The sequence below is a fragment of the Chryseobacterium sp. 14P4.3.2 genome (assembly GCF_057799275.1).
Genome location: NZ_JBYOKO010000005.1, coordinates 1 through 115343, shown reverse-complemented (window position 1 = coordinate 115343; position 115343 = coordinate 1). Strand labels below are relative to the sequence as shown.

Here is a 115343-nt window from a genome sequence, read left to right as displayed (position 1 = left end):
TTGGGAAGTCCTGAAGTATTGCTTAATAATTGTTTGATAGTGATGGGTTTCCATTCATTGGGGATATCAGTGAGATATTTAGAAATAGAATCGTCTGTTTTTAATTTACCCTTCTCTTGCAGCTGCAAAATGGCAACGCCTACAAATGCTTTGGTCATAGAATTGATAGAAAAGACAGAATTATTTTGTGTCATTGAATGATGTTCAATATTTGCCCATCCGTAATTGTTCAGTTTTTCAAGTTTTCCATTTCTAATGATACCTAATTGAAGTCCTGGAATTCCTAATTGTTCCATTTTACTTTTAATAAAAATATCAATACTGTCAGAGTTTTTTTGCGCTGTTGTTTGTCCCGAAAACAGAGAGGTATTTAGCAATAATAAGAAAAAAGCGGAGGTTAATAGAATCTTCATGTGATTTATTTACAGGTAAAACACTCTGGAAACGGGATTTATTACATTCCAATGGTAAATGAGTGCATAATAATCTTAAAAGGTTAAGATATTACTAATATTTCACTTCATAGTAATGGCTACTCAATTATTCAGTTTTTAAGCAAAAATTAATATTATTTTTGTTTTGAGCCCTTAATTTTTGTCATTTGTCAATTCAACTCATTTCAAAATCACCTACATTTGTTAATATGATACACGACCAACGCGCAGAAAAATTCAGGCAGATCGTGGAGAACAAATTCCAGATCTACAATTCATTATTTATGAGCCTGCCCTATGATAAAATGACAAATATCGGTATGCTCCTTCCATTTCTTTATGAGGAAAGCAGAACCGGCTATGAAGCAGGAAAAACTCCCGAAGAAATAGTTGAAGAGTTTTTTAAAAACCATACTGATCTTCAATCCGAAGAACAGAAACTCGAACTGCTTTTCAAGATTATTCAGTACATAGAAAGACAGGTGGTTTTATTCGACAGCATTGAAGATGCCGCATTTCCGAATCTCCATTCAGAAAGTGACAGCGGAACGGTAACCAACCTCTTCGAACGTTCTTTTCAGGACCATAAAATTGAAAAAGTACGTGAAAAATTAAAAGATTTCAGTATAAAGGTTGTGTTTACGGCACATCCGACGCAGTTTTACCCAAGTTCGGTACAAAGAATCATTCAGGATTTAAGAGGTGCTATTACCAGCGATTCTGTTACACAGATTGATACGCTTCTTCAGCAGTTGGGGAAAACGCCTTTTGTAAATAAAGAAAAACCAACCCCGATTGATGAGGCACTGAGCATTATTTCTTATCTGAGATATGTATATTATGATACCATAGGTGAACTGTTTACAAAGATTAAAAAAACTTTCGGAAACGGACATTTTCATCTGCATGAAGATATCATTCAGCTTGGCTTCTGGCCGGGAGGGGATAGGGACGGGAATCCTTTTGTAACGGCAGATGTTACGAAAAGAGTAGCCGAAGAGCTTCGTTCAGCCATTTTAAAATCGTATTACAGCCATTTGAAATTCATCAGAAGAAGATTGAGCTTCAGAGGAGTTTCTGAAATACTGACCCAACTGAGTGAAGAGCTATATGCTGCTATTTTCAATGGTGAAAATATTACAACAGAAGATATTTTAAAGAAAGCAAATGAGGCAGAAAAAATTCTGATTAATGAACATAATTCTTTGTTTTTGGATCTTTTAGCGAATTTCAGGGATCGTGTAATGATCTTTGGAACTCATTTTGCAACCTTAGATGTACGCCAGGACAGCCGAATTCACCAGAAAGTTATTGATGAGGTCTTTGCAAAGGTATACGGAGACGAAGAAGCTGATTCCGAACAGAAGTTTAGGAAGCTGATCCGGATTTCTGAAAAAGTAAATGCTGATGATTTTGAGGATATTGTAAAAGATACTTTATTAACCGTTTCACAAGTTTCGGAAATCCAAAGTTTAAATGGACTAAGAGGGATGAACCGCTATATTATCTCCAATTCAGATGATGTAAAAGATGTTATGAATGTATATGCATTCTTTAAAATATGCGGTTACAAAGACGAAGATATCAATATGGATATTGTTCCCCTTTTTGAAACCATGGAAGGTTTGGCGAATGCGGAACATGTGATGAATGCACTGTACCAGGATCCTGTCTATAAAAAGCACCTTGAAAAGAGAGGAAATCAGCAGACGATCATGCTTGGATTCTCTGATGGAACCAAAGATGGGGGCTATTTAAAAGCCAACTGGGAAATTTATAAAGCGAAAGAAGTATTAACGAGGCTTTCCGAACAGAGTAATATCAGAGTTGTATTCTTCGATGGCAGAGGAGGGCCACCAGCCAGAGGAGGCGGGAAAACCCACGATTTCTACGCTTCACAGGGAAAAACGATTGCCAATAATAAGATTGAATTAACCATTCAGGGACAGACGATCACCAGTATTTTCGGAAATAAAGAACAGGCAAAATACAACTTTGAACAGCTTCTTACAGCAGGAGTGGAAAATGATGTGTTTAAAAATGCAAAAAAAGAGCTTACCGAAAAGGAAAGAGCTTTGATAATGGAATTAGCAGATATCAGTTATCAGAAATATTCAGATTTAAAAGCTCATCCTATGTTTGTACCTTATCTTCAGGAAATGAGTACCCTTGAATATTATGGGAAAACCAATATCGGAAGCCGTCCTTCCAAAAGAGGAAACGGAAGTGAACTGAAGTTTGAAGACCTGAGAGCCATTCCATTTGTAGGATCATGGTCACAGCTTAAGCAGAATGTACCGGGATTTTTTGGTTTCGGATATGCTATGGAAAAGATGAAGGAGCAGGGAAGGTTTGACGAAGTGAGAGAACTGTATAAAGGCTCGGATTTCTTTAAAACTTTAGTTTTGAACTCAATGATGAGTATGAACAAATCTTATTTCCCTCTGACTTACTATATCAAAAACAATCCAAAGTTCGGAGCATTCTGGAATATCCTTTTTGATGAATATGAGCTTTCAAGAGATATCATGTTGGAGTTAACCGGATTTAAAATGCTGCAGGAAGAAGATCCGCTTTCCAGAAAATCTGTGAAGATCCGTGAAAGAATTGTACTTCCGCTCCTGAGTATTCAGCAGTATGCATTAATGAAGATTCAGAAAGGAGAAGGAAATAAGGAAGCTTATGAAAAGCTGGTAACACGTTCTTTATTCGGGAATATCAATGCCAGTAGAAACTCGGCTTAAGTTTCTTTAAAACGAGACTGATTTTACTGATAATAGAATAATCTATATCCATAAAAACGGGCTTTAGCCCGTTTTTTTATAGCCCGATCCGTCGGCTTTAGCCTAAACCTATGATAATAATTTCAAAAGAATTAAACTTCCCGCAGATAAAGGAAATTGTTTAATCTGCGGGAAAATATATTTATTCCTTAATAAACTTTTCATAATAGACTTTATCCTTTGTCTGAATTTTCAGATAATAAATTCCCTTTGCAAAATCTTCAACCTTTATAGATTTTAGGTTGCTGTTCTTTCTGACCAGTCTTCCCAGATTGTCATAGATTTCCAATGACTGTATTTCTTCTTCAGAGGCAATATTCAGAATGTTTTTAACGGGATTGGGGAATAGGGTAAGTTTTTCCTTTCTTACAATTTCAGAAGTATTCAGAACAGAATTGTATAAACTTCCGAAATTTAGAATACCATATCCTATCTGATCACTGGGGTTGGGATAAAGGGATGCAGTTTGTCTCAGCCTTGTTCTTATCTGGTCCCTGTTCATTGCAGGAAATGCCTGTATAAGACAAGCTACTCCTCCCGCTGCAATTGGGGTAGAAATAGAAGTCCCGTTTACAATAATAGTGTTGTTATCATAAACTGTTGTTGTGCCTGTACCCTGGGTACTTCCGTCAGGCTTTACGACTCCAAGAGCATTAGGCCCGAAAGAAGAGAAGTCCGAAGGATTTCCTGCAGAATCCACAGAACCAATGGAGAATACTTTGGCATTGTCTGAAGGGGTCAGAAGATAATGCCAGGGCTGTTCCCCTGAATTTCCGGCAGCCGCAAGAACAAAAATTCCCTTCTCAGCCGCAATTTGTGCCCCTCTCGCAATGAAGGAAGTAGTTCCGTTCATATCAGCATAGGTGTAATTATAGCGTGAGTCATCAAATATATTATATCCCAGAGATGAGGTAATAATCTCAACTCCTTTTCTATCGGCTTCCTCTGCAGCTTCAATCCAATATAACTCCTCTTCAGGAACTTCAACCGCTGCATTCTCACTACGGTACAGATAAAAATCTGCATCAGGTGCTGAACCTACGAAAGTATCTTCCAGATATCCGCCAATAGCCCCCAGAATTGCTGACCCATGAGTGCTGAGTGAAGTGTTGTAGATATCTCCGGTTTTCGTAACGAAATCATAAGCATCTTTTATGTGGTTTCCATTCCATAATCTTGAAAAAGCACTGCCTGTATTCACTGTCGGAAATCCGGCATCTATGACCGCTATGGAAATACCTGTTCCCGTATATCCTGCGACATGCAGAGGACGTAAATTTACCTGGTCAATTTGTGCGGCACCAGAGCCATAATTGAAACTGGTAAGTACCTTATTGATACTGGAATCGTCTTTCCATTTTCCGGGTGCTGATTTTACTAAAACCGAGCTGTTTTTGGCAAAACTTTCTACTGAAAGTACGAAAGACAGGCCCTGAAGTATTGTTTTTTGGGCAGTAGTAACATTGACAGCAGCTCCGTTAAGCCATTTTGAATAATCAACTACAGTAAAACCCAGATTTTGAAGATTCTGAATATAAGACTGCTCAATAGGAGCATCCTGGTCATTAAGCGGAATTCCCAGTGTTGTACGTCTGCTGAGTGATTTTTGGCTCAATTCTGTAAGCGGATTAGCATAAAATGCAGCTTTATTAGGCTTGTCCGTGAAGTAAACAAAAACAAGTTCTGTCTGGGCAGCTATATGGAGATAACCGGTTAGGAAACAAAAGAGTAAAAGTTTTTTCATGAGATTAATTTGTATAAAGATAAAAACAAAATCAATAAAATTTTTGATAGGATTTTAAATTCCTTATTTTTACAGAAATATTTATCTATATGAAAAAAATTCAGATGGTTGACTTGCAAAGTCAGTATTACAAAATAAAGAATGATGTAGACAATGCGGTTTTGAATGTAATGGATTCTGCAGCGTTTATTAACGGCCCTGAAGTAAAGTCTTTCCAGAATGAATTGGAGTCTTATTTAGACGTAAAACATGTTATTCCATGTGCCAATGGTACAGATGCATTACAGATTGCCCTGATGGCTTTAGATCTGAAAGAAGGAGATGAGATTATTACAGCTGATTTTACTTTTGCTGCCACAGTGGAAGTTATTCACCTGCTTAAGTTAAAATCTGTATTGGTAGATGTTGACTATGATACCTTTACGATTTCAACAGAAGATTTGAGAAAAGCAATTACACCCAGAACAAAAGCGATCATTCCTGTACATTTATTCGGACAGTGTGCGAATATGGAAGAGATCCTGAAAATAGCTGAAGAGCACAATTTATATGTTATTGAAGACAATGCTCAGGCAATTGGTGCTGAGTATACATTCTCTGACGGTACAGTAAAGTTTGCCGGAACAATGTCTACCGTAGGAACCACTTCATTCTTCCCTTCAAAAAACCTGGGATGCTATGGTGATGGTGGAGCTATTTTTACCAATAATGATGAACTGGCGCACCGTTTAAGAGGTATTGTCAACCACGGAATGTACGAAAGATATTATCATGATGAAGTAGGAGTGAACTCCCGTTTGGATAGTATTCAGGCAGCTGTTTTAAGAAAAAAACTTCCTCATCTTGACACTTATAACGAAGCAAGAAGAAGAGCTGCTGACTTTTATGATGAAGCATTCGAAGGAAACCCAAATATTCTTACCCCAAAAAGAGCTGAAAATTCTACCCATGTATTCCACCAGTATACTTTAAGAATTCTGAACGGAAAACGTAACGAACTTCAGAAGTTTTTAACGGAAAAAGAAATTCCTGCAATGATCTATTATCCTGTAGCGCTAAGAAAGCAAAAAGCCTATTTCCAGGAAAGCAATGATGCAGATTTTGTAAATACAGATAAGCTTTTGGAAGAGGTGATCTCTTTACCCATGCACACGGAATTAGATGAAGAGCAGCTGAAGTATATTACAGATGCAGTGCTTGAGTTTATGGGATAATGAAAAATAAGATATTTAAATATAGAATAATTGGAATAGCAGTATTTGTATTCCAATTGTTTTTATTTTTACTTTTTTGCTTTGGTATTTATAGATCATTTTTGGAAATCAGTATAGGGGAAATATTTTCAATGGAGAATTTTCTCTTTCTCTTTACCTTAGCCTTATTTATAAGTTCGTTTTTAAGTTTAATTACTATTTTATTTAAAAGCAAAAAAGCAGTTCTATATTTAAATGTAAACTATATTTTAATTTTATTATTTTTTATTTTTGAATACATAAAGTTGAGGATTGAAGACTCGTTCGAGAAAGTTGATATTTTGATATTCTTTCTTACTTTTTCAACTATATCAGCTTTTCTTTTGATGACGAATATTTTTAAAAATAAAAAAGTGCAATTTCTAGAGTTAGATGATATAGGAAAACACAAAGATTAAGGAACACAAAGATTAAAAATAAAAAATGGCAATACTTGTTACCGGAGGACTTGGATATATAGGTTCCCACACTGTAGTAGAACTTCTCAATAACGGCTTTGAGGTGGTTATTGTAGATGATTTATCCAATACAGAAAGGTTTATTTTAAATAATATAGAGGAAATTACAGGTAAAAAGCCGGTTTTTTATCCTTTCGATTTAAGAAGAAAAGAACTTCTTACACAGGTTTTTGATGCCCATCAGATTGATGGATGTATTCATTTTGCTGCTTATAAAGCAGTGGGAGAGAGTCAGATAAGACCTGTAGACTATTATGAGAATAATTTATTTTCATTAATCAATATTCTTCAGGAATTTAAAGCAAGGGAAATCTCCAATTTCATTTTTAGTTCATCCTGTACTATATACGGACAGGCTGAAGTGATGCCGATTACCGAGAAGACCCCTTTAAAGCTTCCTGAAAGTGTATATGGGAAAACAAAACAAATGGGAGAAGAGATCCTGATTGATTTTGCTAAAGCTTACCACCGTAAAATATCTTTATTGAGATATTTTAATCCTATCGGAGCGCACCCGTCCGGAAAAATCGGAGAATTGCCAATAGGGGTTCCTAGTAATCTGGTCCCTTTTGTGATGCAGACTGCATCCCGAGTGCGTGAGAAGCTGAATATCTGGGGCAACGACTATGCTACAGAAGACGGAACAGCCGTTCGGGATTATGTTTATGTTGTGGATTTGGCGAAGGCCCATGTTGCAGCATTGAAAAAACTTATAGACGATTCTTCAGCTGATTCTTTGATTGATATTTACAATCTGGGAACAGGAAACGGCTCGTCTGTATTGGAGGTTGTAAAGGCCTTTGAAAAAGCGAATAACGTTGAAGTACCTTATCAGATCTGCGCAAGAAGAGAAGGAGATATTACAATCGCTTATGCAGATCCTCAAAAAGCTCAGAAAGAACTTAACTGGAAGTCGGAAACGTCTCTGGAAGAGTCCCTGAGAACTGTTTGGGAATGGCAGAAATATCTGAACACCAGAAGTTAATAGCTGGGAGGGTATAAAAATATTTCCGGACACAAAAAAGAACAATTTTAAAACGATTATAAAACAAATTACAAAACATTTTAACTGAATCTTATGTCTTTTATCCCTTAAAAGGGCATTGGTTTCAGCGAAATTTTAATTTAAAATTAATATGAAGACACAAAGAATAGGTATTACATTTTCCTCATTTGATTTATTACATGCGGGACATATCAAAATGCTTGAAGAAGCTAAGACCGTATGTGATTATTTAATTGTAGGGCTTCAGATCGATCCGTCTCACGACCGGCCAAACAAAAATAAGCCAAGTCAGACGATCGTGGAACGATATATCCAGTTGAAAGCTGTAAATGCGGTAGATGAGATCATCCCTTATTATACAGAAGAAGATCTTTTGGATATCTTAAAGTCTTTTGTTATTGACGTAAGAATCATTGGAGATGATTATATGGACAGAGATTTTACCGGTAAGCAGTACTGTGAGGAAAAAGGAATTGAGATCTTTTATAACAAAAGAGACCATAGGTTTTCCACCAGTGATTTAAGAAGAAGAATCTATGAAGCGGAAAAGGAAAAAGATACTAAAGCAGAAACTGTAAAATAAAATAATAAAAAATCCCGAAAAATTACTTTTCGGGATTTTTGTTGTATTACATCGGGCCACCACCTTGGTCGTCGCCTGCAGCATTAGAATTAATGTCTTTCTTCTTCTTAGGCTGATCTATTTTCTCCCCTTGTTTGAATCTGTAGGTTAAAGAAATAGAAAACTGCCTTGGCTGCCACTGCATATAATTTCTTCTTGTATAGTCACTGTTGAAACTATAAACCTCTCTGCTTCTTGTATTAAAGATATCCTGGATATTAAAAGAGATTGTTCCATCTCCTTTCCATATCGTTTTAGAAGCACCAAGATTCAGTGCATACATATCCTGAGTATTTTGATTTGCAGATTTTTGTGCACCTCTATAGAATCCCTGTAACTGTACGCTTAACGTTTTATCAAGCTTAAATGTTGTATTAAGACGTGCTCTCGTAGAGAAACCACTTCCTGTAAAATCCATAGAGCGGGTTTGTTCCTGTTTATCCCTGTCTACAGCAGCATAATAAGCTATTCCGGTAGTTTTATATCCGAACATATCCAGACTACCCATTATTTTGAACCATGCAAAAGGGTCATAGGTGAAATTCAGGTCCAGACCATAACGGTCGTCATTTCCTAAGTTGATAGGTTTAGTATAGAAAACTCCAAGACTTTCATCCGGTCTGTATACTAACATTTTAGTATCATCCGTAGCATGTCTGTAGTATAATGTAGGATTAACAGTAAACTTTTTTCTGGTAATATTATATCCTACTTCAAATGAATCTACATAGGATGGGTTCAAATCTATATTTCCTTCAAAAATATTCTGACTATTGCTATAATTCGGGAAAGGAACCATAAAGAATGATCTTGGTCTGTCTATCCTACGGGAATAATTAACCAAAATCTGGTTATTCTTGGAAACATCATAGCTCAGGAATACACTTGGGAATAAATTGTTATAGTTTTTAGTTTTATCTATAGGGGGGTCGTTAGGATTTTGATTGATATAATTAATCTTAACATTTGAAAGTTCATCTCTTAGCCCTAGCTGATAAGCAAAGTTTCCTATCTTACTTTTAAACTGTAAATACAGGGCATTGAAGATTTCTCTGTAGTTAGTATTGTTATTATAATTTGGAATATAAGGATTGTTGGAAGTACTACTTACAAAATTGTCATAGGTATTGTCATTGATATCCAATCTGTATCCCGCTTCAAGTTTAGATTTTTCTCCTAATGGCAATTCATAATCCGCTTTTCCAATAACGGTCTTACTTACAGAATGTCTTCTTGTGATATCATTAACATCAGGAAGAAGATCATTCGTCTCAAGAATGTTGGCATTGTTGTTACTTCTGTTTCTCTGCAAACTTAATGATACAGCTAAATTTTGACCTTTGTCATCAAATTTGTGGTCCAATCCAATATCCCCCTGGAATGCAAGGTTATTAAATACACTTCTAGAATCTCTTCTTCCAAAAGGGTTTAATAAATTCCATTTTCCTGCAGTGGTAGTTGGATCTGGTGAATCTCTGTAAAACCTGTAAAAACTATCATAAGTGTCAAGAATTTCAGTCCCATCTCCTTCAAATGTCCTTACCAATCCGGTTAAGTTGATTGATGTTTTGTCAGAAATATCATAAACAAAACCTGCACTTGCGTTATAATTTTTGTTATATGTATTATTGGTTGAATTTTGCAGCTGATGTACCAAAACATCATTAGGTTGTTTATTAGGAACTACATCTGGAAAAAGAAGATTGTGATAAGTAGTCTCAGAATTATTTTTAGTTTTATTTTCAGTGTAGCCGCCACCTCCATTGACAAACCATGTCCAGTTGTTTTTTCTCCAGCTCAAATTGGTATTAAGAGAAGTTCTTGGGAAATAGCCCAGCGTTCCGACCACACTACCATTAAATCCAACTTTCTTACTTTTTTTAAGAATGATATTTAAAATACCAGAAGTCCCACTTGCTTCAAACTTTGAAGAAGGATTGGTAATTACCTCAATTCTTTCGATCTGATCTGCCGGAATACTCTGTAATGCATTAGCTCCATCGTCTATTCCCAGAAGAGCAGATGGTTTTCCGTTAATAAGAAATTTCACATTAGAACTTCCTCTCATAGAAACTGTACCATCCGTATCCACAGAAACCGAAGGTACATTGGTTAAAACATCCTGAAGACTTCCTCCTTTACTTACAATATCCTGTGAAGGATCATATGTTTTTTTGTCTAATTCTACCTTATAAGGTTTGGCTGCGGAAGCAGTAATAACAACACCCTGGATCTCTTTTGTTTTCCCGTCAATAGTAGTGCCTGCTTCAGGCTCTATAGATAATGCACCAATATTACCTGCTGTCGCAATGTTTTTAGCGACTACAGTTTTCTTGTAATCAATTGCTTCTACCGTAATGTCATAATTCCCGGGCATAAGCTGAAGCTTATACTGTCCTTTTTCATCTGTAAGAACTGCATCACTTAATGCTTTGTCGGCCTTATTACTGAAGGTTACAGAGGCATAAGGTACCGGTTGATTTTTCTTGTTGACAATAGTCCCTGAAATCCCCGCTTTTTCTTGTGCAAAAGCGAGTGCTGCTGCCGAAAGTACTAAGGTTAGTCCTAAAGTTTTTCTTGTGAAAATATTGACAATTTCTGTCTTATTCTTCATAGGTTATTTTTTTGTATAAAATCGTGAAACGATAACCCTTAATATTTTGAATATCCATATCAATTTGATTTTCAAAATATTATGATTTATTTTTTTTAGCTGTATAAATTTTTAGGTGCTTTCTACACTTACTTTATATTCTTTGAATTGAGCCAGTCCTGATAAGCTTTTGCATTCACAGCATGCTCTTCAGCGCTTGCTGTAAACTTGTGATATCCAAATCTTGCAGGATCAGCACACATAAATATATAATTGTTGTTTTCTGCATTCAGAACAGCATCCACTGAATTCTTATCCACCACACAAATAGGACCCGGAGGAATCCCCGCATTAGCATAAGTGTTATAAGGAGATGGAGTAGACAGATGCTTATATAATACTCTTTTAATAGATTCTTTAAAATTAGTCTGCTTATTGATTGCATAGATCACCGTAGGATCAGACTGAAGTTTCATTCCTTTTCTGTAACGGTTCAAATATAATCCTGCGATCGTTCTCATTTCATCTTTCTTTCCACCGGACTCTTTATACACAATAGAAGCCAGGGCATAAATCTGATCTCTTGTAAGACCGGACTGCTGTTCTTTATTTTTTCTTTCACTTGTCCAGAAATCATTATACTGATCTTCAAATTTTGAAAAAAATTCTCTCGGGCTTACTGTCCAATAAAAATTATACGTATCAATGAAGAAATATTTTTTCAAATCTTCAACATCTTTGTATCCTTTCTCCTTTGCAACAACATCAAGATCATTTACGAAATGTAAAGAATCCAGTTCCGTTTTTTTGCTCACTTTGCCAATCATCTGATACATATCTCCAAAATCTCCGATTCTGAAAGAATTTGCAGTCTGATTACCTGCTTTAATCATATTGACAAGATTTGTATTTCCGGTTCCGCTCTCAATATGATAACGTCCGGCTTTAAAATTACCGTCAAGACCTTTATCTTTAGCTACCGCTTCAAAAGATTCTCTGTCTTTAATATAGGGAGCAATAGAGTCCAGAATCTGTTTGAAACCTGCCTTATGAGGAATCAGAACATAGCCTTCTTTCTCTACGTTATTTCCGTAATATTTATTATAAAATCTCAAACCAAAAAATCCTGCAACTGCAAAAACAAGCAGAATAATAATGAGAATAGCTTTTTTCATTCTTAAATATGTTGATTAAAAGTTTTCCTGTTTTTAAAGAAGATCTGTTTTACCTCTAAAAACTTGCTTTGCCGGACCCTCTAGCCATATTTTGAAGAAAGAATTTCCGTTTTTTTCAGCATATACTTTAAGATTTCCACCTAAAGTTTTAACTTTTACAGAGGTTAGATTGTGTTTTTGAAGAAAAGTTAAAGCAGAAGCTGTAACTCCGGTTCCGCAGCTGTAAGTTTCATCCTCAACGCCTCGTTCATAGGTTCTTACAAAAATTTCATTTTCAGAAATTTTTTCAACAAAGTTGACATTGATGCCGTTTTCCTTATAATTTTCTGAATTTCTAATGCTGTTTCCCTCAGTATACACATTATATTCAGCTAGATTTTTTACATATTTTACATAGTGGGGAGATCCGGTATTCAGCACAAAATCGTTTCCGTCATTTGAAATAGTATCCACATCAATCATTTTTAACTTGATGATTCCATTGTGGATTTCAGCATCGTGCGCTCCGTCTGTTGCAATGAATTTACATTTATCCTCAAAAATATCCAGGAAAAAAGCAAAAGCTACCAGACATCTTCCTCCATTTCCACACATGGTACTTTCGCCGCCATCAGAATTGTAGTAGACCATTTTAAAATCGTAATCAGCATCGTTTTCCAATAGAATAAGTCCGTCTGCACCTATTCCAAAACGTCTGTCACATAGTTTTTCAATACTTTTTTTATCTTTAGGAAATTGCAGATCACGGTTGTCTACCATTACAAAATCATTTCCTGTTCCCTGATATTTATAAAATTCCATATTTTTTTGTCTTAAATGAAGGAGCAAAATTAATATATTTAAAATGAAAAACGAACAGTGTTAACTGTTCGTTTTGTTATTTATAATCGTTTTATCTAAAGCCGCCACCGCTCTGTTGTCTTGTAGAGCCACTGCTGCTTTGGCTGCCTGAGCTGTTTCTGAATCCCCCACCTGATGAAGGCTCCGGTCTGCTGGTGCTTTCAGAATTTCTGAAGCCGCTATTGTTGGAGCTTCCGTTGTTTTGATTTCTGAAACCACTATTATTCTGAGTTCCCTGAGTGTTTTGATTGCCAGTACTTTGGTTTCTGAAACCACCGCTACTCTGGTTTCTGAAGCCACTGTTGTTCTGGGTTCCCTGACTGTTCTGATAACCGCTGTTTTGGTTTCTGAACCCGCCACTGTTGTTTCTGTTTCCGTTGTTATTGAAACCACCTCCGTTATTGTATGAGCCATTACTATTGGTAGTACGTGTATTCTGGAATCCGTTAGCAGGTCTCTGTGACGTTGTTGACGAACGTCTCTCTACATATACTTTTCTTCTGTTGTTATTATCATTATAGTAATAATAAGGAACACCATTATCATAGTAATAATTGACGTTGTTTCTATAATAATACCCATCATTCCCATAATATCCACCACTTCCGTAATAGCCGGAAGGGGCATAATAATATCCATTATTATAATATGGGTCACCGTAACCGCTGTTATAACCATATCCGTCAGAATATGCTAAACAAGATGTTAAACTGGTAATAGCAAAAATAGTGACTGCTATTTTAAATAAATTTTTCATGACTTTATTGTACTTTTTTCTTTAAAACTTTTTTTCCAATTTAGATATCCTAAGATAGCCATTATAGTAAATACCAAATATTGAACCGAAGTGATACCAAGACCCTTAAAAATCATCATAGGCATGCAGATGAAATCTCCGACAATCCAGAAAATCCAGTTCTCAATGCGTTGTTTGGCCATAAACCACATTCCGACTAAAAATATTGAAGTGGTAAATACATCCAGCCAATTGGCCCAGTCCAAATGATATAACCCAAGGCTGGTTCCGTCCATTGAAAACTTGTTGTCAATATAAGGTTTATAATAGTAAATAAGAGTGACCAATGCCAGGCTCAATATAAAAAGAATGCTTGCGTAGAGCCATTCCTTCCTGGTGGCCCATGTAACATCCACATGAATATGATCTTTTGAATTCTTTGCCCACAGGACCCATCCGTAGACACTCATTACGGAATAATAGACATTGATCAGGCAGTCTCCCAGTAAACCGAAATTGAAAAGGATATAAACATAAATCAAGGTAGAAATGATACCTGTGGGGTATACCCAAATATTTTTTTTAATGGAAAAATACACACTCAGAGTGCCGAATATTGCTCCTGAAGCTTCCAGTATAATCTGTAAAGCATCATAATTTTCATAAGGCTTTATAAAAAGATCATATAAATTCATGTGTTCAAAAATAAACAAAATTTACTACTTTCCGAAATGCTTTAAATCAGGTGCTGGTCAGGTTTTTAAAGTTTTTAATGTAAAATAAATGATGAAATTTTAACGATAAACGTGAGAGTCTCTAAATTTTTTATATTTTCGTAAATCCTTAATAAATAAAAAAACATGTCGAAAATTTGGGTTAAAAAACCACTAAGTGCCTATGAGGCAGATATGAAGAAAAGTGAGCTGAAAAAGGTCCTCGGGAAATGGAGTTTAACAGCTATTGGAGTGGGTGCTATCATCGGTGGTGGAATCTTTGTTCTTACCGGAACGGGAGCCTATTATCATGCAGGTCCTGCACTTGCCATTTCCTTTATCATAGCAGGTATAGCCTGCGTTTTTGCAGCATTATGCTATGCTGAATTTGCCTCTATTATTCCTGTAGAAGGCTCTGCTTATGCCTATGCATATGGTACTGTGGGGGAAATCTTTGCCTGGGCCATGGGCTGGTGTCTTATCCTGGAGTATGCTATGGCAAGTATGGCGGTCTCCGTGAGCTGGTCCGGATATTTTAACAAGTTTTTGAAAATATTTAATATTCATTTACCCACCTATCTTACCTCAGACCCGGCAAGTTACACAGGAGAGGGGTTTTCCATGAACCTGCCTGCATTTGTTCTTGTTTTACTGATTACAGCATTGCTGGTTAAAGGAACCAAAGAGGCAGCAGGAGCTAATAACCTGATTGTTTTAATGAAAACTTCTGCCGTTATCTTTGTAATTATCGCAGGAGTTTATATTATTTTTACAAATACAGATCTTTATAACGCTGTAGATGGTGTTAAAAACTGGAAACCTTTTATTCCCGATCAGATAAAAATTAAAAATTCTGAAGGTGATATGGTCTCTGCCTATGGCATCAAAGGTATTATTTCCGGAGCTGCAGCCATCTTCTTTGCCTATATTGGTTTTGATGCTGTTTCTACCCAGGCCGGAGAAGCGATTAACCCTAAAAAAGATGTGCCTTTTGCAATTATCGTTTCATTATTGGTTTGTACAGCTCTTTATATCTGTGTATCTCTTGTATTGACTGGGATGATGCATTATTCAGACTTTAACCCGGAAGGTAAATATCCTGACGCAATCAAAGCGCCTGTAGCTTATGCTTTTGAAATTGCCGGAAAACACTGGGCTAGTAACGTAGTAACTATTGCAGCTACTGTAGGATTGATTTCTGTAGTAATGGTAATGATGATGGGACAATCAAGAATCTTTATCGGAATGGCTAAAGATGGATTGATTCCTCAGTTCTTCGGTCAGCTTCATCCTAAAACAAAAACACCTTACAAAGGAATTATTCTGTTAGGAGTTGTAGTAGCATTTATTGCTGCATTTACACCAATTTCAACATTGGCAGATATGACAAGTTTCGGAACTTTGTTTGCATTTACGTTAGTGTGCATCGCTGTTTGGGTGATGAGAAAGAAAGAACCGGCCCTGATCAGACCTTTTAAAGTTCCTGCTTATAAAATAGTTGTAACGCTGGGTGTATTTATTAATATTTATTTGATTTTTAACCTGAGTGCTCATGCATTAGAGCTTTCTGCAGTATGGCTATTCTTGGGAGGTTTAGTATACTTCCTTTACGGAAAATCAAATAGTAAACTTAATAATCCTGAAAAATATAAGGACTTAGATTAATTGTATAATATAAACCGCTTCGGCGGTTTTTTTGTTTTAAAATTCATTATGAAAAAAATATCCGCCATTTTACTCTTATCTATAGGAATCAGTGCATTTTCTCAACAGGTAGAAAGCGTTGAAACGATTTTCAGTGATAAAATAAGCATCAGAGCACTTGAGCTGTATAATAATAAAGTCTGGTATACAGGTACAGATTCCAAGTTTGGATTTGTAGATCTTAAGAATTATAAAGAACAAAAGCAGATTAAGCTCTCAGAAAGAAAACTTCAGTTCAGAACATTAGCTCAGGATAAAACGTGTTTTTATACCATCAATATCGAAAGCCCGGCCTATTTCTTTACAATTGATAAAAAAGATCTTAAATCACAGATTGTTTTTAAAGATTCGGCGAAAACAGCATTTTACGATGCTCTACATTTCGTAAATGACAAACTTGCCTACACTTTTAGTGATGCAGACCAGGATCATGTATTGAAACTGGCAAAATATAAGGATGGAAAATGGAGTATGCTTAAAAATAGTTTAGTATTGAATGAGGGTGAAGCTGCTTTTGCTGCCAGCAATACCAATATTTCATCCGCTTCCCGCTATATGTGGATTGCAACAGGTGGTAATGCTTCAAGAATTATTAGACTGAATTTGATAGATGAGAACCTGACAGTATTTAAAACACCATTTATACAGGGTGAGTCTTCACAGGGGATGTACTCATTAGATTTCAAAGATGATAAATTCGGAATTGCAGTAGGAGGAGATTACACCAAACAGGATGCTAATGTCAATAATATTGCGACTACCAATGACGGTGGTGAAACGTGGCAGATTCAAGCCTCCGGAAAGAATGCAGGATATATGACGTGTGTGAAAATAAAGCCCGGCTCAAAGGGGAAAGAGATCATTGCAGTGGGAGATCAGCATGTCAGCTATTCTTCAGATTATGGAAAGACCTGGAAGAAAATTTCCGATGAAAAAGGTTTTTTCGTCTGCCAATGGATCAATAGTAACAGCCTGGTTTTTGCAGGGAAAGACAGAATTGTGATTATGAAATTAAAATTTTAAATATCAGATATAGAATTTATCACTATTATACAAAAGCCTGACCATACGTATTTAGACTCATTATAAAATAGAACCTAATATAATTCATAGGTTAAAATTCATAACTATTGGTTAATTTTGTAGCTCGGAGATTTAATTATGTTAAATTTCTTATCCTTATAAAATTTTAATTTTCAAAATGAACTCTTTAATAGATAAGTATAATATTCCCGGGCCGCGTTACACTTCTTATCCTACTGTTCCTTATTGGGATGATACTACATTCTCACCGGAAAGATGGAAGCAGAGCGTAATAAGGTCTTTTCACGAGAGTAATGCAGAGGAGGGGATTTCTATTTATATCCATTTACCTTTCTGCGAAGCGTTGTGTACATTCTGTGCATGCCATAAAAGGATTACAAAACAACACAGTGTGGAAATTCCTTATCTGGAAAGCGTTTTAAAAGAATGGAAATTATATCTTGAGCTTTTCAACGAGAAACCAAAACTAAAAGAATTGCACCTTGGTGGTGGAACTCCTACTTTTTTCTCTCCTGAGAATTTAAAAACACTATTAAGCGGAATTTTTGAAACGGTAGACATTGCAGAACATCCTGAGTTTTCTTTTGAGGGACATCCGAACAATACGACAAAGGATCATCTTCAGACTTTATATGATCTTGGTTTCAGAAGAGTAAGTTTTGGTGTTCAGGATTATGATCCTAAAGTTCAGAAAGCAATCAACAGAATTCAGCCTTTTGAAAATGTAAAAGCAGTAACGGAATGGGCTAAGGAAATTGGCTATAGAGGAATCAGCCATGATCTGGTTTTCGGACTGCCGCACCAGAATTGGGAAGCAATGGAGCATACCATCAGAAAAACAATGGAGCTGAAGCCGGACAGATTAGCATTTTATTCTTATGCGCATGTGCCATGGGTAAAAGGAGTAGGGCAGAGAGGTTTTGATGAGAATGATCTTCCAAGTGGAGAAGAAAAACGCCGTTTGTATGAAGATGGTAAAAGGCTCCTTCAGGATTTAGGATATATTGAAGTAGGAATGGATCATTTCTCTCTGGAGCATGATGATCTGTATCAGTCTTTGATACATAAGAAGCTCCACAGGAACTTTATGGGCTACACTTCCAGCAATACGCAGCTGATGGTTGGATTGGGAATGTCTGCGATTTCAGATTCATGGTATGCTTTTGCGCAGAATGTAAAAACAGTGGAAGAATACCAGAAAATGGTTGAAGAAGGAGAGATCCCGGTAGTGAAAGGGCATGTTCTGAATGAAGAAGATCTGATCGTAAGAAGACATATTCTGAATCTGATGTGTCAGCTTGAGACCACTTTTCATGAAGAGAATTCGTTCCCTGAGCTTGAAAATGCATTGGGAATGCTGAAAGAGATGGAAAATGACGGATTGGTTGAAATCAGTGGTAATGAAATTAAAATTACAGAAGAAGGAAGGGCATTCACCAGAAATGTAGCCATGGTTTTCGATCTCAGAATGATGAGAAATAAACCCGAAACGAGAATTTTCTCTATGACGATATAAAATAAAAGCGGTTCACTTAGAACCGCTTTTTATTTGCTTTAAATTTTAGTTATAAAAATAGTATTTAACAAAAACACAAAGGATCATACATCGCTTTATATCTTGCCTTTTGGCTACAGAGTGATTGGCCCTTAATGAAGTGTTTTTAAAAATAAAACTATTTAATGATCAATTTTTGGCTGTAAGACTTAGTGTCTCCCGATTTCAGATTAATAAAATAAACTCCAGCAGATATTTTTGAAATATCAATTGCTTTGCCATTGACAATCTGATCAGTTTCCAGTACTTTTCGTCCCTCTGCACTGATGATCTCTGCAGTAACTTTTTTATCTTTAATTCCGTTGATGAAGATTTCTTTAGAAGCAGGATTTGGATACACTTTTACTGATCCAAGATTATTATAATCCTGTGTGCCCAGAGTTCCCGTACTTATTTTAAAAATCTTTCCGCTGTTAACAGCAGCTACATACAATTCGTTTTGTGAATCCTGACCAAAAGTAGAAAAGTTGTTTCCAGTGTAGGCTGAAGTCCATGTGATCGTGTTATTATTATCCAGTATTCCGATCTGAGTAGAACAGTAGTCTGCAAAAAAGTATTTTCCCTGTAGAGATGGATATTGAGAGCCTCTGTAAACATATCCTCCGGTAATAGAGCATTTTCCACCTGAATGATCATACACAGCAGTAGGGAATGTCATGGTAGACTGTGCAGGACATCCTGCAGGGTTGTAAGAATTGTTTCCCTCATAGCAGCGCCAGCCATAATTTAAACCTGCCTGAGTGATAGGCATTTTGTTGATCTCTTCTATGGCTCCCTGTCCCACGTCAGCAATCATCACATTTCCTGTTGTGAGGTCAAAAGAAAATTTCCATCCATTTCGTAGTCCGTAGGCCCATATTTCGTCTGCGCCATCTATTGCAGCCCCTACAAAAGGATTATCTGCAGGAATATTATAAGGGCCGGTGGCATCTACATCTATTCTCAGCATTTTTCCCAGAAGAACATTTTTATTTTGTGCATTATTATTGGGGTCTCCGCCGCTTCCTCCGTCGCCGGTGATAATCCAGAGTTTTCCGTCAGGAGCAAAATGAATGCTTCCACCGTTGTGGTTGTCGAATGGTTTCGGAATGTTCAATAGTATTTTTTCAGAATTGGGATCTGCAATGTTGGGATCCGTAGAGCTGACACTGTATCTTGCGACAACAACATTTCCGCTTGGGTTGTTATAATACACAAAAAAATACCCATTGGTAGAGTATTGAGGATGAAAAGCAAGCCCCAAAAGCCCCCTTTCGCCACCAAAAATAATTTTTGAATCGATATTCAGAAAATTTGCTGGATTAACGGTTCCATTGGGCTGGATAATTTTGATAATACCGTTCTGCTGTACGACAAACAAACGGTTGTCATTGGCATTCGTAATCTCTACCGGACTGGTAAGCCCGGTCACAAATTCTTCCAAATTAATGCTTTGAGAATTAACAATTAAGGAAGAAACAATACTGATGCTAAAAAGTAGTTTTTTCATAATATATTGATGATTAGTGTGTTGAAATAGTAATGAAAATTTTGTACCAATCAAATTTTGAAGACTTCATTATGATAGCATGAAAAAATTGTTAAATCTTAAATGGAGGTCAGAATACCAATATATCTGAAAATAAACCATTTCTGTTGTTAAAAATTCATAAAATACCAGAAAATCATTATATTTGCCGACTTAATTTAACGTAGTTATAACAAAATGCAAGGAAAAGGACTTATTACAATTGTTGCTATTGTCCTGGGGTTGATCTGCTTAAACGAGCTATTACCAACCTGGTACGCCAGCAAAATTGAATCGCAGATTGAAGCTGCGAAAGGAAACGAGAAAGAGATCAAACGGATCAAGGAAGATACTCTTAATCTTGGGTATACGAAGCTTTATTATTCAAAAGCTAAAGACAAGGAAATGAAACTTGGTCTTGACCTAAAAGGTGGGATCAACGTTCTATTGGAAATCAACCAGAGAGATTTGGTAAATGATTTAACCAATTATTCAACAAATCCTGTTCTTATTGAGGCTTTAAATAAGACTGATGAGGCTCAGAAAAACTCAACAAAATCTTACATCGACAACTTCTTTGAACAGTTCGATGCGGTAAACAAAGCGAAAGGAACAAACCTTAAGCTTGCTGATCCGGAACTTTTCGGAAATACCAATCTATCTGAAATCAAGTACAACACTACTGATGATCAGGTGAAAAGTATTGTTAAAAGAAGAATTGATCTTTCAGTAGGTACAGCTTTCGAGGTAATCAGAACGAGAATTGACAAGCTTGGAGCTATCCAGCCAAACGTTCAGAGAGTACCTGGTACAGCCAGAATTTCTGTGGAAATGCCTGGTATGAAGGATATCGACAAAGTGAAGAAAATGCTTCAGACTTCTGCAAAACTTCAATTCTGGGAAGTACAGCAGGTTCCTGAAATCGCACCTTATTTCCAATCCTTGACAAGTATTGTTGCTGCAAAAGTAGATTCTATGGGAGTTGCAAAGAACGTAAACTTCATGAATCTTTTACAGCTTGACAAATTAAGAACAAATGGTGTTGCGAACGTAAAACTATCTGATACTGCTGCTGTAAACAAAATTTTAAACAGTAAAATTGGATTGGCTTCACGTCCTGCCAACATTAAATATACACAATTCATGTGGGGTTACAAACCTGAAGCTACAAGCCCGGACGATTTGGTATTGTATGCGATCAGAGGTAACATCAATCAAAAGGCTCCAGTAGATGGTGCTGTAGAATCTGCAAATATCAGCTACGATGAATTGAGTAGAGTGGTAGTAGATATGCAGATGGACTCTAAAGGAGCAAAAGAGTGGAAAACTCTGACTGAGAAAAACGTAGGGAAACCAGTGGCGGTAACGCTTGATGGTAGAGTTTATACTGCTCCAAACGTTGTAAATGCTATTCCTAACGGAAGAACTCAAATCTCCGGTAACTTCTCTCAGGAAGAAGCTAAAGAATTGGTAGACGTTTTAGGAGCTGGTAAATTACCTGCTGGTGCAAAAGTAGTTCAGGCTACTCAGGTAGGTCCGTCTCTAGGACAGGAGTCTATCAACGCAGGTATGATTTCATTTGCTATTGCATTCTTAATTATCATTGTTTATATCATTTTCTACTACGGTGGAGCTGGTGTATATGCAGTAATTGCGATGGTAATTAACTTATTCTATATTTTCGGAATTATGGATTCCGGAGACTTTACGCTTACTCTTCCTGGTATCGCCGGTATCGTATTGACGATGGCGATGGCGGTAGATACAAACGTAATTATCTATGAAAGAACGAAAGAAGAATTATTTGCCGGTAAGAATATCTTAGAGGCTTATAAGGATGGTTTCAAACACGCATTAAGTGCGATTATTGATGGTCACTCCACTACATTATTGACGGCAGTTGTACTATTCTTCTTCGGAACAGGGCCTATTAAAGGATTTGCTTTGACATTGATGATCGGTATTATCATGACATTGTTCACTTCTGTATTGTTATCAAGAGTAATGATCTTCAGCAGACTGAACAAAGGAAAGCACCTTTCTGTATGGACTCCACCTACGAAGAACCTATTCAGAAATACGTGGATCGACTTTATCGGAAAGAGAAAATATGCTTATATTGTTTCTGCGGTATTAACAGTTATCTGTATCGGATCTATGGTTACTCACGGATTTAAATATGGTATTGATTTTACTGGTGGTAGAAACTATGTAGTTAGATTCGATAAAGAAGTTAATGCTAACGATGTTGAAGAAAAATTAGTAAAACTATTTAGAACTGAAGACGGTAAAAACTCTTCTGTAGAAGCTAAGACTTTCGGAAATGCTAATCAGCTGAAAATCTCTACTGATTACCTTATTGAAGATGAGTCTTTAAAAGCTGACCAGACTATTGAACAAAAATTATACGAAGGGTTAAAAGGAGATCTTCCGGCTAACATTACCTTGAATGATTTCAAATCTGCAGATAAAGACCACGCAGGTATCATTTCTTCTGAAAAAGTAGGTCCTACTGTGGCTGACGATATTCAGACTCATGGTATTCTTGCTGTAGTTGCTGCTTTAGGAGGTATTTTCTTATACATCTTATTCAGATTTAGAAAATGGCAGTTCTCTCTAGGTGCTGTAGCGGCTTTATTCCACGATGCGGTTATTATTTTAGGAACGTATTCATTACTTCACAAATATATGCCGTTCAACATGGAGATCAATCAGGATTTCATTGCTGCAATCCTTACTGTATTAGGATACTCAATTAATGATACGGTAATTATCTTCGACAGAATTAGAGAATATCTAAGAGAGAAGAAATCATTAACATTGGCGGGATTATTTGATGACTCTATTTCAAGTACATTAGGTAGAACGTTTAACACCTCATTTACTACGATCCTGGTAATCTTAGCGATTTTCATTTTCGGTGGTGATAACTTAAGAGGATTTATGTTTGCGATGTTAATCGGTATTGGATTCGGTACTTACTCATCCATCTTTATTGCATCAGCAATTGCTTATGATTTCCTTAAGACAGGAAAAGAAGATGAAGTGCATGGGAAGACCACTTCCGAAAAAGAAGTACTAGCTTCAAAGTAATACAAACTACAATAAATTAGTAAAAGCCTTTCGAAAGAAAGGCTTTTTTATTTTTAGAAAAAGCAGTCAATAATGATCCTGATGAGAAATGGTTCCGGGAATATTATACTTTTTTAATACAATGAAATTTAGAACCATTATTTTTAAGATTTGATTAATTTTGCACCATCATGGAAAATTCAAAGAAAAAAGCAGCTATAGGCTTTATATTTATTACCTTACTTATTGATATTACAGGGTGGGGGATCATTATTCCTGTGGTTCCAAAACTGATTGAAGAGCTGATTCATGCAGATATCAGTGAGGCTGCAAAATACGGAGGCTGGCTAGGATTTGCCTATGCATTTACACAGTTCATATTTTCACCCCTTGTTGGAAATCTGAGTGATAAGTATGGACGAAGACCTATTATTCTGATTTCACTTTTCGGTTTTGCTGTAGATTATATTTTCCTCGCTTTGGCCCCCACGATTTGGTGGCTTTTCCTGGGGAGAGTGATTGCCGGGATTACCGGAGCCAGTGTAACTACGGCAAGTGCTTATATTGCAGATATTTCTACAGATGAAGACAGAGCTAAAAACTTTGGGCTTATAGGAGCTGCGTTTGGCCTTGGATTTATCATAGGACCCGTACTTGGCGGGGTTCTTGGACATTATGGCGCAAGAGTTCCCTTTTATGCGGCAGCGGGGCTTTGCCTGCTTAATTTCCTTTATGGCTACTTCATCCTTCCAGAAAGTTTAGATAAAGATAAAAGAAGAGAATTTAACTGGAAACGTGCTAACCCCGTTGGATCGTTTAAGTTTTTAGGGAAGCATCCTGAGATTTCAGGACTTATAGTTTCATTAATACTGATCTATATCGCTGGTCACGCCGTACAGAGTAACTGGAGCTTTTTTACGATGTATAAATTCAACTGGACAGAAAGAATGGTCGGGATCTCATTGGGAGTTGTAGGTCTGTTGGTAGGTCTTGTACAGGGCGGTCTGATCAGATGGACAACACCAATGCTTGGAGAGCAGAAAAGTATTTATTATGGACTGGCATTTTATGCGGTAGGAATGTTGCTGTTTGCATTTGCTTCAGAAGGGTGGATGATGTTTGTATTTTTAATCCCGTATTGTTTGGGAGGAATTTGCGGACCTGCCTTACAGTCTGTCATTACCAAAAGTGTTCCTTCTAATGAACAGGGAGAACTTCAGGGCGCACTTACGAGTTTAATGAGTGCTACTTCCATTATCGGACCTCCGATGATGACCAATCTGTTTTACTACTTTACGCATGACGAAGCACCGTTCAAGTTTTCAGGAGCGCCGTTCTTTTTAGCATTTATTTTAATGGCCATCAGTGTAGGAGTTACCTATTCTGCCTTTCAGAAAAAGAGGAAAATTTAACAATAACAAACGAAATAAAACGGATAAGGTTAAGGTGCGAATTCATCTTAACCTTATTTTTTTTACTGCTGTATTTTAAATATTTGCGTAAATTGTAATAGAGTTATGTGACCGTTTATTCTATTGCATTTTGGAGTTTCCAAGTCTGATTATTAAAGATGAAATTATGGACAAATTAAAATTAGAAAAATATCTGGAGAGGATTCATTATTCCGGAGAATTGAAATTGAATCTTGAAACATTGAGGAGAATACATCAGCTCCATCCCCAATATATCCCTTTTGAAAATATAGATCCTTACACCGGAACTGTTCCCTCTTTGAACGTAGAAGATGTTTTTCAAAAACTGGTCGTTGAATCCAGAGGTGGATACTGTTATGAACAAAATCTGCTTTTGGATGAAGTTTTGAAATTGATAGGATTCAGAGTGAAACTGCAATTGGGAAGGGTAGTTTGGAAAAGGGAAGAAGACAGCACTGCTGCGCAGACCCACTTATTGCTTATTGTAGATTTTGAAGGGCAGGAGTATCTTGTAGACTGTGGTTTTGGAACGGCTACGCTTACAGCCCCTTTATTATTAAATGAAGAAGGGCCTCAGCAAACTCCCAACGGATTGTTTAAGGTTTCGCATAAAGAAAAAACGTATGTACTCTGGACCTGGAAGGAAAAATGGCTTCCTGTTTACCGTTTTATAATAGAACACGTAGAACCTGCTGATCTGGAAATTGCCAATTGGTACTTATCTACCCATCCGGAATCTAACTTTAAGAAAAATCTGATTCTGTCCAAAGTGGATGCGAATGCCAGATATACTTACACAGATCATATGCTGAATATCCGGTCTAATGACGGGATAAAAGAATCTGTACCTATAAAAAATGACGAACAACTGTTTGAAATTCTTACCAATACTTTTGGCTTAAAAGAGAATGCCGTTGAAGCACTAAAAATAAATGGGAAAACGTTTTAAAAAGGACATATCAATAATGTTCTCTGTCAAATTAATAATAAAAAATTTCTCTATTCACATATAAAATAACAAGCTGCTTATAGACAGCAACAAGGTTTCTGCCGTTTATTTTGGCTTTTTTTGTGCTCTATTTTCCTCAAAATCTTAAAATTTGTTTAAATTTTTACTTTACTGTAATTTTAATGTATAATCTTTCGTAATTTTACTCCATGGAATTAAGCATTGGAGAAATGGCACTCATTGCCATTGCAATCGTTGTATTATTCGGACCGGATAAACTTCCTCAGATCGCGCGTGACCTTGGATCAGGTGTTAGAAAAATGCGTGGAGCTGTAGAAGATATCAAGACGGAGATTATGAAAGAAACAGATAATCCTGTATCTGAAATTAAACGTGAGATTGAAAAGGTAAAAGATGCTGCCAAAGATTTCAATCCTATGAATGATATCAAGAAAGATATCTTAACAGAGCCTGCTGAATCTACTGAACCTCCAAAACCAAAACCTTCAGAAGATGAAACTTATGAAGGACCTGTAAGCAGATAAATAGAATATGGAGGAGCTTATTCAGGAAGACAAAAAGGTATTTCTTTACCTTAATAATTTGGGAAACTCTTCTTTTGATCAGTTCTGGATGTTGATTTCCAGTACCTGGATCTGGGTTCCCCTTTATATTATATTCCTTTATTTTTTATACAAAAATTACAAACTAAGAGCTTTAGTTTTTATTCTTATATTTTTAGCACTTGGAGCAACGGTTTCTGATCAGTTGGCAAGTGTTTTCAAATATGGAGTGGCAAGGTTGAGACCATGTCATGACCCTACTCTGGAACATCATATGAGGATTGTGAAATGTGGCGGGCAATTTGGATTTTATTCCGCTCATGCATCCAATACCTTCTTTTTAGCAGCCTTTTTAAGTATTATACTGAAAAGTAAAATTAAATGGTTTCCATACGCTATATTTGTATGGGCTATAGTGGTTTCCTACAGCCGAATATATTTAGGAGTGCATTTTCCAATTGATATTTTGGTGGGGGCGTTTGTTGGATCTTTATTGGGAGTGATATTTGGTGCACTCGCCAGAAAAGTGATCAACAAACAAACTATAACTTCATGAAAAAAAAATTATTACTTGCCGTAACCATTTGTCTTACATTCAACGCCTTTTCGCAGGATAAAAAACTAGCTGAGGACTGTTTTAAAAGGGCCGATTATAAATGTGCCGAAGAACAGTATTTAAAGCTGGCGGAGAAAGAACAGATCCAGAAATTTCAATCTGAATATTATGATTATCTGGGAACATCTCAGAGAAGGCTGGGAAAGACTAATCTGGCTTTTAAATCCTACGAATCTGCTTTAAAGGCAAATCCATTATCAGTTTCCGTGTACGTTAACCTTTCATCATTGTACAGCCAGAAAAGCAATAAGCCCAAAGCACTGGAGTATATTGAAAAAGGATTGAAGGTGGATGCTGAAAATCCTGACCTATACCTTATACGTTCAAAAATTTACGATAGCCAGGGTAAAAAAGATCTCGCAATTAAAGATCTCAATCAGATTCTGACCTTTGCACCAGATAATATTTTTGCAAAAACAGGTCTGGCCAATCTCAAAAAAAATAACGGGGATCTTGAAGGTGCTTTAAAAGACTACAACAAGCTTATTACCGAGAAACCGGAATCATTACTGTACAATGGCAGGGCAGATGTATATTTCAAAATGAAAAAGTATAAAGAAGCGCTCACTGATGTCAATAAAGCTATTTCTATCGATCCCAAATTCGCGCAGTCGTATGTCAGCAAGGCATTGGTTTTATTTGAAACAGCCAAATCTAAAGAGGCCTGTGAAAATCTTGACAAAGCGGTGGCATTAGGCTATGAGAAAGCTGTACTGGCAGAGTATTACACAAAATGTGTAAAGAAGTAGGGCACAGTTCTTTTCTTCTCTTAAATAATAAACACGTTGTAGTATGGAGAAGAGATGTCCATACAAACTAAACTTAATTTCAATTAAAAAAAGAATAAAGAAATATAGATGTTGAATATTGTTCTCGTAGAACCCGAAATACCTAATAATACAGGGAATATCGGAAGATTATGTGTAGGTACCGAAAGCAGATTACACCTGGTTCACCCATTTGGATTTATCATTAATGATAAAAATCTGAAACGATCAGGGTTGGATTATTGGCAGCATCTTGATGTTTCAGAATATGCCAACGTTGAAGAATGGGTTAAAAATATTCCGGATCCTTCACGTGTTTTTTTAATGAGTTCCCATGCGGAGAAATCTTATTTAGAGAACCAATTTCAGGATGGAGACTGGCTGGTTTTTGGAAAAGAAAGTGTGGGGCTGAGTGAAGATGTTTTGAATATTTTTGAAAATCATTTAACCATTCCTATGTCAAAATTAATCAGAAGTTTTAATATTGCAAATTCTGTTGCTTTTGTAGTAGGCGAAGCAAAAAGACAGATAGGATTATAGAACAGATTATACTGACTGCTTTTCTGCGGTAAAATATTCAGATTAAACCGCTAAAACTTTTTATAATATCTAAAGACGTCAATATTTAGAAACTGCTCAATGGGTTGTTTCTAAATATTAGTCGTTATGATAAGGTTTCCCCTGCAGAATCTGATCAGCACGATAAAGCTGCTCAACAATAAACAAACGGATCATCTGGTGCGTAAATGTCATTTTGGATAATGACATTTTTTCGTTGGCTCTGCTGTAGATATCCTCTGAAAAGCCATAAGCTCCACCAATAAGGATGTGTACCTTTTTAACAGAAGAATTCATCCAGACATCAATTTTTTGAGAAAATTCCCGGCTGGTAAACTGCTTTCCTTTTTCGTCAAGAATGACAACAAGGTCATTTTTATCAATATGATTTATAAACAACTTAGCTTCTTCCTTTTTAAGAAGATCCGGAGATAGGTTTTTTGCATTTTTAACATCCGGAATTTCTATCATTTCAAAATTCCAGTGCCTGGGTAAACGGTTGAGATAGTAATTGATTAAAGAAGTGATTTCCTTGTCGTCTGTTTTGCCGATACAAAGTAAACTGATGCGCATGTATAAGAAGTTTCAGCTGCAAAGATAAGGGTTTATACTGGAAGTGTAAAAATTGCGAATTGAAATTGAGCAGTTACAAGCCAGGCAATATTGTTTTACACTTTCCATTCTAAATTCTAAATTCTCCACTCTCTCAGCTAATCCATTTATCTGCCGCTTATCATCTTCTCGCTTTTCCCTATTTCATTTAATTCCCCTACATTTGTATAAAACAAACAAATAGATGGGTTTGAAAGTTCCTAATTTTATTTTGAAGATTCAAGAATTTTTTGATAACATTCATATTCCTGTCTTGGGAATATCGCTTTGGCAGATGTTTCAGATCTATATCTCCGGAATTTTCAAAGGAAACATTGGTCGAAAAGCAGCTGCGATTTCCTGGAGCTTTACCATCAGTTTGTTCCCGTTTATTCTCTTCCTGCTTTCTGTACTGCCCTATATGCCTCTTTATAATGAACTGCAGTTCTATATTTTCGATGTGCTGATGCATAATGTTTTTCCTTCCAATATGGAAGGAGATGTTAAAGGTTATATCGTAAACAATATCATCCCGAATATGAAAGGGATCAGTAACCTGACCATTGTCCTGGCCCTCCTTTTTGCTACCAATGGTACCTTTTCACTGATCAACGGTTTTAACGAAAACTCTGATGAAAAGCTAAGTGATGTCAAAGAATTTATCCTTTCATTTTTTATTACAATAGGTTTTATTACCATTGTATTTTTAACACTTTTCGGAGTATATTATGCGGAAGTTGTAATGAAACTTTTTACGCCGGCTTATGATGTTACATGGCTTGTAGATAACCTTTCCAAAATTATCGGATTCGTTTCTTTCCCGCTTTTTTATTTTATACTTCTGACTTTATTTTACTGGTTGGGGACAGTAAAGATTACAAGATTCAGACAGGCCGTTCCCGGGGCTATCTTAACGACAGTACTGTTTGTGATTACTACTTATATTTTTGCGATTTATGTAAAAGATATTGCCCGGTACAATGTTCTTTACGGATCGATCGGAAGTATGATTCTTTTAATGGTATGGGTAAACGTAAACGTCTATCTTCTGTTGTTTGGAAACGAGCTCAATATGGCCATCAGAAAACTCAGAATAGAAAAAATTCTGTCAGATGAAATAGAGAAAGAAACGGTTTAGTATCAGGCTGTAAACCCAACTTTTAAAGAGGTGGATAATCTCTCCGGAAATTGGGCGGCCTGAAGAAAGATTAATCCTCTTCAGGTTCCATATTACCCTTGGAGCTCATACTTAAAATTGCAAATCCTAAAATAGCAGCCAGAAAAGAAGCGATCAAAATAGCAAATTTAGCCTCATCCTGAATATGAATATCATCTTTAAAAGACAGCAGTGCAATAAAGATGGACATGGTAAAACCAATTCCGGCAAGTAAACCTACTCCAATCATTTGAGTCCAGTTGCTGTTTTGAGGTAAAGAACTAAGCTTTAATTTAATAGCAAGTAAGGAGAATAAATTGATTCCTATTAATTTTCCTAAGATCAGTCCGCAGACAATTCCTAATCCTAAAGTGCTTGTTATTCCTGCAACCATATTACTTGAGAAAGTAATATTGGTATTCGTTAAGGCAAATACAGGCATGATCAGAAAGCTTACAGGAATATGCAGTTTATGCTCCAGCTTTTCTAAAGGAGAAATTTCTACATTGGATGCATTGGTCGGAATAGAGAAGGCGAGCAAAACACCCGCTATCGTAGCATGAATTCCGGAATGATGAAGAAAATACCATAAAAATAACCCGGGAATAAGATAAAATATGATTTTCGTGACTTTTAAAAAGTTTAAAATAAACAGTAAGGCAGCCACTCCAAAAGACAGCAGAAGATAAGTCCAGTGAATTTGCTCAGTATAGAAAACAGCGATCACCAGAATAGCTCCCAAATCATCTACAATTGCTAAAGCGGCTAAAAATATCTTAATTGAATTCGGGATTTTCTTACCCAGCATGGAAATAATTGCCAGCGAAAAAGCAATATCAGTTGCCATAGGAATTCCCCAACCGTTGCCATACTTTGTGCCGGCATTGAAAATAGTATAAATGACTGCAGGAACAAGCATTCCACCTACTGCTGCAAAAATAGGAAGTGAGGCATTTTTAAAAGATGATAGTTCGCCTTCTACAAGTTCCCTTTTTATTTCAAGACCTACCAAAAGAAAGAATACAGCCATCAATCCGTCGTTGATCCAGATGCTGACAGTATATTCCAGTCCGAATAAGTGAGTGCCCACTTCCTTGTCTAAAAACTGTTGAAAGGTTTCAGCTAAAGAAGAATTGGCAATTAATAATGAGATCAGCACACAGAAAATAAGAATAATTCCTGAGGACTGGCTGTTATTGAAAAATTTTTTAAAATAAAGAGATAAATTCATATTTAAGATTGTAATCGTCTCACTATGGAAACGCCATTAATACTTTTAAGCTTTTTAAAGGTCTCTTCCAGCTGACCTTTGTTTTTTACTTCTAAGTTGATGTTTCCTGTGAAAATGCCGTTATTGGATTCTATGGACATACTTTTCATATCCATTCCCATGCTTCCGCTGATAACAGTGGTAATATCATTGATCATTCCCATTCTGTCCAGCCCTTCAATCTCAATTTTTACTCTGTTTTTGAAGCTTTCTGCATTTACCCATTTGGCCGGAATCACACGGTAGTCATACTGCGCACGGAGATTAATAGCATTCGGGCAGTTGTCACTGTGTACCTTGATTCCGTCTGAAATGGTGATGAATCCAAAGATTTTGTCACCGGGAATTACTGTACAGCATTTTGCATAGCTATAGTTCAGCTTTTCTTCATCTTTTCCGAAGACAATCATATCAAGGTTCTGTTCTTTCAGTTCCTCATAGTGATTATTCTTTGTGGGTGATTTTCTGAATCTGGAAAGTAAATTGTTGAATACGTTTTTACTTTCAATGTATTTTCTCAGGCTGCTTGCATCCAGTTCATTGCTCTGGAATTTAAGAAACAATTCCTGTGATGATTTTAAATTAAAGAACTTCTGAAGTTTATTGATCTCTTCGTCGTTGAAGTTTATTTTTGCGTGACGAAGCTTTCTCTGCAGAGTTTCCTTACCTTCGTCCACCAACTGGTTTTTCTGAGAATTCAGATAACTTTTGATCTTGGATTTTGCTTTTGAAGTTACTACAAACTCCAGCCAGTCAGATTTTGGTTTTTGATTTTGAGAAGACAGGATGTCTACCTGATCTCCATTTTGGAGAATATAGGAAATAGGAACCAGTTTACCGTTAATTTTAGCACCCAGACACTTCATTCCAAGATCGGAGTGAACGGAAAAGGCGAAGTCCAGAGCGGTGGCATTGGTTGGCAAGATCTTGATTTCCCCTTTTGGAGTAAAAACAAATACTTCTTTTGAATAGAGATTAAGCTTAATATTGTCCAGAAGCTCAGAAGTGGAAAGGTTCTGCTGCTGCTCAAGAACATCACGGATCTCAGTGACCCATTTTTCAAAATTCCGGTCATCAGAACTTTGCTTATAGCCTTCCTTATATTTGTAATGGGCTGCCACCCCTTTTTCGGCAATCTCATCCATTCTTTCTGAACGAATCTGTACTTCGATCCATTTTTTATCAGGTCCAAGAACAGTTAAGTGGAGACTTTCATACCCTGTAGAACGGGGCTGGGTGATCCAGTCACGCATTCTTGAAGGGTTACTGTGGTACACATCTGTAACAATGGAATAAATTTTCCATGCCAGGAACTTTTCATTCTTCGCATCAGATTTATAAATAATTCTGATCGCATAGTTATCAAAAACCTCTTCAAAAGAAACTCCCTGCTTCAGCATCTTTCTGTAAATAGAAGAAATAGCTTTTGCACGGCCTTTAATTTTAAAGTTAAGTCCCTCTTCATGAAGTCTTTCTGATACTTCTTTTTTGAATTCTTCAATATATCTTTCACGGTTTTCCTTGGCCAGTTCCAATTTTTCCGTGATTTCATTATATACTTCAGGATTGTTATACTTTAATGAAAGGTCCTCCAGTTCAGATTTGATATTGTAGAGCCCAAGACGGTGAGCCATTGGAGCATAGATATAGACTGTTTCCGAAGCAATCTTTTTCTGCTTGTCCGGAGCCATGCTTTCCAGCGTCCGCATATTGTGAAGACGGTCTGCAATTTTGATCAGAATCACCCTGAAATCTTCAGAAAGTGTCAGTAATAATTTTCTGTAGTTTTCAGACTGAACAGAAATATTCTGATGATTCATGATGGAGATCTTGGTCAATCCTTTCACGATATTGGCAATCTTCTCCCCGAAGATCTTTTTAAGATCTTCATAGGTATAGTCAGAATCTTCAATTACATCATGCAAAAGAGCACAGGCAATAGAAGTCGCTCCCAGACCGATCTCCGTTGCTACAATTTTGGCAACAGCAATAGGGTGGTAGATGTAAGGTTCACCAGATTTTCTCCTTTGATCTTTATGGGCATCTAAAGCAATATCAAATGCCTTTCGGATAAGTTTGTTATTTTCCTCATCCAAAGTTCTGTATGTATTCGAAATCAGATCCTTATATCTGGCAAGGATCTCTTTATTCTCTTGTTCTAAGTCGTAACTCATTTGTGCTAATGCCTATATTTAAACGAAAATACGAAAATTTTTAGTTTTTTCAAAGATAAAAAAGCGGATCTAAAAGTTGAAGAACGAACCACAAGGTGATTGGACTCAGTCTTGAACATGAAAAAAATATTTAATCCGAATTTATAGTTTAAGTGTTTCTTTCAAAAAGTGATCCATAAAAAAATCTGCAGAAGATTCTACAGATTTTGTTTATCAGGTTATATGCCGATTAGAATTTTACTTCAGAATTCATACCGTCACTGGATGTTTTGATCTTTACATCAGGGCTGTTGTGAATTTCCGCCTTATTTCTGGCATCGATGTACTTTTTAATAGTGTCATAGTTAGTTTCTTTGACGCTCATACCCTCAAATAAATACGCTTTTAACGCTGCATTTTGGGAGAATATATTCCGTGCATTTTCAATCTGACTGTTATCTTTTACAGTAACACTGGCCAAATACTGGGAATTATTTGAAGCATCATTATTAAGATATATAACGTAATCGGAATTGGCAAACCCAGAATTTTCCAGATCACTCTCAAGCTTTTTGTAATCGCTGTGGAGCTCGAACAGCCCCGCTAGTATATTTGACATAGTTAATTGGTTTAAAGTTATGATTAAAGTTAGTCATTATTTTTCTTATTTTATTGTTCTTTAATTAATAAAATTCATTAATTAACATTTTATTTACATAGTAATTATTGATTGGGTGGAAATATTCATTGAACGTGTGTTTAATTTTGATGATTTAATAAAATGTTAAATAATTAGTGATGGTACAGATCACTTTATTGAATCTGTCATATTTACAATAACTTACCGTTTTTAAAATAATTTAACTCTAATTTTTTTAGCTACTTATTTCCTGATGAAACAGTTCATTCAGTATTGAACAGAAATACAAAAATAGAATAAGGTTTTAGTTAATACATTATTAAAAAGAGGCTGAACATCTCTGAACAGCCTCTTTTAGGGTTAATTTAAAAGGTATTTAAATTCTTTCGTTCTTGATCTCTTCAACAATTTCAGGATTCAATAACGTACTGATATCTCCAAAATTACTGAAGTCACCTTCCGCAATTTTTCTCAAAATTCTACGCATGATTTTTCCTGAACGTGTTTTTGGAAGCCCGGAAACAAACTGAATTTTGTCCAGTTTAGCAATAGGTCCTATCTGATCGGCAATCAATTGGTTGATTTCTTTCTTTAGATTCTCCTTATCACGGCCTTCGCCAACTTCTTTCAGCATTACAAAGCCATAAAGTGCGTTACCTTTGATGTCGTGGGGATAGCCTACAATTGCCGATTCAGCTACAGCAGGATGCTGATTGATACTGTCTTCAATAGGAGCTGTGCCTAAATTATGCCCGGAAACAATGATTACATCATCTACACGGCCTGTAATTCTATAGTAGCCTACCTCATCTCTTAAAGCACCGTCACCAGTGAAATATTTCCCGGGGAATGCTGTGAAATAGGTTTCTTTATATCTCTTATGATCTCCCCATATCGTTCTTGCAATTCCCGGCCATGGAAAACGGATGCAGAGATTTCCCGTCACCTGATTTCCTGTGATTTCATTGCGCTTGTCATCCATCAGAACAGGCTGTATACCCGGTAACGGCAAAGTAGCATAGGTAGGCTTGGTAGGAGTTACAAATGGAAGGGGAGAAATCATGATACCTCCGGTTTCAGTCTGCCACCATGTATCTACAATCGGACATTTTTTCTTTCCTACGTGATCATTGAACCAATGCCATGCTTCATCATTGATAGGTTCCCCTACAGAGCCTATAACCTTCAGAGAGCTGAGATCATGTTTGTCTACCCATTCAGCGCTCTCTTTTGCTAAAGATCGGATAGCCGTAGGTGCTGTGTAAAACTGAGTAATTTTGTGTTTTTCAATAACTTCCCAGAAACGGTCAGGTTCAGGATAGGTTGGCACTCCTTCAAAAATAACTGTGGTGGCTCCATTCAGTAATGGTCCGTAAAGAATATAAGAGTGTCCGGTAATCCATCCGATATCAGCAGTACACCAGTAAATATCATTTTCCTTATAATTGAATACATTTTTAAAAGTATAGGCAGTGTAAACCATATAGCCGGCACAAGTATGAAGCATTCCTTTTGGTTTTCCTGTAGAACCCGAAGTATAAAGGATGAAAAGAGGATCTTCAGAATCCATAATGACGGTTACAAAATCAGGAGAAGCTTTTTCAAATAAATCAGCCAGCCAGTAATCTCTTCCTTCCTTCATTTTAATCTCATTATGCGTTCTCTTTACAACGAGTACATTTTCAATGGTTGGCGTTTTTTCCAATGCCTCATCTACAATACTTTTTAAATCCAGAACTTTATTTCCTCTATAACTTCCATCGGATGTGATCACCATTTTCGCTTCGCAGTCATTGACTCTTGAAGCTACTGCAGCGGCTGAGAATCCTGCAAAAATGACAGAATGAACAGCTCCTAATTTTGCGCAGGCAAGCATGGTAACAGCCAGTTCAGGAATCATGGGAAGATAGATGCAGACTCTGTCTCCTTTTTCAATTCCCATGTCACGAAGAACATTTGCAGTCTTATTAACCTGCGTATATAACTCATTGTAGGAAATATGCTGTGCTTCTTCTTTTGGATCATTCGGTTCCCAGATAATGGCTGTTTTATCACCTCTTACCGCAAGATGCCTGTCTATACAGTTTTTGGTGATATTGAGCTTGGCATTTTTAAACCACGTGATTTTAGCTTCGTTCATATCGTACTTAACAACCTTGCTCCATCTCTGGTACCACACAAAATTCTGATCGGCTACCTTATCCCAGAATTTCTTCGGATTTTTGATAGATTTTTTGTAATCTTCAAAGTATTGTGGTAAATCTTCTATTAAGTAATTTCTCATATCCCTTTCGTTTTTTGAAATTTGAATTGTATTTTAAATATATGTTTAATTTTTCGCTTACCCCCTATATTTCCTGATCTTTTCCTGTATTTCTTCAATGATTTTTTCATCATCAATCGTTGGCGGAATCTGAAAATTTTTTCCATCGAGTAGGGTTCTGATGAGCTTTCTCAAAGTTTTTCCGGATCTTGTTTTTGGTAAACGTTTGACAACCATCGCGTTTTTTAAAAAGGCTACGGCTCCTATTTTTTCACGAACCATGCGGATGATTTCCTTTTCAAGGTCTTCCTCTGAAGTTACAGTTCCATTTTTCAGAACAGCAACTGCAAAAGGAATTTGCCCTTTCAGATCATCATCAATGCCTACTACAGCACATTCAGCAATATCGGGATGAGAGGAAACGATCTCTTCCATTTCTGATGTAGAAAGCCTGTGCCCGGCTACGTTGATAACGTCATCCACCCGTCCGGTAATGAAAATATAACCGTCTTCATCCTGTATAGCACCATCTCCTGAGAAATAATAACCATCATATTGAGTGAGGTAGCTGCTTTGAAAACGCTTGTGGTCTTTCCATATTCCCAGCATACTTCCCGGAGGAAGCGGTAGTTTGATAACCAGATATCCTTCATGATGTGGATCCAGCTCCAGACCGTTTTCATCAAATATTTTGATGTCGTATCCCGGAATAGGTTTTCCTGCCGAAGCTCTTTTTATTTTGTAGTCATCATCACAGGTCATTAAGCCCAGCATAGGCCATCCTGATTCTGTCTGCCACCAGTGGTCAATGGCAGGAACCCCAATGTGCTCCGCAAACCAGTCTAATGTTGCAACATCACAGCGTTCACCCGCCAGAAACTGTTTTCTGAACTGAGACAGATTGTATTTCTTAACCAGTTCTCCGTTTGGATCTTCTTTTTTTATTGCTCTGATAGCTGTAGGAGCAGTAAACATTACTGAAACCTGATATTCTGAGATAATTCTCCAGAAAGTTCCCGCATCAGGCGTCATAATAGGTTTTCCTTCAAAAATTATAGTGGCATTTCTATTGATCAGAGGGCCATACACTGAAAAGCTATGTCCTACTGCCCATCCAAAATCTGAGGCCGCCCAATAAGTTTCTCCCGGTTCAACTCCATATATGTATTTCATAGAAAACTTCAGGGCGGTGGCATATCCTCCGGTATCCCGAACAATTCCTTTAGGTTTTCCAGTAGTTCCTGAGGTGTAAAGTAAATAAAGCGGATGGGTAGAAGCTACTGAAACGCAATCTGCAGGTTCTGATTTTCGAACCAGTTCTTCGTAGTCAATCAACCCTTCAAACATTTCGTGTTGGTTGTCGACCAGTTTTCTGTTATAAACAATAATATTGTCTACTTTATTCTGTGCCAGTTCAATTGCTTTTTCCACCAAAGGCAGATATGGAATTCTTTTGGCAATTTCTATGCCTGCTGTAGCAGTGATCAGAACTTTAGGTTTGCAGTCGTCAATCCTTACTACCAGTTCATGAGGGGCAAAACCTCCGAAAACTACATTATGAATCACCCCGATCCTTGCACACGCCAGCATAGCAAACAGCGTCTGTGGAATCATAGGCATATAAATAACCGCAGTATCTCCTTTTTTTAATCCTAACGAAGCCAGTCCCCCGGCAAATTTCGATATCTCTTCCTGAGCCTGACGGAAGGTGTATGTTTTCTTTTGATGGGTGACAGGAGAGTCGTATACGATAGCGGTGTGATCTCCAAAACCATCCTCAATATGCTTGTCAATGCATAAATAGCACATATTAAGCTCCCCGTCATAAAACCACTGCGGATAATCGTTAAGGTCTTTTGAAAGGATCTGCTGTGGAAATTTATACCACTGTATTTCTCTGGCTTTTTCTTTCCAGAAGTCTTCTTTATTATCTATACTTTGTTTAAATAATTGATCTGCATTCATATTAATAATTGGGCGTTGTGGGAAAGTTCTGTCATCGTGGGCTGAAGGTAAACAGTGCCTTAGTCCTTTTTTCTTCATCTTAATGGTTTAGTCTTGAACTTTAAACCTTTAATTGTAATGAAGATTTTAAAGATGTTGATTTTAATAACATTTTAAGATAAAATTGTATACTTCATTTACGATGACCTTTGGCGTTTATTTTGTGTTGTACGTTCTCTTTGTCATTCAATTTCTGATTATCTACTCAAACATTTCTTCAATCTGCTGCATCAGTTTTTTGATTGAGTAAGGTTTGGTTACATAAGCGTCAGCTCCCATGCCCATTCCTTTTTCAATATCTCTTGGATTGTTCTTGGCGCTTAGAAAAATGACTTTGGTGTCTTTCATTTTTTCATTCTGTTTGATGAGATCCAATGTGCTGTATCCGTCAAGATTGGGCATCATGATATCGAGTAGAATAACGTCGGGGACCATGGTTTTTAAAAATTCAAGAACTTCTGTTCCATCTCTGGCAATATAGACATCATAACCGTTTTTCTTAAAACTGTATTCCAGAGACATTAATATTTTATGTTCGTCATCCGCAATGATTATCTTTTTCATAGTTCGTTTTTAATGATGTTCAACTTCATTTTTGGTTTCTTTTATTTTTTTAGGAATGCTGATGGTGAAAGTTACGCCTAATCCGCTATTTTCTGCTTTTATTTTTCCTCCGTGAGCCTGCACAATTTTTTTAGAAATCGCAAGTCCCAGTCCGCTTCCTGTTGGTTTTAAAATGTTCTGATTTTTAGACTGATAAAATTTGTCAAAAATCATTTCCAGATCTTCTTCAGGAATCGTTTTCCCGGTATTGAAAATGCTAATGACGAGATATCCCTCTTTTTCAAATAGCTTTGTTTGTATAGTTCCCTGTTCATTCGTGAATTTCAAGGCATTACCCCAGATATTCTGAAATAACTGAATCATTCTTGCTTCATCATATTCAAAAGTAAGCTGATTCAGCAGATTGACTTCACTTAGATGGATGTTTTTCTGCTGGATAAGATGAAGAAGCGGGGTTACTGCTCTTTCATAGGTCTCAATTATATTGTTGGGCTGAATGTTTAATAAAATCTCTCCATGTTGAAGCTTGTCAAGATAAAGGATGTCATTGATAATTTCGCTTAACCTGTCGGATTCTGTAATAATATTATTAAGAAATTCCTGTTTGATGTCATAAGGAATATCATCATCGTCTGCTAAAATTTCTCCAGCGGATCGGATAGCAGTGATGGGTGTTCTTAATTCATGGGCCACAGAATCCAGGAAATCATCTTTCTGACGGTCTTTGATGATCAGGCTTTCGTTGGCCGTTCTAAGGTCATCAGATAATTTTTGAAGTTCTTCAGACTGCTCTGTTAGTTTTTTATTCAAGGTTATGTTTTCCTTAGATTCTTCCAGGATGTTTAAAACTTCTTTTAAAGATATTTTATCTTCCTTCGTTACTCCTTCGATTAATATTTTGGCAGAAGCTGTTCCTATTCTCCCTGCTAAAAGGTTTTCTGAAAATTTAATAAATCTTGAATCTGCAGTTTCTGTTTTAGAATCAATATTATATTTCAAATTGAAAATTCTTAGAGCCTGCTCTGTTTTGTTTTTGCCTAAGAATCTCTCCAGAATATTTTTAATATCTGATATATAGGCAGTTCCCCTCCAGATAAAGGCGTTTTCATGATTTTGAATGTATTTGTCAATATCTACATATAGCTCGGCAAAATTTCTTTCCCGATAATTTCCTTTGGTCATGACAGAAACGATGGTAAACAAACCTGTATTGATAAGAAGCGACCAAAAGAAAATCTGGGGAATTCTTTCAAGATAAGGAATAGAGAAAAATTCGAAGGTGTTGTAGAGATCTCTCAAAACTCCTTTGAATTCCTGGTTGTATGAAAAGTAATACTGCGGAATAATCAATCCGAAATAGCAGATCACCAGGCCTGCAGCAAGCCCTGTAATAGCTCCTTTATAGCTTCCTCTTCTCCAGAATATAGCTCCGAAGAATGTAGGCGCCAGCTGCGCGATAATCACAAAGGAGATTAAACCTACAGAATCCAGCGAAATTTTCAGGATGAAATACTTGTAGAAAACAAAAGCCATGATGATCAGCGCAAAAATGCTGAATTTTCTGATATTGGTAATGCTTCTGGTGTTTTGTTCCTCATTCTCAGATTTGAACTTTCCAAGCAAGCCATACGGAATAATAAGGTTATTGGAAAGCATAATAGATAATGTAATAGCGGAAATGATAATCATGGAAATACATGAACTTAACCCGCCAAGAAACACTAAAACGGTAATTAATGTATTGTCAAAATGCTGTGGAATCAAAATGGAGTAGAACTCCGGATTGACGTTTTGACCATCAAAAATTAACCTCCCGCCCCAGGCGATCGGAAAAATAAATAGGGTAAATATTAAAAGATAAAGCGGGAAAAACCAGATTGCTGTTTTGATGTGCTTTTCCTGTCTGTTTTCAATGATTGCCGTGTGAAACTGTCTTGGAAGAATGCAGATTGCTGTTGCGGAAATCATACACAGGATCATCCAGTTCATAGCACCTTCAATTCCATTGAAGGTATTTTTTTCTTTAAAATCCTTAAAATGACTCGCTTTCTGATAAATATCCGAAAATCCATCAAATGCATAGTAGATGACAAAAAGTCCGAGAATAATGATAAAGAATAGCTTTAGAAAACTTTCCAGGGCGATCGCAGAAATAATTCCCAGACGTTTTTCTGATGCATCTACATATCTCGTTCCGTAGTAAGAGGAAAATAAAGCAATCAGAATAACAACAAATGTTGCATTGTCAGTCAGAATATCCTTTGACATGGAAGTTTCTGTCACTAAGTGAAAAGTTTCGGAAATCGCTTTGATTTGTAATCCGATGTAAGGAACAATGGCTAAAAGACAAACTATAGTAATAATGGCACTAAAGCTTCTGCTGTTTCCGTATCGTAAAGAGATAAAATCTGCAAGGCTGCTTATCTTATTGACCCTGGAAATTCTTACGATCCGTGTATTGATGAAGATCCATGCAGGAATAATCATAATAGGGCCAATATAGATCGTCAGATAGTTTAATCCACTTGTGGCGGCTACACCTATACTTCCATAATAAGTCCATGCCGTGCAGTATACAGCCAGAGACAGTGCATAAATATAGGGATTGTTAATCCATATCTTGCTTTTTTTCTTTTCTGCCAGATGGGCCACTAAGAAGAGAAGAGCCAGATAGAACAAGACTACAAAAAATAATGCAAAACTACTCATCGTACCTTTTTACAATTACAAAAGAAATTACGATGGAAATCATCCAGACGGCAAACAAATAAATCAAAATCATAGGATAACCCATAACTTCTTTTTCGCTGTTGAAAAGAAGCGAGATGGGAATACTGAAGGCAATCATTAATCCGATACTTAGAATAATCAACTTTTGTTCGTGTCTCTTTTTCATAAATGATGATTGATAAAGATAATTGATGAGCAGATGGCCTTGTGGATCGCTCATCAATTATCAGTGTTTGTTATAATTATCTTTTATCGTCAGAATATTCTCCTGTTAAAGCATAATAGCCGAAAATTGCCATTCCGCCTGAGATAATCGGCATCAATACAAATAAAATGATAATACCGAAAACCAAATCTTCCTGTTTTCCGGAAGTAATCTTTGGAATTCCTAAAACTGTAATTCCAAAGTAGCCCACAATCACAGCGATTGCGATCCATAGAATACCTAATATTTTTTTTAGTCCGTTCATTTTAGTAGTTTTAAAATTAATAAAAATTTAAGTGATTCGGTGATTAATCATGAAGATTATTGTTCTTATTTTTAAGATAAAACAATCCGATAATCAGGCAGACAGCCGCAACTCCAATAGGATACCAAAGTCCTTCGAGATACCATGTGGCGTGTCCGGCTTCTTTTCCTGTTGTAACCAGGTAAGTTGCCACTGCGGGAAGAAGTCCTCCAAATACCCCATTTCCAATATGATAAGGTAAAGACATTGAGGTGTAACGGATCCTTACCGGGAACATTTCAACAAGGAAAGCAGCTATAGGTCCATATACCATGGTTACAAATATCACCTGTATAAATACAAGGAAAACGAGATACCATTTCGTGTTATCACCTAATTTTACCGTTTGTGACACTTTTGGTTCCTCAGCTTTTCCGTCCTTCATGATAGGACCGGCAGGTGACCAATGAGTGATGCTGTCTTTTTTGGTTAAAGTTCCATCTGTATAAAGCGTCTCTTTATGGAACGTCACAAGACTGTCTGTGGCAATGTCATTGTGAATTTTAGCTGTTCTTTTTTCTGTAATTCCGTTCGTTGCTACTGTTTTATTTTCAAGATTCACACTTTTATACATACTGTCGTAAATAGGGCGGTAAGCCAGGATGGCTACCAGCATTCCGGTCATCATTACTGCCTTTCGCCCAATTTTGTCCGATAACCAGCCGAAAAATACAAAGAAAGGCGTTCCCAGGAATAGAGCGGTTGCCATTAAGTAGTCTACCTGCATAGATTCTACATTCATTACCTTCTGCAGGAAACTCATCGCATAGAATTGTCCCGTGTACCAGATTACCCCCTGTCCCATGGCAGCTCCGAATAAAGCAAGTAAAACAAACTTGAAGTTGTATTTATTGCCAAAACTTTCTTTTAAAGGGTTTTTAGAAGTTTTTCCCTCGCTTTTAGCTTTCGCAAAAAGAGGAGATTCTTTCATGTTTTTTCTGATGATATAAGAAACTCCTACCATTAAAATAGAAATCCAGAAAGGAACCCTCCATCCCCAGTTATCAAACTCTTCGGCAGAAAGTGTTGATTTTGTGATCAGGATAACGATCAATGAAATAAAAAGTCCTGCTGTTGCTGTGGTCTGTATCCATGAGGTCCAGTAGCCTCTTCGGTGAGGTTGTGCATATTCTGCAACATAAGTGGCAGCGCCACCATATTCTCCTCCCAGAGCCAGCCCTTGTAATAGTCTCAGAATTAAAACCAAAACAGGAGCCATAAATCCAATGGTTTTATAACTCGGGATACATCCAATCAGAAAAGTGGAGAATCCCATGATTAATAACGTAACAAGGAAGGTGTATTTTCTTCCGATGATATCTCCCAGTCTTCCGAAAAATAAAGCTCCGAAAGGTCTTACAACAAATCCTGCAGCAAAAGTAGCCAGCGTAGATAAAAATGCTGCGGTAGGATTATCTGCAGGAAAAAATTTTGTAGCTAAAACAATGGCCAAACTTCCGAAAATATAAAAGTCATACCATTCTATCAGTGTTCCGAGTGATGAGGCAGTGATAACGCTCCAGATGGTGCGGTTTTTCTGCTTATCAGTCATATTTTCGTAGGTTTCGTGGTGATTTTCGCTCATATTGTTTAGTTTTGATGTTATTGGAATTGAATGTTAAAGAATTTTAAGTGATCTTATCTTACCGTTTTTATTAGTCTTAATGGTGTAAGTTTTATAAATAGATCTGAAACTGTACAATGAATTCTCCTTTTGAAGAAGGACTTTCAGTGGGGCTGGTATAAACAGGCCTCGTTGAATACTGTGTGGTGATTTTCGCATGATGACCATCTATAAACCAGTTGGCTCCTAAGTCGAATTGAGATGAAGATTTATCAAAAGCTTCAAAATTTTTGCGAGTATACGCTGCGAAAGGCTGTATTCTTATTTTTGGCTTTTGTGCCTGACTTGGTAATAGTAAACCAGCCTGTGCATAGATAATATTACCTGTTCCTATGGTTGGCTGTAGATTTCCCGGGCCTGCAATTGCTTTATTACCGATAAAATTAGGGTCAGAAGCGGCAATATTCATGGTTCCCAGATTTCTTACATAGTTAGGACCAAAATTATAGTTATAATATCCGGCATACGCAGAGACGGCCATTTTGTTTTTTGCTTCTCCCAATGGAATATCTGCGAAAGCATCCACTGCAAAAAGGCTGATGTCATGCTTTTCAATATTTGAATTGACAGAAGTTCTTGTTCCGTCCGCCTGATGATAAAACCCTGCACCAACATTGAACACTTTTTTAGTTCCCAGATAAGAGCCCACTTTGTAAGGAAGGGTGTTGGATTCCTCATCAAGGAATTGGTATTCTACATATCCCGCTTTTGAAAAACTCGGATTTCCATTATTATCTACTGCTACAGCTCTTGACGGATCTGTTACATTTACAGGGACTATGTCTGTAGCAAAAGGCTTATTTAAGCTAAAACGATATTCTAATTTTCCATATTTTCCTTTAGCGAACATTCCCAGCTGTCTTCCAAACTGATCTGAATTGTCTATCAGAGGCCATGAAAAAATAGGGGAATCTACCGTAAGAAAATTCAATGTTGAAGCCATAGTCATACGGGAAAGGCCCATATAATAATGAAGCCCTGCCCCTAAAGATAAACTGAATTTACCCGCTTCTCCAGGTAAAATAACTGCGTACTCATTCCATGCATCATGAAAAAAAAGCTGTGTTTTCTTTCCGTTTCCATAACCGCCTGTTCCTGAAGTACCTGTAGCACCCCCGTTGATGAAGGTCTGATTATTGATTCCAAAATGGAGGAGAATCATGTATCTTTTAGAGATTTGTGCATAGGTTAAAGCACGTAACCTCCTGTTTCCTATGTTCCAGGAGTTGTCTGTAGGTTCTCCACCTACCATACTTCCGGGATTCATTGAGGTATTTCTCAGCCAAAGCTGGTCCCAGAGAATAAATCTGATGAATTTGTCTCCTTCAGGATTGAGGTTTACTTTTAATCCACTGCCATAGTCTGGGGAACCCTGGGAGTAGAGAGAACTACTTATTAAGACTGCTCCAATGAATGCAAGTAATTTCTTCATAAATTATCAATTTTTGGCGTTGTTTTTTGAGAATGCCAAATTGTAATTAATAATTTGTTTACGAAAATTTAATATATATTACTGCTAATAGTATAGCTGAAAATGGAAATTGAAAGTTAAAAATTAAAAATTTATAGATTTTAAAGTACTTTATATGCAGTTTTATTCTCTATTTTTAATTACAAATTCAGAATTATCAGTTATTTCTTAAATCTTTCCCATTTGATAAGCATATATTTATCTGCAAACTGGGTGATAATTATACCTGCATTTTGGATGTTTTCTTCCTGAGCAATATATTCAATGAGTTCACTTTGTTTGAGAATTTTATATACCGGATGAAATTCAGAATGGGGAGGTCTTGTGATATTGTATTTTTTGATCCATGAGCTGATGGTAACATGAGAAACTCCTATAATTCTTTCTATTTCACGATAGCTAAGCCCTTCAAGATAAAGTTGAAGCGCCTTGGTTACATAGTAATCATCGATCTGTTTGCCTAATTTCTTGACCGTAAAATAATAGTTGCAGTTCTTGCAGTGAAAACGTTGTTTCTCATTTACGATACCGCTTTTTACAACTTTGCTGCTCTGGCATTTTGGGCAGGTGTTTTCCATAACTATAGTTTTTTAGCAAATATATAATAAATTAGCAAATATACTTTTCTGTATAAAGATAATTTTACCTGTGTAAATTTTTAAAACAAAAAAAATATCTTTTTTATTTGGTTTTTAAAGTAATTATATTTTAAATTTGCCAAAAAAATTAGATAAATAAATGGAAATAGAAATTTCCTCATGCGAACATCTAATGTATGTGAGTGAAATACAGCAGGAAATGTATGATTCTGCACAGCGTAGAGGAACGGGGATCGCAAAACGTTCCATCGAATATTTGAGTAAAAAGATTTCAGAGGGCAATGCTGTGGTGGCCACTGAAAACGGAGAGTGGGTAGGCTTCTGTTATATAGAAACCTGGTCACATGGGAAATTTGTGGCTAATTCGGGACTGATAGTATCGCCGAAATTCAGGAACGGGGGAGTTGCAACTCAGATTAAACATAAAGTTTTCCAGTTATCTAGAGAAAAATATCCGGATGCGAAAGTATTTGGGCTTACAACAGGTCTTGCGGTCATGAAAATCAATAGTGATTTAGGATATAAACCGGTGATCTATTCCGAGCTGACTCAGGATGAGGAGTTTTGGAGCGGTTGCAAGAACTGTGTGAATTATGAGATCTTAATGAAAAAGGAGCGTAAAAACTGTCTTTGTACAGCAATGCTTTTCGTTCCTGAAAATAATAAAGTAAACGGGGTTGCCAATATGCAGCCGGAAATTAAATATAACAATGAGCAAGAAAGTAGTCTTAGCGTTTAGCGGAGGTTTAGATACTTCCTACTGTGCAAAATATCTTAGTGAAACATTAGGATATGATGTGTACGCAGTTACTGTAAATACAGGAGGTTTTTCTAAGGAGGAAGAAAAAGAATTAGAGAGAAAAGCTTTAAACCTTGGAGTAAAAGAATACAGGTGCGTAGATGCTCAGGAGGATTATTATAATTCTTGTGTGAAGTATTTAATTTTTGGTAATGTGTTGAAAAACAATACTTATCCTCTTTCTGTAAGTGCAGAGCGTACCATTCAGGCGCAGGAAATTGCAAAATATGCGATAGAAGTACAAGCGGATGCTATTGCTCACGGAAGTACAGGAGCTGGAAATGATCAGGTTCGTTTTGATTTGATCTTTCACGTAATGTGTCCAAATATCGGCATTATTACGCCAATCAGAGATATGGCTTTATCCCGTGAGGAGGAGATTGAGTTTTTGAAAAACCATGGCTATGAAATGGAATTCCATAAAGCACAATATTCTGTGAATAAAGGTCTTTGGGGTACCTCTGTAGGAGGAAAAGAAACGTTAACTTCCAGGAATTATTTACCGGAAGAAGCTTTCCCTTCGCAAATAAAAGAAACACAGTCTTCAGAACTGGAAATTGAATTTAAAAATGGAGAAGTAATTTCTGTTAATGGAGAAAACTTCGAACATTCAGTATATGCTATTCAAAAAATAGAAGAACTAGCTTCTGCTTATGGTATTGGACGTGATATTCATGTAGGAGATACCATTGTAGGAATCAAAGGAAGAGTAGGATTTGAAGCAGCAGCAGCCTCAGTGATTATCAAGGCTCATCATTTACTGGAAAAACATACCCTTTCAAAATATCAGCAGATGATGAAATCTCAATTATCTGACTGGTACGGAAACTGGCTTCATGAGGCACTTTTCTTAGATCCTGTAATGAGAAATATTGAGTCTTTCTTAGTAGATTCTCAAAAAACGGTAAGCGGAAAAGTATTTGTAACGCTTCATCCGTACAGATTTATTTTAAATGGAATTGAGTCTGATCATGATCTGATGTCCGATAAATTCGGAAGTTATGGAGAGGCAAACAGAGCATGGACAGGAGATGATGTAAAAGGATATACAAAAATTGTAAGCAATTCTTTAAATATATATCACCAGATCAACCAAAATATCAACTAGAGTTCCTAAGGAACGGTTTAACAAAAGATAAGGCATTGTCTTATCAGATTAAAATATGAAAAAAAAGGTAGGAATTGTAGGAGCAAACGGTTATACAGGAAGTGAGTTGATACGCTTACTGGCTTTCCACCCCCATGTGACATTGAGTTTTTTATATAGTCGTTCGAATTCGGGTACAAGAATATCGGATTTGTACCCGGATTTAGCGACGGTTTGTGATCAGGTTTTGACAGATCAGCCAGAGCAAGCAGATGTACTTTTTCTATGCCTTCCTCATAAGGAAAGTCAGAACTGGTTAACTCAAAACCCTGCTCAGGAGGAAACTTTGGTAATTGATCTTGGAAATGATTTCCGTTTAGATGGAAATTTTGGAAGCAGAAATTTTATCTACGGATTGCCTGAAATCAATAAAAAACAACTGGTCGATTCAAAAAGTATTGCCAATCCGGGATGTTTTGCAACCGCCATTCAGTTAGCGCTTTTACCGTTGGCTGAAAAAGGTTTGCTCGATGAGGTTTTTACAACAGGAATCACAGGGTCTACAGGAGCTGGACAGTCATTACAGGCAACTACTCATTTTACCTGGAGGAATGATAATGTGTCGGCTTATAAAACGCTGGAACATCAACATGTGGGAGAAATTTTAAAGCAAATAGTTTTGTTTAATCATAAAGATGTCAGTCTGAATTTTGTTCCATGGAGAGGAGATTTTGCAAGAGGGATTTTTACAAGTTCTACAGTGAAAACAGATTTAGAGCTTTCTGACATCTATCAGTTGTATCATGATTTTTATGCAGAAGAGCCTTTTGTAAAGGTAAGCAAAAAAGCAATTGATTTAAAGCAGGTTGTCAATACGAATCGCTGTGTGATTCAGATTGAAAAAAGTGGAAATGTTGCAGTTATTCACTCAGCGATTGACAATTTGTTAAAAGGAGCTTCCGGGCAGGCCGTACAGAATATGAATATTGCGATGGGCTGGGAAGAAAACTCAGGATTAAACTTAAAACCTATTGCATTTTAAAAGAAAACTTAAAAATCAATTGTCAATAAGCTAATCGTGAATTTTTAAAACTTAATCAAAACCGACCTAGGAAAATGGAGCGTTAAGAAAAATAATTTTTTGAACGTTAAGAAAATTCTACTGTCCGAAGTGCGGCAAAAATGTCGAACCGAAGAACGAATGCCGATTTCGGACAAGTTTTAGAATTTTTAAAGAACAAAAATATTTTTTAGCGAAAGTTTCCACGTCTTGAACTTTTGTTTCTTTTGTTTCAGGACAAAAGAAAAATATAAAAAAATAAAAAATGAATTTATTCAACGTATATCCATTATTTAATATCAATCCGGTTAAAGCTCAGGGGTCTTTTCTTTGGGATGACAAAGGGGAACAATATCTTGATTTCTACGGAGGACATGCTGTAATTTCTATTGGACATAATCATCCTCACTATCAAAATAAATTAAAAGAGCAGCTGGAAAAAATTTCTTTTTATTCCAACTCTGTTCAGAATGAATTACAGACTGAATTGGCTGAAAAACTTGGACAGCTTTCAGGATATGAAGATTACAATCTTTTCTTGTGTAACTCTGGTGCGGAAGCTAATGAAAATGCATTGAAGCTGGCTTCTTTTCATAACGGGAAGAGTAAAGTGCTTTATTTCTCAGGTTCCTTCCATGGAAGAACGTCTGCTGCAGTTTCTGTAACGGATAATCCAAAAATTGTTGCTCCTGTCAACTTCTCAGAAAGATTTATCAAATCAGACTGGAATAATATTGAGCAGCTTGAAGAAACCTTTGCCATACACGGAAACGAAATTTCCTCTGTAATTATCGAAGGAATTCAAGGGGTAGGAGGAATTATGATTCCAACGCCGGAATTTTTAGCTAAAATCAAAGAACTGTGTGAGAAATATGATGCTGTTCTTATTTTAGATGAAGTACAATCCGGATATGGAAGAAGTGGATATTTCTTTGCTCATCAGGAATTCGGAATTGAACCGGATATTATTACTACTGCAAAAGGAATGGGGAATGGATTTCCGGTTGGAGGAGTTCTTATTCATCCGAAATTCCAGGCAGCCAACGGACTGCTGGGAACAACTTTCGGAGGTAATCATCTTGCCTGCGTAGCATCGATTGCTGTACTGGACGTAATGAAAGATGAAAATCTTATCGAAAATGCCCAGCAGATGGGTCAGTATATTGAAAATGGAATTAAAGATTTACCACATATTAAATCGATCCGAAGGAAAGGCTTGATGATTGGAATAGAGCTCGATAGAGACTGTTCGGAAGTAAGGAAAACCTTACTGTTTGATCATCATATTTTTACAGGAAACTCGAATGATAAAAGTGTTTTAAGGATTCTTCCGGCACTGAATATCAAAAAAGAGGAAACAGATCTTTTTATTAATGCTCTGAAAACAGTATTGGAACAGATTTAAACCACAAAAGTCACAAAAGAATTCTTTTAAAGCTAAAGTGTTTTTAAAAAGCTTAAATACAAACTTTTGTGTCCGGATTAACAATTAATAGGTAAAGGAAATCTTTAAAATCAATTCGAAATGAAAAAATTCACCTCTGTAAGTGATGTAGAAAACTTACAGGAAATCATAAAAAAAGCTTTACAGATAAAAGCAAACCCGCTTTCAGAAACAGAAAAAGGAAAAGGGAAAACAATAGGACTTGTATTTTTAAACTCAAGTTTAAGAACTCGTCTGAGCAGTCAGATTGCAGCACAAAACCTGGGACTGAATGTTCTGACGCTGAATGCCGCACAGGAAGCCTGGAATCTTGAATTTGCAGATGGAGCCGTAATGAACGGAGATACAGTAGAGCATATTAAAGATGCTATTGAAGTTTTAAATCAATATTGTGATATTATTGCAGTACGTTGCTTTGCAGGAATGAAAAATAAGGAGGATGACGTTAATGAGAGCATTCTGAGCCAATTTGAGCAGCACGCTAAAGTTCCTGTTATTTCGTTAGAATCTGCAACGCGCCACCCGTTGCAAAGTTTGGCAGACTGTATTACCATTACCGAAAATTGGAAAAAAGACCATAAGCCAAAAGTTGTTTTAACCTGGGCTCCGCACATCAAGCCTATTGCTCAGGCAGTTGGGAATTCTTTTACAGAATGGATGCAGGAAATGGATGTTGAGTTTGTGATTGCCAATCCTGAAGGCTACGATTTGGATCAGAAATTCACAAAAGATATAAAAGTAATCCATGATCAGGATGAGGCTTTAAAAGATGCAGATTTTATTTATGTGAAAAACTGGTCGTCTTTTGATGATTATGCCGCAATGCCGGAAGTGAAAGGAGATTGGATGTTAACCAATGAAAAACTGGCCAATACTAACGAAGGAAAAGTGATGCACTGTCTGCCGGTTCGTCGTAATGTAGAATTAAGTGATGAGGTGATGGATGGCGAAAACTCAATTATCTACCAACAGGCGAAGAATCGTATTTTCTCTGCGCAAGCTGTTTTTTCTGAAATTTTAGACGAAATTAATTCAAAATAAATCTGATATAATCATCAAAATCAATACTGTCATCTACGTTTTTAGATTATAAAGAAAATAAACCATATGTAATTTTTTAACTCCCAAATCCTTTAATCTTTTCATGAAAAATAAAATATACATCATAAAAATAGGCGGAGCACTCATTGATGATGAACGATTACTGGATCAGTTTTTAGATCAGTTTTCAGGAATCAAAGAGAAAAAAATTCTGGTTCATGGCGGAGGCAAGTTGGCTACAACATTGGCTGACAAGCTTGGTGTAGAACAGAAAATGATCAATGGAAGGAGGATTACAGATAAAGATACATTGGATATTGTAACGATGGTATACGCCGGCGGAATCAATAAGAATATTGTTGAAAAACTACAGCAGAAAAAATGTAATGCGATTGGTTTTTCCGGTGCAGACGGAAATTTAATTAAGGCTAAAAAAAGAGAACATCCCGAAATTGATTTTGGATTTGTAGGAGATATTAATAAGAAAAGCGTCAACAAGAAACTGCTTTCAAAATTGATTAAACTTGATCTTATTCCTGTATTTTCTGCCATTACCCACGACAAAAAAGGAAACCTCTTCAATACCAATGCCGATACTATTGCATCTGTGATGGCACAGGCTTTATCAGATAAATATGATGTTGAATTATTGTACTGCTTTGATAAAGAAGGCGTTTTGGAAGATGTAAATAATCCGGAATCTGTGATCAAAACTGTGTCTGAAGGAGAATTTGCAGTGTTAAAAGAAGAAGGAAAGCTTCATAAAGGGATTCTGCCCAAACTTGAAAATGCTCTTGGAGCAATAAAAAATAATGTAAATAAAGTGTTTCTTATCAAAGAAACTGAACTTAAAAATCATATAGAGAATCATCATGCAGGAACTGAAATCTGTTTATAATAAAGAAGAACTATTGAATAATGCGGTTGGATTGCTTAAAAATCTGATTGAAATTCCTTCATTCAGCAAAGATGAATTCAATACTTCGGTGGAGATTGAGAATTTTTTCAAAAAACATCAGATTCCAACGAAACGTTTTAAAAACAATATCTGGGCAGTTAATAAAAACTTTGATGTATTTAAACCGTCTGTTTTATTGAATACCCATCATGATACTGTAAAGCCTAATAAAGCTTATACACTGGATCCTTTTGTGCCCGTTGAAAAGGATGGGAAACTATATGGATTGGGGAGTAATGATGCCGGAGCTTCTCTGGTTTCTATGGCACAGGTTTTTTTACACTTTTATGAAAAAGAAGATTTAAAATATAATTTAGTGATTGCTTTGACGGCAGAGGAGGAGATTTCGGGTTTTGACGGAATTGAAGCCCTGTTTCCACAGCTTCCCAACATTGAATTCGCCATTGTAGGAGAACCCACGCAGATGAATCTGGCGATTGCAGAAAAAGGACTGCTTGTGATAGACGGGGAAATGAGAGGAACTCCTTCTCATGCCGCTCATCCTAACGATGATAACTCAATTGTAAAATGTATGCAGGACCTGCAGAATATTTTAACCTTTAAATTCCCGAAAATCTCAGAGTATTTGGGTGAAGTTAAAATAACGTTGTCAGGAATTCATGCCGGAGTACAGCATAACGTAGTTCCTGAGTCATGCAATTTCACCTTGGACGTCAGAGTTACAGATGAATATTCTAATAAGGAGGCTTTTGAAATTATCCAGTCTCAGATGGAATCTGCACTTACAGCGAGATCTTTCAGGCTGAATTCCTCAAAAATTGAAATGGATCACCCATTTGTAAAAGCAGGATTAGAAATAGGAAGGACAACCTATGGTTCACCTACCTCATCAGATCAGGCCATTATTCCATGTACATCAGTGAAAATGGGCCCTGGAGACAGTAGGCGCTCTCACACTGCGGATGAATTCATCTATATCAATGAAATAGAAGAAGGGATTGATATCTATATCCGGGTTTTAGAAAAAGTATTATAAAGATATCAGACATCTGAAGTCTGAATATCTGAAAAAAATATGTTTTGACTTCGCTCAGCAGGCACAAAAGTTTAGTTTTTAATAAGGATTTATGCAAAAAAGAAAATTAAAAACGAAGACTTTAATAGGGAAATGTTTTTTTATAGTTAATAATAAGGAATGCTTTGCTGAGCATGTCAAAACCAATCAATTATTTTGAATCAGATCATTATTAAATCTCCGCTAAAGAAATCTTCTGGTAAACAGAAGAAAACGGAGATTATATATGAACTAAATAAATAGTCACATATGAAAAAGATATGGCAGAAGGATGACCTTGCCACCAATATATTAGTAAATAAATTTACAGTCGGGAAAGATCTGGACTTTGACGAGCGTTTGGCAAAATATGATGTCAAAGGATCTATGGCACATTGTATAATGCTGGCAGAGACCGGGATTATTTCTCAGGAAGAATCAGAACAGATGCTGTCTGTTTTAAATACTATTTTAAAAGAAATTGAAGAAGGAACTTTTGAAATTGATAAAGAAGCTGAGGATATCCATTCTCAGGTAGAAGCAATCTTGATTGAAAAATTAGGAGATACAGGAAAGAAAATCCATACTGCAAGATCAAGAAATGACCAGGTATTGCTGGATATCAAACTCTATTTAGTGGATGAGATCCGGGAGATCACTGCACTTACTGATGAGTTTTTCCAGATTTTAATTCAGTTGGCAGATCAGCACAAAAATGTTTTGCTGCCGGGATATACCCATTTACAGATTGCAATGCCTTCATCATTTGGATTGTGGTTTGGAGCTTATGCTGAAGCGCTTTTGGATGACGTGGAAATGTTGTTTTCTGTAAAGAATATTATCAACAAGAATCCACTGGGTTCAGCGGCGGGATATGGTTCTTCATTTCCGATCAACCGTGAAAGTACAACGTACAACTTAGGGTTCCAGTCGATGAATTACAATTCGATATATGCTCAGATGACGCGTGGAAAATCAGAGAAAATGCTGGCTATGTCAATGGCTACTCTGGCAGGAACACTTGGGAAGTTTGCTTACGATGTCTGTCTGTATCTGAATCAGAACTTTGACTTCATCAGCTTTCCAAAAGAGTTTACAACAGGAAGCAGCATTATGCCGCATAAGAAGAATCCTGATATTTTTGAATTGGTTCGTGCAAGATGCAACAGAATCCAGTCGCTTCCGAATGAACTGATCCTATTGACGAATAATCTTCCCTCAGGATATCACAGAGATGTACAGCTGACAAAAGAAATTCTTTTCCCTGCCATAGATTCTCTGAAAGAATGTCTGGAGATTTTAGCCTATACGTTGCCGAATATTCAGGTAAAAGACGGGATTTTGGAGGATGAGAAGTATAAATACCTGTTCAGTGTAGAAAAGATTAATGAAGAAGTGAAAAATGGTAGCTCTTTCCGTGATGCTTATGTAAAAGTAGGACAGGAAATTGAAAATGATGAGTTTGATTTTGAAACTGGAAACCTGAACCATACCCATCAGGGAAGTATAGGCAATCTTTGTCTGGATAAGATAGAATACCAGTTTAATAAACTGAAAAATAAATTATTGGGTTAGAATCCAAACCATTAAGATCATAGAAAAACCTGAGTAGAATCAGTAATTACTAAAATTATTTTTTAGCATACTGCCTTACATTCGTTTGTAAATCCTTAATCTTAATAAATCTTAACTGCTTAAGTTATCTTAATGGTTTGATTCTATTTTGTTCTTATCGAAATTGATTTTGAACTTAAAATGGAAAAATTATTGCAAATCGATTTTGAATTTGGTAGATTTTTTCACCTCATGAAGTACGATAGAACTGTGATATTGTCCAATATTAGGAAGGTTTGAGATTACATTGACAGCAAATTCATTATAGGAATTGATGTCCTTTGCAATAATCTTCAGCATATAGTCATATTCTCCGGAAAGGCTGGTGATTTCCTGTACTTCATCATACTTGCCGATATTACCCTCAAAAGTTTCCAATACTTTCTTGGATTGCTCTTTAAGACGTACATTGCAATAGACAATAATATTCAGACCCAGTTTTTCACGGTTTAAAAGACCGACATATTTTTCAATGATCCCCTGTTTCTCCAATTGTTTGATTCGCTCATACGTAGGAGTAAAGGTAAGACCAATCTTTTCTGAAATTTCTTTAACAGATAGAGTGGAATCTTCCTGAATAATGCTGAGAATCATTTTGTCTTTTAAATCCATAAAATAAATTTGAGTTTTAACAAAAATATTAATTTTAAATGAGAATAAGGAAATACTAAGGTTTTTAATTTATTTCAAACTTTGTTTTTGTAGGTTCGTAAAAATTCTGTATCTTTGCACCTAATGAATAAAAAAGCATTTATATCATTAGATTTACCGGGCGAAAGCGCCCTTTACGATATTTATTGTTATTAGCGAAGATTGTTGTCTTCGCTTTTTTTATGCTCAAAAATTAAGAATTATGTTTACGATTACAGAACTAAGCACCGAGAGAATCAACAGTATACTAACAGAAGCGCTGGCTTTTGCGAATGGTAAAACTGCTAAAATTGAAGGAGAAGTTTTTTGCTCAAACCTTTTCTTCGAAGACAGTACAAGAACGAAAACAAGCTTTGATCTTGCAGAACGAAAATTAGGACTTCAGGTAGTACCCTTTGATGCTTCGCACAGTTCTGTAAATAAAGGAGAGAGCCTTTATGATACAGTAAGAACTGTTGAAAGCATAGGGATAAATTTAGTAGTGATCCGTGATAAGAAAGACCGATATTTTGATGAACTGAAAAATATTAAAATACCGGTGATCAACGGAGGAGACGGAACAGGAAACCATCCTTCACAATGTATGCTGGATCTGATGACTATTTATCAGGAATTTGGAAAGTTTGAAGGATTAAAAGTGGGAATTGTGGGAGATGTAAAGCACAGCCGTGTTGCCAATTCAAATGCAGAAGCATTAAGGAGATTAGGAGCCAAAGTATACTTCTCAGGACCTGAACACTGGTTTGACGAAGGCGCTTTAATCAACGGGACTTATCTTTCAGTAGATGAATTGATAGGAGAAGTAGATGTCCTGATGCTATTGAGAATCCAGCATGAAAGGCATGATGCTGCTATGAGCTTTACCGCTTCAGAATATCATAGAAGATACGGGCTGACTAAAGAAAGAGAGCAGGCCATGAAAAAAGGAGCCATCATCATGCACCCTGCGCCTATCAACAGGGATGTAGAAATAGACTCAGAACTGGTAGAGTGTGAACGCTCAAGAGTTTTCAAACAAATGGAAAACGGAGTTTTTGCCAGAATGGCCATTCTGAAAGAAGCTTTGGAAGAGAAAGGGTTTACCTTTAAGTAAATTGTAAAAAGTATATAGTATAATGTAAAAAGTACAGCCAACATTGTACAGGAAAAAAGAATATAAATACATTATACCTTGTACAACCGACATTGTACAAGAAAAAAAGAAAATAATAGAAAATCTAATTTTTAAAAATGAAGAAAAAATTAATACTGGAGTCCGGTGAAGTGTTTCATGGAGAAGGTTTCGGAGCAGATTTGGAAACTGCAGGAGAGGTAGTTTTCAATACCGGAATGACAGGGTATCAGGAATTGATCTCTGACCCATCGTACTGCGGTCAGATAGTTTGTATGACCTATCCGCTTATCGGAAATTATGGTATTAACCGTGATGATTATGAAAGTATTGAGCCGGCAATCAAAGGGCTTATCGTAAAAGAACTTTGCGATCTCCCTTCCAACTTCCGTACTCAGATTACTTTAGATGAATTATTTAAAAAGAAAAACCTTTCAGGAATTTCAGGAATTGATACAAGAAGACTTACAAGAATTCTTCGTAACTCTGGAGTAGTAAAAGGGAAAATCGTAAATGCTGATGCTGACGAAACTGCAGTAGCTTCTGAGCTTAAAGTGACCAATTTCCCAACCAATCAGGTGGAAGAAGTTTCTACAAAGACACCTTATGCTAACCCAAACAGAGGTTTTAAGGTTGTATTGGTTGATTTTGGAGCGAAATTAGGGATCATCAGAGAATTATCTCAAAGAAACTGCGACATCATCGTAGTGTCTCAGGATACCACTGCTGAAGATATCCTGCTAATGAATCCGGACGGAATAATGCTTTCTAACGGTCCTGGTGACCCGGAAGATGTTCCACACGCTCTGGATATGATCCGCGGATTACTTGGGAAAGTTCCAATCTTCGGAATTTGTTTAGGACACCAGTTAATCGGTTTGGCTTGCGGCGCAAAAACGTTCAAACTAAAATTCGGACACAGAGGTGGAAATCATCCGGTATTGGATTTAGCGAAAAATAAAGTTGCTATCACTTCTCAAAACCACGGATATGCAGTAGATCAGGAAAGTTTGAAAGGAACAGATCTTATTGAAACCCACATCGCACTGAATGACAGAACAAATGAAGGTTTGAAACATAAAATTCACCCTTGTTTCTCAGTTCAGTACCACCCTGAAGCGAGCCCTGGTCCGGAAGATGCAAACTACCTGTTTGATGAGTTTATTCAAATGATGGAAGACTTTAAAAAGTAAAAATTCAGAGCCAAGAACCAAGAATCAAGACTTAAGAGAGAAAGAACAGATGCACAACTTTGAAAAGCTACTTTTCTGGCAAAAATCTATTGTGTTGGCAAAAAATATATACATTATTTGTCAGGAGATCAGTAGTGACGAAAAGTATGGTTTAATTTCTCAGATAAAAAGATGTTCTGTTTCTATTCCGTCTAATATCGCTGAAGGTTCCGGCAGAAATAGCAGTAAAGAGTTTAATCACTTTCTCGCTATCGCTTTAGGCTCTGCATTTGAATTGCAGACTCAACTGATTTTGGTAAAAGAGTTGAATCTTTTAACTGAAGACAAAGTAAATGCTTTATTAAATGAAGTTTCTGAAATTCAAAGAATGATTTACTCATTCAAAAATAGTTTAAAATAAAGTCTGGAAATCTTGGCTCTTGGCTCTAGATTCTTGACTCTAATAAAAAAAGAAAAATGGCAAAACGTACAGATATAAAAACAATTTTAGTAATCGGTTCAGGACCTATCATCATTGGTCAGGCAGCTGAATTTGATTACGCAGGAACGCAGGCTTGTCTGTCTTTAAGAGAAGAAGGCTACAAGGTAATTTTGATCAACTCAAACCCTGCGACAATTATGACCGATGTAGAAATCGCTGATAAAGTATATATTGAGCCGATTTCATTACAGTTTGTAAGCCACATCATCAGAAAAGAACGGCCGGATGCTCTATTACCAACATTGGGAGGTCAGACAGGACTGAATATGGCGGTAGAATTGGAAAAATCAGGAATTCTTGAAGAATGCAAAGTAGAAGTATTGGGAACTACGCTTTCTGCAATCAACAGAGCGGAGGACAGAGACCTTTTCCGTGAATTGATGAGAGAACTGAACGAACCGGTTCCTGAGTCTGATATTGTAAACACAGTAGAAGGAGCACTTGCTTTTGCAGATGCAATTGGCTACCCGGTAATTGTGCGTCCTGCATTTACCATGGGAGGTACCGGAGGAGGTATCGCTTCTAATGAAGTAGAATTAAAAGAAATTGCCGAATTAGGATTGAAATACAGCCCGGTTACGCAGTGTCTTATTGAAAGATCTATTGCCGGTTTCAAAGAAATAGAATACGAAGTAATGCGTGATGCAAATGACAATGCCATTGTGGTTTGTAACATGGAAAACATTGATCCTGTAGGAGTTCACACAGGAGATTCAATTGTAGTAGCACCTTCTCAAACCCTTTCAGACAGAGAATATCAATTACTGAGAAATGCTTCACTGAAAATTATCAGAGCATTGGGAATTGAAGGAGGTTGTAATGTACAGCTGGCTTTAGACCCTCACTCATTCGAATACTATATCATCGAGGTAAACCCTAGAGTTTCCCGCTCATCAGCTCTGGCAAGTAAGGCAACAGGATATCCGATTGCTAAAATTGCTGCTAAAATTGCTGTAGGACTAACACTGGATGAAATCATGAACCCGGTAACAGGAAAAACATACGCATGTTTTGAACCTGCACTGGACTACGTGGTAACGAAGTTCCCAAGATTCCCATTCGATAAATTTGAAACAGCAGACAGAAGACTTTCTACTCAGATGAAAGCTACTGGAGAAGTGATGGCGATCGGTAGAAACTTTGAAGAGTCTTTACAGAAAGCGATCCGTTCATTAGAAACAGGAATCAAGCACTTGGGACTAAAAACAAAGCAGGCTCAGGCGCTTACAGAAGAAGAAATCGAAAGAAGAATCAGAGTGTGTGATGATGAGAGATTATTCATCATCGGAGATGCTTTAAGAAGAGGATACGACTGGGAGAAGATTGTAGAATGGAGTAAAATAGACAAGTTCTTCATCTGGAAACTTAAAAAGCTGGTTGATTTCGAAAAGGTAATTGCAGATAATAAGTTTGATAAAGAAACCTTAGTTCAGGCTAAAAAATTAGGCTTCGCAGATGTTAATATAGCTGTTCTTTGGGAGGTAACAGAGCGTGAAGTTTTCAATTTCAGAAAAGAAAACGGAGTAATGCCGGTTTACAAAATGGTAGACACTTGTGCTGCTGAGTTTGAAAGCGAGACTCCCTATTTCTACGGAACATATGAAGAAGAAAATGAAAGTGTTGTTTCTGACAAAGAAAAGATTATTGTACTAGGTTCAGGACCTATCAGAATCGGTCAGGGAGTTGAGTTTGACTACGCAACGGTACATTCAGTTTGGGCAATCAAAGAAATGGGATATGAAGCGATTATCATCAACAATAACCCTGAAACCGTTTCTACAGACTTCTCTATCTCTGACAAACTATACTTTGAGCCGCTTACAGAAGAAGATGTAATGAATATCATCGATCTTGAAAAGCCAAAAGGAGTAGTAGTACAGTTCGGAGGGCAGACTGCGATTAATCTTGCTGATAAACTGGCTTCGCACGGGGTACAGATCTTAGGAACTTCATTGGAAGATCTTGACAGAGCTGAAAACAGAGACAAATTTGAAAAAGCACTTCAGGAAATGGGAATTCCTCAGCCAAATGGAAGAACTTCCACTTCAAAAGAAGAAGCTATAAAAATCGCTAACGAAATCGGTTACCCCGTATTGGTACGTCCAAGCTACGTTCTTGGAGGTAGAGCGATGGAAATCGTATATGCAGAGGCAGAATTGGCTCACTATATGGAGCACGCTGTAGAAGCGAGCCCGGAACACCCTGTCTTGGTTGACAAGTACATGGTAGGAAAAGAAATCGAAGTAGATGCAATCTGTGACGGTGAAACAGTAGTGATTCCAGGAATCATGGAACATATCGAAAGAGCAGGAGTTCACTCCGGAGACTCTATCGCTGTGTACCCACCGCAGAATATTTCACAGAGCGAAATAGATACTTTGGTAGATTATACAAAGAGACTGGCAAAAGGACTTAAGGTGATCGGATTAATGAATATCCAGTACGTTCTTTTTGAAGGAAATGTATATGTAATCGAAGTAAACCCGCGTTCTTCAAGAACAGTTCCTTTCTTATCCAAAATTACAGAGGTGCCCATGGCTAACCTTGCGACAAAAGCAATTTTAGGACAGAAACTGGCAGATCTTGGATATAAAGACGGTCTGGTTCCAAACAAAGAAGGAGTCTTTGTAAAAGTTCCGGTATTCTCTTTCTCAAAACTCACGAAAGTAGATATCTCCCTGGGACCTGAAATGAAGTCTACAGGAGAAGTTATGGGGAAAGATACCACCCTTGAAAAAGCTCTTTACAAAGGATTGGTAGCAGCGGGAAGAAAAGTTCCTATGCACGGTTCTATCCTGTTCACGGTAGCAGACAAGCACAAAGATGAAGCAGCAGCTCTTGCAGCAAGATTCCATGAAGTAGGATTCAGAATCTGGGCTACGGAAGGTACTGCAAAATACTTCGGTGAAAAAGGTATTCCTTGTAAGATCGGATACAAAATAGGAGAAGAAAGTGTGAACCTTATCGACCTGATCCAGAAAGGAAAAGTTCAGTATGTTGTGAATACCACTACAAAAGGTAAACAGGCTGAAAGAGACGGTTTCCAGATCAGAAGAATGAGTGTGGAAAACGGTGTTCCTTGCCTTACATCAATGGATACGGTAGAAGCCATCCTGAAAGTAATCGAAAGCATGAGTTTCAAAATGGAGACTATGTAATTTTCGGAAAAATAGAATATCCTAAACCTCGTAAGTTTTCTTACGAGGTTTTTTTGTCCTTTTTACTGAAATTAGATATCTTTCTGATCTGAATTTTATGATATCAAACAAAATTTACTTCTATTTCAACTGATATAATAGTAGTGAAATAAAAATCTTCCAACTCTATATGAAAATACATAAACGAATTCGGCCTCTGTTCACAATCATCTTTCTTTTTATACTCTCAGGATGTGCTGTAGGAACAGATTTTTATATTCAGAATTTAACAGATGTAAAAAAGATGATAACAATTAATTATAAAAGCAGGGTTTTCAATGATCTGAAGAGACCCTTTCATAGAGATTTAAGTTTCAACTATGAAGATGAGATAGTATCACCTAAAGTTTTTAAGAAAATTAAAAATCTAAAGACTCTTGAGAAAATTGAAGTCAGAGATTCATCAGTTATCATGGAGCTTCATCCGCATTCAACAACAAGAATAGATCAGACCTTTAATGCTAATTGGTATATGACCATAAATTCTGTAGATATAGATGGAAAAGAATACAGCATTAAGGAAGTGGAGAAAAATGCTGAGAAAATTCATAACGATTATATCTATAAAATCAAATCTTATTAAATCTCCTGAGCCTGGGTTAAAGTAAGTGAAATTTCATTCCTTTGGAAGGTACTTTTAGTCACCAGATGCAAAAAAAATAGGATTTCTAAACAGAATTATATATCAAAACTGTGGGGCCACACCTGTATTTAAAAATAAAATATCCGCAGAGAAAATAGAGAAGAAATAATACTGACAGGTTTATTGGCAGATCAATTTAAAAGTAGATATTATTTGCGGAATTATTTATAAATTAGAGCGTTAAAATTCAAACTGTTAATCATATTTATAAATTTATAAAAATCTTACCAAACGAAATAACAGCCATGTCAGAATATTACGCAAAATCAGTAGATTCTTTATCTTTTGAAATTACCAAAGAAGAACAGTTAATAGGAAAACTACTTTATAAAAACTGGTTTACATTTAATGCTGAAATAGAGATTGAAGGCCGTTTTTATCAAGTGGAGCCAAAGGGTTTTTGGGGAACAACCATTGAATTAAAAGATCATGAAAGAGTGATCTTAAAATTCAGAATGAACTGGAATGGGGAGATTGTCGTACAAACTTATTTTGATGGAATAAAAGAAGGGTTTCTTTTTAAACACAGAGGGGTATTTAAAGAATCATTCGTACTTGCAGATCAGCAGGGAACGGAACTTTTTGTAATGAAGCCACACCTTAAATGGAGCGCTCTGACTTGTGAATATCAGATCATCACTTCAGAAAAATTCGAAACAATTTCTCACAAAGAAATAATATTGATCAACTCATTACATTGTGCCAATTATTATATGTCAATGATAATGGCTGTGTAGATATCTGAATGTAAATTCCATTGCTTTTATTATAATGCAAAAAAAATGATTAGAAAATAAAATAATCAATGTAAAATATCATTATAGAATGAAATAAAGGGTTTTTGATTTGTCAAAAACCCTTTATTTATGGGCTTTTTCAGAGAGCGTATTTTATGATTTTCATCATATTTTTATTTAGAATTAATAAAAATAAAGTAATTTAGCGCCACTAAGCTTAATTATAAACATGAAAAAAATTATTATTTCTGCATCTTTATTGGCAGCAGCCATGCTGAGTGCACAGGAAAAAGACACAATTAAAGTTTCCGAGATTCAATCCGTATCCCTTCAGGGAACTCACAATTACAGAACCAAAAAGTCTGAATCCATAGCAAGGCTTCCTTTAGAAAATCTGGAAAATCCAACCGTTTATAATCTTGTTCCCAAAGAAATTATCAGTGAAATGGGAGCTACAGATTTCAACACAGCAATGGCATCTGCGCCGGGAGTAGTGGTAAGTAATAGTGTGAATGACAGCGGTAATGATATTTTCCTGAGAGGATTCAGTTCTAATGCAAGTTTCAGAAATGGATTGATCCAGAATCCGAGAGTACAGTCTGAAATTGCCAATATTGAAAGAGTAGAAGTAATCAAAGGTCCTTCCGGAACCTTATTTGGCGGAACCTTAGCTAATTATGGAGGGGTAGTAAATGTAGTCACCAAAAAACCTCAGGAAAATTTCGGGGGAATTATCAATTATACCACGGGAAGCTGGGGGATGAACAGAATTACAGCAGACGTCAATACCCCTTTAAATAAGGAGAAAACAGCGTTGGCAAGATTTAATATAGCCGCTTATTCACAGGACTCTTTTCAGGATGCCGGTTACAATAAAGGAGCATTTTTTTCAGGAAGCATTTTATATAAAGTAAGTGACAGAACAACGGTAACTTTAGATACCGAATTCCATGCTCCGGAAAAGACCCTGAATGCCTATGTAAGGCAGTCTGATAAATTGACTCTGCACTCCATGAAAGACTTGGCTGGTGCCTACGACAGATCATTTACCAGTAATGATGTAGGATCAAAAAGAACCAATTTCGTGACAATGGCTGAAGTAACCCATAAGTTCAACAACCAATGGACTTCCAGAACATCCTATCAACGAGGAGAAGCTAATGAAAATGAATCTGTATTTTTAGTATTAAATTATCTGAATAACAACTCTGTAAGCAGAAGTATCCGCCCTTTCGACAGCTATAAAATTACCACAGATAATATCCAGCAGAATTTCATTGGAGATTTTAAAATAGGGAACCTCAGAAACCGTCTGGTTGTAGGAGTAGATTACTTTCAGCAGACCGGTAAAAACCAATATCCTGTCTATAAAGTAGGTAAAAACGATGCTTCAGTATTCGTTCCTTACCCTTTGGATGGAATCATTACTAAAGAAAAGGACAAAGATCAGCCAACTGATGTGGTTTATCTGGATTCTTCCACAAAATGGACTCCGCTTTCCAGAGATGTCATCAAGGCACTCCCAAGAAGCGGAACGATGTATGATATTAATAAAATCAGCACTTTCAGCGTATATGCTTCCGATGTTCTTAATATTACAGACAATTTACTGGTGATGGCAAGTCTACGAATGGACAATTATAAAAGTGATAATATCATTTCAAATGGAGTAGAAGGAAAAGGCAAGTATACACAAACTCAGTTTGCCCCAAAATTCGGGTTGGTATATGAAATTATCAAAAACGAAATTTCATTCTTTGCCAATTATGTAAACGGATTCAAGAACGTGGCCCCTACGAGAGACCCGAGAGATCAGAAAGGAAACACATTCATAGAATATAAACCTGAACAGGGAAATCAGTTTGAAGCAGGGTTTAAACTTGATTTATTTGGCAAAAAACTTTTGACAACGGTAAGTTATTACAATATGAAGATCAAAAATCGTCTGATAGCAGATCCGTCAGGTATTGCAGGATTATATATTCAGGATGGAAATATCAAAAACCAGGGGTTTGAATTAGATCTTGTAGCCAATCCGGCTAAAGGATGGAATATTGTTGCAGGTTACGGCTATAACGATAACAAATTTGACGACAGAAGTAAAGATGCAGGAAAAAGAAGTGCCTGGAGCCCTAAACATGTAGCAAATCTTTGGACAAGTTACAAGATTATGGATGGAACCTATGAAGGATTTGGCTTTGGTGCGGGATTCAATTTTGTAGATAAAACCTATATTAATATAGTAAATCATTTTCTTGCACCGGCTTATACCACAGTAGGGGCAACAGTTTTCTATGACAGAAAAAAATACAGAATAGGTCTGAAGATGAACAATGCACTGAACCAAAATTACTGGAACTTTTATGGTCAGCCACAGAAGCCAAGGGAAATTCTTGCCAATTTCGCATTTAAATTTTAAAAAAGCATAAAGATTTTAATAACCGACTATTTGCTGGACAACGCAAGGACATTGAGAGGATTATATAGTTTTTAAAAAGGTGTAAGAATATCAAATACTTTTTACAAAGTACCAATTTTAATAATTAGATTTTAACACGCATTCATAAATTTGATCAATTTCAGATTCTCGCATCTTGATTAAAGCTGTAAAATACCTTTTCGTCTTTGCGTATCCGGCATCTATTAACCCTTTAGTGATGGGTTGCTATTGAAATCATCTAATGAACAGGATATGGAAAACAAAAAAACTAATACAAAGAAAAAACAGGGAAAATCTCTTACCAAGAGAGTCACCGGGTGGCTGCATCTATGGCTAGGGTTGGTTTCCGGAATTATTGTGCTGACGGTAACGCTTTCAGGAACCGTATTTGTCTTTTGTGACGAAATTATAGATTGGTGCGGAGGCAGTGCAAAATATGTGCAGGCTCCGGATAATAAAAAGAAAATGGCTCCTGAAGAACTGCTTGTCCAATTTCAGAAACAGGTGCCGGGCAGAAGAGCATTTTATTTCGACACTTATAAAGATGCAGACAGAACCTTCAGAGTGGCCTCAGCTACCCAGCCACCAAAAGATAAAAATGAAGCTAAAGCAGCACAGCCACAGAAGAAAAGCCGTGGTCCGAGAGGCGTATTTGCCTATCACTATCTCGATCCTTATACCGGTAAAATAATGGGATCTACCAAAAGCTATGAATTCTTTTATGTAGTAGCCCATATTCATGCACAGTTGCTGGCAGGAAAGCTTGGAAAGACAGTGGTGGGAATTGCCTCAATTATATTTTTCATCCAGTTAATCAGCGGGTTGATTCTCTGGTGGCCTAAAAAATGGAATAAAACGACAAGAACAGCCGCTTTTAAAATCAAGGCAGGAACAAAATGGCGCAGGAAAAACTACGATTTCCATAATGTTTTCGGCTTTTATACTTTATTGCCGGCAGTATTTATTACCATTACCGGATTGATTATGGCCTATAAGGTTTTAACAGATCTTACTCAGGAAGCCTTCGGAGGAGTAGCAGATCCCCACAAAATTGCAGAGAAGTATGAACCAAAGTTTGATCCTGAGAAAAAAGCATTGCCTTTTACTGATTTTATAGACAGAAACTTCAAAGAAATTCCTGAGGCAAAACAGATCAGAATGAGTGTTCCAAGAAATGATTCATCTACAGTTTATAATGTTGTTGCCGCTCATTTTATTGGGTTAAAAAGTATTTCAAAAGGCAAAAGCAGAGAAATCAACAAGTATACAGGAAACGAAATTCATTACCCTAAAGAAGTCCAGATGCACGAGGTCATTGAACATATGAATTTTGACCTTCATGTCGGCTACTGGGGCGGGATGTTTGGAAAAATCTTCACTTTCATTATCGGGATTATCTGTACAAGTCTTCCCGTAACCGGATTTCTGATCTGGTGGGGAAGGAGGAATAAATCATCAGGGAAAAATAAAGAAATTAAAAATATTCATCAACATAGAAAAGAAGGACATCATGAACAATTGGTTTAAATTTTTATACCTCACAGTATTTGCTTTTTCCATTTCGGGAAAAGCTCAGGAAAAAGTGACAATAGGAGAAAAGCAGAATCTATTTTCAAAAATTTTAAATGAAAACAGGGAAGTCTGGATTCATCTTCCTAAAACATATAATGACAAGACAATCAATCCTGCAAAATATCCGGTAATCTATCTTTTGGATGGAGAAATCAATTTTGAATATTATACAGGAATGAGTGATTTCCTTGCAAGAACTCCTTATGCAGACATTCCGGAATGTATTGTGGTGGGAATTAAAAATACAGAAAGAACCAGAGATCTTACGCCTACGAAATCTCACAGGAAAAGTCCGGTAAACCCTGATCTTATTCTTTTTGCAGATAGCGGCGGAAGTGAGAATTTTACAAACTTTTTGCAGGAAGAATTAAAACCATGGATCAATAGAAACTATAGAACTCAGGATTTATCTATATTGGTGGGGCATTCTTTCGGAGGATTGTTTGCAATCAATACTTTCCTTATTCATCCGGATTATTTTAACGCTTATGTGGCGAATGATCCCAGCTTATGGTGGGATAATAAAATAACCGTTTCGAGAACAAAAGATTATCTGGAGAAGAATAAAAAATTTCCGGCCAAAAAATCATTATACGTTTCTCAGGCAGATAACGAAGAACAGCAGAAAAACTGGAATTCTGATATGACACAGGCCATAGAAGAGTTCAAAGGAATTATTGAGCAAAACGGTTCATTGAATTATAAGCATAGCTTTTTCCCGGGAGAAGTACATGGAACGGTTTCTTACCCTGCAAACTATGAAGCGTTGAAGTTTATTTTCAAAGGTTTCAGGACAGATATTAAAAGGCTTGCCAAAAATCCTGAACAGCTTGAAGTGGATTATAAAAAGCTTTCTGATAAAACGGGAACAGAGTTTCTTCCATCAGAAGCTTATCTGAACGTTGTTCTTAAGTTTATGAAAAGTAATGACTTTAAAGAGACGGAAACCTACTTTATGAATCTTAAAAATAAGCTTTATCCTAAAGTAAAATAGGAGATTTTTATTAAATATTGAGAAGGCAGGGTAGATTGAAGACATAAGATCTACCCTGTTTTTTAGAAAAATAATAAAGAAATTTATCCTAAAATTTTGTCAATTAAAAAAAAGTATCGTAATATTGCGATGTAAAATAATATGATATGGGACTTACAAAAACCGAAATATTTACAGAGGAACAGAACCGGTTAGCAGCATTGTTTAAGGTACTTGGGCATCCGGCCAGAATTTCCATTCTTCAGCATATCATCAATCAGAAAGCTTGTATCTGTAATGATTTGGTTGAAGAATTAGGATTAGCTCAGGCTACTATTTCACAACATTTGAAAGAACTTAAAAATACAGGAATTATCAAAGGATCAATTGAAGGGAAATCGGTATGCTATTGTATTAATGAAAAGGTCTGGAAAGAGGTTCAATCTCAGTTTAATCTTTTCTTTAATCAGCAAGCCAATATAGATCAATGCTGCTAAAGCATTTTTTTACATTTTTTAATATCGTTATATCGCAATATGATAATTAATAAAAATGAACGTAAACTTATCCAAAACAATCCAGAAGGCTTTATTTTTGAAACCGATAAATGAAGACCGAAAGAAAATTGTACAGCCTTTGATTGAATTTATCCAAAAGAAAGTAACTCATAATGAAGCGGTCAATATCAGTTTTATTTGCACTCACAATTCCCGCCGGAGTCATTTTTCGCAGATTTGGGCGCAAGTGGCGGCTGCTCATTTCGGAATAGCTAATGTTTTTTGTTATTCAGGAGGAACTGAAGAAACCGCATTGTTTCCTAAAGTTGCAGAAACATTAATCCATCAGGGATTTATTATTTTCAAAATATCTGAGAATGATAATCCTGTCTATGCTATAAAATATGATGAGAATGCTTTCCCCGTAATTGGTTTTTCTAAAAAGTATGACAGCCTGTTTAATCCTGATTCAGGTTTTGCTGCGGTAATCACCTGCTCACAGGCTGATGATGGCTGCCCGTATATAGCAGGGGCCGAAGTCAGAATCCCGATTACTTATGAAGATCCTAAATATTCAGATAATTTACCGGTACAGGAAGAAGTATATCATCAGCGCAGCCTGGAGATCGCTTCAGAAATGCTGTACGTTTTTTCAATGATTAAAAAATAAAAAATGAATCCCAAATTAAAACTTCTCGACCGCTATTTAACCCTCTGGATTTTTCTTGCTATGCTCACCGGAATTGGTCTGGGAGCAATATTTCCGGGTATCTCTGATGCTGCCAATACTTTGAGCACCGGAACCACCAATATTCCGTTGGCAGCAGGATTGATTTTAATGATGTATCCTCCGTTGGCAAAAGTGGACTATTCATTGCTGCCTATGGCTTTTAAAGATAAAAAAGTAATCAGTATTTCCCTGTTCCTAAACTGGATCGTAGGCCCATGTTTAATGTTTGCTCTCGCAGTATTATTTCTGAGAAATGAACCGGATTATATGATAGGTTTGATTTTAATAGGCCTGGCAAGATGTATTGCCATGGTAATTGTCTGGAATGATTTGGCTAAAGGAAACAGAGAATATGCAGCTCTGCTGATTGCACTGAACTCTATTTTCCAGATAATAAGCTACAGCTTTTTTGTGTGGCTCTTTATCAATGTACTGCCTGAAAAGTTGGGATTCGCAAGTTTCAATATAAAAATATCTATGAAAGAGGTTACAGAGAGCGTACTGATTTATCTGGGAGTGCCTTTTTTGGCTGGTTTCTTAAGTAGATGTTTCTTAATCAAATTCAAAGGAAAAGACTGGTACAACAGGATATTTATTCCGGCGGTTTCACCCATAACATTGTATGCATTGCTGTTTACCATCGTTTTGATGTTCAGCCTGAAAGGAGATAAGATTCTGGAACTGCCTATGGATGTGCTGAAGGTTGCCATTCCTCTGACCATTTATTTTATGCTGATGTTTTTTATAAGTTTCCTGATCAATAAGGCTTTAAAAGTCTCTTATGATAAAAATGTTTCTATAGCATTCACAGCTGCAGGAAATAATTTTGAGCTGGCTATTGCAGTTTCTATTGCAGTTTTCGGACTGCACTCTCCACAGGCATTCGTAGGGGTGATTGGTCCTTTGATTGAAGTTCCTGTTTTAATTTTATTGGTAAAGGCCAGTGTATGGCTCAAGAAGAGATACTATCGTTAATTATATTGAACCTGTTTAAACTTTTATCGATTTCCAGCTCTTTACTCACATTGAAATTCATATAATTAGAAGTCTTAAAATACTTTAGTTCATTATAGAATGGTTAATATCTTACTGCGTAAATAAGTTCACTTTAGATGGAAATCAAAGATTTTTAAAAATTTGATTGTTCTTACATGCACAGAATCTGTTTATTTCATGAACTAAAGTGTTTAATATGTTGCATCTTTTTGGTTGCTTTGTACATTGAAATTTATGATGTAAAAATAGTGTAAACAGCTTTTATGCTTTAATTTATTTTATAATAGGGTTCCGAATAATATTTACTGGGTTTAATGTATGCTATTTCTCTGTCTGCATCAAAAATCCATATAAACCTACGAAGCATATCTGCTCCAAAATAGCTTACGTTTTGTGTTTTCAGTTCTCCAGAGAAAAAACCAACTGAAACATCCTTAAATACAAATTTTTCGAGTTTAAAAAAAGGAAGAACTGCCTGTTTGGTAATAAGGCTTTGCCCTTCTGAGTTTTTTAAGGTCTTCTCTCCGGTGACTTTCAGCTTTTTGCTAAGCTCATATTTCTCCGCAAAATCATTACTGTATAAGATCCCCCCGGAATAGCCGGATTGAAGAACAAAATAACCCTCCTGCTGACGTTTACCATCCACTACATTATCTGCCGATATATAAAGACCTTCATTATTTAAAATAATTTTTACAGGCTGAAACCCGTTCAGGTCGGGCTTTTGCTTCTGATCGTAAATGACAAACTGGTTGTTGTCATAATCTATCATAAAGGTTTTTCCTTCAAAAATGCCGGTACCTACTTTTCCGTCAGCTTCATGGCCGGTGAGCTGGTGATTAAAAAAGCGAATGTTTTTCCAGGACAGTTTTCCAATATTCAGAGTATTATCATCACTTATTTCTTCTTTATTGAAAATAATGTGATCAGCTTTCCGCTGGCGTTCAGGAGAAATGGAGCAGTCCCTCATGGCAATCTGAAACATAAGATCCAGAGAATCTTTTTTATTCACCAGGGATTTTACAATGATATTATTGTTTTTAGTGATTCTGAACGGAATCTTTTGCTGCGCTTGTAAGCTGAAAAGTCCAGCAGAAAGGAATAAAAATAGACCTGTTTTTTTTAGCATTGTCGGTGATTAGTGTTTTAAAAGCTTAAAATTACCCATTATCCCGGGAAAAACAAATAATAAAGTAAAATGGCTAAGTAAAATTCCAGTGCTATGGCATGAATCCTTTCGTGTGGTAGCGGAGAAAAGCGATTAAAAGAAGTGACATATTCAATGGTTAGTAATGTATTTAAAAGGATTTGCTCGGAAAAATATGTTAATAGAAAAATATCGAGAAAGCAAAAATTATTAAAATTTGGGAAAGCTATTTTGTTTTGATTTTTGTAATTTTAAGCAAAAATTTACACGTGAAAAAGTTAATAGCAGCAGTTTGCATTTCAGTTTCAACATTCAGTTTTGCACAGGACTATTCTGTACCCGCAGTAAGTCCGCGTCAGAAGGTAGAACAGCAGTTTTCTATGTCTAAGATTTCCATCGACTATGGTAGACCAGGAGTAAAAGGGCGTAAGATTTTCGGAGAACTTGTTCCTTACGGTCAGGTTTGGAGAGCCGGAGCGAACTCATCTACAAAAATTACATTCGGACAGGCGGTTAGCTTTGGTGGAAAAACAGTGGCACCAGGAACTTATGGTTTGTTCATTGTTCCAACTGAAAAAGAATGGAAAATAATTTTAAATAAAGATTTCCAGCAGTGGGGAGCTTATACTTATGATCCTAAACAGGATGTGGTAGATGTTACTGTACCTGTTAACCCATTAACGGATAAGCAGGAATGGTTCGAGATTACCCTTAATCCTACAGATGAAAACTCAGGTAACTTAGTGATCAAATGGGATATGGCACAGGCAGAAATTCCGTTGAAGCCATCAAAATTAGATACTGTAATTAAGATTTCTGATAAGTTGAAAGAAATCAAGAAAATAGAATCAGACTCTAACAAAAAAGGCTAACAATGAATTTTTCTGTTCAACCTGTTTTAGAGAATGAAGAATATCAATTAATCCCCTTACAGCAAGGGGATTTTGAATCTTTATATGAAGTAGCTTCCGATCCTAAAGTATGGGAACAGCATCCCAATAAAGATCGTTATCAGAGAGAAGTTTTTGAGAATTTTTTCAGAGGAGCGATAGGGAGTGGCGGTGCTTTTAAAATTATTGAGAAAGCTACAGGAGATATATTGGGAAGCAGCCGCTATTATGACTTTGATAAAGAGGATAATCATATTTTTATAGGTTATACTTTCTATGGAACAAAGTCATGGGGAAAGGGAATCAACCCTCAGATTAAAAAACTGATGCTGAATTATATTTTCCAGTTTGTAGATAAAGTTCACTTTCATATCGGAAAAGAAAATTTCCGTTCCCAGACAGCATTAGAAAGACTGGGTGGTAAAAAAATAGCTGAAGAAGAAGTGGCTTATTTTGCAGAGCCTACAAGAACCAATTTTGTCTATGAAATCACAAAAGAAGATTGGATATGAAAAAATATAAAATTCAACAGTCTCCCTTTGTAGTACCCACTACAGACGGAAAACTTATCGAAGAACATTGGGGGAATTCTACAGGGAATTCTAATGTTTCAATTGCTCATATGGTAGCACCTCCGGATTGGAGCGAGCCTCACCAGACTCCTGAATTTGATGAATTTACTTATATCATTTCAGGAAAAAAGCAATTTGAAATTGATGGTGAAAACGTAATATTGGAAAAAGGGCAGAGTATTCTTATTGAAAAAGGAGCCCGAATCCGTTACAGTAATCCGTTTTCTGAACCCTGTGAATACCTTGCTATCTGTCTGCCTGCCTTTTCTATGGAACTGGTGAACAGGGAAGTGGAAGGTGTAGATTAAGAAAGTAAAAGGTAAATTTTCGGATTTGCTTTTTTAATAATTTTTTGTAAAGTATACAACAGATATTTGCCGGACAAAATGCTTTGAGACCTTTGCTCAAAGCATTTTTTATTAAACCAAAAAGGAGGCACAGAAGCTTTTTAAACACTTAAGCTATTTAAGTTATATACTTTGTGTATAATTGTGTGGTACTTTCTTAAAATTTCTAAAGCGTAGAAAACTGTTTGAAAAATAAAACTTTTGTGACTAAGTTTAAACATACTTATAGATAATTCACAGATTATAATCCACAAATTTCTACAGCCCGAAATTATTTTGTATGTTCGCGCGCTTAAATTTATTAAGAATACTTTTTAAAATACTATGAAAAACAAATTATCGACTGTGCTATTATTAGGCATTGCGCTTTCTGCTACTTCTTGTGCAACAATCTTTACAGGTTCTAAAGACAAAATATCTTTCAACTCAAGCCCTGAAGGAGCTAAAGTATTGCATAAAGGAATTGAAAAATGTGTTACGCCTTGTATTGCCGAAATTCCAAGATCATTGAGCAAACAGACCGTTACATTAGAAAAAGAAGGGTTTGTAAGCAAGGAATTCAAACTTACTAAAACCTTTAATGCAGTGACCTTGTTAAATATCCTTTTTGGCGGGGCTATTGGGGTTGGAATTGATGCTGCTACAGGTTCTCTGACGAAGTATTCACCAAAGAAATACGATGTTGAGCTTGAAGCTAAACCGTAACAGACCCATCATAAAAATACAAAAAAGGCAAATTCGCGATCAGCGGGTTTGCCTTTTTTTATGAGTTGTTATTTTAAAATTTCTTTCAGAAACATCAGCGTGTGATTCCATGCTCTTTTAGCCATTACCTCATTATAATCCGGTGATTTCGGATCGGTAAAAGTATGCTTAGAGTGGGCATAGGTGATAATCTGCCAGTCTGCATTACCTTCATTCATTTCTTTGATGAGGTTTTCATAATCCTGTGGAGTGACACTTTTATCATCAGCAGGATTTTCTACAAGAATTTTTGCCGTTAATGCTTCATTCTTTCTGTTCTGATCCCTCGCGAGACTTCCGTGGATAGAAACAACGCCCGCTACAGGTAGGTGGCCTCTTGCCGATTCTAAAGCTCCGGTACCTCCAAAGCAGTATCCAATGACCGCAGTTTTGTCAGAGATCGCTCCGTTTTTTTTAAGCTGTTCCAGCGCCAAAGAAATCCTTTTTTGGTATTCCTGAAAATTTTGCTTGTAGTAGCCTGAGCTTTTTGCAGCCGACTCATTATCAGCCGGAAGCTTGCCTTCACCATAAATGTCAGCGATAAAAGCGATATATCCTTGTTTTTCAAGTTCAAGAGCTGCTGTTTTTGCTTCCTCATCAATTCCTTTCCAGGCCGGAAGTATCAGAACACCCGGAAGTTTTTTCCCTGCATTAGAAGTCACCAGGCCGTTCAGCTTTTGGGAGCCGTCCTGATAGGAAACAGTTTTAAGTTTTTGACTGAAAAGACTTCCTGAAGCCATAATCATTGTGGTTAATAAGATTGAACGTATCATATTTTGCTTTGTAAAGTTTATTAAGTAATCTTCAACTAAATTAATCAAAATAACTCATAATTATAGTGAAAGACCGCTGTAAATTCTAATCACCCGAATTGTATTCCTAAATGAGTTAATTCCTCCTCCAAATTAGTTTCAGGAGTAATATGAATGGTGATAAATCCTAAAGTTTTTGCCATTTCAATATTCCTGGGATTGTCATCAATGAAAACAGACTCCTCAGCCTTTATATTGTATCTTTCCAGTAAAATATGCCATATTCTCGGATCAGGTTTGATTAGTTTCTCAGTTCCGGAAACTACAATTTTATCATCAAAAATCCTGAAGAAATCATAGTTTTCCAAAGCATATGGAAATGTTTCTTCAGACCAGTTGGTCAGTCCGAACAGATGATATTTCGTGTTTTTTAGCTTTCTTAATACTTCTACGTTTTGAGGAATATCACTTTTCAGCATCACGGCCCAGTTGTCGTAATAAGCTCTGATTTCCTTTTCCCATTCCGGGAACTTCTTTACCTGAATTTCCGTTCCTTCAGAAAGACTTCTTCCTCTGTCCTGTTCTTCATTCCATTCAGACTTGGCAATATGTTCAAGAAAGTATTCCATTTTTTCATCATCATTGAAATAGTCTTTAAAAAAATATCTCGGATTCCAATCCATCAGTACGCCTCCGAAATCGAATATAATGTTCTTAATGTTCATATTTTAAATTATGTTTTAAAATTAGGTAATTTTTACCCGATCCTTGTGTTTTGTGTATTAACATAAAATTTAAACCAGATTCATTTTTTATACTTGACCAGTATTAAAGATGATATGAATGAAATTGTTTCTTTCGAAGTTTTAGCATAAGCTACAAAGTTGAAGTTTTGTTTAAAGTAAAATTTTTGAATAAAAAAAACCGGAAGAAATCTTCCGGCTCATTATATTGTTCTATCCGTGATGCCCGTCATGGTGATCGTTGTGATTGTCATCACGGTGATTATTAAACCTTCTATCATGAGGCATTTGTGGTCTGTCATGATGATTTCTGTAATCATTGTCATATTTCAACCTTGGATTCTGTCCCTGATAATAGCGTGAAGAGAATTTTTTGTACTGTGCGGGAGTCATTATTCTTTCCATAGCATAGTAGCGGTCTGTATACCATCTGTTGGGTGCTTTACCATAAACACGATTCCAGGAGTTGTAATCCGGGTAACGATTATTCAATAATGTTAGCTGATTTATCTGGCTGTTGTTTAATCCAAGAAAAATAGCAACCTGTCCCCAATTAATAGAGGAAACACTTCCTCTGTAATCATTGTAATAACTCTGTGAAAAGCCTAATGTGAATACACCAAGGGCTGCCACAATTAATAACTTTTTCATAATTAAAATTGTATTTTAAAACTAAGTATAGAATACCCAAAAGCATACCGTTTCAGTTTGTTTTAAGATACATTTATGATTTAGCTCAGCTTTGCTTTTTTATTGAGGCTTGTAAAACTGATACTGCCCATTTTCATAATAGGCATTAATGTGCTGCAATCCGTTGGTAAGGATGATTTCTCTGGCCCCGATAATGGAGTTATATCTGGCGGTCTGTTCAAATGTTTTTTCTGTTAATTTGATTTGCGGGGCCTTACATTCAATTAGAATTACGGGCTCTGTTTTCTCAGTAACCAGAAGATCTATACGTTTGGTAAGGCCATTCAGCACAATCTTTTTTTCGGTGATAAGTGCCGATGCAGAATAGGATTTTACAGTAAGATAATAGTGTACCCAGTGCTGTCTGACCCATTCCTCAGGAGTGAGCAGAAGATAAGTTTTACGAACCAAATCATAAATAAAAAACTTATCTTTGTCTTTCTTGAATTTAAAATCAAAAGTTTCCTGAAAATTCAGTTTTGGAAGTTCCATTAATAAGATGAAAGAATTAGATTTAATCCTCAAAAATATTAAAAATAAAGAAGTTTTACCTATTTATTTTTTCCATGGAGAAGAAGCCTACTTTATTGATGTTGCCGTAAAAGCCCTTGAGCATAACTTTTTGGAGGAAGATGAAAAGGCTTTCAACCAAACGGTTACCTATGGCAAAGATACTTCTTATCAGGAAGTTCTTTCTTTGGCCAGACAGTTCCCGATGATGGGGGACAAGCAGGTTATTATCGTCAAAGAAGCCCAGGACTTAAGATTCAATGAAGAGGAAAACAGAATTCTTGAATCCTATGTAGAAAATCCTGTGCCTTCCACAGTATTGGTTTTTGCCCACAAGCATAAGAAGCTGGACAGCAGAAAAAAGGCGGCCAAAGCTTTAGAAAAAACAAAGGCTCTTTTCCTTAGCGAATCGGTAAAGGAAAACAACCTTCCAAAATGGATTGCTGATGAATGTATAGCCCTGAAAATAAAAACAGCACCCAATATTTCACACCTTCTGGCAGAATATCTTGGAAACGATCTGTCCAGAATTGCGAATGAGCTGAATAAACTGAAAATTATCCTTAAAGAAGGTGATATCCTCGACGGAACTATCATTGAGAATCATATAGGTATCAGTAAAGAATACAATATTTTTGAGCTGCAGAAAGCATTAGGAACAAAAAATGCCAATACAGCCTTTAAGATCGCCCATTTTATGGGTAAGAATCCAAAGAATAATCCGTTTGTAATGATGCTGGCAAGCCTTTACAATTACTTTTCCAATGTCATTATCTATCAGACGATGGCAGGACAGCCTCCGCAGACTATTGCCTCCCAAATGGGGGTAAATCCTTATTTTATCAAAGATTATGCGGAAAGCGCAAGACTTTATCCCTTAAAACACGCCACAAGAGTTATTTCTATCTTAAGAGAATTTGATATGAAAGGAAAAGGACTTGGAGCAGTGAATATGGGAGAGGCAGAGCTGATCAAAGAACTGGTGTATAAGATCATTAACGTAGATAAGATTAAGATGAAGGTGTAGGGAGTTGAAAATGGAAAGATGAAAATCAGAAATGAATAATGAGGAGTTGGCAACTGAAGTCGGAACGTGAAGAATTCATGGATATATGACAGGAAATACACAATTTAATTTTCAACTCATAACTTTCACTTTTCCATTCCGGGGCTCAATTGAGTATTCGCATATCTCTTATTGACAAGTATCATTAAAATAACTTTAAAGAGACGGTAAAAATTCCGAAATTAGCAGTCTTAATTTAATTAAATCTTTTCGAACAAGTAAATTATGGAGCAAAACATTTTAGATTGTGTGATCGTTGGATCTGGGCCTTCTGGCTTTACCGCTGCTATCTATGCAGCAAGAGCAGACTTAAAACCTGAATTGTATACAGGTTTGGAGCCGGGCGGACAATTAACAACCACTACAGAAGTTGATAACTTTCCAGGATATCCAGCAGGAATTACAGGTCCTGAAATGATGATGGATCTGCAAAAACAGGCAGAAAGATTTGAGACTAAAGTGCATTATGAAATGATCACTAAAGCTGAATTCTCTAAAGAAGTGGGCGGTGTTCACAAGTTATATGCAGGAAATAAAGAGATCCTTGCCAAATCAGTTATTATTTCTACAGGAGCTACTGCAAAGTATTTAGGTCTTGAGGATGAGAAAAAATATGCAGGAGGAGGAGTTTCCGCTTGCGCTACTTGTGACGGATTCTTCTACAGAGGAAAAGATGTAGTAGTAGTAGGAGCAGGAGATACAGCGGCTGAAGAAGCTACTTATCTTTCAAAACTATGCAGAAAGGTAACAATGTTGGTAAGAAAGGATGTTTTCAGAGCATCAAAAGCGATGATCCACAGGGTAGAAAACACACCGAATATTGAAGTGAAATTCAACCATGAGCTAATAGCTATTGAAGGTGAAAACAGTTTGGTAGAAAGAGCTGTGATTATCAATAACCAGACTCAGGAAACTTCTAAAGTAGAAGTAGAAGGAATCTTCATCGCAATTGGTCACAAACCGAATACAGATATCTTCGTGGGCCAGGTAGATCTTGATGAAAACGGATATATCCTGACTGAAAAAGGATCTACAAGAACGAATCTTCCGGGAGTATTTGCGGCAGGTGATGTTCAGGATCATATCTACAGACAGGCTATTACTGCTGCAGGAAGCGGATGTATGGCTGCAATGGATGCTGAGAAATATTTAGCTGAGTTACACTAGTATAATTGAGCTTATAACATACAAAGCGTACCCAAGTGGGTGCGCTTTTTTATTTCTGCTCTATACCTTTTGAGAACATGAAAATCAATGATTCTCAGTAATTGATAGTTATAATTATCTTGCAGATCAGACAGTTTGCTTTTTAATAGTATGAGTGTTTTTACCTGTTCTGATAATATTCATCAAAAAATCAATTCAAATCGTGAAATAGGTAGCCGAAACATTAATATATTTGTGAAATTGCAAAACAATCTTAATTTGCAGGCAAGAAACTATAAACTTAACAAAAACGAATAAAAAATGAAAAGAGTAACGGCTATAGGAGGAATCTTCTTTAAATGTAAAGAACCCGAACAAGTAAATGAATGGTATAAAACACATCTTGGAGTGGAAACAAGTCCATATGGTGCCAAATTCGACTGGAAAGAAGTGGATTCCGATAAAAAAGGCTATACGCTTTGGAGCCCTTTTAAAGAATCTACCCAATATTTTGAGCCTTCCTCAAAGGAATTTATGATCAATTATCATGTGGATAATATCGAGGCTCTGGTAGAAGAGTTAAAAAAGGAAGGGGTTACTATACTGGATGAGGTGGCAAGCTATGAATATGGTAAGTTTGTACATATTATGGATCCCGAAGGAAATAAAATTGAATTGTTCGAGCCGGCAGCAGAGTAGGCTTCCGCTGACTTATCTGAAATCCCTCCAGCCTCCCATTTAAATGATGAGAAGGGTTTTAATAAGTATAAATATGATCTGTAAAAAACAAAAAATGGCTTCCATCAGAAGCCATTTTTAGTATATTTGGTGTTGTTTTTAATCCAGAATGTAGATTTTCTTTTCTTTAAGATTGAACCCAAGCTTTTTGCCCAACCAGTTGATGCTTGTTTTGCCTTCATAGATCAATCCTTCTACAAAGAAGACGTTGGGCTTTTCAACTGTTGCATAAGAGGTAGAAAGAGATGCAATATTTCCTTTGTAAAACTTATTAATAACGTCAGGATTAAATTCGCTTTTCTTTTCTACAAGCTGAAGATCCTCCTTTTTGATACCCAGTGTTTTCATAAGGCTTTCACCCAGCCAGAATGAATCATTACCGGCTCCGGAATCTAAAAGAACATTTATCTTATATTTATTGTTTAGAAGCACATAGGTAGTAATATCCAGAGATTGGTCTGCATTGGTAGAGAGCTGAATGTCCATTACCTTCTTACTGCTCAGTTTTTCGGTTGGAAACACAAGTTCCTTTTTTGTGAAATCTATGATAAATTCTGTGTCATAAAGCATAGGCAGAGAAATTAAACCGTCAATTCCTTTAATCTCCATATCATGGGTGGCATACCATGTATCTTTAAATTTTTTACCATTAAAAAGAATTTCTTTTGATTTAAATATCGGAACGATTATTTTTTCTCCGGTCGCACGAAAAGCAGTCAGAAAATTATAAGATTCCTTTGGCTCCAGATTTTTGGTGAAGTTTCCCAGGAAAAGGTTGATTCCGCCTCCGGTGTCAAAGATAAAGTTTCCTTTTTTACCTTCTACTTCAGCTTCTACAATCAGGTGGCCGGAAGGGATTATCATTAAAGGTGTCTTTTGTGCAAAAATGCCTGCAGAATAGAGGAATACGGAGGCCGTAATCACTGCTTTTTTAATAAAAGATTGAGTAAACATCTGAAAATATAGTTATAGTTTTTAGTTCTGTATTGTTCATGAATGAACATTGCAAAGATATGATATTCCTTTGTAGGAATGGAGAGAAAATTGATAGATAATCGGATTCCGGCGCGAGAGAAGACGTTATTGACCTGCTTGAAGGAAAAAACTGAAGCCATTTCCCTTTCTTACTGAGATTTTCAATAGCGGGTTTTATGTATTTTAGAAATATGATCATTTTTTTATTGGAAGCCGTTTCGTATCTGAATAAAAATGTTGTAGAGTTACACAGAGATTTTCGAGAATTCATCAGCTATCTACCGATGTTTTGTCCTGAAGTAGGGCATTGAAAAGATTTTAAGTAAAAATAATTACCTTGATTTATAGGCTATTATTAAGTATTGTTAAAATTTGTTTTAGAAAAGTTTTGAAGAAATTAAAAATCGTTCTATATTTGCACCACTGAAAACAACGGTACTACCGGAGTTTGAGGAGAGATGGCAGAGTGGTCGATTGCGATAGTCTTGAAAACTATTGACTGTAACAGGTCCGGGGGTTCGAATCCCTCTCTCTCCGCAGAAAAAAGCCTTGAATCATTTGATTCAAGGCTTTTTTTATTTTCAGATGTCACGTACTGGAGTTAAATGGGATCAGGTGCAAAAGCTGGATCAGTCTCAAAAGTTGGGGGCTACGCAAAAAGTTTGGTTAATCTGAATAAAAAAAATGATCTGTCCTAGAATTTCTGGAAGTAAGAATTTAAGAAGGTCGTAATCGCTTAGCATAAGACAAAGATACAATCACTAAACATTCCCCCCAACTTTTGAGACTGATCCATTTTATTGAGATCATTATACTTTTTCATATGTTCTAAGAAATTTGTGAATACCCGCAGGATGATTTGCTGGTATTATTCGAATACCGCTGTGTATCTAATCTGCTGGATAAAGTTTCGAGAATTGGGTTCGCTATCATTTGTTCTATATCCTAAATTATTTCGCTATCTATTGAAGTTTTTTTATTAACTATCTCTATTGTGTAATAAATAGTTATCTTAGAGACAAATTTAACGAAATACGGATATAGGCGTTTTTTTACAAATTTCTTACGTTTTTTGTTTCGTGAATAATAATTTCAGGCATCCTTTTGTGCAAGTAGAAATCAAAAAATTAATTTTAAAAAAACTATGAATTCAACAGAAGTAATCAATAATACAAAATGGTTTCCTAAATTTTCATTATCATTCTTAGCAATTGTTGGTGCCATAAATACGACTCTTTTTATAATTTCACCTCTTTTACCGTATAAATTTTCAAAGTTTATACTCCCCGCAGGACTTTTCACATTAGGATTAGCTATATTATTCTCAATTTGTTTTTCTTTTTATTGGCACAAAAAAGAAAATAACAGGACTTTTAATTCTATAAAATATATTTCCGGGCTTTCAATATTATTACGCTATTGGATTGCATTTCTATTATTAGACTTTGGATTTCAAAAAATATTTGAAGTTAATTTTAATTATTCATATCATATAAATGATTCTTTATCAGGCGCGTTGACAGGTCAGGAATTAACTTGGAAATATTATGGATTTTCTTACGGACTTGCTGTAATTTTGGCATTTTTTCAAATAATTGGTAGTATTCTTTTGTTATTTAAACGTACCCTTTTACTAGGCATTACCATACTTTTGCCTGTAATGCTGAACATTGTTTTGATCAATATTTTTTATAATATTGGACCAATTACATTATTTACATCTATTCTGATAACATTAGGCTTGATCAATTTATTTTTACAGCAAAAAATTAATATAATAAACTTCTTTAATCAGCATAAAAACAGACTTCCGTCCATTGGGAATCATTTTTTACGCTCAATAGCTCGTGTGTTGTGTATTCTAATCCCCTTATTGTTTGTTATTTATTATAATTATGACGTCCATCTTTCAAAAAAATATTTTGGAAAATGGAAAGTCACATCGATGACACGTAATGGAAAATTGGTTAAAGAGAATGAATGGCAGCAAGATCCTATGGCTTGGAAAACAATCTATATTGAAGAAAGAGGAAAAATGTATTACTGCCCGAATCCATATATGTATGTGGATAGTACTGCATTATTTATGAAATATCATCACGATGATAAAGGACAGAATTTTAAGGTTATATCTTATGAAAAAATTCCGAGTAAACCTGATACAATTCCTGTTCAAATTAATAATTTTAGAAATAAATCAATGCAATGGAACATGGTTTTATACAAGGACACGATTCAAATGGACTTAAAGAGAGAAAATTTTTAGCAAAATGCCATGTCTGACAGGTGCTTAGCGAGATTGTGAATTTTGTTATTACTTCATATTTGCATTTCGCAAGAAATTTTGCCTTTAACAAAAAATAAGAAATTCCAAACTTCTCAACCATTCCAGGCGCCGGGAAGTTAGGGGAAAACGTAACAACTATTTTAAAAAAAACTAGTTGAATAACATACGCTTTATCTTTCAAATCATGACCAAACAGAATTCAACAAAGTTATTCTGTAAACCCGCTTACGGTTGCCTTTCCAATCTTCCCCTCTCCTAAGGAGAATACTCTTTACGTCAAATAAAAGGATTAAAATTGATTTTTTTTAAGAGTAAAGTGAGTAATACTTTCTATCCGGATTAATTTTTTTTTGTTTAGCCCAAAACTTTTGAGGCTGATTTGTTTAATATTCTGCTCTGCGAAAAAAAATAATTATTTCGCGGGATGCAGGAAAAAACTAAGGCTTGGAATTTATAATCTGAGCCTTTTTTAATACCAGATGAAAATAGTTTGATAGGTATCTGTAATTTCAATATATATGGTACAGATCTACTGCAACTACAGAATGGAGAGGTCAAAAAACTTTCACAGGAATTTAAAAAAAAGGAATTTTGAACATTGAAATTGCAAAGCAGTATCATCCGATTCCAGAAAAATAAATGGGACTGCAGCTACAGAATAGAGAGGTCAAAAAACTTTTATAAGAGCTGAAGAAATATGAAATTTGAGCTCTAAAGAATTTGAATAGTCATTGAATTCAAAAAAATATTATACTAAACGAATAAGCAGAAAGTAGTATAGAAAAAATGAGACTGATGTTGTTGATATGAAATAAAATGATAAAATATTGACAAAATATATGGTTTTCTTAAGTGATAACCGTTCAAATAATTCACTACTGATAGTATGATAAAAGAGAGGTTTAAATCAAAAATCGCTCAAAAAAATATAGAATTCTATTTAAGGCAATCAGCCTCCGGACAATATAGGCCTTTCCCAATTAATCAATTTTATCATAACTAATTTTCAAAAAACAAATGAGTACACCATTAGATACAATTTTCAGTTGGTTTGAAACTGGAGATTTTCCCACAGAAACACAGTTTAAAGAAACATTTTCATCTTTTTATCACAAAGATTACCCGATCCCTATGGAAGGTATCGAGGGGTTTGAAGATATTTTTCAATCATTTGCAAGCGCAGAAGCATTTAAAAAGCATGTAACGGATCCAGAAGCACATTCGCAATATCTGGCTTTGCTGAATGCCAGTAATCTGACTTCAACTCATATTAATAACTGGAAAAGTAAACTAGGACTCAGCAATGTTGCTACGATTGACAGTTCTGATCAGCTGGGTAATGCGTACACCAAAATACAGGTTAATGGCTTTGTTGATGCGTTGAAAGATGCTGATAAAAACTTAGCACTGGAGATCGTAAATATTAAGAATATCCTATTATCTAATGATCTGTCTTTAGATGAGCTTCAGGAAATAGTGGATTTCATTAAAAAAAATCGTGATGATATTGAAGCTTTAAAGGCTATTCCATTCGGAGAATCAAGGGAAGATAAAGTAAAGCTGTTACTCGACTACAATTGGTTAAGCAGTCCGAAAAATCAGCAGGAGTTTAATAAGCAGATCTATGATAAGGTTTTAATGATCTCCCAGACCCCTACAAGCGCAGTGGTACAGATCAAGGAAAGTGCGGTATTCGCTAATCCACTGGAGACAGAGAATGTGATCATCCAGGCGCGTGATAGCGTTACGGGTAAAAAAATAAATGTTGACGATTACGCAACCAATCAAACCATAGAGATTAAGATGTTTGGCGACCTCATTAATCCAATTAATATTCTCATTTTAAAAGTTAAACCATAAAAAAATATAAAACTATGAATAATAACGCAGTAATAAGTAATAACGCACATCAGGATAATTTTTTTGGGGAATTGCAGCGTACGCGCTTTCAATATTTTGATACATTTCCCAGTACAGATAAGGCTCTCCCAGGTTGGATAATTGATTATAAAAACGAGTTACATCAGTGGAATGGAACGAAATGGATTAATCTGGCACAGAACTATATACATCCAGATTATCCGCTAACCAATAATCCATTTCAGACCGATCAGACAAGCGGTCTTCTATTATTAAGTCAGATCCTGACCAATAGTTCAGGACATGTTATTAAAATAGCAGGCCGAAATCTTACCAATGCTGATATTGTCTCTATTTTCCTGAATGACGCCGCTCAGTCCGGTACCTTTACATGGTCATCCAATAAGATTAAAGATTATATTGAGAACTTAGTAGGACAAAGCCTTACAGGAGCATTGATTTATCAGCCGGGAGGTTATGTTCCTTCTACTGCTCAAGGCTCAATGGCTGCTCCGATACCGGTTACATCTGCTACCATTAAAACAGGTATGGTATGGGTAATCACCGCCAATGGATGGGTGGGTAATGAACCTGTTTCTATTGGAGATCACCTTATCGCTAACACTGATAATGGTTCAAATACTCCTAAAAATTATCAGATTATAGAAAAAGGGATTCCTGACATAGTAGATGCTACAGATACCGTGAAGGGACTTATTCAAATAGCTACAGATGTGGAAGCTATTGCGGGAACTAATTCCATTAAAGCAATGACTCCAAGATCTACAAAAGCTGTTTTGGATGCAAAAGTTAAATCCCATACTTGGGATATTGGAGATGGAACTTCCGTTAGTTTTTCAATTAATCATGGTTGGAAAACCTCGAATGTTGATTATATCTGTTATCGTAATGCTGATAATAGAAAAATAAATGTAAGCTGTGTACCTACATCTATAAACGATGTGCAAATAGAGGTGTTAGCACCTCTTACTCCGAATGAATATAGAATTACTTTAACCGCAAGACTTGATTAATGATTGCTCCTGAATATTTTAATAATCACGTCGCCGTAGAAGGCGAAATTGTTGTAAAAAGTGTTCCAAACGATGCAGGTTTTGTATTGGTTTGGAATCCCGCAACAAAAAAAATATCCCAAAGAACAAATTCAGAGATCATTGCTGATCTAAATTTGGTAACAGGTTCCAATGAAAATTTTTTCAGTAATAATAAGATTTCTTCTCGTGCTATCGGAAATGTAGCAACCACATTAGATGCTGAACTACCAAACGGAGGTTTTATTTCATCTTATAATACAGGTGGTTGGGGAGGTGCTGACAGACCTGTTGGTGCTTCTTACGGAGGGTATATTAAATTTAAAGGTTATTTTGCAGATATAAATAACTTAGACTTATATTATAATAACGGACATGATGGGACTGAACCTAGACTTTGGTTCAGAACTAAAGAAGGCGTCAATGGGGTAAGAGAATGGTCAGAATTGTTACATACAAGAAACCTTGGTTCTGCAAATCTAATCACTAATGACCAAGAGCCAGTAAATTTATTTGCCAAAGAAAATAAATTTGGTTGGATCAACGGAGCACTAAGTGGAGCAGGAGGTATCAATACATGGGTAGGTAACTATCTATCGATAGGAGGTAATAATTTGGAACATAAATCTCAATTACTTGTTTCTAAAGAACGGTTGTTATTTAGAGGTAATCATGGAAACGAAGATACTTCTTTTAATGAGGTCTATCATACGGGTAATTTTAATCCTAACAACTACTCACAAATAAATCATAGCCATCAGTCTTTATCCAGTCCTGAGTCAGGTGTTGTAGATGCTAATTCATTATTTGAAGATTATAAATTAAAATTGAACCATAAAATACATGATGGTTCAGCTAATATGTTTCCTATTGTTGATAATGCAAATTCTATTGTAAGTATTGCATCACATCCGGGAGGTTATGGAGTTCAGTTAGGATTTAATGATAATGAGGGTGCCTTTTTCCGAAGTGTTGCCGCAGGAAATTTCGGAAATTGGAAACAATTTGCATACAGAGATTGGGTTACTGCTCAGATAAATAATCAAGCCCTTAACTTTGTCCCTTATACAGGAGCAACACAGGATGTTAATCTTGGGGCAAAAGATTTAGAGTTTGATGGAGGGGGAGCGATAAGTAAACTCCAAAACAGAGTAAGAATATTTAATAAAGTTTATCAAGGCTATTATGATACGGGAGGACACACGGGTATTTTAGCCATTAAAATGCCACAAGCTTCACCAAACCAGGTGATGTTTAGTATTGATATTAATATTTATGGATATGAAAGTCAATACTTAGGAAAAGTTAATGTAGCTTTTTACAAATATGTATCAGGGGCTATAATTTCTAATGGTTCCAAAGCAATCTGGGAAGTAACAGATAATTTTCCTACCACTACAGCAAGGGTTGGAATTGGAACTGATGGATATCTTAGTATTCTGTTAGGAGAATCAGATACATTCTGGAATGGGTATTTTTCATTTGAGGTAGCTAAAGTGGAGGCTAAATATGAGAACTATAATTTAGATTGGAATGTAGGCTGGTCTCATGCTATCGAATCAAATTTTGATTTGTATGCTAATAATATCATTGTTTTGCCTTCTGATGTGGTCGCTACACGAAGTTGGTTAACTAATTTTGTGGATAATAAATATATACCAAGATCAGTACAATATAATAATAATTTCAATAGCCTTGGAGGTTATTCTTCTTCCGGAATTTACAGGGCAAACAATGATGCAGGAGGAGTTTACCATTTATATAGTCCTATGTTGCACATGGGAGCTCAGGATACTACGGCACAGCTACAGGTAAAATATAATGATGGCGATGCAAGTGCAGGAGAATTAGTCTATAGAGGAGGCTATAACGGTAATTGGACTGTATGGAGAAAAGCTTGGGATAATGTCAATTTCAAACCGAGTGATTACCAGACAAGAAATACGGATGAAATTATATCAGCAGCAAAATCTTATTATAACAGAATCCCTTTTAAGCTAAAAAACAGTTCATATAAATCCTGGTCAATTCAGAAACCTACCAATAATAATTTGAAATTTGTACCATCTGTTTCAAAGAATGCAGAAGATTGGGACTTGGGTAATAGTGTAGAATTTACGGATGCTGGTCAGGTTTCATCAAAAGGTTTTAATAAAATTGGCTATAATGATAACTATATTTTAACCGCAGGTGGAGGGCATAGATTAGCCTCCGATTTTGTATCATCTTCCGCTTTAGGAGATTATCTTAGGAAAGATGGTGATACGATGACAGGCGCTCTTAATATTATCTCACCATTCATTGGTAGCTGGAGAGGTACTGCCATAGGTGGTAATTATATGTCCTGGCAAAAATATGACGGATCTAAAAATATTGCTTATATAGGAGCTGATGGAGGCGCTGCCTATGGTGGTGGAAGCGGTGATAGCTTTGCTGTTCGCGCAACAGGTGCCGGTGGTGATTTACTTTTAGCCTCTGATAGTGGCTCTGTAAAAATTCAGGGTGCTATTCCCTGGACTGCTAATAATTTTAATCCTGACAGTAAAATTAATTCTGCAGAAAATGCTCAAATAGTAGGGTTTTCAAGTGGTTTATCAGCAGGTGCGCCTTATATATATCATAGAACAGATGGCTACGTGTTCCTGGCTACTCAATCTTGGGTGTCATCTAATTTTGCTAACCAAGCTCTATCCATTCTGCCAGAGGGAGAAGATGGGCAATGGATAAATCTGACCAATTCAACAGGAGTTTTAGCGACCAACTACTTTATTACATCCAGAGATGGAACGAGAGATCCAAATACAGTTGTTAAACCCAATAGTAATGGTCGTAGAGTTAGATTTGATTTTATTAATGCCGGACATGTAGGAGGCTCCGGAAATTATGCAGGTTTAATGACTTATTCTCCTTGGGACGGGACCTCTGGGTCAACTGGAGACTCTTCATACCAATTAGCTTTTGCTAATAAAACCGGTATCAATGGAGATGGAGCACCTATGCTTAAAATAAGAAAAGGGATTGATGATAAGTGGTCTAGTACGTGGTACAAATTGTGGAGTGATGCTGATTTTTCACAAAGTCAGGTTAATGCTTGGAATTCTATGTCTAATAACGGTATCATAGTCAACCAGAAATTTACTAATTACAGCAGTAACAGATTGATTGTTGTTGATGATTTGCATGGTGGAGAATCTGGTATATATGATGAAAATGAAGAAACTTATTTAACTGTATTACAAGATGAATATTATAAATATTCAAGTGGTTATTTTGATTGGAATGGTATCAATTTTAATAAAAAAAGTAAAAGAATTGGTATAGGTACAAAGGCTAATAATACACATAAAGTAAATATTTCAGGTTCGCTAAATGTTTCAGAATCAGTTGATGTTTCCGGTTCAGTAAATGTATTGGGCTCAGTGAAGGCTTTTAAAAACTTTAAATCAGAGTATGAAGACCCTAACAGTTTATTTATTGCAGACGGTAGTTTATCCTATCTTAATGATGAGATTGTCAATGAGGATTCCAGAATGAGATTATCTCATACGAGGATCGAACAACAGTCAGGAGTTTATTATTATGGTTCTGATAGTAGAATGCTGGCCATCAGATGTACAGATCCATCGAGTTTTTTCTCATTAAAAGAATGCTTTCCAGGTCAAAGAATATTGGTATTGAATGCTCACCCAAAGGGAGCACAGGAATTTAGAATAGAAAGTGCAGGTCAGGCATTTAAAATACCACCCTTTACTTCTATCCAATTATTTGTTTGGGATGAAAAAAGCGTTTATAAATATGCAGAAAATCAGATGTATTAAAACTGGAAATTTACAAATGAAAGAGTATATATTCAAAACGGGAGAGTGTAGAATGGGTGAACTTAAGATATAGATAGTTCGACTCTTTTACCGTCCGCAACATTAGAAAGCATCATTGTAATTAATGATGCTTTTTGGTATTACGTTTTCTGAGAAGTACTATTGAGGGGGATAGGATCTTTATTTTAAAACATTTTCCTTTTCCTCCAAAAAGTTGAATATAAACTGTTCTCCTGAGTTGATAATTTTTTTATTTTTATTTTTTTTGAACTAGAAAAGGTATACTGCTGTTTATCAGGGTTATTCATTATTGCAGGATATCATTCTTACTTTAAGCCTGTCGGGTTTTTATATTTTTTTCCATATTACAGCTATTAATTGGTCCGAAAATTTTGCAGATTACAAAGAAGGTTTTATATTTGCACCACTGAAAACGACGGTATAGTCGGAGTTTAAGGAGAGATGGCAGAGTGGTCGATTGCGATAGTCTTGAAAACTATTGACTGTAACAGGTCCGGGGGTTCGAATCCCTCTCTCTCCGCAAGTTGGGAGACCAAAAAACATCAAAAGCCTTTAAATACTACTATTTAAAGGCTTTTGATGTTTAGAAGATATTAAAAAATATCATTTCGATACAAATAGAAAGGGATCACAACTATTTTTAAGATTGCATTAACCAATATTTTTTCGGTTTTATTCCAATATGCTCCTCAAATACTCGTGAAAAATGACTGAGATTAGAAAATCCTAGTCTATAACCAACTTCAGAAACAGATAATTTTTCTTCCCTTAATAGGTAAGCGGCCTCATTTATTCTGATTGTTTGATAATAACTATAAATACTATTTCCAAAAATTTGTTTAAATAATCTTTTCAGTTTTGATTCACTGATACATGCGAAAGCAGCTAGTTCAGAAAGATTGGGAGGAATATCAAGTCTTGAAAGAATTTTGTCTTTCACTTTATAAATTATTTGTACATCTGCAATATTTAATGAACTTATAGGGGGGTCTTTACGTTTAAGTAATTCTAATAGTAAAAGAAAAATGAGCTCTTCAGTTTTTACTTTTAGATAAAATTTCTGTAATTCTTCAATGATTTCTTTTTCAACAATTTCTGCGGCGACTTCTTGTATCTGTGGTGAAATAATTTGTTCAAACAAAAAAGGCTTATTATTTGACATAATTGTTTGTAGAAGCCAGTGATCTTCTTTCAAACCCAATAACTCTTTCAAATATGCTGCATTTATCCCAATAATTATTGAGTTCATTTTTGTTTGTGCCGGAATAAAAAATGAGGCATCTAAACCAGCTGAAGCCATTTGCACATAAGGCAGTTCTGCTCTGCTTGCCTGTTTTTCTCTGAAAACATTATGAAAAGCGATCATTATGGTTTCTGATTTTTGTTTATTGGCTATTATTTTAAATTTCAGATTCTTGTGAACTTCGTATTGCCTTATCATCATACCCATATTAGAGTTAATGATATATCCTTTAATTTGCCCTTTGCCCAAATGTTCAGGAATTCTAACTAAATCACCTTCTACTTTACTTCCAATTGATTTGGCAATAGAAGATAAAAATAAGATACCTTCAGTTGCTTTTATTTCTAATTCCATTTTGACCGTTTGAGACTATTAATAGACCAAATGTAGTTATTTTAACCACATTAGTTATTATAATTTTGTACTTATAAATATTTCAGGCATGAAAAATTCATTATTGAACAACAAAAGAATAGCTATAATTGGCGGAGGACCTGTGGGATTAACTATTGCTAGACTTCTCCAAATAAAAGGAGCTGATGTTAAAGTTTATGAGCGTGATATTAATTCATTAGCAAGAGTTTCGGGAGGGACTCTTGATATCCATAAAAATACGGGGCAAAAAACATTTTTAGCAGCTGGATTATTACAGAAATTATTTGAGAATTCAAAACCCACAGGAATGTGCTCTATTGATCTGAATGGAAAATTGCTTATAACAATAAGCCCTGATAAATCTAAACCAGAAATCGACAGGCCCATACTTCGTAAAATTTTATTAGAAAGTTTACTGGACAATACTGTGATTTGGAATGCTAATCTAAAAAGTATCTCAAAAATAGAGAGTGCTTACGAATTAAAATTTGAGAATGGTCTATCAGAGACAGCAGATATAGTGATAGCAACAGATGGAAGCCGTTCCAAAGCAAGAAAATTTGTTACAGATGAGTTACCTGAAGAAACAGGGACTTATGTTATACAAGGAGAAATAAAGAATTTGGAAAAAGATTGTCCAAAACTATATGAAATCATCAGGAAAAATAACTTGGCATGTGTTCAGGACAAGAAAACGATATTCTTACAAAACCGCAGTGACGGGAGTGCTTGTTTTTACATTTCATTTAGAAAGACTGAACAATGGCTTCTTGATATAAAATTAAACTATACAAATGTTGACTCAGTCAATCAATTTCTTTTTAAAATTTTTAAAGATTGGAATCCTTTGTATCATGAACTTTTCAATGCATCCAATGAATATAAAGGTTTTCCTCTCCGTGTTTTCAATACAAACTATAAAAAGAAAAACCAAACCGAAAAGGTGACGTTGGCTGGAGATGCGGCTCATGCAATGACACCATTTGGAGGAATGGGAGTAAATATGGGATTAAAGGATGCCTTATTGCTTACTAACAATCTAACGGATAATCAATTTCATTCTATTGAAGCCGCTATTAGTGATTATGAAAAAAAAATGAATGCATACACCAAGCCTATACAAACAGAAACAAGCATCGCTGATGACAGAATTCATAAAGATTTCGAACACGCATTCTACCAAATGAAAAACAATATTAAAAATTCAATATTGAAAGTAGTGCAATATGTAGGATTGTTTTTTTTACTACTGACGGTAGGTGTTTTTTGGGGAAACTATTTTTCACTCAGCAGATCTTTTGACCAATTTTCGTTAACAGAAATAATAACTATTGCAAAAAATATTGTTCATAATCTTGCAGTCCCGATGCGTATTCTTTCCATTGCAACGATAATACTTATAAGTATTACGATTTATATGTATCCGGTAAAAAAACAAAAATGGTTTTATTTTAAAATATTCAGCCTGATGTTTTTTATTTTTGCTCTACTCCTCACTATCCTATTTGAGGTACCAATTAATAACCAAATTATGGTATGGACAAAAGACAACACTCCTCATAATTGGCAAGCAATCATCAGCAGGTGGCAGTCTATTAATGTACTAAGAACATTTTTTGCCGTTTTAAGCTTTCTCTTATTTACCGCCTCTGTTATCAAACCTTTTCAGAAAAACAGAAACATTTAACCGTTAAATATAAAGCAACCATTAGCAATATGTTGAAGATAGACACTTCAACTTTTTTCAAAACATGCTATTCAAAAGAAAATAAAACAATACTATGATGGGATGAATAGTAATCCAAAAATATTCTATTTACTCTTTTAAATAAAAATAATAATGAAATTTTTAAGCTTTTTAACTATTGCTTCTACAGTAATAATAACCTCTTGTACAAAAGATAATGATGACACATGCTATGAATGCAAGCAACAGACCTATGAGGTAAAAGAAAATGATACAATGATAGGATCAAGTTCTTCTACCATTGTATTTTGTGATAAAAGCGAATCTGATATTAAAAAATTAGAAGCACAAAATACATATACAAAAACCGAAAATGGAATAACAAAAACTTCTACCTACAAATGCAACTTAAAAAAATAAAATGCAATAAAATCACGGATTGAAGTTTATTGTACATAAACCAAAATCACTATAAAGAAAACTCTACTACATTAAACAATAAACTGAATGCAAACATCTTTTTTTAAAATCGCGGCTGCCTCAGCTGCGCTCTGTTTCAGTACTTTAGCTGTAGCGCAGCAAAAATACTCGGTAAGCGGAACGGTAAAAGACCAAAAAAATGGGGAATTACTCGTCGGGGTGACGGTAAAAGTAGCTGAAGATCCTTCGATTAACGTGGTAGCTAATGAATACGGATTCTATTCTCTATCATTGCCTGAGGGAAATTATAAAATGATTATTTCATATCCCGGCTACAAAGATTTCGAACAGTATATAAAAGTAGATCAAAATATTAAGCTGGACCTTCCTTTAAATCAGGAAGATAAAAATGAAAGAATAGCGAATATTGATGAAGTTATTATCTCCGGAGTAAAAAAAGATAAAAATCTTTCGACTGCTCAAATGGGTACGGAAACATTAAGCATTAAAAACATAGAGAAACTTCCTGTTTTATTCGGTGAAAAGGATGTGATGAAAACCATCCAGTTATTGCCGGGGATTAAAAGCAATGGGGAAGGAAGCAGCGGATTCAGCGTTAGAGGAGGAGCAACAGACCAGAACCTAATATTACTAGATGAAGCGCCTGTTTATAACGCTTCGCATTTATTGGGATTCTTCAGTACGTTTAACAGTGATGCCTTGAAAGATGCAAGTATTATCAAAGGAAACAGTCCAGCTCAGTACGGAGGACGACTTTCTTCGGTAATGGATGTTAAAATGAAGGACGGAAATAATAAAGATTATAACGTCAATGGAGGAATTGGTTTAATCAGCAGCAGGCTGAGTGTGGAAGGGCCTATTCAAAAGGAAAAATCGTCATTCATAGTTTCAGGAAGAAGAACGTATGCCGATCTTTTTCTGAGAGGAACGGACGATTTTAAAGACAGCAAGTTATACTTTTATGATCTTAATTTAAAAGCCAATTATCAGATCAACGAAAATAACCGTCTTTATTTATCAGGATATTTTGGAAGAGATGTGTTGGGAATAGGGAAGACCTTTGCAACAGATTGGGGAAATACAACAGGAACGTTACGATGGAACAGTATTATCAATAGCAAATTATTCTCTAATACGTCATTGATTTACAGTGATTATGATTATAAGATCAGTCTGGAAAGCAATGATAATACCTTTGGTTTAAATTCAAAAATTCAAGACTGGAACCTGAAACAGGATTTCACTTGGTTTGCAGGAAATAAGCATTCTGTTCGTTTTGGTCTGCAGTCTATTTATCATAACATTACGCCGAGCAGTGCTTCGGGAACGAGCGTGAGCAGTTTTCCAAGAAATCCGAGAAAATCATGGGAAAACGCAGTGTACATCAATGATGATTTTAAAGCAACTGAAAAGTTAACCGTTAATTATGGATTAAGACTTTCCGGTTTCAGTGTTTTAGGAGGCGATACATTTAATACGTACGAAAACGGAAATCTTACCGACAGTCGATTTTTAGAAAAAGGAAAATTTGGAAAAACCTATGTAAATCTTGAACCAAGAATTACAGCGAATTACAGAATCAATGAAGTTAGCAGTATTAAGGGAGGATATTCTCGAAATACACAAAACTTACACCTTTTAAGCAACAGCAGCAGCGGAAACCCTACCGATCAGTGGATTGGAAGCAGTTATACGGTGAAGCCTGAAATTGCAGATCAGATAAGTGCAGGATACAGCAGAAACTTTAAGAATAACAATTACGAAGTGAATGCAGAGATTTATTATAAATCAATGCAAAATCAAATCGACTTTAAAAATGGGGCTCAAATCTCATTTGATACCGCTGCCGATGTAGAAAGTGAATTACTTTTTGGTAAAGGAAGAGCGTATGGTTTAGAATTAATAGCGAAAAAGAAAAGCGGAAAATTAACCGGTTGGATTTCTTACACATTATCTAAAACCGAAAGAAAAATTGATGGCATTAACGATAATGAATGGTACAATGCAAGAATGGATAAAACCCATGACCTTTCTATCGTTGCAACATATGAAGTGAATAAAAAGTGGTCGGTTTCAGGATTATTCCTTTACAGTACAGGAAATGCCGTTACTTTTCCAACAGGAAAGTATGAGTTGAACGGACAAACAATATTCCAGTACAGCAACAGAAATGCAGACAGAATGCCTGCGTATCACAGAATGGATTTAAGTGCCACGTATGAACCGGATTCTAACAAACGTTTCAAAGGCTCTTGGTCATTCGGGATTTACAATGTGTACGGTCGTGAAAATGCTTATACCATTACGTTTGAAGATAATCCGAACAATCCAGGAACAACGCGCGCTATGCAGACCTCATTATTCCGTTGGGTACCTAACATCACTTACAATTTCAAATTTTAAATCATGAAGAATACATTTTTTATTATATTATCCCTGTTGGCATTAACGTCTTGTGAAAAAGAAATCGACCTCGATCTAGACGATAAAAGCGGAACCATCGTTATTGAAGGAAATATCACTAATCAAGCAGGACCACACACGGTAAGAATTACAAAATCGGTGGCTTTTACTCAAAATAACCAATATCCTGCAATTGCAGATGCTCAGGTTATTTTAAGTGATAACACAGGACAAACTGAAACCTTGCATTACGTAGGTGACGGAAAATACCAGACGAATGCTTTTACGGCGGTAACAGGAAGAACCTATACGATGAAAGTACAGGCTGAAGGAAAGCAGTATACTGCACAAAGCACGATGCCTGCCGTGGTGTCTTTTGAAGGACTTACGCAGGATTCATTTGTTTTTGGAGGCGTAACAACATATACGCTTCTACCTATTTTTACAGATCCTATAGCGTTAGGAAACCGTTATCTGTTTAGGTTTACGGTTAATAATAAACCTAAAAAGACATTCAATGTATTTTCAGATAACGTGAATAATGGGTTACCTAATCAACGATCTTTATTTCTTCCTAATGATGACAGCGATGATGCTGACGCCGTTAAAGTGGTAGTAGGCGATACCATCCACGTTGAAATGCAGAGTATTGATAACAATATCTTTACGTTCTACAGTGCGCTTCTTCAAATTACGGGAGAAAATGGAGGTGGTGTTACGCCTTCCAATCCGCCAAGTAATATCAGCAATGGTGCTTTAGGATATTTCTCGGCACACACCTCAAGCACAAAAGATTTTGTAATTCAGTAGAAATATTCCTCTTTAGCTGTTATGAGTGGAAAAATATACAAACAATAAAATCCTGACGAATAGAGAGCGTTTTTGTTTTAAATAGATGGCAATTACCAGGGAATCTCAAACTAAATGAAGAATAAAACGTTGAGATCAGTAACAAAAAATATCTTTCAAATCGAAGGATATTTTTGTGACTTAGTTTTTTCTATAACAAATCTTTATTTGAAGATCTGTTGGTGAATAGCATATATGCTAATCCTAAACTAACACCCGCCAACACTGCCATTTTAGTTTTCTTTGAGGGAGCCGGAAACATGGTTTCGCCATAAATCCTATGAGGTTCTGATGATTGATATAAAACATTTCTGTCATCAGAAGAGGCTTTTTTAATCTTCATCATCAATCGCATTCCTGTGGAGGCTATATTCATGATAGGTTTAGGAAATGCACCATAAACATTCTTTAAGAGCATAGAAGCAGTATCTGGAAATAAATCTTTCCGTGGATTTTTTGCCAATTCAACTATTTTGGCTGCAGTATCTCTGGGATCTGCTGCAAAATTTACATTAACAGGAAACCCATTTTCAAATTCACTAAAGTGTATTTATGGTTTAAAAACCTGAGCTAAACTGGAAAGGGATAAGTATGAAAACATTAGAAGGTGGTAAAGAAGCCTTCGGAGAAAGAGGAAAAATATATGGAAACTAAAAAAGCAACAATTAAAAGAGAAGATGCCAATACATATTTGGTGCTAGAGGTTGGAGAAGCTCCACTTCAAATAATACTTACTGATGACAATCCGAACAATGTCGAAATGGTATTTAATCCCTCTCTCCGCAAGAGCAAAAAGCATCATTGATATTAATGATGCTTTTTTATGTTCTGTTGTTAGTTTTAATGGTCTTATAAAATGAGATCAGAAGTTAACCATACTACATAAAGCTTACTGAATGGAAGTTTGGATGATGAACCTTTAATAATCAAATCCATATCTACTCTAATAGTTAGTACTTATGCCAAGAGAAAATCCGGCACTTTCGGGTACGAATCTGCAGACTCCTCCTACACATAACAATCCTCCACGCTGTCTTCCGTAGGAAGCCTGAATTCTGGTACTATTTTTCCTGAAAACAAGTCCTGCTGTATAATAATGAATCTGTTTTTCCTTTTCAGGATTCCCGTAATTATAAAGGTTGTTGATGAATACAGACCAATTTTTTTTGAAATTGTATTCTGCCAAGCCTGCCATCCAGTTACCATGATAACCGTCTGCCCACTGGTGCTGTAATTCTAACTTCATAGAACTTTTACTGAACCTGTAGATATTATCCAAAACAACGGTTTGAGCTTTTACTTCACCGGTTGTTTCTTCTGTACGGTAAGTATTGTAATATTGATTAATGAAAACAAGAGCAATTTTCCAGTTCTCCTTCAATCGTGTTCTGATATCTAAGCTTTGGTCAGAATAGTATTTTTCTCCTAATTTTAAGAAGTCTGTTTCGTAATTCTGATCATCATTGATATAAGAACGGTATTTGCCTTTTAAACCGTACCAATTAGAAATATTCAGAGACAGATCCGTTCCGTATTTACCTCCCAGTAATGTTTCTTTTTTTATTTTATAAAAAACGTCAAATTGTGAACCGATTTCTCCAGCTTTTTTTTGCGACAGAAAAGTAAGTTGCGGCTGTGCCTGATAAACATATATATTGGCTAAACTGTAATCAAACTGTTTGGTAAGTGCAGGGATATAGTTCAGAATTGCATTGTTATAAATGTTTCCGATCTGATCTCTTTGGGAATACAAACTAAAATTTTCTAATCTTCTGAGATTGGCGATAATTCCAAAATTATTTGTTGCGTAAGATAGATTAAGGTAGTAAGCATTTCCTGAAAAGATGTTATTGGGATCCAAAGTAGTGACTTGCTTTATGTTGTCTTTGGTCTTGTATAAATATTCGAATTCCAGGGAAAATTTGGAGTATTCCATTTTTAGGCGACTTCCGTAAATGCTTACATTTTTCGGATATATAATGTTTGTTTTATTGTCTTCATTTTTAGTGACATAACTAAAGCCGGTACTTGTTCTCAGCTTTTTTATTTTCATTAGAGAATCAAGTCTTACTTCAGCGTCCAATCCTCCAATGAGGCCGTTTGTTAATCCGAACCCGGATCGTTGTTTTCCAAGGAGGGCTTTCAATGTTATAATCTGTGCAGGATCTGTATATTTTATCCTTCCTCCTAAAAGAGAATTGGCGATCCCAAGCTGTTTATCTTCCCACAGGCGTAACGCTAATCCGCTTCCGAACTGTTCATAAAAATGCCCAATAGTTGCATCTATACCAGATTTTTCATTGGAATAATTGATGTAATAAGTACCTAAATTTGTTTTTTTAAAAGCCGGATTGTAATTAAGTAATGCATCCGGTTCGTAAGATTCCAGCTGTGCACCAAGAGTGAAATCCTTGATTTTATAACTTGCGTTCAGATAGTTGTTGGACCTGAATCTTTGAGCTGCTTCTTTTTCAGTAAGCTTAATTTTATTATCATCAATATAATACTGAGAATTAGATTCCAGATTAACGGTCAGCTGACAAAATATTTTAACACTAAAAAGTAAGAGTGTTCCGGTAATTAATTTATTCTGCATAGGAAAATAATTAATTATTACTATTACATTCTTTGATTTTTGCAATCAGTTCATCCTCATCTCCGGCAGAATATCCAACATGGGAATAGACTATTTTTCCTTTATGAATTAGTATCATATAGGGGATACTGTTGATATTTAAAGCTCTTTTTAATGTTTGATTGGGATCTAGTAATATGCGGTAAGGCCATCCTTTACTTTTTATGACGGTTTTTACCTTTGAAGTGGTGCGCGCATCATCTGTAGATACTGCATACATCTTAAAGTTTGCTTCCTTTTGCCAGGCATCATATTTATCATTAATCGTGCTGAGTTCTTCCATACAGGGCAGGCACCATGTTGCCCAGAAGCTCATTACTACAGGTTCTGAGGAATCCATTTTTGAAACATTTATTTTTTCGCCATCCAGATTGCTGATGGAAACATTTGGGATTTCTTGAGAATAGCAAAAGCTAAGAGTCAGGAGTAATGAAAGAGATAATATTTTCCTCATATTGTAAAATTTTATTTTCAAATATATGTAATATTTATTATAGTATATTGTATAATTGTATATATTTACTGAATTAAATGTAATTAAAATGTGTTTTTATTGAATTTTTAATATATTTTAAAAGTAAATTATTAACCATTTAATTGTATTGACTTTCTTAAAATCGTAAAAACTTAAAGTTTTAATTTAAAATTTTATATAAACATGAAAAAAAGCTTATTATTTCTTCATAGTGTGATTTTTATTTTTTTGTTACTCTGCTCCTGTAAAGGGAATGAGAGCGATGAAGGAAATTCAGCGGTGACGTATATTTCTGTCTCCTCTGAAGGCGGAAATGAAAAATTACTGGGAAAGACATTTACTTTTAAAGTAAAAGACAACCTTAGCAGTGATGTAACATCACAAAGTAAAATATATGTCAATAACCAGCTTATAAATGGAAATACCTATACTCCCCTTGAAAAAGGAACCTACAATGTAAAAGCAACTTATAAAGATCTGCCTGTAAATCCTATTTCAGTAAATTCTGTAGTAAATGAAGGGGTTGCCTTTAAGCATAGGATTTTATATGAAGATTTTACGGGGACCTGGTGCGGATACTGCACAATAGCATTGGCAAGACATGATAATTTGTCTTTGCAGACAGGAGATTATGTTTTTATGGGGATTCATGGCCCGGAAGGAACTACTGATCCCTGGGCTAATGCAACGAGTACAGAGATGGAGGTGCTGAAAAATATCACAGAATGGCCAGGTATGTTTATCAATAGGAATATTGTTTGGGTATATGATTCCAATTATACAGATATGTCACTTCCGCTCAGTCAGATTAAGGCTTACAGTAGAATAGGGATTAAGATGAATTCTACGATTTCCGGAAACAAAGTAAATATAGAGGCCAGGGTCTTCTTTACGGAAAATCTTAAAAATCTTAAGATTGCAGCCTTTATTGTGGAAGATGAATTGGTACATAATCAAAAAAACTATATCGGAACGCTTTATGGTGGTGGCAGTACAATTTATAATTACACCCACCATAATGTCTTACGAAATAAACTGGGATCTGTAACCGGAGATCCTATTCCTGATTCACAAACGGTAATCTCGAACGAATATATAAGATCATTCCAATATAACATCTTATCCGGATTCAATCCTGAACATTTGAAAGTAATTATTATGATACTGGATGAAAATGGAAGTGTATTGAATGTTAGAGAAGAAAAAATAGGAACAAATAACAGTTACGAATTTTTATAAAATATTTTAACACTCTAAAAATCAAAATTACATGAAAAAGATTTTATTTATTATTGGTATTTTTCTATTTGGATTATACCAATCACAGACTTACTACAGTCAGAACTTTAACACCCCGGGACTCAACGGGTGGGTAAGTACAGACATTGATGGAGATACTTATCAATGGAGTAATATGAACGTTTCATCTATAAATCCGGATTTTGGGACAGGATCACTGGTTTCTTTCTCTTATATAAGTGCTATCAACGCAGGAGTAACGCCTGATAATCTTGTCACTTCACCGTTAATCAACCTGGGCACGGTTAGTGCATCTAACGTTTTTCTGAAGTATGATCTGGCAACACATATAGATTATCCTGAGGAGAAGTACTCAGTATATGTTACGACTTCTAATAACTCAGGAGTGATAACAGCTAGTAGCCCTGTTTTTACAGAAACAGTTGCAGCAGGCGGTTTCCAAAAAAGATCAATCGATCTTACATCTTTTATCGGACAGCAGGTTTATGTTTCATTCAGACATTATGATTGTAATGATCAATTTTATTTAGTTGTAGACAATGTTGAGGTGAAAACTATTGCAGATAAAGATATTGCTCTGAAAAAAGTGTCTTTAGATCGGTATGGGGTGACTAATTCAGATTATACTATTAAAGCAACAGTGACGAATAATGGTACAGAAACTATTAATAACATCACTGTTAACTGGAATGACGGGACAGCAGATCATATTTCCACAATAGCATTAGCCGTTCCTTTGGCTTCAGGGGAGGAAACAATTGTCAATCATCCTGTTTCTGTAAATTATTCATCAGTTGTAGATAAAAATATTGATGTTACTGTTACGCAGGTTAATGGTGCAGCAGATGCTACTCCTGCGGATAACAGCCTTACCACAACCTTCAACACCGTAAGTCAGAATTCTACTAAAAAAGTTCTGATAGAAGAAGGGACCGGTACATGGTGCGGATGGTGCCCAAGGGGTACGGTTGCAATGAATTATATGGACATCAATTTTCCTGATAATTTTATAGGAATTGCAGTACATAACAATGATCCTATGGAGGTCGCTGCATATAATACAGGGGCAGCATTTTCCGGATTTCCGGGAATGAATGTAGATAGAGTCTTTTTAGGTGAATCAGTAAGTACTACTGACATGACCTCTTATGTTAACGAGAGAAAAAATATTGTAGTTCCGGCTCAGCTGGATGGCTCGGCATCTTTATCAGGAGATCAGCTTACTTTTAATGCATCGGCTACATTCAGAACTAATTTTACTAATGCCAACTTCAGATTTGCTGTAGTTTTAATAGAAGATGGAGTAAAAGGTACAATTGCGGGTTATAAACAAACCAATTATTATGCAAACAATGCATATGGACCCATGGGAGGTTTTGAAGGCTTACCTAATCCGGTTCCTGCAGCACAAATGGAATACAATCATGTAGGAAGAATGCTGTTAGGAGGTTATACAGGGCAGGCAGGATCAATTCCGACTACTCTTACAGATGGACAGAATGTAATCTATACTTTTAATGCAACTATCCCTCCAACATACAATATGGGCAAAATAAAAGCAGTAGTACTTCTACTGGATGCCGGTACAGGTGAAGTTGTGAATGCACGTTCTTTTATATTGAGTAGTTTAGGTACAAATGATGCAGAAACCAATGCAAACTATCTTACAATATATCCTAATCCAGCTGCAGATTACATCAAAGTGCAGGCAAATCAGAACGTTGATCTAAGGTTTTATGACGCTTCAGGAAAACTTGTTTTAGAGAAGTCTAATGTCATTCCGGACAGCCCCGTTTCTGTTCAGGCATTAAGCAAAGGGGTCTATATGGTTTCTATAATAGAAAAGAAATCAAAGTCTAAAACTCAAAAATTAATTATAAAATAACAAACTTAAACTCAAATCAGGAAAGCTCAAATTTTTGGTTTTCCTGATTTCTTAATATTTAAACTTATGAAAAAAAATATTTTCTTATTAGTATGTAGCTTCATGTGCTCATGGAGTCAGGCACAGATTGCATTGGCAAAAGATGACGGAACGCCAATTGCTGACGGTCAGGTTTTTACCTATAATTCAACAGATGAGGATGTCGCAACTCTTCATTATAAAATTAAAAATACATCTGCCTCTTCTGTAAAAGTTCGTATAAAGATCATGAGTATTCAGAATGCAGCGGGAAGTGGTTTTCAATTCTGCTATCTTAGTACCTGTCTGCCCTCTGTAGCAGCTAACGCTGTATATCCGTCAAATACAAGTTTGCCAATTAATATTGCGGCTAACTCAGAAACGCCCTCTACCGGTTACAATATGTGGAATTCTAATGCCGGAAGCGGAGCTTATCCTATTGATTATGTTATAAAATATTACCTTGTAAATAATTTAAATACGGAATACGGAACTCCGGTTACCATTACCTACAGATATGATCCAAATGCAACATTGACGGTGGATGAAGTGAAAAAGAATAAGAATTCTTTCGCAAATATTCCTGAAACGCTCATAAACAGTAGTTTGCGGATAGTGTCAGAAGAAAATGGTTCATATAGTCTATATAATACGGAAGGCCGTTTTTTATTGACCGGAAGTCTTAAAAAAGGAAATGAGGAAATAAATGTATCAAATTTAAATGCCGGAATCTACACGATAATATTAAAAAATTCACAGGGAAAGACGATTGTCAGAAAAATCATTAAAAAATAATTAAAGTGAGTTCGGATAAGAGGCGGTGTTAACGTTCTTATTTTAAAGAAAACAAATTCAATCAGTTTTATGGTTTTCTCCGCCAACAAGCCCTAGAATCAAAAGATTCTAGGGCTTGTTTATTCCTGAATGTATGATGAGGTATTTATCAATTCATTCAGGTATTCCCGCTTTTTTCAGGCTATAACTTAATATCTGAATTAGCAGCATCCTGAATTCGGAGTACAGTGCGAGGATTTATCACCAGTAAATTCTGATACATTTTTCTTTAGCTTTTCAGAAGGAATTCCGCAGGCATCCTGAGCAAGACAGGCAGTAGTTTTGTTCCTCAGGACAAAATTTTTACCATTAAAATCCAGATCATATTTACCTATTGTATCTTGGTATTCTACTTCAATTTCTGCGTCCTCAATACCCAGTTTTTCTTCCGATAATTGAATGATATGAAGAAGTTTCGCAGGTTTCAGACGGTGTTCATAATCGTCTGCATCCCATAGCTGAAAGTTTATCCATCTCTCCTTTCGGATGACCCCGCCACAATCTATGAAGTTTTTATAGATTTGCCCTACTTCTGTAACATGAAAATGTTCGGGTACAAAAGTTCCGTGTTCCAACTGAAATTCAACATTTTCCAGAGAGGGTAGAATTTCTTTAATTTCAGATAATTTCATAATAAATGTAATTTTTAAAATTAATTGATGATTTTAACATCGTTATATTGCGATTAATTAGCTAACAGGAACATTAATAGCGTGATTACCTGCTCGCTTTTTATAAATCAGGTTGTTTTATTTGTATATTGCAATATTACGATATTGATTTGAGCAGACCAATTTTTTTTAGTATTTTATTTCTTGAAATTTTAATTTTTTAGTATGATTCATTATTTTCACTTTAATATGGTGCTTTTATACTATTTTTAAACCCGTTGAATATTGTCGTTATAATAATTAAATGGGCTAAACAGCTTTTGATCTTTGCGATAAAACCTGTCTGGACTTATTAAAATAAAAAGCTCCGAGAAAAAAGGGGAGTGGTCTGTGATCACTCCTTCTGTGATTGCCTGTTGAATGGAGTAGGCTAATGAAGGAAAATGTGGTGGTTAATAATATTTACTACACTTATTAGTAGTAATAGCCTTGGCCTTCGTTTTTTCATTCAAAATATGAATACAAATCCCTGCTAATTTCTATATTTGTGCAGTTCAGTTTCACGCTCAGATCATTGCTGTATCCAGAGACTGATTTCGTAAATTGAAATAAGCAAAAGAATAAAACGTATAAGATGAATGTATTATTTATTATCACAATAATCTCGCTGTTCATTTCACTATTTCTAGTCTTTTTTTTGCTGACCGCTAAGACAAATCATAAGTTGAGTAATGCTCTTTTTGCTGTTTTCCTGATTATAATTGCGATTGATATAAGTGAACCTTTATTTAACAAAGTCGTTTATTTTCCTTCTAATCTGGGAATGTTTAGAAGTACATTTGCTTTCTTGCAGATTCCTGTTTTTTATCTGTATGTGTTATCTGTATGTTATTCCGATTTTAAACTTAAACCTCAGTATCTATTTCATCTGATCCCGTTTTTGATTGCAAATATTGTTTTATTACCCAATTTTTATTTAGTGGATGCTGCTTCCAAAATTGATTTTATTGAAACCCGGCAAAACAGGATAGAGCTAAAATTCAATCATATTGTAATACATCTGCAAATCATAATCTATATGATTGCCATTTTTTTGCTGCTGAGAAAATCCAAGAAACTTTATCTTGAAAACTATGCAGGGACTCATATCAGTTCCTATCACTGGCTGTTTCAGTTTACAGTTGTATTGTGTGTTCTGTACTTGATAGCCCTTTTAAAAAACATATTTAAATTTTCAGATTACCCTTCTGTTTCAGAAGGGATAAAATTAGGACTTGTATTATTTCAGGTGCTGATGGTATGCTGGTATCTGTTCAAAGCTTTAAATAATCCGGATTTATTCAGAAATATAGATTCAAACTTAAAACTTGTTGTCGATATTGTTTCCGAAGAAAAAAACAATGAGCAGCCGGTACTCACTGAAGAGAAGTATAATGAAGATATATTGAAATTAAAAAAATATATGGCTGAAGAAAAACCTTTTCTTGATCCTTCTCTGACTATTCAGGATGTTTCGAATTCGATTGAAATCCCCACCCGGGAATTATCGGTTTTAATCAATCATCAGTTGGGACAGCATTTTTATGATTTCATTAATAGCTACCGTATTCATTATGCCATGAATATTTTAAAAGATGAGACAAAAACTAAGGTAACTATCCTGGAAATCCTATATGAAGTTGGGTTTAATTCAAAATCTTCCTTTCATACCGCTTTTAAAAAACATACAGGAAATACACCAACTGCTTTTCGTAAAGGTTTGTAAAATTATTTTCCCCTTTTTAGAAAAAATAAGGATACCTATCTGTACTCTTTCGCAGAGGATAGGCGGTATAAAATCAATGAATTCCAGGGAGAAAATCAATGAAAAAAATGGAAATACCAATTACCTGTAAGTAGTTTTTTTAATAAAAATATAATCCTTCGGATAACCGGAGGATTATATTTTTATTGAGAATCAAATCAGATTTTGAGAGTATGATTTAGTTACGCAAAAACTGGCCAATCCCTGGAGAATCAAAAGTGAAAGTATTCTGATGTTCAGATTTATCAATTTTGTTGCTGATGGTTAATGCCCATAAAACTAATTCTTTACAGAAATTTTGGTCTTCTTTGCTCAGTTCAGAAACATTTTCTTCAATTACTGTTGTAAGCGGAGCAATCTTATTGAGTTTAGCATAGAATTCTTCATCAGTATCATTATAGTTAAGCTCAAGGTGGTTTTTGTTGAACCATCTTACCAGATCAGTATATGGAGTTTTTATTCCTTCTTTTTCCAGTTTGGATATACGTGGAAACAGGGTTTCAAATTGAGTCATTACCGCTTTGTCGATCAGTATTTTCGCTACATAATCTGCTCCTTCCTGCTCACCTTCATATACAAGTTCAATTTTTCCTGTAATAGAAGGGATAATCGATATGAAATCCAGTAAACGGACGCTGGTACTTTTCACCCCTGATTCTATAAGACGTAATTTTGCCGCAGCTATTAAATTCTCCATCGCACTTATCGTCAGACGCGCACTCACACCGCTTTTTGCATCTACATATTCGCTGATACGTGCTGCAAAAGAAACCTCTTCCAAAAGGTCTTTCGCCAGATCAGGAATTTGTATCTGTTCTTTATCTTCAGGAGAAATAAGTGCTTCCTGTTCTGTGATTTTTCTCGCAAGAGCAATCGTTTTTGGATAATGGGTGAAAATCTGTGACCCGATTCTGTCTTTCAAAGGAGTTACAATACTTCCTCTGTTGGTATAATCTTCCGGATTAGCTGTAAAGACAAACTGAATATCCAAAGGCATTCTCAATTGAAAACCACGGATCTGGACATCTCCTTCCTGCAGAATATTAAATAAAGAAACCTGAATTCTTGCCTGTAAATCAGGAAGTTCATTCAATACAAATATAGAACGGTTGGCACGGGGGATCATTCCGTAATGCAAAACACGCTCATCAGAATAAGGAAGCTTTAGGGTGGCAGCTTTGATAGGATCTATATCTCCAATCAGATCGGCAACATTCACATCAGGAGTAGCCAGTTTTTCAAAGAAACGGCTGGAGCGGTGTACCCATGAAACAGGGGTTTCGTCACCCAGTTCCTGAAGGAGATCTTTGGCAAATTTTGAAATAGGGTGGAAGGGGCTGTCATTAATTTCGGATCCTTTTACAATAGGCATATATTCATCCAGCAGATCTACCATACTTCTTGCAATTCTGGTTTTCGCCTGTCCGCGTAAGCCCAGAAGGTTGATATGATGTCCCGCTAGCATTGCTTTTTTCAATTGAGGAATTACAGTGTCTTCATAACCCCAAAGTCCTTCAAATACAGGTTCTTTAGCTTTAATTTTTGAAATTAAATTAGCCTGGATCTCTTCATTGATCGTTTTATGGGTATAACCGGAGTCTTTTAATTCTTTGAATGTAATATCGTTTTTCATTTTCTTTTATATTCTCTTTATTCTGTTTTTCTCGTAATCTTCAAAAATCATTTGTCCCAGCCCTGATAGGCCTGTCAGAAATGCTTTCCCTTTATTTTGAGCAGTAAATGCTTCTACAAACTGTCGCAGATAAGGGTCCTGAGCAATCATAAAGGTGGTAATAGGGATTTTTAGCTTCCTGGCCTGTGCCGCTCTGTTAAGGCATTGGTTAACAATGATATCATCCAGCCCGTAGCTGTTCATGTAAAACTCTCCGGTAGGAAGCTGAATACAGCTTGGTTTTCCATCGGTAATCATGAAAATCTGCTTGTTGGTATTTCTTTTTCTGCGAAGAATATCCATAGCCAGTTCCAGACCCGCCACGGTATTGGTATGATAAGGGCCTACTTTTAAGTAGGGAAGGTCTTTGATTTTGATGGGCCAGGCTTCGTTTCCAAATACAATAATATCTATGGAATCTTTGGGATATTTTCGCTTGATTAATTCAACCAGGGCCATGGCTACCTTTTTAGCGGGTGTGATTCGGTCTTCACCATATAAAATCATGGAGTGGCTGATGTCTATCATCAGGACTGTGCTCATCTGTGCTTTGTGTTTGGTTTCTTCTATGATAAGGTCGTCTTCTGTGAGATGCAGATCAGAAATCCCATTATTGACCTGTGCGTTTTTTAAACTTTCCGTCATATTCACGGCAGACAGGTCATCTCCATATTGATAAGAGCGGTTTTCACCATCCCTTTCATCACCAATTCCTGTTTTTGTAGTGCGGTGGTTTCCGGCGCCATTTTTTTTCAGCTGCCCGAAAATCTGGTCTAAAGCGTATTCACGCAAGGCTGATTCCAGTTTGGGTGTCAAAATATTTTTGCCCTTTCCCAGTCCTGAATTTCCATCCTCCGGTTCCTCTTCCTTGATATATCCTCGTTTTTTTAAATCTTCCTCAAAATCCTGAATGGTATATTCATCACTGAAGATATCATACTCTTTGTCGAGCATATCAAGCCATTCGAAGGCTTCTTCAATATCACCGGACGTATGGGTAAGCAGATCTTTGAAAATATCAAAGACCCTGTCAAAATTCGATAATTCTTCCGGTACATGTTTACTGAATGTAAAACCTCTCTGAGAATTAAAATCTTTATTGGTCATAAGATGATGAAGCTGTTTTGCTGTTAAATGTGTTAGAATGATGTCCTGAACTAAAGTTTATAAGTGTTTTTAGCCGGATCCTGTTTTCTGTAAAGGCTTAATGTCTCCTTACTATTTTAAAGAGACAAGTTAGCAAAATATCACTTCAGGATTTCCGATGAGAAATAGAAAATACTTATAACTGCGATATGAAAATAGAATATAGTATCAATGCTTAGATTTTATAGTTGTTAGATGCTTTTCCTGCTTTTCTTTTCCGGTTTCTGCGACGTGGGCGGTTATTGTTTGTTTATCAGAGGTTATTTATTTTTTTTAACAATATATTTCATTTATCAATTATCAATTATCAATTATCAATTATGAATTTTTTATTTCAAGCTCCAGCAATGCCGATAGTGGTGGCTGCCCACCAAAAAGTCTGAGAATTACTAAGAAAAGATGGAGTGTGGGAAGTAGCCAGGAATAAGGAGACTATGCTCGTCATGATGAATCTGAAGATCATCTGAAATATTTTTTGCAATCCCGGTTTTTGCAGCTAATCAGTGAAATTTCCTCACACTTGATGGAATTTTAAAGTTGTAAAAGCATTTTGGTACAGAGTAGCATTGGATTTCATTGATTTTGCCTGATATTTAGTATTATAAAGAAGCCGAAAATTACTTTAACTTTGTAAATTGTAAGGGATATACTTATTGCTAAGTTTTTGATAATAATAGTATATCATAAAAAAACTAATAACAGATAAAACCAAGTTAATCAGGAAATTAATTTAGCTGACAAATAGATATGAAAAATAAATTCTTAAATTTTAAATTGAGGAAAGTTGTTCATTACTCATTGATCATATGTATTTTATTGATACAGGTTATTATTGCCATCTTTTTCTACAACGAATTTGTAAATGGGAAGAAGCTGGAGTTTATCAAAAATCAGCTGGAAGACAGCCGGGCGTTAGGGAAATTAACGGATAACTCAAGAAAAGATTTCATGGATGCCCAGAATCACTTCCAGAAATATATGGTGACTCAGGATGATAAGGATCTGCAATCTTATTTTCAGTCACTGAAAAATCTTAAGATTAATTTTGATAAGATTAATGACTATGAAAATACCAGTCCTAGGCTGAAAAAAAACCTGGCCCAGCATATAAAAGATACGCTTCAGACTGCCAAGCTGAAAACACTAATTGATTCAGTGTATCAATCTTCTCTGAACCCTCCTGCAAAAATTCAGGACAAAAAGTTTGAGCCGGAGAAGTATAAAAATGATTTTGAGGATTTCAACGTACAAACGCATACCTATGCTGACACCATTAAGAAAAAGGGCTTTTTCGGGCGTTTAAAAGATGCAGTTACCGGAAAAGTGAATGTTCAGAAGGAAAGCACGGTGATCACTTTAACGAATAATAAAACGATAGATCTTTCTCAGGTAAAGTCGAAAATGGACAATACCATAAAGTCTATGGACAAGCATTACGCGGCTGAAGTAAAGAAAGTTCAGTTGTATGCTGTTCAGAATCAAAGGGATAATATGCAGTTTTACAGTAATTTCAGTAAGTTGTTGATATACAGTAACGGACTGATAGAAGTATATGAAAGTGCTATTAAGGATTTTAAATCAGAACTGGAGAAAGAGTATAACCAGCAAAGTTCAGATAATAATAAGATCAGAACTTATCTGGTACTTGGATTAATGGTTTTGATGTTCATCGTATCTATTCTGATTATGTACTTTACAAGAGTGGCTTTCATCTATGAACGCAAGCTGAACGCTGCCAATGAAGAAATTAAAAAGAACCTCAATTTCAAAAACAGGATATTGGGAATGCTGAGCCATGATCTGAGATCCCCGCTCAAAATCATTAATATATTTATTGATAAGATCTACAGATCTACCGAAGATGAAACGATAAAGGATTATCTTAAATCGATAAAATTTACCAACAGCACCTTACTGCTGCAGTCTAACCAGATTCTGGAATATACAAAAAATCAGGATGCAGAAAAAAGACTGATACAAAGTGTTTTTAATCTTAAAGATGAGATTGGTTCTATCGTGAAAGTGATCACTCCTTATCTCGAAACCCGGAATAATAAGTTTGTTATTACCGACAGAATTCCCGAAAATGTAGTCGTATTTTCTGATAATATAAGGATCAACCAGATATTTATGAACATTCTCGGGAATGCCAACAAGTTTACAGAAAATGGGCAGATTGATCTTACAATGCTCACCGAGCCTGTTGATAAAAACAATATTTCACTCATTACGACAATAGCAGATACCGGAGTAGGAATTTCAGAATCAGATCTTGGTAAAATCTTTGACCCGTACTATCAGGGAATGGTTTCTGATGAGGTGGATAACCTGGGAGCAGGCCTGGGTCTTAATCTGGTAAAAGAAATTGTTGACCTTTTCGATGGTGAGATTTCAATTTCCAGCAAGCTGCATAAAGGAACCAAAATAATATTCAGGATCAATTTAAATATTAATAAGAATGGAAGTACCAACTGAAAATAAAGAAATCGTATTTCTTTTAGCAGATGATCATAGTATTGTAAGACAGGGAATGGAGATCGTCATCAATGATATTGTTCCGAAAGCTACAATTTATCACACATCCTCTTTGCAGCAGGTCATAGAACTCGTGGAATCTAAAGGAATAGAGATGGCGATTATTGACGCCCATTTTCCGGAGGGAAACAGTCTGCACATTCTTCCGCAAATGAAAGCTCTGAACCCGGATATTAAGATTTTAATTTTTACGGGACTTGAAGAAGAGCTGCATGCCCTTAAATTTATCAAAGCAGGGGCCAACGGATATCTGAGCAAATTAAGTGAAGAAGATGAAATAAGAGAAGCCCTTAGTACTTTTATACAGAAAGGTGAATTTTTTTCTGATATTTCCCGAAATTTACTGGTACAGTTTATTTACAATCCAAACCTGATGAATCCTCTGACCAGTTTAACTAAAAGAGAAATGGAAATTGCCGCAATGTATGCAGAAGGATATGGGAATCTGGAAATTGCGAATACGTTAGACATAAAGCAAAATACTGTCAGTACGATCAAAAAAAATATCTTTGAGAAATTAAAAATAGAAAACATTGTTGAGCTGATTGATCTTGTCAAAATCCACCATAAAATTTAAGGTGTCTAAAGTACTTTATACACTTTCTTAGTGCAAAAAAATAGCTTTATCGATAAATATCTATAAAGCTATCGATAGCTATCGATGGGGTTTGTGCGTAATTTTATTCCGTAATGTTGTTACTTTGTAGTATAAAATTTACCAAATGAAAAAAAGGTATTAAGTTCATAAAAAAAACTTTTTTTTGTTTTAAATTTTATTAAAAAACACAAATAATTATAGCCATAAAAATAATGAACTATAATTACGTAAAATGCAAATGATGAAATAAATATAGAAGTGTATCAATGACCTTAGGATCTTCTTGATAAAAAAGACCAAATGATAATTAAGATAAAAAAAACACAAAAACAAATAGAGAAGTTCAATTGAAAGGTTATTATTACAAAAAAGGGAGGCAATAAGCCTCCTTTTTGTTTTGAGTGTCAAATCCCGATTAGCGTGAAAGGGAACACCATAGATGTGAGATATCTTTTTTAATAGTTGAATCTGTACTTTTATTACTTAACATACTGATGAATATGATTGTATAAAAATTTTCTTGGATTATCTCTGGTAATAAGTTCCAGTTCAAGATCAGTTAATCTCCCTGAGGTATCCGCCCACATTTGCTTATCACTTTTCTGGCTTCGGACTACGTAAAAGTCACTGCCGTACAGAATACGGTCACTGATTCGGCTGTCTTTTTTAAGTAATGATTTCAAAAGGGGAAAAATATTCTCATCATGAAGAATATAACTGATGTCAGCATATACATTGGGATACTGCAGCATCAGACTGTAAATAATGGAAAACCAGGAATTATACCGCCAGGAATTTTCCAATGCAGTAGGAATGAAATTGATTCCTTTTCCTACAGGATTGGTAAACCCATTTTCAGAAAGGAATCTGTCACGTTCCATATATTTTGTCCATTCATCTTCACCCCCGAAATGCCCGAAACAGATTTTAAGCTCGTGAAGGTTCCTGGCAAGTGGAAGATTTTTACCTGCATAACCAAAAAGAGAATATAAGGACTTATCATTATAATGTTCAAGAAGCCGTTTCAGGTAATCTTCATTCAACAGGCAAAGATAATTGAGAGGATGGGTGAAATTGGTAGAAAAGTTACTGTTATTGATTTCATACAGGGCCAGCGGCTCACTTTTTCCTTTTTCTCCGGTTGACTGCCTGAATACGGGGTGGCTGTTCCATTCCTTCTTTTTGTTACCGCGGTAATAAATGGTTCCTCTGATACAGTGATTCAGTACTGGTATTTGATTTTCACAGGCCCACAGCATCAGGGGTAGAATATCTTTATCGAAAGGATAGTATCCAAGGGCCGGATAGGTTTTAATCCCTCGGAATTCTTCATGAACGATACAGTTTTTAATTTCGGCAAAATAACTAGTGTCATCCTTTATTCTTCTGGGATCAGCAAATACAAAAGGAAGACAGGTTTTAGGTTTGGTGCGTCTGAGTTTTTTCAGTTCTTCAAGTTGTTTCATGTAGCCGGATTTGGGAGTGCCGGCATCCATATAATCCATATCCATAGGGAGAACTACAAAACGGGAGTCTACAGGATATTGTTTTTCCAGCATTCTGAATATGGTCATTTGGCTTTTATGGAATGCAAAACGGCCTATGCTGATATATCGCTTCAGATAAGCTTTCGTTTCAGGCCCGGGAAGGATACGCAGGAACTGAAACAAACTTTTAGCAATAAAGATGATTAATTTTCTGCCGGACTTGATGAGTAAAAATAAAGCCATTACAATCAGAAACCTTAATACAGTATGATCTGGATGGGGAAGAAGATAGATCGTTTGCATGAAATCATTCAGCCATTTAATATATTGAAAGCCCATTTCATCGTGATATTTTCCTTCGAAATACCCGAAGAAGAGAATCAGCAGGGTATCCAGTGTAAGTACAACTGCAATAGGAATGGTAATAAACGGGACTTTCTGAAGAAACCATTTTACACGAAAGCGGAAAGCCTGCCATGCTTTGTAAGGGCGTTTGTACTGCCATTTTGCAGGAACCCGGTAATACCACCTGAAGAAATCGATTATAAGTCTTATGGTGAGAATAAACTCAAGACCTGCCGGCAGAAGTTTCTTACCAAGAAATTGAGGAATATGATCTCCCGTAAAAGTATGGGTATGGCAGTTTACAAATGGATTTCTTTCTTTTTCGTATGGATCTTGCGTGCCTGAAGTAGTTTTCATGGATTACTGAAGGAGGTTAGTTTTGTGCGTAATTTACAAACAAATTATCATATATGATCCTTCCCGGCGCGAAATAGAATAATCGTCATGGAAATAAAATGATGGTAAAACTTTATTTTGTGTGTGGGTTTCCTGTTCCGGTTTCCAGAAAAGCTTTTAGGCTGCTGATATAGTGCCGCCACCCATCAGTACAGAGATTGTAACATTCAACAGCAGGCGTAAGACCGATGTGGGTAAGCTGAAGCACAATCATATCTTTTTTTTCTTTTATTTCCCAAACTATGGTTGTGCCCATCCATTCTGTCTGGTTTTTTAAGTCTGTAATGGCTATCAGAGAGTCTTCAACATACCAGATTACTTTTGAATTGGGAATTAATTCCTTTACGCGCATTGTTTTGTGAACATGATCTCCAAATCTTATCGTAAATACTCCGCCAGCCTTTCCTGATGAACCTTCGAATATTTCAGTCCACCAAAGCGGAATTTGATTGGTCAAAGCTTCATATGCTTTATCAGCAGTCGTTTTCACTTCAAAGCTGTTGCTATAATTTTCCATAGATGTTGTTTTTTATATTTGTTTGCAGAAAACTATTTGTAAGTCCTTACAATATTACCTCAATTAATTTTAAATACTCTTTGCATAAGACAAGAAATAAGCATCTGTCATTAATGGGGCAATGAATTTTATTTTTTATCAAATGATAAATAGAAAATACCATCTATACCTTAGTTTTGTATCAAAAAAATGTCAGGAGAAAAAGATTTAGCGGTTTTACTGCAGAATATGGAGCCGGTAATAAATGCCGGAGAATATGTGTTCTGTACCATTGAAAATCTGAGCGGGATACCGGATATTGAAAAGGTTCAGTTTTTCTTTCGGGAAACTGAGGCTGTTACACTTGTTTTAGAAAGAACCATTGCAGATGAGTGGAATATGGATTACAGCTATATTTCTTCGTGGATTACCCTGAACATTCATTCCTCCCTGGAAGCTGTAGGACTTACGGCTGCCTTTGCAAATGCCTTGAAACTGGAGAATATCAGCTGTAATGTAGTGGCTGCCTATTTTCATGATCACATTTTTGTTGCGAAAGAAGATGCTGTAGATGCTATGAAAGCACTTCATGCATTGAAAACTAATAAGTAAAGGTCAATTCATTTTGGTTTGTTGGATATAGAACTTGCTTAAACTTTTACAGGGTTCCGGTTCTTGAGTCACAATGAAGTTACCATAACCTGATATTTTAAAACACTTTAGATCACTTAAGCTGTTATGAGATAAGATTTGTCAAAAACTCACCTGTGTTACTATGCACCAGGTATATTTCTTAGGTTAATTAAAGTGTTTAATATCCTGCATTCTTTCACCCGGCAGATCTTGATTGGG

95 protein-coding genes and 2 tRNA genes (1 of these 97 running past the window's edge) are annotated in these 115343 nt (G+C 35.9%); 60 read left to right on the top strand and 37 right to left on the bottom strand.

All coding sequences use genetic code 11. The features are described from left to right. On the bottom strand, positions 1–413 hold the 5' end (the start) of the coding sequence (locus AC27VX_RS09790) for a serine hydrolase domain-containing protein (protein WP_236858581.1). 1072 nt of this gene lie to the left of the window's left edge; only the first 413 of its 1485 coding nucleotides appear in the window; its start codon is at positions 411–413; the stop codon falls past the left edge of the window. A 230-nt stretch (positions 414–643) separates the two neighbouring features. Here AC27VX_RS09790 and AC27VX_RS09785 point away from each other — a divergent pair, with 230 nt between their 5' ends. Continuing rightward, positions 644–3178 carry a phosphoenolpyruvate carboxylase gene (locus AC27VX_RS09785; protein WP_488695326.1) on the top strand — a complete coding sequence of 845 codons (2535 nt, stop codon included), beginning with the start codon at positions 644–646 and terminating at the stop codon, positions 3176–3178. Positions 3179–3359: 181 nt separating this feature from the next. On the opposite strand, the gene AC27VX_RS09780 is transcribed toward AC27VX_RS09785, so the two are convergent. Further along, on the bottom strand, positions 3360–4961 hold the full coding sequence (locus AC27VX_RS09780) for a S8/S53 family peptidase (RefSeq protein ID WP_488695324.1): 1602 nt from the start codon (positions 4959–4961) through the stop codon (positions 3360–3362). Between the two features lie 89 nt (positions 4962–5050). Between AC27VX_RS09780 and AC27VX_RS09775 the strand changes: the two genes are divergently transcribed. From AC27VX_RS09775 to AC27VX_RS09765, 3 genes are all read left to right on the top strand, one after another. Next, positions 5051–6175, top strand: a complete 1125-nt coding sequence (locus tag AC27VX_RS09775) for a DegT/DnrJ/EryC1/StrS family aminotransferase (protein ID WP_236858584.1) — start codon at positions 5051–5053, stop codon at positions 6173–6175. A gap of 462 nt (positions 6176–6637) precedes the next feature. After that, positions 6638–7657 (top strand): UDP-glucose 4-epimerase GalE, encoded by a 1020-nt coding sequence (gene galE, locus AC27VX_RS09770; RefSeq protein WP_488695322.1) that lies wholly within the window; start codon positions 6638–6640, stop codon positions 7655–7657. Between the two features lie 151 nt (positions 7658–7808). Beyond that, complete coding sequence (locus AC27VX_RS09765) at positions 7809–8261, top strand: adenylyltransferase/cytidyltransferase family protein (protein ID WP_236858586.1); 453 nt, start codon at positions 7809–7811, stop codon at positions 8259–8261. Between the two features lie 46 nt (positions 8262–8307). Here the strand turns inward: AC27VX_RS09765 and AC27VX_RS09760 are convergent, their stop codons facing one another. The 5 genes from AC27VX_RS09760 to pnuC form a co-directional block, all read right to left on the bottom strand. Continuing rightward, positions 8308–10914: a TonB-dependent receptor gene (locus tag AC27VX_RS09760; protein WP_236858587.1), complete on the bottom strand. Its 2607-nt coding sequence runs from the start codon at positions 10912–10914 to the stop codon at positions 8308–8310. 128 nt (positions 10915–11042) lie between these two features. Further along, a complete protein-coding gene (mltG, locus tag AC27VX_RS09755; protein WP_488695319.1) occupies positions 11043–12068 on the bottom strand; it encodes an endolytic transglycosylase MltG in 1026 nt (341 codons plus the stop codon). A gap of 33 nt (positions 12069–12101) precedes the next feature. Continuing rightward, positions 12102–12869, bottom strand: a complete 768-nt coding sequence (dapF, locus tag AC27VX_RS09750) for a diaminopimelate epimerase (RefSeq protein ID WP_236858589.1) — start codon at positions 12867–12869, stop codon at positions 12102–12104. Between the two features lie 91 nt (positions 12870–12960). Then, on the bottom strand, positions 12961–13665 hold the full coding sequence (locus AC27VX_RS09745; RefSeq protein ID WP_236858590.1) for a hypothetical protein: 705 nt from the start codon (positions 13663–13665) through the stop codon (positions 12961–12963). Next, positions 13662–14339 carry a nicotinamide riboside transporter PnuC gene (gene pnuC / locus AC27VX_RS09740; protein ID WP_236858591.1) on the bottom strand — a complete coding sequence of 226 codons (678 nt, stop codon included), beginning with the start codon at positions 14337–14339 and terminating at the stop codon, positions 13662–13664. The genes AC27VX_RS09745 and pnuC overlap by 4 nt, the downstream gene beginning before the upstream one ends. A 165-nt stretch (positions 14340–14504) precedes the next feature. Here pnuC and AC27VX_RS09735 point away from each other — a divergent pair, with 165 nt between their 5' ends. The 3 genes from AC27VX_RS09735 (at position 14505) to hemN (ending at position 18621) form a co-directional block, all read left to right on the top strand. Continuing rightward, complete coding sequence (locus AC27VX_RS09735) at positions 14505–16022, top strand: amino acid permease (RefSeq protein ID WP_236858592.1); 1518 nt, start codon at positions 14505–14507, stop codon at positions 16020–16022. 48 nt (positions 16023–16070) lie between these two features. Continuing rightward, positions 16071–17084: a WD40/YVTN/BNR-like repeat-containing protein gene (locus tag AC27VX_RS09730; RefSeq protein ID WP_488695312.1), complete on the top strand. Its 1014-nt coding sequence runs from the start codon at positions 16071–16073 to the stop codon at positions 17082–17084. Positions 17085–17262: 178 nt separating this feature from the next. Further along, the gene (gene hemN, locus AC27VX_RS09725; protein WP_236858594.1) at positions 17263–18621 is read left to right on the top strand and encodes an oxygen-independent coproporphyrinogen III oxidase; all 1359 of its coding nucleotides are present in this window, start codon (positions 17263–17265) and stop codon (positions 18619–18621) included. Positions 18622–18778: 157 nt separating this feature from the next. Here the strand turns inward: hemN and AC27VX_RS09720 are convergent, their stop codons facing one another. Beyond that, positions 18779–20149, bottom strand: a complete 1371-nt coding sequence (locus AC27VX_RS09720) for a PQQ-dependent sugar dehydrogenase (RefSeq protein WP_488695310.1) — start codon at positions 20147–20149, stop codon at positions 18779–18781. Between the two features lie 216 nt (positions 20150–20365). Between AC27VX_RS09720 and secD the strand changes: the two genes are divergently transcribed. The 7 genes from secD (at position 20366) to AC27VX_RS09685 (ending at position 28107) form a co-directional block, all read left to right on the top strand. After that, complete coding sequence (gene secD, locus AC27VX_RS09715) at positions 20366–23260, top strand: protein translocase subunit SecD (protein WP_488695308.1); 2895 nt, start codon at positions 20366–20368, stop codon at positions 23258–23260. A gap of 170 nt (positions 23261–23430) precedes the next feature. Beyond that, positions 23431–24651, top strand: a complete 1221-nt coding sequence (locus tag AC27VX_RS09710; protein WP_236858597.1) for a TCR/Tet family MFS transporter — start codon at positions 23431–23433, stop codon at positions 24649–24651. A gap of 166 nt (positions 24652–24817) precedes the next feature. Beyond that, positions 24818–25621, top strand: coding sequence for an arylamine N-acetyltransferase family protein (locus AC27VX_RS09705; protein WP_488695305.1), 804 nt, complete (start codon positions 24818–24820; stop codon positions 25619–25621). A 209-nt stretch (positions 25622–25830) separates the two neighbouring features. Further along, on the top strand, positions 25831–26166 hold the full coding sequence (locus tag AC27VX_RS09700) for a Sec-independent protein translocase subunit TatA/TatB (protein ID WP_236858599.1): 336 nt from the start codon (positions 25831–25833) through the stop codon (positions 26164–26166). A gap of 7 nt (positions 26167–26173) precedes the next feature. Beyond that, the gene (locus AC27VX_RS09695; protein WP_488695303.1) at positions 26174–26740 is read left to right on the top strand and encodes a phosphatase PAP2 family protein; all 567 of its coding nucleotides are present in this window, start codon (positions 26174–26176) and stop codon (positions 26738–26740) included. Continuing rightward, positions 26737–27549, top strand: a complete 813-nt coding sequence (locus AC27VX_RS09690; protein ID WP_488695301.1) for a tetratricopeptide repeat protein — start codon at positions 26737–26739, stop codon at positions 27547–27549. Before AC27VX_RS09695 ends, AC27VX_RS09690 begins: the two co-directional genes overlap by 4 nt. A 108-nt stretch (positions 27550–27657) precedes the next feature. Further along, on the top strand, positions 27658–28107 hold the full coding sequence (locus tag AC27VX_RS09685; protein ID WP_236858602.1) for a tRNA (cytidine(34)-2'-O)-methyltransferase: 450 nt from the start codon (positions 27658–27660) through the stop codon (positions 28105–28107). Positions 28108–28224: 117 nt separating this feature from the next. Here the strand turns inward: AC27VX_RS09685 and AC27VX_RS09680 are convergent, their stop codons facing one another. Next, entirely contained in the window at positions 28225–28698 is a 474-nt protein-coding gene (locus AC27VX_RS09680) for a 23S rRNA (pseudouridine(1915)-N(3))-methyltransferase RlmH (protein WP_488695298.1), read from the bottom strand. Positions 28699–28921: 223 nt separating this feature from the next. Between AC27VX_RS09680 and AC27VX_RS09675 the strand changes: the two genes are divergently transcribed. Beyond that, positions 28922–29854 carry a YihY/virulence factor BrkB family protein gene (locus AC27VX_RS09675; RefSeq protein ID WP_236858604.1) on the top strand — a complete coding sequence of 311 codons (933 nt, stop codon included), beginning with the start codon at positions 28922–28924 and terminating at the stop codon, positions 29852–29854. A gap of 70 nt (positions 29855–29924) precedes the next feature. On the opposite strand, the gene nhaA is transcribed toward AC27VX_RS09675, so the two are convergent. From nhaA to AC27VX_RS09615, 12 genes are all read right to left on the bottom strand, one after another. After that, positions 29925–31103 carry a Na+/H+ antiporter NhaA gene (gene nhaA, locus AC27VX_RS09670; protein ID WP_488695296.1) on the bottom strand — a complete coding sequence of 393 codons (1179 nt, stop codon included), beginning with the start codon at positions 31101–31103 and terminating at the stop codon, positions 29925–29927. Positions 31104–31105: 2 nt separating this feature from the next. Beyond that, positions 31106–33316, bottom strand: coding sequence for a RelA/SpoT family protein (locus AC27VX_RS09665; RefSeq protein WP_236858606.1), 2211 nt, complete (start codon positions 33314–33316; stop codon positions 31106–31108). 229 nt (positions 33317–33545) lie between these two features. After that, positions 33546–33914, bottom strand: a complete 369-nt coding sequence (locus tag AC27VX_RS09660; RefSeq protein ID WP_488695294.1) for a hypothetical protein — start codon at positions 33912–33914, stop codon at positions 33546–33548. Positions 33915–34311: 397 nt separating this feature from the next. After that, the gene (gene acs / locus AC27VX_RS09655) at positions 34312–36219 is read right to left on the bottom strand and encodes an acetate--CoA ligase (RefSeq protein WP_236858608.1); all 1908 of its coding nucleotides are present in this window, start codon (positions 36217–36219) and stop codon (positions 34312–34314) included. 57 nt (positions 36220–36276) lie between these two features. After that, positions 36277–38163 carry an AMP-binding protein gene (locus AC27VX_RS09650; RefSeq protein ID WP_488695503.1) on the bottom strand — a complete coding sequence of 629 codons (1887 nt, stop codon included), beginning with the start codon at positions 38161–38163 and terminating at the stop codon, positions 36277–36279. Positions 38164–38403: 240 nt separating this feature from the next. Continuing rightward, a complete protein-coding gene (locus AC27VX_RS09645) occupies positions 38404–38766 on the bottom strand; it encodes a response regulator transcription factor (RefSeq protein ID WP_236858609.1) in 363 nt (120 codons plus the stop codon). 9 nt (positions 38767–38775) lie between these two features. Then, entirely contained in the window at positions 38776–41475 is a 2700-nt protein-coding gene (locus AC27VX_RS09640; RefSeq protein WP_488695291.1) for an ATP-binding protein, read from the bottom strand. Then, a complete protein-coding gene (locus AC27VX_RS09635) occupies positions 41468–41716 on the bottom strand; it encodes a hypothetical protein (protein WP_236858611.1) in 249 nt (82 codons plus the stop codon). The genes AC27VX_RS09640 and AC27VX_RS09635 overlap by 8 nt, the downstream gene beginning before the upstream one ends. A 22-nt stretch (positions 41717–41738) precedes the next feature. Continuing rightward, on the bottom strand, positions 41739–41966 hold the full coding sequence (locus AC27VX_RS09630) for a DUF6814 family protein (protein WP_236858612.1): 228 nt from the start codon (positions 41964–41966) through the stop codon (positions 41739–41741). Positions 41967–42009: 43 nt separating this feature from the next. Further along, positions 42010–43590 (bottom strand): MFS transporter, encoded by a 1581-nt coding sequence (locus AC27VX_RS09625; protein WP_236858613.1) that lies wholly within the window; start codon positions 43588–43590, stop codon positions 42010–42012. A 91-nt stretch (positions 43591–43681) separates the two neighbouring features. After that, a complete protein-coding gene (locus AC27VX_RS09620) occupies positions 43682–45061 on the bottom strand; it encodes a porin (RefSeq protein WP_488695288.1) in 1380 nt (459 codons plus the stop codon). Between the two features lie 200 nt (positions 45062–45261). Further along, on the bottom strand, positions 45262–45678 hold the full coding sequence (locus AC27VX_RS09615; protein ID WP_236858615.1) for an IS1/IS1595 family N-terminal zinc-binding domain-containing protein: 417 nt from the start codon (positions 45676–45678) through the stop codon (positions 45262–45264). Between the two features lie 160 nt (positions 45679–45838). Here AC27VX_RS09615 and AC27VX_RS09610 point away from each other — a divergent pair, with 160 nt between their 5' ends. From AC27VX_RS09610 to argH, 8 genes are all read left to right on the top strand, one after another. Next, entirely contained in the window at positions 45839–46438 is a 600-nt protein-coding gene (locus tag AC27VX_RS09610) for a GNAT family N-acetyltransferase (RefSeq protein ID WP_236858616.1), read from the top strand. Beyond that, entirely contained in the window at positions 46410–47606 is a 1197-nt protein-coding gene (locus tag AC27VX_RS09605; RefSeq protein ID WP_236858617.1) for an argininosuccinate synthase, read from the top strand. The genes AC27VX_RS09610 and AC27VX_RS09605 overlap by 29 nt, the downstream gene beginning before the upstream one ends. Before the next feature lie 55 nt (positions 47607–47661). Then, a complete protein-coding gene (argC, locus tag AC27VX_RS09600) occupies positions 47662–48627 on the top strand; it encodes an N-acetyl-gamma-glutamyl-phosphate reductase (RefSeq protein WP_300689844.1) in 966 nt (321 codons plus the stop codon). Positions 48628–48910: 283 nt separating this feature from the next. After that, positions 48911–50050 (top strand): aspartate aminotransferase family protein, encoded by a 1140-nt coding sequence (locus AC27VX_RS09595; RefSeq protein ID WP_236858619.1) that lies wholly within the window; start codon positions 48911–48913, stop codon positions 50048–50050. Between the two features lie 120 nt (positions 50051–50170). Next, positions 50171–51130: an N-acetylornithine carbamoyltransferase gene (locus tag AC27VX_RS09590; protein WP_300689849.1), complete on the top strand. Its 960-nt coding sequence runs from the start codon at positions 50171–50173 to the stop codon at positions 51128–51130. Between the two features lie 103 nt (positions 51131–51233). Beyond that, on the top strand, positions 51234–52028 hold the full coding sequence (gene argB, locus AC27VX_RS09585) for an acetylglutamate kinase (RefSeq protein WP_236858621.1): 795 nt from the start codon (positions 51234–51236) through the stop codon (positions 52026–52028). Beyond that, the gene (locus AC27VX_RS09580) at positions 52003–53085 is read left to right on the top strand and encodes a M20 family metallo-hydrolase (protein ID WP_488695284.1); all 1083 of its coding nucleotides are present in this window, start codon (positions 52003–52005) and stop codon (positions 53083–53085) included. The genes argB and AC27VX_RS09580 overlap by 26 nt, the downstream gene beginning before the upstream one ends. Before the next feature lie 288 nt (positions 53086–53373). Then, positions 53374–54678: an argininosuccinate lyase gene (gene argH, locus AC27VX_RS09575; RefSeq protein ID WP_488695282.1), complete on the top strand. Its 1305-nt coding sequence runs from the start codon at positions 53374–53376 to the stop codon at positions 54676–54678. Positions 54679–54867: 189 nt separating this feature from the next. On the opposite strand, the gene AC27VX_RS09570 is transcribed toward argH, so the two are convergent. Continuing rightward, entirely contained in the window at positions 54868–55329 is a 462-nt protein-coding gene (locus tag AC27VX_RS09570) for an Lrp/AsnC family transcriptional regulator (protein WP_236858624.1), read from the bottom strand. Between the two features lie 241 nt (positions 55330–55570). On the opposite strand from AC27VX_RS09570, the gene AC27VX_RS09565 reads away from it, so the two are divergent. The 12 genes from AC27VX_RS09565 (at position 55571) to arsB (ending at position 69917) form a co-directional block, all read left to right on the top strand. Then, entirely contained in the window at positions 55571–56461 is an 891-nt protein-coding gene (locus tag AC27VX_RS09565; RefSeq protein WP_300689856.1) for an aspartate carbamoyltransferase catalytic subunit, read from the top strand. 137 nt (positions 56462–56598) lie between these two features. Next, positions 56599–57672: a carbamoyl phosphate synthase small subunit gene (locus AC27VX_RS09560; RefSeq protein ID WP_236858626.1), complete on the top strand. Its 1074-nt coding sequence runs from the start codon at positions 56599–56601 to the stop codon at positions 57670–57672. 49 nt (positions 57673–57721) lie between these two features. Next, complete coding sequence (locus AC27VX_RS09555; protein ID WP_488695279.1) at positions 57722–58072, top strand: four helix bundle protein; 351 nt, start codon at positions 57722–57724, stop codon at positions 58070–58072. 56 nt (positions 58073–58128) lie between these two features. Further along, complete coding sequence (carB, locus tag AC27VX_RS09550) at positions 58129–61311, top strand: carbamoyl-phosphate synthase large subunit (RefSeq protein WP_300689860.1); 3183 nt, start codon at positions 58129–58131, stop codon at positions 61309–61311. Between the two features lie 283 nt (positions 61312–61594). Further along, positions 61595–61933, top strand: coding sequence for a hypothetical protein (locus AC27VX_RS09545; RefSeq protein ID WP_488695277.1), 339 nt, complete (start codon positions 61595–61597; stop codon positions 61931–61933). Between the two features lie 305 nt (positions 61934–62238). After that, positions 62239–62730, top strand: a complete 492-nt coding sequence (locus AC27VX_RS09540; RefSeq protein ID WP_236858630.1) for a hypothetical protein — start codon at positions 62239–62241, stop codon at positions 62728–62730. Between the two features lie 229 nt (positions 62731–62959). Next, positions 62960–65149, top strand: coding sequence for a TonB-dependent siderophore receptor (locus AC27VX_RS09535; RefSeq protein WP_236858631.1), 2190 nt, complete (start codon positions 62960–62962; stop codon positions 65147–65149). A gap of 273 nt (positions 65150–65422) precedes the next feature. After that, on the top strand, positions 65423–66697 hold the full coding sequence (locus tag AC27VX_RS09530; protein ID WP_236858632.1) for a PepSY-associated TM helix domain-containing protein: 1275 nt from the start codon (positions 65423–65425) through the stop codon (positions 66695–66697). Continuing rightward, positions 66681–67736 (top strand): alpha/beta hydrolase, encoded by a 1056-nt coding sequence (locus AC27VX_RS09525; RefSeq protein ID WP_236858633.1) that lies wholly within the window; start codon positions 66681–66683, stop codon positions 67734–67736. The genes AC27VX_RS09530 and AC27VX_RS09525 overlap by 17 nt, the downstream gene beginning before the upstream one ends. Positions 67737–67882: 146 nt before the next feature. Beyond that, positions 67883–68212, top strand: a complete 330-nt coding sequence (locus tag AC27VX_RS09520; RefSeq protein ID WP_236858635.1) for an ArsR/SmtB family transcription factor — start codon at positions 67883–67885, stop codon at positions 68210–68212. Positions 68213–68267: 55 nt separating this feature from the next. After that, entirely contained in the window at positions 68268–68882 is a 615-nt protein-coding gene (locus tag AC27VX_RS09515) for a protein-tyrosine-phosphatase (protein ID WP_488695273.1), read from the top strand. Between the two features lie 3 nt (positions 68883–68885). Then, positions 68886–69917, top strand: a complete 1032-nt coding sequence (arsB, locus tag AC27VX_RS09510) for an ACR3 family arsenite efflux transporter (RefSeq protein ID WP_488695271.1) — start codon at positions 68886–68888, stop codon at positions 69915–69917. A gap of 289 nt (positions 69918–70206) precedes the next feature. Here arsB and AC27VX_RS09505 read toward each other — a convergent pair whose 3' ends face one another. After that, complete coding sequence (locus tag AC27VX_RS09505; RefSeq protein WP_236858641.1) at positions 70207–71067, bottom strand: hypothetical protein; 861 nt, start codon at positions 71065–71067, stop codon at positions 70207–70209. Between the two features lie 287 nt (positions 71068–71354). Between AC27VX_RS09505 and AC27VX_RS09500 the strand changes: the two genes are divergently transcribed. From AC27VX_RS09500 to AC27VX_RS09485, 4 genes are all read left to right on the top strand, one after another. Further along, positions 71355–71957 (top strand): DUF2911 domain-containing protein, encoded by a 603-nt coding sequence (locus AC27VX_RS09500; protein WP_236858643.1) that lies wholly within the window; start codon positions 71355–71357, stop codon positions 71955–71957. Between the two features lie 2 nt (positions 71958–71959). Next, the gene (locus tag AC27VX_RS09495; protein WP_300689887.1) at positions 71960–72487 is read left to right on the top strand and encodes a GNAT family N-acetyltransferase; all 528 of its coding nucleotides are present in this window, start codon (positions 71960–71962) and stop codon (positions 72485–72487) included. After that, on the top strand, positions 72484–72855 hold the full coding sequence (locus AC27VX_RS09490) for a cupin domain-containing protein (protein ID WP_236858646.1): 372 nt from the start codon (positions 72484–72486) through the stop codon (positions 72853–72855). The genes AC27VX_RS09495 and AC27VX_RS09490 overlap by 4 nt, the downstream gene beginning before the upstream one ends. 363 nt (positions 72856–73218) lie before the next feature. Beyond that, positions 73219–73599 carry a peptidase associated/transthyretin-like domain-containing protein gene (locus tag AC27VX_RS09485; RefSeq protein ID WP_236858648.1) on the top strand — a complete coding sequence of 127 codons (381 nt, stop codon included), beginning with the start codon at positions 73219–73221 and terminating at the stop codon, positions 73597–73599. A gap of 68 nt (positions 73600–73667) precedes the next feature. On the opposite strand, the gene AC27VX_RS09480 is transcribed toward AC27VX_RS09485, so the two are convergent. The 4 genes from AC27VX_RS09480 to AC27VX_RS09465 all read right to left on the bottom strand — a co-directional run bounded on the left by AC27VX_RS09480 (position 73668) and on the right by AC27VX_RS09465 (position 76315). Next, positions 73668–74411, bottom strand: a complete 744-nt coding sequence (locus AC27VX_RS09480) for a dienelactone hydrolase family protein (RefSeq protein WP_236858650.1) — start codon at positions 74409–74411, stop codon at positions 73668–73670. An 89-nt stretch (positions 74412–74500) separates the two neighbouring features. Further along, a complete protein-coding gene (locus tag AC27VX_RS09475) occupies positions 74501–75115 on the bottom strand; it encodes an HAD family hydrolase (RefSeq protein WP_488695267.1) in 615 nt (204 codons plus the stop codon). A 231-nt stretch (positions 75116–75346) separates the two neighbouring features. Beyond that, positions 75347–75784 carry a hypothetical protein gene (locus AC27VX_RS09470; protein ID WP_300689897.1) on the bottom strand — a complete coding sequence of 146 codons (438 nt, stop codon included), beginning with the start codon at positions 75782–75784 and terminating at the stop codon, positions 75347–75349. Between the two features lie 99 nt (positions 75785–75883). After that, the gene (locus AC27VX_RS09465; protein WP_236858656.1) at positions 75884–76315 is read right to left on the bottom strand and encodes a type I restriction enzyme HsdR N-terminal domain-containing protein; all 432 of its coding nucleotides are present in this window, start codon (positions 76313–76315) and stop codon (positions 75884–75886) included. Positions 76316–76322: 7 nt separating this feature from the next. On the opposite strand from AC27VX_RS09465, the gene holA reads away from it, so the two are divergent. From holA to AC27VX_RS09450, 3 genes are all read left to right on the top strand, one after another. After that, positions 76323–77360, top strand: a complete 1038-nt coding sequence (holA, locus tag AC27VX_RS09460; protein ID WP_236858666.1) for a DNA polymerase III subunit delta — start codon at positions 76323–76325, stop codon at positions 77358–77360. Between the two features lie 264 nt (positions 77361–77624). After that, complete coding sequence (trxB, locus tag AC27VX_RS09455; protein ID WP_488695263.1) at positions 77625–78566, top strand: thioredoxin-disulfide reductase; 942 nt, start codon at positions 77625–77627, stop codon at positions 78564–78566. A 300-nt stretch (positions 78567–78866) separates the two neighbouring features. Next, entirely contained in the window at positions 78867–79244 is a 378-nt protein-coding gene (locus AC27VX_RS09450) for a VOC family protein (protein WP_236858670.1), read from the top strand. A gap of 138 nt (positions 79245–79382) precedes the next feature. Here AC27VX_RS09450 and AC27VX_RS09445 read toward each other — a convergent pair whose 3' ends face one another. Continuing rightward, the gene (locus AC27VX_RS09445; RefSeq protein WP_488695261.1) at positions 79383–80237 is read right to left on the bottom strand and encodes a hypothetical protein; all 855 of its coding nucleotides are present in this window, start codon (positions 80235–80237) and stop codon (positions 79383–79385) included. Between the two features lie 473 nt (positions 80238–80710). Here AC27VX_RS09445 and AC27VX_RS09440 point away from each other — a divergent pair. The 6 genes from AC27VX_RS09440 (at position 80711) to AC27VX_RS09415 (ending at position 89816) form a co-directional block, all read left to right on the top strand. After that, a tRNA-Ser gene (locus tag AC27VX_RS09440) sits at positions 80711–80795 on the top strand. Between the two features lie 607 nt (positions 80796–81402). Further along, positions 81403–82524, top strand: a complete 1122-nt coding sequence (locus AC27VX_RS09435) for a hypothetical protein (RefSeq protein ID WP_488695259.1) — start codon at positions 81403–81405, stop codon at positions 82522–82524. 1038 nt (positions 82525–83562) lie between these two features. Further along, positions 83563–84405, top strand: a complete 843-nt coding sequence (locus AC27VX_RS09430; protein ID WP_236858677.1) for a hypothetical protein — start codon at positions 83563–83565, stop codon at positions 84403–84405. Between the two features lie 14 nt (positions 84406–84419). Beyond that, positions 84420–85439 (top strand): hypothetical protein, encoded by a 1020-nt coding sequence (locus AC27VX_RS09425; RefSeq protein WP_236858679.1) that lies wholly within the window; start codon positions 84420–84422, stop codon positions 85437–85439. After that, complete coding sequence (locus AC27VX_RS09420) at positions 85439–89275, top strand: hypothetical protein (RefSeq protein ID WP_488695257.1); 3837 nt, start codon at positions 85439–85441, stop codon at positions 89273–89275. The genes AC27VX_RS09425 and AC27VX_RS09420 overlap by 1 nt, the downstream gene beginning before the upstream one ends. A 456-nt stretch (positions 89276–89731) precedes the next feature. Further along, positions 89732–89816 (top strand) — tRNA-Ser (locus AC27VX_RS09415). Between the two features lie 120 nt (positions 89817–89936). Here the strand turns inward: AC27VX_RS09415 and AC27VX_RS09410 are convergent. Beyond that, a complete protein-coding gene (locus AC27VX_RS09410; protein WP_488695255.1) occupies positions 89937–90893 on the bottom strand; it encodes a helix-turn-helix transcriptional regulator in 957 nt (318 codons plus the stop codon). An 88-nt stretch (positions 90894–90981) separates the two neighbouring features. On the opposite strand from AC27VX_RS09410, the gene AC27VX_RS09405 reads away from it, so the two are divergent. From AC27VX_RS09405 to AC27VX_RS09390, 4 genes are all read left to right on the top strand, one after another. Then, complete coding sequence (locus AC27VX_RS09405) at positions 90982–92601, top strand: FAD-dependent monooxygenase (protein WP_488695253.1); 1620 nt, start codon at positions 90982–90984, stop codon at positions 92599–92601. 153 nt (positions 92602–92754) lie between these two features. After that, positions 92755–93021 carry a hypothetical protein gene (locus tag AC27VX_RS09400; RefSeq protein WP_236858690.1) on the top strand — a complete coding sequence of 89 codons (267 nt, stop codon included), beginning with the start codon at positions 92755–92757 and terminating at the stop codon, positions 93019–93021. Positions 93022–93108: 87 nt separating this feature from the next. Continuing rightward, positions 93109–95445 (top strand): TonB-dependent receptor, encoded by a 2337-nt coding sequence (locus tag AC27VX_RS09395; RefSeq protein ID WP_236858691.1) that lies wholly within the window; start codon positions 93109–93111, stop codon positions 95443–95445. A gap of 3 nt (positions 95446–95448) precedes the next feature. Beyond that, a complete protein-coding gene (locus AC27VX_RS09390; protein ID WP_488695250.1) occupies positions 95449–96255 on the top strand; it encodes a DUF4249 domain-containing protein in 807 nt (268 codons plus the stop codon). A gap of 190 nt (positions 96256–96445) precedes the next feature. On the opposite strand, the gene AC27VX_RS09385 is transcribed toward AC27VX_RS09390, so the two are convergent. Then, entirely contained in the window at positions 96446–96757 is a 312-nt protein-coding gene (locus AC27VX_RS09385) for a hypothetical protein (RefSeq protein ID WP_236858693.1), read from the bottom strand. Between the two features lie 144 nt (positions 96758–96901). Here AC27VX_RS09385 and AC27VX_RS09380 point away from each other — a divergent pair, with 144 nt between their 5' ends. After that, entirely contained in the window at positions 96902–97099 is a 198-nt protein-coding gene (locus tag AC27VX_RS09380; protein ID WP_488695248.1) for a hypothetical protein, read from the top strand. A 138-nt stretch (positions 97100–97237) separates the two neighbouring features. Here AC27VX_RS09380 and AC27VX_RS09375 read toward each other — a convergent pair whose 3' ends face one another. Together AC27VX_RS09375 and AC27VX_RS09370 are read right to left on the bottom strand one after the other, a co-directional pair. Beyond that, complete coding sequence (locus AC27VX_RS09375) at positions 97238–98890, bottom strand: DUF6029 family protein (protein ID WP_488695246.1); 1653 nt, start codon at positions 98888–98890, stop codon at positions 97238–97240. 10 nt (positions 98891–98900) lie between these two features. After that, a complete protein-coding gene (locus AC27VX_RS09370; RefSeq protein ID WP_236858696.1) occupies positions 98901–99383 on the bottom strand; it encodes a TlpA family protein disulfide reductase in 483 nt (160 codons plus the stop codon). Between the two features lie 204 nt (positions 99384–99587). Between AC27VX_RS09370 and AC27VX_RS09365 the strand changes: the two genes are divergently transcribed. The 3 genes from AC27VX_RS09365 (at position 99588) to AC27VX_RS09355 (ending at position 103362) form a co-directional block, all read left to right on the top strand. Further along, the gene (locus AC27VX_RS09365; protein WP_488695244.1) at positions 99588–100643 is read left to right on the top strand and encodes an Omp28-related outer membrane protein; all 1056 of its coding nucleotides are present in this window, start codon (positions 99588–99590) and stop codon (positions 100641–100643) included. Between the two features lie 31 nt (positions 100644–100674). Then, positions 100675–102549, top strand: a complete 1875-nt coding sequence (locus tag AC27VX_RS09360) for a choice-of-anchor J domain-containing protein (protein WP_488695242.1) — start codon at positions 100675–100677, stop codon at positions 102547–102549. A 66-nt stretch (positions 102550–102615) separates the two neighbouring features. Then, complete coding sequence (locus AC27VX_RS09355; protein WP_488695240.1) at positions 102616–103362, top strand: T9SS type A sorting domain-containing protein; 747 nt, start codon at positions 102616–102618, stop codon at positions 103360–103362. Between the two features lie 200 nt (positions 103363–103562). Here AC27VX_RS09355 and AC27VX_RS09350 read toward each other — a convergent pair whose 3' ends face one another. Further along, positions 103563–104033, bottom strand: a complete 471-nt coding sequence (locus AC27VX_RS09350; protein WP_488695238.1) for a DUF6428 family protein — start codon at positions 104031–104033, stop codon at positions 103563–103565. A 613-nt stretch (positions 104034–104646) separates the two neighbouring features. Here AC27VX_RS09350 and AC27VX_RS09345 point away from each other — a divergent pair. Next, positions 104647–105777: a helix-turn-helix domain-containing protein gene (locus AC27VX_RS09345; protein WP_488695236.1), complete on the top strand. Its 1131-nt coding sequence runs from the start codon at positions 104647–104649 to the stop codon at positions 105775–105777. Positions 105778–105994: 217 nt separating this feature from the next. On the opposite strand, the gene AC27VX_RS09340 is transcribed toward AC27VX_RS09345, so the two are convergent. Next, a complete protein-coding gene (locus tag AC27VX_RS09340; RefSeq protein ID WP_236858702.1) occupies positions 105995–107449 on the bottom strand; it encodes a sigma 54-interacting transcriptional regulator in 1455 nt (484 codons plus the stop codon). Between the two features lie 6 nt (positions 107450–107455). Beyond that, positions 107456–108595 carry a vWA domain-containing protein gene (locus AC27VX_RS09335; protein WP_300691542.1) on the bottom strand — a complete coding sequence of 380 codons (1140 nt, stop codon included), beginning with the start codon at positions 108593–108595 and terminating at the stop codon, positions 107456–107458. An 855-nt stretch (positions 108596–109450) separates the two neighbouring features. Here AC27VX_RS09335 and AC27VX_RS09330 point away from each other — a divergent pair. Together AC27VX_RS09330 and AC27VX_RS09325 are read left to right on the top strand one after the other, a co-directional pair. Continuing rightward, positions 109451–111109: a sensor histidine kinase gene (locus AC27VX_RS09330; protein WP_488695233.1), complete on the top strand. Its 1659-nt coding sequence runs from the start codon at positions 109451–109453 to the stop codon at positions 111107–111109. Next, on the top strand, positions 111093–111746 hold the full coding sequence (locus tag AC27VX_RS09325) for a response regulator (protein WP_488695231.1): 654 nt from the start codon (positions 111093–111095) through the stop codon (positions 111744–111746). The genes AC27VX_RS09330 and AC27VX_RS09325 overlap by 17 nt, the downstream gene beginning before the upstream one ends. Before the next feature lie 500 nt (positions 111747–112246). On the opposite strand, the gene AC27VX_RS09320 is transcribed toward AC27VX_RS09325, so the two are convergent. Both AC27VX_RS09320 and AC27VX_RS09315 read right to left on the bottom strand, forming a co-directional pair. Beyond that, positions 112247–113956 carry an amidohydrolase family protein gene (locus tag AC27VX_RS09320; RefSeq protein WP_488695229.1) on the bottom strand — a complete coding sequence of 570 codons (1710 nt, stop codon included), beginning with the start codon at positions 113954–113956 and terminating at the stop codon, positions 112247–112249. 112 nt (positions 113957–114068) lie between these two features. Further along, the gene (locus AC27VX_RS09315; RefSeq protein WP_488695227.1) at positions 114069–114512 is read right to left on the bottom strand and encodes an SRPBCC family protein; all 444 of its coding nucleotides are present in this window, start codon (positions 114510–114512) and stop codon (positions 114069–114071) included. A gap of 189 nt (positions 114513–114701) precedes the next feature. Between AC27VX_RS09315 and AC27VX_RS09310 the strand changes: the two genes are divergently transcribed. Then, a complete protein-coding gene (locus AC27VX_RS09310) occupies positions 114702–115103 on the top strand; it encodes an ACT domain-containing protein (RefSeq protein WP_236858708.1) in 402 nt (133 codons plus the stop codon). Positions 115104–115343 lie beyond the last annotated feature (240 nt).

Coding starts and splice junctions, on each gene's coding strand:
- AC27VX_RS09785 (WP_488695326.1), top strand. CDS start 644: ATGATACACGACCAACGCGCAGAAAAATTCAGGCAGATCGTGGAGAAC.
- AC27VX_RS09780 (WP_488695324.1), bottom strand. CDS start 4,961: ATGAAAAAACTTTTACTCTTTTGTTTCCTAACCGGTTATCTCCATATA.
- AC27VX_RS09775 (WP_236858584.1), top strand. CDS start 5,051: ATGAAAAAAATTCAGATGGTTGACTTGCAAAGTCAGTATTACAAAATA.
- galE (WP_488695322.1), top strand. CDS start 6,638: ATGGCAATACTTGTTACCGGAGGACTTGGATATATAGGTTCCCACACT.
- AC27VX_RS09765 (WP_236858586.1), top strand. CDS start 7,809: ATGAAGACACAAAGAATAGGTATTACATTTTCCTCATTTGATTTATTA.
- AC27VX_RS09760 (WP_236858587.1), bottom strand. CDS start 10,914: ATGAAGAATAAGACAGAAATTGTCAATATTTTCACAAGAAAAACTTTA.
- mltG (WP_488695319.1), bottom strand. CDS start 12,068: ATGAAAAAAGCTATTCTCATTATTATTCTGCTTGTTTTTGCAGTTGCA.
- dapF (WP_236858589.1), bottom strand. CDS start 12,869: ATGGAATTTTATAAATATCAGGGAACAGGAAATGATTTTGTAATGGTA.
- AC27VX_RS09745 (WP_236858590.1), bottom strand. CDS start 13,665: ATGAAAAATTTATTTAAAATAGCAGTCACTATTTTTGCTATTACCAGT.
- pnuC (WP_236858591.1), bottom strand. CDS start 14,339: ATGAATTTATATGATCTTTTTATAAAGCCTTATGAAAATTATGATGCT.
- AC27VX_RS09735 (WP_236858592.1), top strand. CDS start 14,505: ATGTCGAAAATTTGGGTTAAAAAACCACTAAGTGCCTATGAGGCAGAT.
- AC27VX_RS09730 (WP_488695312.1), top strand. CDS start 16,071: ATGAAAAAAATATCCGCCATTTTACTCTTATCTATAGGAATCAGTGCA.
- hemN (WP_236858594.1), top strand. CDS start 17,263: ATGAACTCTTTAATAGATAAGTATAATATTCCCGGGCCGCGTTACACT.
- AC27VX_RS09720 (WP_488695310.1), bottom strand. CDS start 20,149: ATGAAAAAACTACTTTTTAGCATCAGTATTGTTTCTTCCTTAATTGTT.
- secD (WP_488695308.1), top strand. CDS start 20,366: ATGCAAGGAAAAGGACTTATTACAATTGTTGCTATTGTCCTGGGGTTG.
- AC27VX_RS09710 (WP_236858597.1), top strand. CDS start 23,431: ATGGAAAATTCAAAGAAAAAAGCAGCTATAGGCTTTATATTTATTACC.
- AC27VX_RS09705 (WP_488695305.1), top strand. CDS start 24,818: ATGGACAAATTAAAATTAGAAAAATATCTGGAGAGGATTCATTATTCC.
- AC27VX_RS09700 (WP_236858599.1), top strand. CDS start 25,831: ATGGAATTAAGCATTGGAGAAATGGCACTCATTGCCATTGCAATCGTT.
- AC27VX_RS09695 (WP_488695303.1), top strand. CDS start 26,174: ATGGAGGAGCTTATTCAGGAAGACAAAAAGGTATTTCTTTACCTTAAT.
- AC27VX_RS09690 (WP_488695301.1), top strand. CDS start 26,737: ATGAAAAAAAAATTATTACTTGCCGTAACCATTTGTCTTACATTCAAC.
- AC27VX_RS09685 (WP_236858602.1), top strand. CDS start 27,658: ATGTTGAATATTGTTCTCGTAGAACCCGAAATACCTAATAATACAGGG.
- AC27VX_RS09680 (WP_488695298.1), bottom strand. CDS start 28,698: ATGCGCATCAGTTTACTTTGTATCGGCAAAACAGACGACAAGGAAATC.
- AC27VX_RS09675 (WP_236858604.1), top strand. CDS start 28,922: ATGGGTTTGAAAGTTCCTAATTTTATTTTGAAGATTCAAGAATTTTTT.
- nhaA (WP_488695296.1), bottom strand. CDS start 31,103: ATGAATTTATCTCTTTATTTTAAAAAATTTTTCAATAACAGCCAGTCC.
- AC27VX_RS09665 (WP_236858606.1), bottom strand. CDS start 33,316: ATGAGTTACGACTTAGAACAAGAGAATAAAGAGATCCTTGCCAGATAT.
- AC27VX_RS09660 (WP_488695294.1), bottom strand. CDS start 33,914: ATGTCAAATATACTAGCGGGGCTGTTCGAGCTCCACAGCGATTACAAA.
- acs (WP_236858608.1), bottom strand. CDS start 36,219: ATGAGAAATTACTTAATAGAAGATTTACCACAATACTTTGAAGATTAC.
- AC27VX_RS09650 (WP_488695503.1), bottom strand. CDS start 38,163: ATGAATGCAGATCAATTATTTAAACAAAGTATAGATAATAAAGAAGAC.
- AC27VX_RS09645 (WP_236858609.1), bottom strand. CDS start 38,766: ATGAAAAAGATAATCATTGCGGATGACGAACATAAAATATTAATGTCT.
- AC27VX_RS09640 (WP_488695291.1), bottom strand. CDS start 41,475: ATGAGTAGTTTTGCATTATTTTTTGTAGTCTTGTTCTATCTGGCTCTT.
- AC27VX_RS09635 (WP_236858611.1), bottom strand. CDS start 41,716: ATGAGCGATCCACAAGGCCATCTGCTCATCAATTATCTTTATCAATCA.
- AC27VX_RS09630 (WP_236858612.1), bottom strand. CDS start 41,966: ATGAACGGACTAAAAAAAATATTAGGTATTCTATGGATCGCAATCGCT.
- AC27VX_RS09625 (WP_236858613.1), bottom strand. CDS start 43,590: ATGAGCGAAAATCACCACGAAACCTACGAAAATATGACTGATAAGCAG.
- AC27VX_RS09620 (WP_488695288.1), bottom strand. CDS start 45,061: ATGAAGAAATTACTTGCATTCATTGGAGCAGTCTTAATAAGTAGTTCT.
- AC27VX_RS09615 (WP_236858615.1), bottom strand. CDS start 45,678: ATGGAAAACACCTGCCCAAAATGCCAGAGCAGCAAAGTTGTAAAAAGC.
- AC27VX_RS09610 (WP_236858616.1), top strand. CDS start 45,839: ATGGAAATAGAAATTTCCTCATGCGAACATCTAATGTATGTGAGTGAA.
- AC27VX_RS09605 (WP_236858617.1), top strand. CDS start 46,410: ATGAGCAAGAAAGTAGTCTTAGCGTTTAGCGGAGGTTTAGATACTTCC.
- argC (WP_300689844.1), top strand. CDS start 47,662: ATGAAAAAAAAGGTAGGAATTGTAGGAGCAAACGGTTATACAGGAAGT.
- AC27VX_RS09595 (WP_236858619.1), top strand. CDS start 48,911: ATGAATTTATTCAACGTATATCCATTATTTAATATCAATCCGGTTAAA.
- AC27VX_RS09590 (WP_300689849.1), top strand. CDS start 50,171: ATGAAAAAATTCACCTCTGTAAGTGATGTAGAAAACTTACAGGAAATC.
- argB (WP_236858621.1), top strand. CDS start 51,234: ATGAAAAATAAAATATACATCATAAAAATAGGCGGAGCACTCATTGAT.
- AC27VX_RS09580 (WP_488695284.1), top strand. CDS start 52,003: ATGCAGGAACTGAAATCTGTTTATAATAAAGAAGAACTATTGAATAAT.
- argH (WP_488695282.1), top strand. CDS start 53,374: ATGAAAAAGATATGGCAGAAGGATGACCTTGCCACCAATATATTAGTA.
- AC27VX_RS09570 (WP_236858624.1), bottom strand. CDS start 55,329: ATGGATTTAAAAGACAAAATGATTCTCAGCATTATTCAGGAAGATTCC.
- AC27VX_RS09565 (WP_300689856.1), top strand. CDS start 55,571: ATGTTTACGATTACAGAACTAAGCACCGAGAGAATCAACAGTATACTA.
- AC27VX_RS09560 (WP_236858626.1), top strand. CDS start 56,599: ATGAAGAAAAAATTAATACTGGAGTCCGGTGAAGTGTTTCATGGAGAA.
- AC27VX_RS09555 (WP_488695279.1), top strand. CDS start 57,722: ATGCACAACTTTGAAAAGCTACTTTTCTGGCAAAAATCTATTGTGTTG.
- carB (WP_300689860.1), top strand. CDS start 58,129: ATGGCAAAACGTACAGATATAAAAACAATTTTAGTAATCGGTTCAGGA.
- AC27VX_RS09545 (WP_488695277.1), top strand. CDS start 61,595: ATGATAACAATTAATTATAAAAGCAGGGTTTTCAATGATCTGAAGAGA.
- AC27VX_RS09540 (WP_236858630.1), top strand. CDS start 62,239: ATGTCAGAATATTACGCAAAATCAGTAGATTCTTTATCTTTTGAAATT.
- AC27VX_RS09535 (WP_236858631.1), top strand. CDS start 62,960: ATGAAAAAAATTATTATTTCTGCATCTTTATTGGCAGCAGCCATGCTG.
- AC27VX_RS09530 (WP_236858632.1), top strand. CDS start 65,423: ATGGAAAACAAAAAAACTAATACAAAGAAAAAACAGGGAAAATCTCTT.
- AC27VX_RS09525 (WP_236858633.1), top strand. CDS start 66,681: ATGAACAATTGGTTTAAATTTTTATACCTCACAGTATTTGCTTTTTCC.
- AC27VX_RS09520 (WP_236858635.1), top strand. CDS start 67,883: ATGGGACTTACAAAAACCGAAATATTTACAGAGGAACAGAACCGGTTA.
- AC27VX_RS09515 (WP_488695273.1), top strand. CDS start 68,268: ATGAACGTAAACTTATCCAAAACAATCCAGAAGGCTTTATTTTTGAAA.
- arsB (WP_488695271.1), top strand. CDS start 68,886: ATGAATCCCAAATTAAAACTTCTCGACCGCTATTTAACCCTCTGGATT.
- AC27VX_RS09505 (WP_236858641.1), bottom strand. CDS start 71,067: ATGCTAAAAAAAACAGGTCTATTTTTATTCCTTTCTGCTGGACTTTTC.
- AC27VX_RS09495 (WP_300689887.1), top strand. CDS start 71,960: ATGAATTTTTCTGTTCAACCTGTTTTAGAGAATGAAGAATATCAATTA.
- AC27VX_RS09490 (WP_236858646.1), top strand. CDS start 72,484: ATGAAAAAATATAAAATTCAACAGTCTCCCTTTGTAGTACCCACTACA.
- AC27VX_RS09485 (WP_236858648.1), top strand. CDS start 73,219: ATGAAAAACAAATTATCGACTGTGCTATTATTAGGCATTGCGCTTTCT.
- AC27VX_RS09480 (WP_236858650.1), bottom strand. CDS start 74,411: ATGATACGTTCAATCTTATTAACCACAATGATTATGGCTTCAGGAAGT.
- AC27VX_RS09475 (WP_488695267.1), bottom strand. CDS start 75,115: ATGAACATTAAGAACATTATATTCGATTTCGGAGGCGTACTGATGGAT.
- AC27VX_RS09470 (WP_300689897.1), bottom strand. CDS start 75,784: ATGAAAAAGTTATTAATTGTGGCAGCCCTTGGTGTATTCACATTAGGC.
- AC27VX_RS09465 (WP_236858656.1), bottom strand. CDS start 76,315: ATGGAACTTCCAAAACTGAATTTTCAGGAAACTTTTGATTTTAAATTC.
- holA (WP_236858666.1), top strand. CDS start 76,323: ATGAAAGAATTAGATTTAATCCTCAAAAATATTAAAAATAAAGAAGTT.
- trxB (WP_488695263.1), top strand. CDS start 77,625: ATGGAGCAAAACATTTTAGATTGTGTGATCGTTGGATCTGGGCCTTCT.
- AC27VX_RS09450 (WP_236858670.1), top strand. CDS start 78,867: ATGAAAAGAGTAACGGCTATAGGAGGAATCTTCTTTAAATGTAAAGAA.
- AC27VX_RS09445 (WP_488695261.1), bottom strand. CDS start 80,237: ATGTTTACTCAATCTTTTATTAAAAAAGCAGTGATTACGGCCTCCGTA.
- AC27VX_RS09435 (WP_488695259.1), top strand. CDS start 81,403: ATGAATTCAACAGAAGTAATCAATAATACAAAATGGTTTCCTAAATTT.
- AC27VX_RS09430 (WP_236858677.1), top strand. CDS start 83,563: ATGAGTACACCATTAGATACAATTTTCAGTTGGTTTGAAACTGGAGAT.
- AC27VX_RS09425 (WP_236858679.1), top strand. CDS start 84,420: ATGAATAATAACGCAGTAATAAGTAATAACGCACATCAGGATAATTTT.
- AC27VX_RS09420 (WP_488695257.1), top strand. CDS start 85,439: ATGATTGCTCCTGAATATTTTAATAATCACGTCGCCGTAGAAGGCGAA.
- AC27VX_RS09410 (WP_488695255.1), bottom strand. CDS start 90,893: ATGGAATTAGAAATAAAAGCAACTGAAGGTATCTTATTTTTATCTTCT.
- AC27VX_RS09405 (WP_488695253.1), top strand. CDS start 90,982: ATGAAAAATTCATTATTGAACAACAAAAGAATAGCTATAATTGGCGGA.
- AC27VX_RS09400 (WP_236858690.1), top strand. CDS start 92,755: ATGAAATTTTTAAGCTTTTTAACTATTGCTTCTACAGTAATAATAACC.
- AC27VX_RS09395 (WP_236858691.1), top strand. CDS start 93,109: ATGCAAACATCTTTTTTTAAAATCGCGGCTGCCTCAGCTGCGCTCTGT.
- AC27VX_RS09390 (WP_488695250.1), top strand. CDS start 95,449: ATGAAGAATACATTTTTTATTATATTATCCCTGTTGGCATTAACGTCT.
- AC27VX_RS09375 (WP_488695246.1), bottom strand. CDS start 98,890: ATGCAGAATAAATTAATTACCGGAACACTCTTACTTTTTAGTGTTAAA.
- AC27VX_RS09370 (WP_236858696.1), bottom strand. CDS start 99,383: ATGAGGAAAATATTATCTCTTTCATTACTCCTGACTCTTAGCTTTTGC.
- AC27VX_RS09365 (WP_488695244.1), top strand. CDS start 99,588: ATGAAAAAAAGCTTATTATTTCTTCATAGTGTGATTTTTATTTTTTTG.
- AC27VX_RS09360 (WP_488695242.1), top strand. CDS start 100,675: ATGAAAAAGATTTTATTTATTATTGGTATTTTTCTATTTGGATTATAC.
- AC27VX_RS09355 (WP_488695240.1), top strand. CDS start 102,616: ATGAAAAAAAATATTTTCTTATTAGTATGTAGCTTCATGTGCTCATGG.
- AC27VX_RS09350 (WP_488695238.1), bottom strand. CDS start 104,033: ATGAAATTATCTGAAATTAAAGAAATTCTACCCTCTCTGGAAAATGTT.
- AC27VX_RS09345 (WP_488695236.1), top strand. CDS start 104,647: ATGAATGTATTATTTATTATCACAATAATCTCGCTGTTCATTTCACTA.
- AC27VX_RS09340 (WP_236858702.1), bottom strand. CDS start 107,449: ATGAAAAACGATATTACATTCAAAGAATTAAAAGACTCCGGTTATACC.
- AC27VX_RS09335 (WP_300691542.1), bottom strand. CDS start 108,595: ATGACCAATAAAGATTTTAATTCTCAGAGAGGTTTTACATTCAGTAAA.
- AC27VX_RS09325 (WP_488695231.1), top strand. CDS start 111,093: ATGGAAGTACCAACTGAAAATAAAGAAATCGTATTTCTTTTAGCAGAT.
- AC27VX_RS09320 (WP_488695229.1), bottom strand. CDS start 113,956: ATGAAAACTACTTCAGGCACGCAAGATCCATACGAAAAAGAAAGAAAT.
- AC27VX_RS09315 (WP_488695227.1), bottom strand. CDS start 114,512: ATGGAAAATTATAGCAACAGCTTTGAAGTGAAAACGACTGCTGATAAA.
- AC27VX_RS09310 (WP_236858708.1), top strand. CDS start 114,702: ATGTCAGGAGAAAAAGATTTAGCGGTTTTACTGCAGAATATGGAGCCG.